Below are 113719 nucleotides of genomic sequence, written 5' to 3' on the forward strand. Positions count from 1 at the left end.
AAGAACACCGCATCACCCGATCTCGAAAACAAGACAAACGATGCTAAAGTGACTACTGAGGCGATAGCTTCCTAATAGTCACCGATTACGGGTGACCTTCTCAAACACCACTTCCCTGGGCGCGGCCCCGCTCCCTCCTCGTCGCAGGCAGGATCCGCGTCTGGCCCCACGGGGGATGGCGCGGCCCTCAGTCATATCAGGGATCAGCATGTCGTCTCACAGGTACTGCTGAAGCGCTTTACGGTTCCGGGTTCAAGGAGCAGCGGAAGGCGACTCACGAAGTTCAACCTCGAGCGACCGGAGGGCACGCACAAGCTCAAGCCTCCGAAGGCATGCGCCTATGACGAGGACTTCGTCCCGGTGGATTCGGTTTCCATCGAAAACCTTTGGGCGCGTACTGAACAACGTGCACCACAAGTCTTCAGGGCCATCGACAGGGGCAATCCGTTCGCCGAGGCGGCGCATGCGTCGATTCTTCGGGACTTGATCAGCATTCACTTCGTTCGATCGTTTCGCTACAAGAAGATCCACCAAGAATCGTTCCATCGCGTCTATCAGAATTTGCGCGACAACATGCTCGGGCGACGCAAGGAACTGGTGCGCGCAGAAGCACTACGCCAGACTGGCTTGCATCTGCCGGATGTGGCGCTGCCGGCCTTCCTGGATCCAATCTTGGAAGAGTCTCTACCCGCGAAAGGCTTCGCAAGCGGACAGCTCTTTAGGCAGAACATCGAGGAAATGTTCAACAAGGTCCGAGACCTGATCGCTACATGGCAGCCCGAACTACTCACCGCCAAGACAGGACAATTCATCATCGGAGACAACCCGGCAATCCCCGTCAGGTTCGACCCGAACAATCCCAACGCTCCTGCCTACAACATGGCAATAGGAGATGCGCACAGCGTGGTCCTGCCACTCGGCCCCCGACACTTGGTGGCCCTTGGCCCTCAGCAACTGACAGCCGAAGTGGAGAAACCTGTTGTCGAACGGCTCAACCAGCTGCAGGTCCTCGCCGCCTATCGACACGTGTTCTTCAAACCAGACCAGGGCACAGAGAGATTCGTCAGGATGGCCTGCCAACTCAGATCATCGTGAACGTCCCTCGTGTCCCAGCTGCGCCAGCAGGCGTCTCGGATCGGTAATCCAGGCTGATGGCCACGAGGCGGACGTGATGGCCATCGTCCGGGAGGCCATGCGGCCACCCACTCATGCCATAGGTTGCCCCCGGGACGGGACTGCCGTGCCACCTACCTCGGAGTCGCCATGGCCGTCGTCAACTCTCACAGGTGCCGCACATCGGCATCGTGGTTCCCGGCGCTCGAGCGGGTTGGATAGGACGGAGTGCATCACAACTAGGCTTCCAAGCTTGCCCTTCCGGTTGCGACCACGCATGCTCGTCATGCGCTTGATGGCATCAGAGAGATGATCTCCACTGAGGTGATGTGGGTGGCTGGAGACCGGACTTCCGAGAGGAAGCTTCTGGAACCTGAGCGCGATAAAGAGAAAGGAACACATGAACAACGTGTCAGCCAACAGCGAGACCACACTTATAGACGCCGTAGACGATAAAGTGTCCTCTGTCAAAACGAGACAGCTCGATATCTCTTTCAACGAGCTAGCGGATATGTATGCCTCGGGTGAGCTTATAATTCAGCCGGAATATCAGCGCCTCTTCCGTTGGACACCAGGAGCGCAATCACGATTCATCGAGACCTTGATACTCGAGCTTCCGGTTCCTCCCATCTTCTTGATGGAGACAGAGGAGAACGTATATGAACTGATTGACGGGTTGCAGCGAATATCCTCGTATCTAAACTTCCGCGGTCTTCTCGAGAAAGACGACGACGAAACACAGCCTCGGAGAGCAGACGATGAGTTGGGGCCTCTAAAGCTCCAGGACTGCGATATTGTGACCGACCTAAATGGTCACACGTACGATAGCCTTCCCACCGCACTATCTCGACGGTTGAAGAGGAACTTCATCCGGGCGGAGATTCTTCGAAAGGAGAGCGACCGCAGACTACGCTATTATATGTTCAAGCGTCTCAACTCGGGCGGAGAATCTCTGGAACCACAGGAGATTCGAAATTGCACCATCCGCTTGCTCGACCCGGCATTCAATGACGAAATAATCAGGCTATCCAAGACTCCTAGCTTCAAGTACTGCACAGGTACCGTGGCTGACGCACAGAAAGAGAAGCGTTATGACCAGGAGCTGATTCTCCGGTTCTTTGCGTTCTCAAAATGGTCAGAACGATATCGCCATGAGGTAGGAGACTTCCTCACTGAATACATGGAGGCCGCATCCGGAATTAACGGATCGGAGGGAGTTCCTTTCGATTTTGACCAGGACGTAGCCGCATTCGAGAAGACATTTAGCGTTCTAGAAGCTGCAGCAAAATCCTGCGAAGCCGAACTGGGAAGTCGAATATTCGGATCGGTCGACACCTCTGGGAGAATTAGAGGGCAGTTTGCTGTGTATCATTTCGAAGGAATCACCCTTGGCCTTCAGCCCATTCTCGATCGGTTCAACCGTGACGATCCTGCTCAAATGGAACGCTTGGGTCGGAAGATCCTTAATATCAAGAAATCGCCAGAAATACGTAACTTTACAGGAGGAGGCAAGAACACCTATCCCGCCTTCAAACAACGGGTCTCTTACTTTACTCAGGCCCTAAGCGGCATCGAATAAGCATGCCTGCCAAGGAAGCGGCCGCTGTGAGGGCAGCTCTCGAGGATGAATTGACATGGAGGCGAGACGAAATACGTCACCTCCGCAATCTGCAGTCGCGATCCAGTCGGAAAGAAGAAGAAGGGTCTCAGCGTAGGGCATTGCTGGTTATGCTCTATGCGCATCTAGAAGGCTTCACCAAGTTCGCACTCGAGCAATACGCCCTGACTATCAACGACGCTAAAGTCCCAGTATCAAGGTTGAAGCCGCAACTCTTAGCTGCTTGCCTTTTAGATTGTTTTAAACGATATCGCTCGTCTGAAGCTAGCGACCCATATGACCCATCAGCAAACCGCGCCCGGCAAGTATTGAAGGATGCGGAACTTCTGCAAGAGATTAGCACACTACAGAACCGGGTAGCAGTTCTGGATATCAAGTCAGTAACGTCTTCAGATTCAAATCTTTCCGCTTCTGTTCTGAGGCGAAATCTCGCACTGCTGGCCTTGGATGATTCCGACTTTCATCAATTTATGCACGCGATGGAGGGTTTGCTGAAATTAAGAAATGGGATAGCTCATGGCGAGGCTGTCAATCTACCAAGCGATCCAGGATTCCATAAAACTGAAGTTCGCATATTTAGTCTATGCGAAACGCTAATGCTTGTAATTTACCATTCGGTTCGGGATGAAACATATTTACGTTGAACTAAGCTAATCCTGGCACGGCCTGAGCACGGGCACGCGCAAGAACAGCTTCTCGGCCGCAGACGCAGCGAGCGACCGAGCGTAGGTTCGCGCTGGTCACGCGTAATACTGAAGCTTGAACGGCGTATCGGTCCCGAGCTAGGAAGAATGCAGGTCGACAAGCTTACGACTAAGACGACTCGTGCATGGCGGACTGGCCTTCTCGACCGAGGGTCTCGGTCTCCACTGTTGCAGCAGTGGTGCGGAGGTGCTGACGTCTGGGACGTTGCTGTCAGCGCTACTTTATTGCCCCAGTCACGGGTACTCGGTGCAAGCCCCGACGAAGAAAGGGCCTCGCCGGCGACCGCCACAACCCCGCAGGGCGAGAATCGAAGTAAGCAATCATCACGGCCGCAGCCCGATCTTTTGATTATCAGTGAAGCGGAGGACTGTGGACCAGAGCCGGGACCGCTGCTAAACCGTGTGATGCCGTACGGGACAAACAGGCTACGTGAGGCGGCGTTGCTGTACTTCCCTGCTGTACGCCGGACCACAGCTACCTGCATATCCGGTGGCAAGCCGACCCGGAGCGCAGGGCCGCCAAGGCCCGAGCACCGGAAGCGGTGCGGCAGTCCTACTGCTCATCAGCGACCCCATCTCCCTTCACTAGCTGCAAAGATGGGTCGGAATCACATGACCGCAAAGCCGCCAATAGTTCAAGTGGATTGCGGATGAGGTGAGGATTTCGCTCAAGGAAAACGAGCTGCCTTTGTGACAGCGTTATGACGGCAAGAACGCCATCATCCTTAATCAGTACAATGGAGCCGATTTGAATGAATGCGCGAGGCGTATCTTGCACTGACTCAATCAGCTTCGCCGCCGCTCCGGCCTGCAGCTCATCCACTCGAGCTTGGGTCTCATGCAGGTTCTTTAACTCGATAGCGCGCTGCAATTTGAGTGCGATATCTTGGCCCTTTTCCGTGCTTGCGGCATCCTTAGCTTTCGTCTTTAGAATCCGCAGCCAAGAACCGAGAAGCGGGGTACCACGCTGAGTGATATAGCCACCGAAAGCACCGACAACTCTTTCGACTGATTGTTCTACCTTGCTAGCATCACGATCATCGCTGACGTATATGACGACAACCGAGCCAGAGCTTGCGTGCGTCTCATCGAGTGCGTCTATGGCTAGTTGCTCCGCAAACGCCTCCGCTGCTGCTCTATTTTGCCGTTCCCACTTGTCTGCTATGAGCAAGCCTTTCTCAACGTCTTCGGCCGCAGATAGAAGAAGTCGAGCGTTTTCTAACAGAGCTCCAAGCATCGCCACACGTACTGTGAGAGCAGCATCGAGCTTGCTTCGAATTTCTTGTAGGGATTTATCGGCAGCGGCGGCGGAAATCTGCAGCTGCAGCTGCCCGAGACCTGAGATACGACTTTCATCCTCGCCGGCCTGATTTCTTAGGTTGATGTGAGCGTCTTGCTTCCTTGAAGCTTCGGTAATCAGACGTTCTAGCTCGTCAGGATCGGCTGCTTCCAGCGCCATAGAGGCTTCCAGAAGCGCTTCAAGCAAACCTGCAGCAAGAGTAATAGGATTTGGGCGCTCCGGCCTGTCCAACTCCACAATGTGAGCTAGCCGGTCGGCTCGATTGGCAATCAGGATCAACTGGGACAGCAGTGTGGAAAGGGTCTCGTGCGAGCTTAGAGAAAGAAGGATGTCTACAGCGAAGCCGCTGTCGCCTCTTGGCCCCGCTATGTCACCACCCATATCAGCCAAATCGGCGATGCTTGCTGCAGGTTCGGCGAGCCATGAGAAGACTTCATTGCGTCCCACTAGCTGGTGCACCCATGCAACAGCTTTCGCGATATCTTCGGCGATTTGAATGTTGCGCCTAGCGGCCGCTAGATCACTCTTAAACTCGCCATACAGAGCGCGAGCACTTTCTAGCGTCGGACCGTCAAGTCCGCTGAAGAGAATCTCTTCTGCGCGTAGGGGACGCAGATATAGCACTCCTGCGCGCCGCTTAAATTGCCAAGAGTTAGTGCCTCGCCTAGATACCCTGGTGTCAATGTCAACAATCTCGGCAAGTTTCGCTGCTGTTTCAGCAACGTGCGTGTAGTCTTCCAGTAGGGCGGTGCTTATAGCCCGGCTCTGATCAATAAGATATGCCCTGTCGAGCACATACGGGACATAAGTTGGCCATCGCGGCGCACCCGCCGAAACCTCTCTAAATACTTCCTCTACGGCCTCGTAGAATGCTGTGGCATGAGCGATCAGTGTAGCGACTTCTTGTAGATACCGTGAATAATTGTGGACATTGCGGTTCACGTCGTCATCAACGGTAATAGGTTCAATTGGTCCCTGCGCAGCTACACGAGATTCATCCGTCCCGTCTGCACGCGCAGTGTGTCTTAGGCGTGTAATCGCAGCAAGAGCGTCTGTCAGGTTGCTAGATTCTGCAGATACTCCCGCGGTTTCATCTCCCTCTTCAGCGGATTTATTTTCCGCTCGACGCAAAGCATTAGCTATATGGCCAAGAAAGCTTGCATCATCAGCCACTTCGGCCAAGAGCCTCGGCTGTATCGATAAGATGTTCTTGATCTCGTTGATCGCCGACAGCATCGTGCCTGTATCATTTACTTGCCCCATGCGCCACCACCGCTCCTGGATCGCGCGCAGAATCGCTACTGCTTCTGAACGGTACATGCTGCCCCTCCAGCAAGGGCGCGATTAGCCACGATTGCCTCAGCATGCCACGAAACTGCATCCTGCTCCAGAAGACAGCAAGCTCCCAGGTGCGGTCATAGCGCGCTCTGGGCGGCGCTGGCCGCGACCGGCCGAAGAGCCGCAGCGCGGCCGGCGACCGCCCAAGGCGTGGCAGGCTGCCGCAGGCGGGCTGCCCGTGATGACGTGGAGAGAAGTTGCTTTCTGGTCTGACCGTAGCTGTGTCTGGTGGGGTTTGAGCTACTTGCCTTGTGGCTGTGCGGTGGTCCAGATGTGGTTGAAGCTGGTGAGGTAGGTGCTTGCCGGTCCTTTGTCGTCGGTGTGGGTGAGATGCATGACGGGGGCGTTGGCTGCTGGGGTGCCATAGGCGTGGGTGTTGACGAGGAGTTGATCGTCCGCGCGGTAGATGGAGTTGTAGAGCACCGTGTGGTGTAGCCGGATCTCGACTCCTTGGACGTCAAGCAGCACGCGGTACAGGCTGAGCGCGTTCTTGACGCGCGCCGCCATAACCTCCTCCCCAATCCCCTCGTCGGTTCCGCGGGCGGCCACCTCTGATCCGTCCGGGTTGCCGAGGAGGATGCGGACGGTGACGCCGGCCTTGGCTCGGGTGGTGAGAGTGTCAAGGATGTGTCGGTCTTCGGCGAGGAACAGTGCGCTGTAGGCCAGGATGCCGATCTCTTTCCGGGCCCTGTCGAAGAGGTTGCGCCAGACCGTTTGGGGGACGGCCCAGCGGTGTGGGTAGATCGCGTGGACGCCTCCGCTGAGGGCCTGGTGTCGTGGGGCTGCTTCGGGCCATAGGTCGGTTTCGTCGACGTGGAGGAGGTCGGCGACGGCCCAGCGGTGGCGAGGATAGGGGATGCGTCCGTTGAGCCATCGGCTGACGGTTTTGGGGTCGACGGCCAGGGCGGCGGCGACGTCGGTGGTGTTGAGGCGGGCGGCGGCCAGTGCGTAGCGGAGGTTGTTGTTCATGTGACCGGCCTGCTCCTCTCGCAAGACGACCCTGCCTCTGCGACGTTAGCATCAGACGTCCCTAGACGTCCCTAAGTCGTGGTGTTCCCGCCCCTGGCCACCGGGCGAACCTCGACGCATACGAGGAACCGCACGGACGTCAGGAGGACGAGGGTGCAGACCAGCCAGACCATCAAGGATCAGCAGCGGGCTTACGCGGAGCGGTTGCTGATGGCGTTGGGAAATCAGCTCGCCGAGCGGGGCATCACGCCCGTGCTCGTCATCACGCAGGACGGGCGCCCGGCCCTGGACGTGGCAGATGTCCGGTGCCGGATGCGGCGGGTGTTCGTGCACCTGCCGTTCTCCTGGTTCTACTGGGGCGATCAGCACGACGAGCGGGTGTCGTTCCTGCAGATGGCTGGCGCCGTGGACCGGATCGAGCAGGCCGCGCGTGAGGGATGGCGTGATGGCGAGCAGGGTGATCTCAGCGTCGACCTGGACAAGTTGCTGGATGCCTACCGCGACTGATCCTGTGACCACGGGGCGACCACTAACCGGCGGCCGGGTCTATACCCAGGTCGCCGATCAGGTCCGGGAGCGGATCCGGTCAGGCGAATTTCCGTCCGGGAGCGTGCTGCCGTCTGAGGCGAAGCTGTGCCAGGCCTTCGGGGTGGCCCGTAACACGGTACGGCGCGGGCTGGCGATCCTGGAGGATGAGGGGTTGCTGGTCACCGTTCCGTCCATGGGTCGCGTGGTCGCCGGGGGGCCTGCGGCCGTTCCCTACCGGTACGAGATGATCGTCGCGTGGCTGCGTGAGCAGATCGAATGCGGTGATCTGGCTCCTGGGGCCGCGCTTGCGAGTGAGGCTGAGCTGCGGCGGCAGTTCGGGGTCTCGCGTAATACGGTGCGGCAGGCGTTGTCCGTACTGGAGCGTGAGGGGCTGGTCGTGGCGCAGCATGGACGGGGGCGCTTCGTTCGGCCATGAGCCGGTGCACGCAGCAGGGAGGACGTCCCAGGACGTCTAGCCTCGCCCCTGGATTCCCCCGTGCCCGTGCTGCCTATCGTGGGGCACGTGGGACATATCGAATGGGCATACGGCCTGGCCAAAGACCTGTTGGAGGCGACATTGCCTCGACGCTGGGCACACACCCAGGCGGTTGCCGACCAAGCCGAGACCTTGAGCCCGATCCTCGGCGCGGACACCGACACGTTGATCGCCGCTTGTCTGCTGCATGACATCGGCTACGCCCCTGACCTGGTCGATACCGGCATGCACCAGCTCGACGGCGCCCGCTATCTGCGTGACGTGGCCGGAGCCGATGAGCGGTTGTGCCGCCTGGTGGCCTACCACTCGTGTGCGGACAACGAGGCCCAGCAACGGGACCTGTTCGACGCTCTGACCGCGGAGTTTGATCGGGAACGGCCGGACCTGGCCAGGGCACTTACGTACTGCGACATGACCACCGGCCCGGACGGCCGGCACCTGGACGTCCTGGACCGGCTGGCTGAGATCCACTCCCGCTACGGTCCCGAGCATGTGGTCAGCCGATCGATCACGGACGCCACGCCGTGCATCGTGTCCTCGGTGCGGGCGGTGGAGGCCGCGCTATCCGATGTACGGCAGGCTAGCGCCGGTTAGGTAGTGCTCGATGCGCATCCGCATCGACCGGTCCATCGGCAGCGACAGGACCTCATCCTGGGGCACCCATCGGACCTCACGGGACTCCTCGCTCGGGGTCGGTTCCCCCGCGACAGCGCGGCCGGTCAGGACGATGGAGAACTCTTGGCGGGCCTCGCCGTTGCTGGTGTAGAGGATGACGTGGCGGGGGTCGCTGTAGGTGCCGAGCAGGCCGGTGATCTCGCAGGTGATGCCGGTCTCTTCGAGCGTCTCCCGTACGGCGGCCTGCGGGATGGACTCGCCCAGGTCGATGGCCCCGCCGGGGAAGGCCCAGTTGTCGTTGTCGCTGCGGCGGATCATCAGGACATCCCCGGCCGTGTTGCTGACGATGACGTTGACGGACGGGACGAGGCTGTTGGGCTCGGGTGCATCGGGGTCGTCGTAGAAGTCGATGCGCTTGGCCATGGTCACGCCTCCACGGGGACGGCGCTGGCCCAGACCTTTTCGAAGCTGTCGGCGTAGGTGGTCACCATCTCGCCGCCGGCCACCCTGCGCAGGTGCAGGACGGGGGCGTTGCCGACGCGGGTGCCGTACACGTGCATGTTGACCAGGTAGTCGTCATCGGCCTGGTAGATCGAGTTGTACAGGATCGTCTGATGCAGCCGGAGCTCAAAGTCGTCCAGGCCGAACAGCGGCCGGTAGAGCACCAGAGCGGTACGGATCTGCGCGGCCATGCCATCCCCCACGCCCTCGTCCTGCCCCCGCTGCGCGACCTCGGCGCAGTCCGGGTCGCCGAGCAGGATGCGCACCCGTACGCCCGCCCGCGCCTTCTCGCCGAGCAGGCGCACCATGGCGGCGTCGTCGGCGAGGAACAGGCCGCTGTAGACCAGGACGCCGATGTCCTCGGACGCGGTGGTGAACAGACGTCCCCACGTGTCCCGGGGCACGGCCCAGCGGTGTGGATAGATCGACAGGACCTCGCTTTCGGAGGCGGCGACCACCTGTTCGCGGGACAGGGCTTGCGGCCACAGGTACGTCTCGTCCACGCCCAGGTAGGAAGCCGTGGCAAAGCGGTGCTTACGGTACGGCTCGCGGCCCTTGGTGATCCACCGCTCGACGGTTTTGGGGTCGACCTCGATCGCTTCGGCCAGGTCCGCGACGCTCACGCCTTTTTGCAGCAGGGCCGCGCGTAGCCGTTCGTTCGCCATCTCACCTGCTCCCAAGGACGTCCGGGGATCTGGCCATCGTAGGCCGGACGTCTTGAACATGTCCCGTCGTGTAGTGATCTCGTCCTGACGTTGCGTCGCATCCTCGGTTGCACAACGCCACAACGGCACCAACCGAAGGAGGGGATGCAGCCATGAACAACGAGATCACCATCCCGGGCGAGACGCCCTCGTGCGAGTGCGGCAACGCTCTGGGACACGGCCAGGTCCGATGCTCCAAGTGCCTGGCCCGGGATCGCTGGGCGCGCAAGGAGCGGGCCAGGAACCGGCGCAACCGGCAGCGGTCGGACAACCGGCGTCCTCCGCGCGGCCCTCGCACCACCACTGCGGCGGGGGTGAGCTGGGCATGAGCTGGCTTCCGCTGATCGTCGCCGTCCTGCTCGGGGCCGTCCTGCTAGTCGGCTATGCCATGGTCCTGGTCGGTATCTGCCGGGAGGACAAGCGGCTGAGTCTGCGTCAGGCGCCGGACGGGGCGTCGGCGTCGCTGGCGCGAAGGGTTACCGGCTGCCGCGTCCGGAGCGGTGTGTCGTGGACGTAGCCAACTGCTCCTCGACCTTGGCCAGCCGCAGCGACAGGTCCTGCACGGCGGCGCGCAGCTCGGCCACCTCGCTTGTGGAGTCGGCGGCGGGCGGCTGCTCCTCAGCATCGCGGACGAACACACCCTTGCCCTGCTGGCCGATCACCAATCCTTCGGTGCGCAGGACGCCCACGGCGAGCTTCACCACCGATAGGGACGCGTCGTACTGCTCGGCGAGCTTGGCGGTGGACGGCAGTGGAGCGCCGGGCGCGAGGGATCCGCCGCGGATCTGCGCGCGCAGGTCGTCGGCGATCTGGAGGTAGCCGGGGCGTCCGGTGTGTTTGACCATCGCCCTTCTATCTCACCACGAATGTTCGACCTGGCCAACCGAGGGAACATTGACAACCGAGCCAACTAGGTTAACTATGTTGCTCACGATGAAAGAGGAGGTCACAGCCCATGCGTTCCGTCCCGATTCCCGTGGATGTCAGCAAGCTCGCCATCACCTGCGTCAAGGCTCCGCGCCCGCGGGTGCTCAACAAGGACACCGGCGAGATCAAGACCGACAAGAACGGCAACACCGTCTACGAGGTCACCGTCTCGGTCGAGGATGAGTTCGGCAGGATCGAACTCGTCAAGATCGGTATCACCGGCGAACCGCCCATCAGCGTCGGCGACCAGGTCAACGCGTCGGCCTGCTCGGCTACGTCTGGGAGATCGCCGGCCGGTGGGGTATCGCCTACCGCGCCTCGGCGCTGCTCCCCGTCCGGGAGGCCGCCGATGCGTGACGCGCTGGAAGTGCTCGCAGTCCTGGCCGCTGCGGCGGCCGGGCTGTGGGCCTGGCGCCGCTGGCACCCCGGCTCGTTCTGGCTGGTGGTCAGCTTCCCGCTGGTCGCCCTGTCGGTACGCGCCTCGTGGCGGCGGGTCGCCCTCGGCTGCAACCTGACCAAGAAGCGGCAACGCTTCTGGTTCACCACCGTCCCCGGCCTCGTCGCCTCCACCGGCATCGTCCGCGTCAAGCGCAAATGGCAACGCATCGCCGTGGACACCAAACCGTTCATGTGGCTGCCATTGCCGACCCGGCACGGCTGGCGCGTCACCCTGCACACCCTGGAAGGCCAGACACCCGGCGACTACGCCGACGCCGCCGAACGCCTCGCCCACTCCTGGGGCGTCCATGCCATCCGCGTCTCATCACCCCGGCCCGGCCGCGCCGTCCTCATGGCCACCATGCGCGACCCCTTGGTCAAGGTCGACCAGCTCCCACCCTCGCCCGACCTGCTCAAGGTCACCGTGGGACGGCTGGAAACCGGCAAGCCCTGGATCATCGACTTCCGCACCGTGCCGCACTGGCTGAACGCCGGAGCAACCCAGTCCGGCAAGTCCAACCTCGCCAACGCCTTGATCGTCGGACTGGCTCCACAACCGGTAGCGCTCGTCGGCTTCGACCTCAAAGGCGGGGTCGAGTTCACGCCCTACAGCCCGCGCCTGTCCGCGCTGGCCACCTCACGCGCCGAGTCCGTCAGCCTCCTGTGCGACCTGGTCGGGCTGATGATCGATCGCATGAGGCTGTGCCGTCAGGCCGGTGCCCGCAACATCTGGCAACTCCCGCCCGGCGTCCGGCCGGTCCCGGTCGTGGTCCTGGTGGACGAGCTGGCCGAGCTGTACCTGATGGCCGACAAGTCGGAGAAGGACGAGATCGCCAAAACGTCGATGGCGCTGTTGCGGGTCGCCCAGCTCGGGCGGGCGTTCGGCATCTACCTGTTCTGCTGCGGCCAGCGCATCGGCTCCGACCTCGGCCCCGGCGTCACCTCTCTTCGCGCCCAGTGCTCGGGCCGGATCTGCCACCGGGTCAACGATCCAGAGACCGCCACCATGACCCTCGGCGACCTTGACCCGGCCGCCCTGGTCTCGGCTCGCGCCATTCCTGCTGAGACACCGGGTGTCGCGATCGTCGCCTCGCAGGACGGCCAGTGGTATCGGGCCCGCTCCTTCTATGTCACCGAGCAGACCGCCGAACACGCCGCCCGCACCCACGCCCACCTCACACCGGCCTGGGACGAGATCATCGCCCATCTACCTCAGCCCATCAACGCCTGAACCCATGAAGGGAGGAACGATGCGACGCTTCGCCTGCCGACTGCTCGACACCGGCCCGGTCCTCGTCCTGGCCGCCATCGCGGGTGCCGGATCGTTCACCCACATCCGCGACACCGCCAGCCAGCACGGCCAGACCGGCTGGATGTCCTGGGCCGTCGCCGTCTGCATCGACCTGACCTGCGTCATGGCCGCCCGCGAACGCCAACGCGACAACAAGACCGGCAACAGGCGGGGCCGACTGTCCTGGCCCGTCCTCGTCCTGACCGGCGGCATCGTCCTGTCCCTGGCCGCCAACCTCGCCCAAGCCGACCCGACCGTCTGGGGCTGGATCACCGCCGCCACCCCGGCCGCCGCCTTCCTCATCGCCGTCTCGATGCTGGAACGCCGCGCCACCCACAGCCCTCCCGAACCTTCCGCCGGCCCGGTTGCCTCGTCCTCACCCGTCCTGGCACCGTCCGCCACCCCGGAACTCGTCCCAGCCAGCGAGGACGAACAAGACGGCACCCTCGCCCCGGCCCTCGTCGACTACGCCCGCCGCGTCGCCGACGAACACCACGCCAAACACGGCAAACCCATCACCCGCGACGCCCTACGCGCCCACCTCGGCGTGTCCAACCAACTCGCCTCCGACCTCCTGCGCACCCTGCGCACCGCCTGAAAGGAGAACCCGACCGATGACCCACGACCACCGCACCGCCCTCATCAACGGGCTGCTCCACCTGGCCTCCTTCCTCGAAGCCCACCCGCAGGTGCCCGTCTCCTCCAACGTCACCGTCCACCACTTCCCCGGCCAGAACAGCGACGCCGACCAACGCGCCGAGATCGACCAGATCGCCGCACTCGTCGGCTCGCAGATCGACTACGAGGACTCCCCGTACGGGCACTACGCCACCTCGCGCCTGTTCGGCCCGGTCGAGTACCGCGCCGTCGCCATCCTCGCCACCGCCCGCGCTCGCCACGACGCCGACAACAGCTACCGCGGCTGCATCCAGCCCGACGCCACCTGACCAGGAGAACCCCATGCGCATCCGCATCGACGGCACCCGCGCCGAAATCGTCGACGCCCTGTTCCAGCTACGCCTCCACTTCACCGTCCACGCCGTCTCACGCGTCTACCCCGACCGCGCCCACCCGCATCACTGGCGCGTCTACCTCACCACCCGCCCACGCGAAAGGAGGCAAACGCATGCCCGCTGACCTGCCGGTCATCCACTACCGCTGCTGCACCTGCAACGGCACCGGCCTCGACACCGACCACGCCCGCTGCCTCGACTGCGACGGCACCGGCCTCGACAACCACGGCGCATAACGCGCATCGCCCCCGGCCTGGCCGCACATCCGCCAAGACGACTGCCAGGTCGAGGGCCATCCCCTCACCCGAACGAGCGAAAGGAGGACACCATCTTGCCCACAACCCACGCCAACGCGCACGCCATCACCGGCATGATCAAGCGCCTCAACCGAGCCGACTACGACCGCTGGGCATCCCAGATCCGCAACACCGGCGGCTGCCGCCAACCCATCCACCTACGCGGCAAGGTCGACCACTACGACCGCGCCACCGGGGCCCTGCTCCACCGCTACACCACCCGCAGCGAGCCTGACGGCATCCTGCGCGTCCCGTGCAAGACCCGCCGCGCCACCCGCTGCCCCGCCTGCGCCGAGACCTACCGCGCCGACACCTACCAGCTCATCCGCGCAGGCCTCGTCGGCGGCAAAGGCGTACCGGACACCGTCACCAGCCACCCGACCCTGTTCGTCACCTTGACCGCCCCATCTTTTGGCCCGGTCCACACCCGTCGCGAGCACGGCGGCAAGGTCCAGCCCTGCTACGCCCGCCGCAACGCGCCCACCTGCCCACACGGCCGCGTCATGTCGTGCACCGAACGCCACAGCAAGGACGACCCGCGCCTCGGCGAACCGCTCTGCCGCGACTGCTACGACTACACCGGCAGCGTCCTGTTCAACGCCCTGGCCCCGCTGCTGTGGAAGCGCTTCGCCGACTCCGTACGCCGCGCCCTCGCCAAGGCCGGCGGCCTGGCGCTCAAGGACCTGCGCCACCACCTCACCCTCTCCTTCGCCAAGGTCGCCGAATACCAACGGCGCGGCGTTGTCCACTTCCACGCCGTCATCCGCCTTGACGGACCCGGCGGACCAGCTGCACCGCCACCAACCTGGGCGACCGCCGATACCCTGACCCAGGCATACAACACGCGGCCAAGGCAGTCACGGCCACCGCACCCGCGCATGAGAACCAGCCCGCACGCACCCTGCGCTGGGGAAGTCAGCTCGACATCCGACCGATCACTCTGACCGGCGACCTCACCGAACAAGCCGTCGCCGGCTACATCGCCAAGTACGCCACCAAAGCCGCCGAATGCGTCGGCACCCTCGACCGCCGCATCAACCCACTCGACGACCTGAGCGCCTACAACCTCCGCGACCACGCCCGCCGCCTCATCGCGACATGCCAGAGGCTCGGCATCCTCGACGAGCTGTCCGAGCTCCGGCTCGCCGATTGGGCCCACATGCTCGGATTCCGCGGCCGCTTCTCCACACGATCCCGCCGCTACTCCACCACCCTCGGCGAACTCCGAGCAGCCAGAGAACGCTTCGTTCATACCGAAGAGGTCAGTCACGGACGCCTGCCCCTCTTCGACGAGGACACCATCCTCGTGATCTCCGAATGGGGGAGTACGCAGGCAAGGGCCACGCAGCTGGAGACGCCCTCCTCGCCGCCGCCCTCACAGGAACACCGCTGCCCACAAGCCAGCACACCGCAGGGAGCCGCTCATGACCCGGCTCCTCCTCACCGTCCCTGAGGCTGCGGAAGCCCTGGCCATCTCCCGCAGCAAGCTCTACCAACTGCTCGCCACCAGCGTCGTCGACTCCGTCCGCATCGACGGCTCCCGCCGCATCCCCGTCTCGGCCCTTACCGACTACATCACCCGCCTGACCAGGAAGGAGATCGCCGTATGACCAAGACACTCGTCGGCACACCGGATGAGCAACCGCGTAAGAAGAAGGCACCCAAACTGCGCGACGGCGTCATGAAGCGCGGCACCACCTGGTCATACGTGATCAGAGTTCGCGACCCCGAAACGGGGGAGAGCAAGCCTCGATGGGTGGGCGGTTTCGTCACCGAGGACGACGCCAAGGCCGCTCGCGACGAAGCCCGTGTCAAGGCCCGCCGCGGCGAGTACGTCGACCGCAACACCATCACGGTCCGCGAGTATCTCGATGAGTGGATCGAGGCCCACGCAGTCGAGATCAAGCCCAAGACGCTCGCCGACTACCGGCACATGATCAACCGGTACATCAAGCCGAACATCGGCATTCTGCGACTTCAGGCAGTCCGAGCATCCACGATCACGAAGCTGTACCGGGACCTCATGGCCAGGGGCGGGAAGAACGGACGGCCGCTCTCCTCACGCACGGTCGACTACGTCCACGCCATCCTCCGGAAGGCCTTCCGCGACGCTGTGAACGTCGACGAGTTGCTCTCGTCCAGCCCGGTCGAGAAGGCCAAGCGTCCCCGCCGCGAGATCAAGGAACCGGGCACCGTCTGGACCACGGACCAGCTCAAGGCATTCCTACGCTACTCCCGCGATCATCGTCTCTGGCCCTTCTTCCATCTGGCGGCCTACACCGGCGCGCGTCGTGGTGAGCTGCTCCACCTCCGGTGGTCGGACGTGGATCTCGACGCCAAGCAGCTGGTCATCAGAGGCTCGGCGTCCTTCATTGACGGCGCGCGTGTCGAGGGGACCACCAAGAGCGGTAGGAAGCGCATCGTCAGCCTTGACGACGGCACCATCACCGTCCTGCGCAACCAGCACAAGATGCAGGCCGCCGACAAGCTCAAGGTCGGCCCTGAGTGGCGAGGCGGTGGCGACTACGTGTTCACGACCGGTTGGGGTGAGCCCGTCCACCCGGACACGCTCAGCTCGCTGTTCCCAATCCTGATCAAGCGCTACAACGAGACCTACCCGGACCACCCGCTACCGCATGCCCGGCTCCACGACCTGAGGCACATCCACGCGACCACGCTCCTCCTGGCCGGTGTGCCGGTCCACGTCGTCGCGGCCCGACTCGGCCACGCCGACCCCTCGATCACCCTGAGGGTCTACGCCCACGTGATCCGCGCGGCGGAAGCCTCAGCTGCGGAGGTCTTCGCGAAGTCGATCAACGACCAGAAAGGCTGGTGTTAGCAACCCTGTTAGCAAGATCGCGAGATTGTCCTGACAAACACGAAGGCCCGCTCCAGGGTGTCCCTGGTGGCGGGCCTTTCGAATGTGCGCGGCCGACAGGAGTCGAACCCGTAACCTTCTGATCCGTAGTCAGATGCTCTATCCATTGAGCTACGGCCGCCTGCTGCGTAAGCAAGCATAGCGGGTTCTGGCGGGTGCCTCGAACCAATATGGCAATCGTGGCCGCGTCCGCGTGCCCCTCGCGGGTCGCGGGGAGTGGCTGACCAGGGGGGAAGAAGGTGGTGAGCGGGCCGCGGATACATCGAAGGGTGTATGCGTAGGCGGTTCCCGTGCAGGAGGGAAGTGGTCGTGCGAGATGGTGAGATGGGGGCATGAAACGGGCGGCGCTGGGTGCCGGGGTGGCGTTCGTGGTGGGGGTGTTCCTCATCGCGGGCCGTGCCTACCTGCCCCGCGACGCGCCCGTCTGGGCTCTGTGCGTGCCGCTGGCCTTGACCTGCGCCGGGGTCGTGGTGCGGCAGCGGGCGCCCCTGAGCTCCTTGGGGCTCGGCGTGGTGGCGGTCACGATCGACGCGTTCGTGGGGCCGTCCCTGGCGACGGTGCTGGTCTTCACCGACAATCTGTACGCCGCCGCGCTGTACGGGCCGGCGCGGTTCGCGCGGTGGTTGCTCGGCATCACCTCCGTGCTGGCGGTGGCGGCCGGGGGAGTGGCCGGGTTCTTCGCGGCCGACTGGCGGATGCTGGCCGTCATGGGGGTGCAGGCGGGGCTGGTGCTGGTCACGCCCGTCACGACGGCGCTGGTTCTGCGGGAGCAGCGGGATCGGGCCGCGGCCGAGCGGGTACGCGCCGAGCAGGTGGCTCATCTGGCCGAGCTCGACCGGCAGGCGGCCGTCGCGGCCGAGCGTACGCGGATGGCGCGTGAGCTGCACGACATGATCGCGAACCATTTCAGCGCCATCGCCATCCAGTCGACGGCCGCGCTCACCCGTAAGGACCTGGACGCGGCCACGGTCAGGAAGATCATGGAGTCCGTACGCGAGAACAGCGTGAAGGGGCTGGCCGAGATGCGGTCCATGATCGGGCTGCTCCGCCAGGAGGACGACGATCCCGCGGAGGCCACCCGGCCGCGGCTGGCCGATGCGGAGGCGTTGGTGGAGCGGGTCAGGCGGGCCGGTGTGGCGGTCGAGTTGCTGGTTCGTGGGGAGCCGCGGGAATTGCCCGCCTCGGTGGATCTGGCCGGATATCGCATTCTCCAGGAGTCGCTCACGAATGCGCTCAAACACGGCGAACCGCCTGTCCGGGCTGTTGTTTCGTACGAGGTCGGGCGAATAGTGGTGAGTGTGGTGAACGCGGTGAGTGCGAAGGATGGGGTCAGTGGGCGTGGAGCGCGATCGTCGGGAGCTCAGATCGGGGTGGGGGCCGGTGTCGGGCTGATCGGTATGCGGGAGCGGGTCGCGCTGGTCGGTGGTGCCTTCGAGGCAGGGGTTTTGGCAGAGGCAGGGGTTCTGGCAGAGGGAGAGGTTCTGGCAGAGGGTAAGGCTCTGGCAGAGGGAGGCGGCTCCGGGGAGGGGTGGCGGGTGGTGGCGGTGCTTCCCACCGTCGATGGTCCTGGGGGGACATCAAGTATCGATGGTCCCAAGCCGGGCTTCGCCTCCCCCGGACACGGGTCGGTCCTCATCGCCGATGGTCATGGGCAGGCCCCCATCACGGACCGTTCGGATTCGGCCGCGACCGCTCCCACGAAGGGGAGCGTGACGCGGTGACCATCAGGGTGCTGGTGGCCGACGATCACGCGGCCGTACGGGCGGGAATCGTGCTGATCCTGGACGGCGCCGGCGACATCGAGGTGGTCGGCGAGGCGGGGGACGGCGAGCAGGCCGTGGCCATGACCAGGGAGCTGCGCCCCGACGTCGTGCTCATGGACGTGCGCATGCCCAGGCTCGACGGCATCTCCGCCACCCGCGAGCTGGCGGGCGTGAGCGACGTCCTGATCCTCACCACGTTCGACGTCGACGAGTACGTGTTCGGTGCGCTGCGCGCGGGAGCGGCCGGTTTCCTGCTGAAGAACACGGACGCCGACGCGCTGGTGGAGGCGGTGCGGCTGGTGGCTCGGGGCGACGGGCTGATCTCGCCCGGCGTGACACGGAAGCTGATCGCGGCGTTCGCCGAGCAGGCGCCGCGCCGGGAGCCGGTGGCCGACCCCGAGAGCCTGACCCCGAGGGAGCGGGAGGTGCTGGCGTGCATCGGGCGGGGGCTGTCGAACGCCGAGATCGCCAGGGAGCTGGACATGGCGGAGGCCACGACGAAGACGCATGTCAGCCGGGTGCTGAACAAGCTCGGGCTGAGGAGCCGGGTGCAGGCGGCGATCTACTACTCAGGGGAGCAGCCCCAGGGCCGGTCGTGACGCCGGCCCGGTGGCTCAGACTCGGTGGCTCAAGCCCGGTGGCTCGGGCTGGTGGTGACCCCGGTCCGCCGGCTCGCGGCCGGGCAGGACTCCGGCCCGGTGGCTCATGACTCGGCGGGCACGTACAGGCTGAGGGTCTCCGCGACGCACGCCGGGCGGCGCTCGCCCTCGATCTCGATCGTCATCTTCAGGTTCGACAGGTAGCCGGCCGGCGTCCCCTTGACGTCGATCAGCTCGCCGACGGCCCTGATGCGCGCGCCGACGGGGACGGGACGGGGGAAGCGGACCTTGTTGAGGCCGTAGTTGACCCCCATCGCGATGCCCTCGACCTTGACCATCCCGAACATGAACGACGGCAGCAGCGACAGGCTCAGGTAGCCGTGGGCGATGGTGCCGCCGAACGGCCCCTCCTTGGCCCGATCCACGTCGACGTGGATCCACTGGTGGTCGTCGGTGGCGTCGGCGAAGAGGTTGACCTGTTCCTGGGTGACGGTGCGCCACTCGGACGGGCCGAACGTCTCGCCGACGGCCGCTTTGAGCTCCTGAACATTCGCGAAGGTCCGCATGGTTCCGAACGCTATTGCTCGGGCGGGACGGCTGCCAAGTTCGACATCCTGGCCGGGGCCCGTCGAAGTGGGGGTGCCAGCTGTTGCGAAGATCTTTACTCGAAAGCATCGCATAGGTGTTCGAGTCCGCGCTACAGTTCTGTGTACCGCAATCGAACAGAGGTTCGGCCTGGTGAGAGGGGGTGTGTCCGATGACGGTGCTCGCGACCGCCCCTGCTCGGACACGCCGTAGCACTTTCTTCCCAAATCTAAGACGGCCGCTATATCCGGCAATAGAGTCCGAGAGCGTGGACCCTGTGCGAAACCCCTACGCCCCCGGCGCCGGGCAGCGTCCGCCGGAGCTCGCCGGGCGCGATCGTGAGCTGCAACAGTTCGAGGTCGTGCTGGAGCGGGTGGCCCGTGGCCGTCCCGAGCGCAGCATGGTCGTCACCGGTCTGCGGGGGGTCGGCAAGACCGTCCTGCTCAACACGTTCAAGTCCATGGCCATGCAGCGGCTGTGGGGCACGGGCAAGATCGAGGCCCGGCCCGACCAGTCGATCAGGCGTCCCGTGGCGGCCGCGCTCCACATGGCCATCCGCGAGCTGGCCCCGCGCCATCGCGCGCCCGAGCGCATCGAGGAGTTCCTCGGCGTGCTCAAGGCGTTCGCCATGCGCGATCCCGCCGCGGCCAAGGGCACCTCGCACTGGTCGCCGGGCATCGAGGTGCCCGCCAGCCGGGGCCGGGCCGACTCCGGCGACCTGGAGATCGACCTGACCGAGCTGTTCGTCGACGCCGCCGGCGTGGCGACCGACCTGGCCGTGGGCATCGCGCTGTTCATCGACGAGATGCAGGACGTGCAGCCCGCCGACGTCTCCGCGCTCTGCGCCGCCTGCCACGAGCTGTCGCAGACGGGCGGGCCGTTGATCGTCGTGGGCGCCGGGCTGCCGCACCTGCCGAGCGTGCTGTCAGCCAGCAAGAGCTACTCCGAGCGGCTCTTCCGCTACGCGCGTATCGACAAGCTCGACCGGGAGGCGGCCGATCTCGCGCTGATCCTGCCGGCGCGCGAGGAAGAGGTGGAGTTCACCCAGGACGCCCTCGACGCCCTCTATGAGGCGGCCGACGGCTATCCCTACTTCGTGCAGGCGTACGGCAAGGTCGCCTGGGACCTCGCCCCGCGCACCCCGATCACCCTCGAGGACGTCAAGGTCTCCGCGCCGGAGGCCGAGGAGGAGCTCGCGGTCGGGTTCTTCGGCAGCCGCTACGAGCGGGCCACCCCGGCCGAGCGCGACTACATGCACGCCATGGCCCAGATCGGCGACGAGCCGGTCCCCACCGCGGAGGTGGCCGACGCCCTCGGGCGCAAGCCGTCCAGCCTCTCGCCCGCCCGTGACAGCCTCATCAAGAAAGGGCTCATCTACAGCGCCGAGCGTGGGCTGATCGCGTTCACGGTGCCGCACTTCGGGAAGTTCCTGCGCGCTCAACCGGTTTGAGCGGCACTCCTAGACCTCTATTGGGCTGTCTAGTGGGGAAGCTAGACAGCCCAATAGAGCCATATCGCTATGCCTGTCGAGCGGAATCTAACGCTCTCTAGCGTCAGGCCGATACTGGCGTATATTCCGGCAGAGACCTGCCGTCCGCCGTGCCGACCACGGCCATCCGCACCGCCGGGCGCCGGCCGCTGAGGTGCACCGCGAAGACGACGTCGTCCTCGTCGTGGTTGCGGAAGGCGAAGAAGCGCCAGCACAGCTCCCGCCAGGTGTCGTACGGCTCCGCCGAGGTCAGCTCGCCCTCGTGGGCCCGCCAGGTGCCGCTGGCCCTGAGCCGCGCGAGCGTGATCGACTCGGCGGGACCGCGGCGCTGCTCGCACGGGGCGCGGAACCGTACGCGGTCGATCAGCTCCTCCAGCTCGGGGGAGAGCAGCGCGAGCACGGCCACGCCCGCGGCCGTCAGCCACGACAGCTCGAGCATGGCCGTCCATCCCGGCGCCGGTGCCCACACCGACATCACGGACATCCCGGTCAACATGACCGTCCGGCCGATCGAACGCAGGCCCACCGGCGCGGAGCTCACCTCACCGAAGCAGCCGCAGCCGGCGTCCGGCCGCCGCCTGCGCAGCTCCAGCAGCACGTACGTGGACAGCGCGAAGAAGGTGACCGTACCCCACCGGAAAATCGGATGCGTGGTCACCAGCAGCCCCACCCCCAGCACCACCTCACCGGCCGCGCAGACCAGCAGCGAGGGGGCCTGCATGGGGCCCGGCATCAGGACCGCGGGCCCCAGCCGGGACAGCGCCCCCGGCTCGGCTCCGGTGCGTACGGTGCTCACCTTGGCCACCGTGCCCATGAGCAGCAGCACGATCAGGAGCGGCAACTGAGATCCGAGCACGCCCGCGTCACCCCAATCCGATCTGAGCGTTGAAGCACCCCTTGATCAGGTCGCCGCCGAGCTCAACATAGGAGAACGGCGACAACTCCACCACCCGCCCGCGCGGCGAGGTGTCGCATTCGACGCAGCGGTCGCAGAAGCGGCCCGCCACGCAGCCGCACGACACGACCGGCACGTTGGCGCCGCGTTGCGAGCAGACATTTGTGACCTGTAGCAGCGACCCGAGCGCCAGGTACGGCAGCCCGGTGCACGACACGCCGGCATCCGGGCAGCCGGTGTCCTGGCGCTCCAGCATCGGGTACGCGGCGCCGCGCTCTTCCTCGTCGAACGTGTCGGACCAGGTGGCGGGGCCGAAGATGCGGGACTGCAGGCCGGCGTACGCGGGCGGCGGGGCGGGCACGGCTCGGGCCGGGTAGGGGGGCTGCGAGGTCGCGGGCAGCAGGGCCAGGCTGCCGCCCGCTTTCCTGACCCCGATCGCGTCGAACAGGTAACCCGCCTCCCACATGGGATGCCGCACCTGGAGCCGCCCGGAGGCCCGGTAGGGGATGGTGACGGTACGGTGGCCGCGGTGGGGGCCGCAGTCGAGCTCGACCGTCAGGTCCTTACGTCCGCTGATCGACTGGATCGTCCCGGTGATGCGGGTGGTGTCGGCCCAGATCCGCTCGACCACGCGCCGCTCGCGCGTCCGCATCACGACCATGGAGCCCGCGGGAAGATCGGCGGGCGCGACGTCCTGGCCGTGCCAGGCGGTGGCCCAGGGGGCGATCACCAGCCGCTCCTCGGTGCCCGCAGGGGTCTCGATGATGATCAGGTGCGGGCTGACGTCCAGGATCTCGCCGGCGACCGCGCGTAAGGGCTCCGCGCCGTCCTGGGCCGGGCCGGGATCGCCGGCCTCGCGGCCGAGCGCGGCCGCGGCGAGCACCCTGCGGCGGTCAACGCTCGGATATCCCATCGGCCCCTCCCTCGTCGGTACTAGAGTCACACGACTTGAGGGCAGCTCACACCGTACCGTCGCAGACCGGATCAAAATACGCATCCCCGGGGAAGTGAGTTGACACCCGGCGACGAACAAACCGCCACCGGCCTTGGCCTACCTTTATCGTCGGCGGACCGAAACCTGAATTCTGGTTCAGGCCCAATAGGGCATCCGGCTGCGATTCTGGCCACGATGCAGACCACCGGCTGGGAAGACGAGTTCCGCGAGTACGTGAGGGCGCGCGGTCCGGCCCTGCTGCGCGCCGCCCACCAGCTCACCGGGCACCCGCTGGACGCGGAGGACCTGCTGCAGAACGCGCTGACCAAGACGTACCTGGCCTGGGACCGGATCGAGGACCGGCGGGCGCTGGACGGCTACGTGCGGCGGGCCATGGTGAACATCAACATCTCGCAGTGGCGGCGGCGCAAGCTGGAGGAGTACCCCTCGGACGAGCTGCCTGAGATGTGCACTTCATCCTCGGACGAGTCGCACGGGGAGGTGCACGAGGAGCTGGAGCGGGCGCTGGGGGAGCTGCCCGAGCGGATGCGGGCGGCGATCGTGCTGCGGTACTACGAGGACATGACCGAGCCGGAGATCGCGAGGACGCTGGGGATCAGCGTGGGGACGGTCAAGAGCACGGTGTCGCGGGCCATGGGCAAGCTCAGGAGCGCGCTGACCCGCCACCCTTCATGAGCTCCCCGTCGGCTCGGCGTGGGTGCCGGCTGTGGTTTGAGCGCCGGTTGTGGTTGTGGCTTTGGCGTCGGATGTGGCTTGGGCGCCGATGGTGGCTTGGGCGCCTGCTGTGGCGCACGGACGTACGACGGCTCTGATCTTGCGCAGCGTGGCCAGGAACGCGGCCAGCTCCTCCCGGTCCAGCAGCCCGGTGAAATAGTCCTCGATGTCCCGAAGGTGACTCGGCAGCACGGACTCCAGCCGCGCCCGCCCGGCCTCGGTGAGCACGGCGTAGGAGGCCCGCCGGTCGGTGGCACAGGCCTCCCTGGCCACCAGCCCGTCCCGCTCCAGGCGGTCGACGACCCTGGTGACCCCGCTCGTCGACAGCTCGGTCTGCGCGGCCAGATCGCTCATCCGCAACCGCTGCCCGGGCGAGCGGGCGAGTCTGATGACGGTCTCGAAGTCGATCTCTGACAACCCCGCGGTGCTGAGCGCCGGCTGGAACTTGCTCATCATGCCGGCGTGCACCTCCGTCAGCAGTCCGATGGCTGTCAGCCGGGAGTCGTCAAAATTCATCACCCTCACAGCCTAACCGATGTTAGTTGACTGGTGGAATATTCCTCGTGTAGAAAGTTGTTGCCGCAGACATCCGCACAGCAACTGTTCCTCTGAGGAGAACCCCATGAGCACCCGTACCTGGGAGTCCCTGACCGTCCCGGCCGCCGGCACGTACAACCTGGACGCGGCCCACACCCGCATCGGTTTCGTGACCAAGCACATGATGGTCAGCAAGGTCCGCGGCCACTTCGACTCCTTCAGCGGCTCGGTCACGATCGCCGAGAACCCGTTGGAGTCGACCGCCGAGCTCACCATCCAGACGGCCAGCATCACCACGGGCGTCGCCGACCGCGACGGCCACCTGCGCAGCGACGACTTCCTGTCCGTCGAGAAGTTCCCGGAGATCACCTTCAGGAACGGCCGCGTGGTCAGCCACTCGGGCGACGAGTTCACCGTCGTCGGCGACCTCACCATCCGCGACGTGACCCGGCCGGTGGAGCTCACGGTCGAGTACGGCGGCGCCGGCACCACCCCGTGGGGCGGCACGGTGTGGGGCTTCTCGATCACCGCGGAGTTCGACCGCGAGGACTTCGGCCTCACCTGGAACCAGGCCCTGGAGACCGGCGGCGTGCTGGTGGGCAAGAAGGTCAAGATCGAGATCGAGGGCGAGGCGGCGCCGGCGGCGTGACCGCACCCCTCCGGTCCCGTGGCGCTCCGCCACGTTATCCACAGGTCCGAAGCCCGTCCACGCTGTGGACGGGCTTCGTCCACAGGCGGTTACGCACAGGCTGTTGATAACTCTTGGTGAAGGGTGGGGGAGCAATCGCTTTGCCGCCTCGCCAGAAGGCCGGTACGCTGTCCTGAGCCGAGATGGCTTCCGGGAGGATTCGCCTAGTCAGGTCTATGGCGCCGCACTGCTAATGCGGTTTGGGTTTACCGCCCATCCGGGGTTCAAATCCCCGATCCTCCGCACGTAGGAGGCCCTCTCCCTTGATCGGGGAGAGGGCCTTTTTGATCTCGTGGGCGTCAGGGTTGCAGTTGGCCTCCGGATGATCCAGAGAGCGGCGCCCATGCGGTCGCTGGCGTCCTTCATCGATCGCCCCGGAGAAGTCACCGGCCGCCCACGGCTCTCCGGCTCGTACGTGACATCCTGGCAACCGCCCCGATCAGCGTCCGCCGTGAAGCCCGCGAGTACGCGGCAACCCTGGGAGTCCACGCGTGACCCAATCCGGCAAGGTCCTCTACATCATTGTCTGCGCCGCAGGACCAGCGCCGGACGTCGGCCGCCTCGTCACCCTCGCCCAAGACGCCGGCTGGACCGCCCAGATCATCGCCACTCCGCCTGCACTCGACTTCATCGACGTTGCCGAACTGGAGAGGCAGACCGGCCGCCCCGTCCGCAGCCAGTACCGTAAGCCGCACGAACCCAAGTCCCCCCGAGCCGACGCCATCATCGTCGCGCCGGCCACCTACAACACGATCAACAAGTTCGCCCTAGGCATCGCCGACACCTACGCGCTCGGCCTCCTGGCCGAAGCCCCAGGACTTGGCATCCCCGTCGTCATCCTGCCCTTCGTCAACATCGCCCTGGCCGCGCGCGCCCCGTTCCAACGCAGCGTCGACCAACTTCGCGCCGAAGGCGTACACGTGCTGATTGGCCCCGGCCAGTTCGAGCCACACCCGCCAAGCTCCGGAGCAGAACGCATCGAGAACTATCCATGGTCGCTGACCTTGGAGAACTTGCCGAACTAATCCCTTTTTGGATCAAGTGGCAGCGCTGCCGCACCCCGTCCCTCCGCACGCCGGGGCCGTACCGAGCGAACGCTCCGACCGGGGCTGCCCCGCCGCCGCACAGGTGCAGCCCTACGATCGCCACAACGTGGTCGGTCACCGTACATGGTCGGGGACGATCGGCGGGCCAGATGGTTGATGACCGTTAGATGGTGGACGGCGATGAGGTTCGGCGGCTCAGTCCGTGCACCCGAGGCCCCGCCCGTTACCGTGCGATCGACCTCATCGCCTGGCGAGACGATAGCCCGAAGTCGTGCCCAGGCACTATCGAGAATGGCGGTCAGATCGATCCCGCAACTCCGGGACCATGACCGTCGCGCAATTGGACAGGGCGGCGAAGAGTCAAGCACGGTCACTCACGACCGGCCGGTCGCCCAGTTCAGGGCCATGATGGGCGATGATCCTTGCAGTTCCCAGGCTGACAGCGCGGGTTCGTTGCCGTCACCCGCTTCAGCTCCCGCGTGTCCCGGGGCGTTCATTTCTCCCCGTCATGGTCATCAGGCTCGAGCAGGCCGCAGGCTCCCTCGATGTCTCCAGACGAGATCAGATCGCGAACCGCAGCCGCCATACTGTCGAACCCGACGTCCCGGATGATGACCAAGTCTGAGCACCAGAAGTATCTGCCGCCGAGGCACTCACCGGTGCGCACGTTCTTGTCCATGTTCCGCCGGACCACATCCAGGGTCATGAAGGTCGCATACCGGCGTGAGCCATCGTGAAAGGTGATTGTCGCGTCCGCCTCATCAGCGGTGTCCGGCTCGTATCCGTCCCATGCCGGGATCGTCATCTCGAACTCAGGGTCCGTGATGCGATAGAAGGTCCCGTCGAAAGCGATCATCCTGTAGTCCCTTCTGTAGCCGGCGGCGGTGTCTCGGTGACGATGGTGGCCGTACGTAGAACTCGCTAGGGCCGAGGGCGCGTCAGCGGTTCTGCTGGAGGGAGCTCAGGACAGGGGGCGGGCGCGCTGCCACCGTGACGGCGGGCGATGTGAGCCTCAAGTAGCCGAACAGCCAGCCCATGACGGTAGCGGAAGGCGAAGAGCAGCGGGATGTCCCCATCGGGGCCCGGGCGTTCAGGATCCGCCCCATATGCCAGGAGCACGGCGGTGCATGCAGCATCGAGCGGCTCTCCGGTCTGGGCTGCTCCGTCCGCCTCCACGTCGATCGCATGCAGGAGCAGTGTCATGTTGGAGCCCACCTCATTTGGGTCGGTACCGGCGTCGAGCAATCGGGTCAGCTCCCTCAGGTCGCCATGCTCTACTGCCAGGTGCGCCGGAGTCATCGGCCCATAGCGCGCCGCTTCTGGTTCCATGACCGTGATCAAAGCAGACACCGGACCACTGCCGCCGACTCACAATCATGAACTGTGCCGGACGGATTCGAACACCAGAGATTCGGGAGGTCCAGGGTTTCGTTCCTCGGCCATGGCCCGCCGTGCAACGTGGCTGATCATCGCACTTGCCCGCCGAACTGGCGGATGGCACGGTGACGAACCATGGGCAGGAGACGCTATGTCGCCAGAGGCGTGCCCGGCGGCTACCGGATCTGGGACAACAAGGTGCGCCGTTGGTGGGGCGACTTCTACGAGTTGTGCCCTGACGAGCTGCTCGTCGAGCTGAACGGGGCACGTGACTACGACAGAATCACGGCGCTCCTCAAGCGCTATAGGGCTGAGAAGCGGTAGCTGCAAGGCGATGATGATCGGTATGGAAAGTTCCGAGTTCGGTGCCGATTGCATCAACTCGTGGCTGGCTGCGTGGCAGCACAATCTGCTGTACGCGCAGGATTCTGATCAGGGGGAGACGCGGCGGATCTGGGCCAGGGTCGCCTTCGCGGCCCTCGACGGAGCCGAGCAGGCCGGCTATTCCACGCGGTACGCGGACGCGAGCCGTTTCAGGCTTCGAGCGTTGCTCATCGTCGCTCTCGGCCCCGGCGATGACCCGCTGTGGGATCCGGATCGACTGGCCTCGGATGTCCTGGAGGCATTGCCGTTGAGCCGGAAGCAGGCGGCCGGCTGGGCGGTGGACTGGCAGAGACGTTCTCGGGATGAGATCTTGGCCTTGCGTACCTGCAAGATATTGCTTGCCCCCATGAAGGTGATCACCGATCGGGTGGCGGAGGAGCCGTTGAGGACGCGGATCGATCGCTGGCTGGACCTCTGGCCGCAGCTCCCATGACACGTGCGACGTGCATGCGGTGATCACGGCGGTATCGGCTTTGTGAGCATGCCGCGCACCAGCTCAGAGAGGTCCTCACGGCGGGAACGGTCAGGCGCCGTAAAGCCGTAGGGAGTTCGGATGGTGAACCGAGCAGCTACCAAAGATCCTGCGCCTGTGTCCCGTACGCGTGGATCGAGCCGGCCCGGGCGGGCGCGGTCAGCGTGGCGGCGTCCCCGGTCGCGGTCGACGACGGCAGCGGTCGGCGTTCCATGACGCGGATCGACCCCCGCACCATCGCGTCCGCGCCACCGGGTGCGGGCCTGGCCATGGCGGCGCTCACCGATCTGCGCATCCGCATCCCCGAGGGGGACAACCTGCCCGTGCTGTACGTGGTGGATCCGAAGGAACCTGGGCGGTGGGCTGCGGTCGTGACCCGGTCGGACGACGAGCCTGTGGTGTACGAGTTCGGCGATCGCCGCCTGTGGGAGGCCTACTTCGGTGGGTGTCCTGGGGTCAGCCGAACCGTGACCGCCGAAGGGCAACGGATCTGGATGGACTGTCCGGATCGGTGCCCACGCTACGACTCCGCCTGCAGGTGCTTCGGAGGCAGCACCACATGATCGACATGCAGGAGATGCGGCCGGCGGCCGGCCGTTGTGCGGATCATCAGGGGTGCCCCCTCGTCGTCCAGCGCGTCGGTGTCGTGAAGGATGGCTCCTGAAGTGCCTGATTTCCAGGGGAGTGGTGAGCGGTGTCCGGTGAGTTGTTCGATGTGGCGTTGGAGGTCTTGCGTGCCAACCCGTATGGGTTCTTGACCACGGTGGACGACGGGCAGCCGCATACTCGGCTCGTTCAGCATGTCGGTGTCGATGCCGACGGAACGGTGTGGATCGGGACGAGCCCGGCGTCTCGTAAGGCCACCGAGATCTCCCGTCATCGGATGGTGTCGTACGCGGTCGAAGACAGGGCCGCCTTCGCCTACCTGTGCCTGAATGCCGAGGCCGACCTGGTCGACGACAAGTCGGAGCGGGTTGCTCGGTGGCAGGACGGATTGGAGGCGTTCTTTCCGGACGGCCCGACCGGAGATGACTTCGTGCTGATTCGGTTGCGTCCGCACAGGGTTGAACTCATGGACTTCTCCCGCGAGATCCACCCCGACCCCTACGGGCTGGTACCTGCCGTTGCCGAGCGGCGGGAAGGCTTGTGGTCGTCCAGCCGATGAGGGGGAAGGTCAGGCAAGCTTCGGCTGGTAATGGTCTGGGGCGTCAGCTCCGTTCACCTCGGTATCGAGCTGGTGGTCGGCCCAGACGTAGCTTTCGGGGAGCAGGTGGGTGATGGGGACGGTGCGGAGTCCGTCACGTGTGCCGACGATGACCTTGAGGGCTGGGAAGTAGTCGAGCAGGACCTGGCGGCAGCGGCCGCAAGGGGGCACGACACCCCGGTCGCGGTCGCCCACGGCGACGATGGTGTCCAGGTCGTAGGCGCCCTGTGCGGCGGCCGTGCCGATGAGGACGAGCTCCGCGCAGGGGCCGCCGGTGAAGTGGTACGCGTTCACCGCCGTGATGATCCGGCCGTCCTGGTCGCGCGCCGCGGCTGCCATGGTGTGGTTGTCGCCCCGGCAGCGTGTGGCCGCGACATGCGCTGCGGCCCGGATCAGTTCGTGGTCGACGTGGTTGATCTCTGTGGTCATCTTTCCGGCTCCATACGGTGTCGGGCGGCGACATTCACGCTCTGCGCGGACAGCGGCACCATCTGGGTCCGCCACCAGGTCACCACTGACCTGGTGCCGTCGGCATCATAGTGTCGGCCGTCGACGACGAGATGGAGCGGGTTCCTCCGCGGCGGGAGGGATCAAGGCGGTGAGTACGCTTACCTCGCCGTACCTCTTTGACCCGTTAAGCGTGGGCCACGCCGCCGCCAGAGCCCCCATAATGCGAGCGTGAGACTCCGAATCGATCCGGATAGAGATATCAAAACCGGCACCTGCGACTGCTGCCGAACTCCCTTTGAACGCGTCACAGGCTTCGTCAACAACGACGACGGGGCTTACGCGATCTATTACGCCTCCTGCTATCACCATGACGGAATTCACGAGGCATGGATCGACGTCATCATCGATGATGCCTGGGTGCCTGACGACCCGGTCAGCCGTCCCGGTGCGAATCGGGTCACGTTCGGATGCCGAGTGGGACCTGTCGAGAATTCACCCGTCCCGGCGTGCAGCTTGGTGACCGGTGCGGCCGTCGCGCCCGACGAACCGTTCTACGGGCGCAAGCTGACCCGGGACGAAGCCCTCGCACACCCATGGCTCTCGGATTACTGGGAGACCATCGACCACATCTTGGAGAATGACCTCACGGTGCGTCAGCACCTCTATGGCGTGACCACGAGCGAACAAGCCTCCGGTGGGGACACTCCGACTCCGGGGTGAATGCGCGCCGGGCGTTCCGGGGTGAAAGGTCTATCGTTTCGACCGGGCAGGCGTGCGCGGTCGTGCTCAAGATGCTGGGCCCACCCCCGATATGCTCGCTGCGTGGACAGCGATGACGCTTTCATCTCCTCGTCGTCGAGCGATGAGGCCCTTTTCCTGGCGACCTGCGTCATGGTCCTGCTGATTCTCCTCCCCACGCTCATCTGGCTTGCCGTGACGCTGCTACGTGGTCGCGAACAGAGCTCCGGTGAGGACCTCAGGATCCGGGATGAACGCACCAGTCGGTTCGGACGCTGAGGCGGTCCTGCACCAGGCGCAGGCGGTGGGCAGGAATGCGGTGGGCATTCATCGCCCGGTGCAGCAGATCGGGATCGAATCCGTGCGTGCTCATGTGGTCGAGGAGCGGGTCATAGCGATCGGCCCGGTCCCGCAGGAGTTCGGTGGCCAGCCGGAGTTCCAGGCGTACCACCGGCACCTGGTGAGAGCCGCAGGCGATCAGGACGTGGTGCTGCCATGGCCCGCTGCCCACGCATTCCATGGCGTCCGTATCAGCTTGGCGTTCGACCGTGCTGAGCTCCACGTCGACCCCGTTCACCTCGAACCTGGCGAAGTACTGCGAGGACGCGGGGAGCCAGGAGGCGGTATAGAGGCAGGGGTACGACGAGAGCGCCGCGGCGAAGGTGTCCACGTCCTTTCGGCCGGAGAGCAAGATGTCGATGTCCCCGGCGGGGAGCGGGACGCCTTGCAGGAGTGCGGCGCTTGTGCCGCACACGCGATACGCCGTGGCGGGGGCCGCGGCCGCGAGTGCGTCGAGTGCCGTGGCTAATGCCGTCGATACTTCTGTACGGTCCAGCGGTCGTGTTCTGTCGCCCATGCGGGTCAACGTATCCATCGGGCGCGTGCGCGCGTCAGGCTTCTGAGCCGTACGAATCCGCGCGGCCGCGTCAGATGCGTTTCGGAAGTGGCGGCGAATGCGGCATGATCACTCATTGTGAAAAAGACGATCACCGTTCTGTTAACGGTATCCGGCGCCCTTCTGGTGGCCGCCGCGCCCGCGCAGGCCGCTGCCAAGGATCCCGTACGCGCGCTGAAGGCCGAAATGGTCGCCGGGCACGGCGTGCGCTTCACCGAGACGGCCAACTGGTCCGACGGCCTCGACACCCTTCAGGCGTACACCAACAAGGGCGTGTTCCAGTTCGGCAAGAAGGGGCCGGTCGGCTACGACATCGCGAGCATCGCGTATGACGACGCCAAGGACCGCGCGATCTCCATCGGCAGGAACACGTACTACTCCGGCGAATACGTGGCCGATTTCCTGCCCAAGGGCAAGACCTGGTTCAGGTTCGAGGGCGGCGGCGCGATGCCCTTCCTGTACGCCCAGGTCCTGAACCCCGCCGAGCCCGCGACGCTGTCGGCGCTGCTCGCCAAGGGCACGAAGGCGGGGAGCAAGGTCACCGGCAAGATCACTTTCAAGGATCTGGACAAGGTCTCGCCGTGGTTCTCCGGCTCCGACCTCAGCGACTGGGCCGGTGACACCGAGGTCTCCTACACGCTGACGCTGACGTCGGCCGGCCTGGTGAGCAAGCTGTCGAGCTCGTTCCGCGCCGAGGGCACCAAGAACGAGTACGCCGACTTCGAGGGCGACATCATCGAGGTCGACACCCGCTACACCGGATGGGGCAGCAAGGTGTCGGTCAAGGCGCCCGACCCCAAGACCGTGACCGGCAACTCGTCCGGCTGAACGAGGCCCCCGTCGGGATGTCCGCCGTCGGGGCGTACCGTGCGCGACGGCGGTAAAAACAGGCTCTTGTGCCGGCGTTTCGGTTCGGTAGATTTCGTTCATGAAGGCAGCGGTTCATTCTCGGTACGGCCCGCCGGACGTGGTGCGGATCGCCGAGGTTGATGAGCCCTCGGTCGGGGACAAGGACGTCCTGGTCAGGGTGCATGCGACGACCGTGAACCGGACGGACTGTGCGTACCGGGCGGCCAGGCCCTTCTTCGTGCGGGCGGCCACCGGCCTTGCCCGGCCGCGGCGCGCGATACTCGGGACCGAGTTCGCGGGAGTGGTGGAGGCGGTCGGCGGCGGCGTCACATCGTTCGCCGTGGGGGACCGGGTGTTCGGGTACAACGAGGGCCCGTTCGGCACGCACGCCGAGTACCTGTCGGTTCCCGAGGACGGCATGATCGCGACCATGCCGGCGAACGTGACCTTCGCCGAGGCCGCTCCCGGCACCGAGGGGTCGCACTACGCGCTCGCGTTCATCAGGACGGCCGGGGCCCGGGCCGGGCAGGAGGTCCTCGTCCATGGGGCGACGGGTGCCATCGGCTCGGCGGCGGTGCAACTGCTGAAGGGCCTCGGCGTCACGGTGACCGCCGTCTGTGACACGCCGAATCTGGAACTGGTGCGGGGGCTGGGCGCCGATCGGGTCGTCGACTACACCGCGCAGGACTTCACGAGGGACGCGCAGACCTACGACGCGGTGTTCGACGCGGTGGGCAAGAGCACGTTCGGCCGCTGCAGGCGATTATTGAAACCCGGCGGGGCCTACCTGTCCTCCGAGCTGGGGCCCTGGTGCCAGAACCTGGTCCTGCCGCTGGTCACGCCGTTGTTCGGCGGCAGGAGGGTGAAGTTCCCCTTCCCGGGCGGCGACCGGGAGATGATGTGGCACCTGCGCGAGCTGATCGAGTCCGGCCAGTTCAGGCCGGTCATCGACCGGCGCTACCCGCTGGACCGGATCGTCGACGCCTACCGCTATGTCGAGACCGGGAAGAAGGTCGGCAACGTGGTCATCGAGGTCGTGCCGTCGAGCTGATGCCCCGGCCCCTGGAGGCGCCGCCCGTACGTGTCGGTGGCCCGTCGTAGGATCGGGCGCATCATCGGCAATCGGAAGTCTGGAGCCCTATAAGTGGTGGTCGTCTCCCCGGAGAGCGTGTTCGACGAGGCCGAGATCTTCGAGCTTTACGACTCCGTCGGCTGGGAAGCGTTCACGCGGGACATCGCCAAGCTCAAGCGGAGCATGGTCAACTCGCATCTCGTCATCACCGCCAGGGACGAGTCGGGCAAGTTGCTCGGGCTCGCGCGGACGGTGTCCGACGATGAAATGGTCTGCTACGTACAGGAACTGCTCGTCAACAGCGCCTTCCACGGGCAGGGGATCGGGCGGCGGCTGCTGGAGCATCTGATGGAGCGCTACGCGCACTGCCGCCACTTCATCCTGACCACCGACCACGAGTCCACGGCCGAGGGGGCCGCCAGCCACGCCTTCTACCGGCGCATGGGGCTGATCGAGCACCACGAGCAGAAGTTGTCCGCCTTCGGGCTGAGGATCGGGGGTTCCTCGCCTGCCTGATGGTTGCTCGTACGACCTGCCTGATGGGTGTTCGTACGACCTGCCCAGGGGGTGCTCGTACGAGCTGCCTGAGGGGTGCTCGTACGACGAGCGTGGCGGCGGCGATCGACGAGACCGCCGCCGTGATGACCGTCAGTCGAGGATGTGGGTGGTGGCGCGGGTGTAGCGGTGGCGGATCTCCGGGATGGCCTCCCCGTCGTACGTCTCCGTCTCCTCCGACCGCCAGTCCGGCGTCGTGACCAGCGTCGCGGCCTGGTGGGCGGCGCCGTCGGCGACGTACTCGGCCGGCGGCGGCACGGTGATCGGGGCGCCGAAGATCGTGGGGGCGATCCGGCGGACCGCCTCGGAGCGGGCCGCGCCGCCGATCAGCAGCACGCGCTCCGGCCTGGTGCCCAGCGCGTCCAGGGCGTCGGCGAGGCCGCACAGCATGCCCTCGATGGCCGCGCGCGCCAGGTGGGCGGGGGTCGAGGTGGCCAGGGTCAGCCCGTGGACGGAGCCGGTGGCGGTGGGGCGGTTGGGGGTGCGCTCGCCCTCGAGGTACGGCACCAGCGTCAGCCCGCCCGCACCCGGCGGCGCCTGGAGCGCCAGGTCGCTCAGCTCGTCGAGGCTCTTCCCGACGATGCGGGCGGCGGCGTCCATGACGCGGGCCGCGTTGAGCGTGCACACCAGCGGCAGGAAGCGCCCCGTCGCGTCGGCGAACCCGGCCACCGCGCCCGTGGGGTCGGCGCTCGGCGTCTCCGCGACCGCGAACACGGTGCCGGACGTGCCGAGCGACACCACCACGTCACCGGGGCGGGCGCCCACGCCCAGGGCGGCGGCCATGTTGTCGCCCGTCCCGGGCGCGATCAGCACGCCGCCGCCGTCGAACGCGACGTCCGCCGGTCCGAGGACGCGGGGGAGGAGCGGGATCGCGCCGAAGGCAGCTTTCAGCAGATCCGTACGGTACGTGCCCGTCGCCGGCGACCAGTAGCCCGTGCCCGACGCGTCGCCGCGGTCCGTGGTGAGCCGGTCGAGCGGGGGCGGCGGGGCGTCGGCGGTGAAGTCGCCCGAGGCGAGCGCGCCGCGCAGGCGCCAGGTGAGCCAGTCGTGCGGCAGGCAGACGGCCGCCGTACGGGCGGCGTTGGCGGGCTCGTGCTCGGCCAGCCAGCGCAGCTTGGTGACGGTGAACGAGGCGACCGGCACCGAGCCGACCGCGGTCGCCCACGTCTGCGGGCCGCCCAGTTCCGCGACGAGGTCGGTGGCGGCCTGGGCGGAACGGGTGTCGTTCCACAGCAGGGCATTGCGTACGACATTTCCGGACTCGTCCAGGCAGACCATGCCGTGCTGCTGCCCCGCCACGCTGATGGCCGCCACGCCGTCCAGCCCGCCGGCCTCCTCGATGGCCCGCAGCAGCGCGGCCCACCAGTGGGAGGGATGCACCTCCGTGCCGTCGGGATGCGGCGCGCGGCCCTGCCGCACCAGCGCGCCCGTCTCAGCGTCACGAATGACGACCTTGCAACTCTGCGTCGAAGAATCGACCCCAGCGACCAGCGTCACCCACGAACTCCTAACACGTGTCCAGCGCGAACTGGCTCAAATGCGACGAACGGCAGTCAAATGGTAGCTGTGGCCGTCGAATGTGCCCAGGCTGCCAGGCAGTCAGGCTGCGCGGTGAGCGCTTTCCCGAATCTCGTGGCGGGGTTCGCCGGACGAATCTCCCCCGATCAGCGGTTCACAAACCCGAAGGATCCCGGCCGACGCTGATCTCCTCGGCGATCTTGCGGATCTCCGTCACCTCGAGGCCGGGGGCCTTGGGCAGGTGGCGCAGCAGCGCCTCCATCACCACGGGCACGGGCTGGCCGGCGAACCGCCCGGCGATCCCGTGGACCGCCCTGAACAGCGCCTCTTCGCTGTCGTGCATCGACCTCTCCTTCGTCGGGTACCCGGAGAAACCTACGGCCTCCGCACGACAGTTTTCTCGCTCCCCCGTCCCGCGTGTTCCCTCCCGCCCACGCCGGCCCGCCCTCCAGGCGCCGGTATTGTCACGGTCCAATCTGGTTGAACACTCATATACTCAGCTGGAGCGGAAGGGGAAGAACCATGCCTGTCCAGCGGCTCAACCATGCGGTCCTTTACGTCCGTGACGTGGAACGCAGCGTCGCCTTTTACCGCGAGGCCCTCGGGTTCGAGGTCGTGATGGGCATGCGGGGCGCGGCCTTCCTGCAGGCCCCCGGCTCCACGAACGACCACGACCTGGGCCTGTTCCAGATCGGCCCGGACGCCGACGCCTCCCCGGCCGGGCGCACCTCCGTCGGCCTCTACCACCTGGCGTGGGAGGTCGACACGCTCGACGAGCTGGAGCGGACGGAGGCCAGGCTGAGCGAGCTGGGCGCGCTGGTGGGCGCGTCCGACCACGGCACGACGAAGGCGCTGTACGCGAAGGACCCCGACGGGCTGGAGTTCGAGGTGTCCTGGCTGGTGCCGGCCGCGCTGCTCACCGACGAGGCCCTGGCCGCGCGCTCCACGATCCGCCCGCTCGACCTGCGCGCCGACAAGGAGCGGTACGGCGGGAGCACCCGTGGCGGGGTAGGGGTCTCTGTCCCGGTCTGAAGTACCGTGGGTCATATACGGCTCTTCTTCCACGGAGAACGGTCATGCCAAGCGATCCTGATCACGTGCTCGACGCCATCGACGGCGTCGTCGACGAGTGGGAGACGCTGAGCGCGGACGCCATGCGCTGGGCGCCTCCCGAGAACAAGGGCCCGGATTTCATGACCGAGATGACGGAGATCTTCGGTCCATTGGTCAACGCGTTCGCGCATGCGTTGCGGCCCGTGAGCGACGCGTTCGAGCGGGTGCTGCACACCTTCGACGAGGACGACTAGCCCACAGGCCGGTCAGCCGGTGCGGCGCCGCCGGGTCCGCCGCGGGTAGGCCTTGGCCGTCTCGGCCAGCCGGGCGGCGTGCTCCTCCTGCCTGCGCCAGTGCCCGTAGGCGTCGCCGCGCTGCGCGAGCCGGTCCAGCTCGCTCCTGGTCGTCAGCGGGATGAACGCGGGCTCGGCGTCCCGCCACGGCGTGCCGGGCAGCGGCATGAACGTGTGGGTGTGGATGCGGGCGCCCAGCTCGGCAAGGTCCGAGGCGAGCTTCAGCGACTGCGCCTGGTCCTCCTCGCCCTCGCCGGGCATGCCGAAGATGAAGTCGACGTTCGGCCGGAAGCCGTGCTCGACCGCGATCCTGACCGCGTCGCGCACGGGAGAGGTGTCGTGGCCGCGCCCGGAGGCGGCCAGGACCCGGTCGGAGCCGGACTGGGCGCCGATGATCAGGTTGTCGTTGGCGACGTACCGCCTGAGCAGCCGCATGGCCTCAGGGGTGACGTGCTCCGGACGCACCTCCGAGGGGAAGCTCCCGAAGAACACCCGGCCGTTCGCCGGCAGCTCCTCCTTGACCCCGGCCAGCAGCTCCTCCACCTTGTCAAGATCGGGATCGGGGCCAGGGGAGCCGTACGAGAGCGAGGTGGGCGTGATGAACCGCACGTCGCGCAGGCCCCTGGCGGCCATCTCGCGCACGTGCTCGCGGACGCTCGCGACCGAGCGGTGCCGGAACTGCCCTCCGAACATGAAGGGGGTCTGGCAGAAGCGGCAGGTGTAACGGCAGCCGCGGGTGATCTCGATCGGCCCGTTCCTGTGCACGAACGAGGGGAACGCGTCGAGCGGCAGCTGCGGCGCCGGTCTGGTGCGCAGCGCGACGCCGTCGCCGTCCTTGATCGCCAGTCCTGGCACGGAGGTGAGCGGCTCGTCCCGCTGGAGCGCCCGTACGAGGGAGACGATCGTGGACTCGCCCTCGCCGATGCCCGCCAGGTCCCAGCCCGCGTCGATGACCTGCTGCGGCTCGGCCGTGGCGTGCACGCCGCCCGCGATGTGCAGCCCGCGGCCGCCGCTCAGCGACCGGACCGTGGCCAGCTCGGCCGCCATGGCCTCGGCGTCCGGCGAGTAGAACGACCACAGCACGAGCACCCGGTCGGCCCGGCAGGCCGTGATGTGCCCGGCGGTCTCCTCGGGGGTGGTGCCCAGCCGCAGCTCGTGCTCGACCCCTGAGGTCTCCAGGGCGGCGAGCAGCGCGTGCACGCCGTACGTCACCGCCTTGCGGTATCGGACCACCACACTCACAGCCAGCGCCACGCCCCGCAGCGTAGCTCAGCGCCGTCCGTGCCGGGCCCGCGCCGAAGCGCTCGAGTGGCTAGACTCCTCGGCATGACCTGGCGACATTGATGAATAACCAGGGGCCGGCGCGGGGCGCGCGGGCCTCCGAGGCCACAGGCACTCGGAGTCCCTGCTCGTTCCCCTGGAAGGCCTTATGCTCATTCCGAAGCTTTACGCCTACTCGTTCTTAGGCGAATTCATCCTGCTCTACCCGGTTTACGCGCTGCTGTTCGCCGATGCCGGGTTGTCGATCGCTGAGACCTCGTCCCTGTTCGTCATCTGGTCGGTGACGGGCATGGTGCTGGAGGTCCCGTCGGGCGCCCTGGCGGACCGGGTGTCCAGACGCCTGCTGCTCTGCCTCGGCCCGCTGCTGGCCGGGCTCGGCTACGCGCTGTGGGTCCTGTTCCCGTCCTACTGGGCGTTCGCGCTCGGGTTCGTGCTGTGGGGCACGCAGGGCGCGCTCGTCTCAGGGTCCTTCGAGGCTCTGTCGTACGAGGAGCTGTCGCGCAAGGGCCAGTCGGGCCGCTACGCCGCGGTCATGGGCCGGGCCACCTCCGCTGGCCTGGTCGCGAACGCGCTGGCGATGGGCGCGGCCATGCCCGTCTTCGCGGGCGGCGGCTACCCCGCCGTGGGGGCGGCCAGCGTGCTGGCCTGCGTCCTGTGCGCCGGTGTGGCGCTGACGCTGCCCGAGCACAGAGCGGCGCGCTCGGGCGCCGAAGAGAAATATCTGGCGATCCTGAGGTCGGGCGTCGCCGAGGCGCGCTCGGATCCCGGGGTGCTGCGCGCCCTGCTGCTGGTCGCGCTCGTGCCGGCGATCTGGGGCGCGCTGGAGGAGTACGTGCCCTATCTGGCGATCGAGACCGGCGTGGCCAAGACCGCCATCCCGCTGCTGTACCTCGTGGTCTGGATCGGCACCACGGCGGGCGGGCTGCTGTCGGGCGTGGTGTCCGCGTACGGGCCGCTGGTCGTGCTCGGAGCGGTGGCCCTGGCCGCTGGGGCGCTCAGCGGTCACCCGGCCGGGTTCGGGCTGATCGCGGTGGCGTTCGGGGCGTTCCAGCTGGCCGAGGTGACGGCGGACGCCCGGCTCCAGGACCGCATCACGGGCGACGCCCGGGCCACCGTGACGTCGCTGGCGGGTCTCGGCACGAACCTGGTCACGGTGGCCGTCTACCCCCTTTACGGGCTGCTCTCGTCGCACGTGTCGCACGGCGTGACGTTCGCGGTCCTGGCGCTGCCGTACCTGCTCATGGCGGTGGCGGGACGGAGATCGCGCCGCCACGTGACGCCGAGCGATGCCCCATAACACCGAAATAGGGGCGCATTGGGATCTGACGCCGCTTTTACCAGCCGTTAACTTGACAGCACCCCCACCGTAGGAGTGTCAATGTCGAGTAAACGCCGGGCTCTGGTGGGCGGCGTCATCCTCGCCGCCTGCCTGGCCGCACCCCCCAGCCCCGCAGCAGCTGACCCGGCACCTCAATCCGCCTCCCCGGCCCCGCCGCCCGCCGTGGTGGACGCCATGGAACGCGACCTCGGCCTGTCCGAACAGCAGGTCGTCACCCGGCTCGCCAACGAGCAGCGCGCCGCCGTCGCCGAGGCCGCGCTGGCCGGCCGGCTCGGCGGCTCGTACGGCGGCGCCTGGCTCAACGACGACGCCTCCAAGCTCCTGGTCGCCACCACCGACCCCGGGAGCACCGCCGCCATCGAGTCGCAGGGCGCGCAGCCGGTCGTGGTCAAGCGCTCGCTCGCGGAACTCGACGCGATCGTCCAGCGGATCGACCAGGCGCCGAAGCACGCCAGGGCCGCGGTCGCGCTCTGGTACGCCGACGTCAAGGCCAACACCGTCGCCATCCAGGCGCCCACGGTGGAGGCCGCGCAGGCGCTCGCCACGGCGGCGGGCGTGGCCGGCGACGCGGTCAGCGTCTCGGCGACCGGCGAGCGGCCCACGCCGTTCATCGACATCGTCGGCGGCGCCCCCTACTACATCGGCTCCAGCCGGTGCAGCGTCGGCTTCGCCGTCACCAGGGGCAGCACCCCCGGCTTCGTCACAGCCGGGCACTGCGGCCGGGCCGGCAACCGGACCTCCAACCCGACGGGCACCTTCCAGGGCTCGTCCTTCCCGGGCAACGACTACGCCTGGGTCGCCGCCCCCGGCAACACCCCGCAGCCCTGGGTACGCGGTTCGGGCGGCTCGACGGTGATCGTCCGCGGCTCGACGCAGGCCTCGGTCGGCTCGTCCATCTGCCGCTCCGGCTCGACCACGGGCTGGCGCTGCGGCCTCATCCAGCAGCACAACGCCAGGGTCACCTACCCGCAGGGCACGGTCTCCGGCCTGACGCGCACGAGCGCGTGCGCCGAGCCGGGCGACTCGGGCGGCTCGTTCATCTCGGGCAACCAGGCCCAGGGCGTGACCTCGGGCGGCTCGGGCAACTGCACCTTCGGCGGCACCACGTACCACCAGCCCGTCAACGAGATCTTGAGCGCGTACGGGCTCACCCTCACCAGGGGTTGAGCCTGCCGAGATCCCCGCGCCGCGTGCCCCACCTGACCCGGGCACGCGGCGCGGTCGCGTTCTCGCCTGGCTGCTCCGATTTCGCCCCGGCTCCTCCGATGAGTTTTCGCGGCCCGTCTGGTCTGCACGGGTGAACGAGATTTCGACCCACCAGTGAGGAGTTCGCGATGGAGCGAACCGTCGTCGGCGGCATGCTGCTCGCCAGCACCGACCCGGAGCGTCTGCGTGCCTGGTACGTCACCGCGCTCGACCCGGAGGCGAACCAGGACGCCAACGGGTACGGGGTGCTCAAGTTCGGCGAGTTCTACCTGTTCATCGACACGCGGGACGACGTGAGCGGCAAGAATCCGGAGCCCGGGAGGACGATACTGAACTTCCACGTGGCCGACGCCCGAGCCGTGGCCTCCCGGATGGAGGAGGCGGGCGCGTCGTGGGCGGCGCCGCTGGAGGACCGCGAGGGCAGCCTGTTCGCCACCGCGATCGACCCCGACGGCAACTACGTGCAGATCATCCAGCTCAGCGAAGCCCATGCGGCGGGGATGTGAGGCGACCATGTTCCAGGACACCAAGGCGTTCAGCGGGTTCTCGGTGAACGACATCGAGGCGGCCAGGAGCTTCTACGGCGAGACGCTGGGGCTGCGCGTCTCGGAGGAGAACGGCCTGCTCACCCTCCACGTCGCGGGCGGCACCGACATCCTCGTCTATCCGAAGGAGGACCACGCGCCGGCCTCGTTCACGATCCTCAACTTCCCGGTCGAGGACGTCGAGAAGGCGGTGGACGAGCTGACAGCGCGCGGGGTGCGCTTCGAGCGCTACGACGGGATGCCGGCGGACGAGAAGGGCATCATGCGCGGCTGGGGCCCGACCATCGCCTGGTTCACCGACCCGGCCGGCAACGTCCTCTCCGTGATCGAGTCACCTTCCTGAGCGGGTCCTCACCACGAGCTCACCGTGCGAAGCCGTGACAACCAGGAGAAAACCCCGGGGGAGGAGAAGAGGCACCTAGGGGTCGGGCCAGGGGCGGTCCCGGATGTGGGGAGGGGCGGCGGACGGGGAAAGTGGAGGCATGACCGCAGCGCAGAGGCTCTACCCGTTGATCGCGTGCGCCTCCATCCTGTTCTCGGTGGTCGCCGTGGTGGTCGGGCAGTTCGACCCCGACCCCCACCTCGACCCGCTCGCCATCACCATCAGCGAGTACGCCGTGGCCGACCGCGGGGGCGTCACGGAGGTCGCGATGGCGGTGCTGGGGATCGGGTCGGTGGCGCTGCTGGCGGGGCTGCGGGCCGCGGGCGCGCCGGTGCGGGGGGTGCCGGCGTGGCTGCTCGGGGTGTGGTCGGGGGCGCTGGTGGTGGCGGCGGCGATCCCGACCACGCCCATCGGGGCGGATCTCGACGCGGCGGCCCAGGTGCACCGGTACGTGTCGGTGGCGGCGTTCGTGAGCCTGCCGGCCGCCGGGGCGCTGCTGGTGTCGCGGCTGGGTGCGGACGGGCGCTGGAAGCCCGTGGCGCGGGTGGTGGAGTGGGTGGCTCTGGCCGGGGGGTTCGGGCTGCTGGCGATCACCTACGTGGCCCTGCCGGGGGACCGGGTGATGATCGGGCTCGTCGAGCGGCTGCTGCTGGGGGCCGAGGTGGCGCTGCTGGCGGTGCTGGCCGGGTGGCTGGCCTGGCTGGTCTGGGGGGCCGCGGCGGTGCGGGTGGCGGGCCGGGTCAGCGGCGCCCGTGCCGTCACACGAGGGCGGAATTTCCTGACATATCACAGATTTATCGCGAGTCGATCTTAAAACCATGAGTTTCGGTGCTATTCTCTCCCGCGATCTTCTATCCGGGAGCGGGTGTCATGGCATCGGGCAGATCCATCAGATTCAAGATCTCGACGCTGCTCGTCATCCCCTTGATCTCCCTGATCGCGCTCTGGGGCTTCGCGGCGAGCACCACGTTGGGGGAGGCGCGCCGCCTCCTGGACGTCGAGACGATCTGGACTGGCGTCATCAACAACGCCGACGGCCTGACCTCCAACCTCCAGGCCGAGCGGCTCGCCTCCGCCGAGCTGCTGGCGGGCGCGGTCACCGACCCCGACGCGCTGACCAAGGCACGCGCCAAGGTGGACGACAGCCGGAAGAACCTGCGCGCCAAGGCGATGTCCGAGGACACGCAGTCGGCGCTGTCGCAGGACATGAAGACCCAGCTGCAGACCGTGTTCGAGGCGATCGACCGGATCCCGGACATCCGGCGCAAGGTCGACGACCGCCGGCTCACCCCGAGCACCCTGGTCACCGAGTACGCGAAGATCTCCGACGAGGTCCACCTGCTCTACTCTCGGATGACGGTCAGCACCGACCTGGAGCTGGCGCTCCAGGCGCAGGGCCTGATCGCCGCCGACGAGGTGCGCGAGCTCCTGAGCAGGGAGCACGCGATGATCGTGGCCGCGAACGGCCGCGTCAACATGCACGACATCCACCTGCTGTCCGGCCTCGACAGCACCAGGACGTACCTGTTCCCGAAGGCCCTGGCCAACCTCGACACCGAGCTGCGCGCCCCGTTCGAGAAGCTGTACTACTCCCCCCGCTACGTCACGATGGAGAACCTGCTGGAGAGCTACATCTCCGGCGAGCCGATCGACATCGAGCTCTGGCGGGGCGTGGGCGAGCAGGTGCAGAACGAGTTCCGTGAGGCCGTCTGGCGCACCGGTGACAAGCTGCTGGCCAGGATGGAGCCCGCGGGCGTGGGCATCCTGGTGCGCGCGATCGCCGCGGGCGTGCTCGGCCTGATCGCCGTGGTCTTCTCCGTCTTCATCTCCATCAGGGTCGGCCGCCGGCTCACCCGTGAGATGGGGGCGCTGCGCCGTACCGCGCTGGACCTGGCCGAGATCAGGCTGCCGGACGTGGTGACGAAGCTGCGCAAGGGCGAGAGCGTCGACATCGCGGCCGAGGCGCCGCCCATCACGGTGGCCAAGAACGCGACCAGCGAGGTCAAGGACCTGGCCCAGGCGTTCGACAGCGTGCAGAGCACGGCCGTGGACGCCGCCGTCGAGCAGGCGAGGCTCCGCGAGGGCGTGTCCGAGGCGCTGCGCAACCTCGCCAGGCGCAGCCAGTCGCTGCTCCAGCGCCAGCTCAAGATGCTCGACGAGATGCAGCGCCAGACGGAGGACCCGGAGGCGCTGGAGGGCCTGTTCAGGCTCGACCACCTGACCACGCGCATGCGCCGCCACGCCGAGGGCCTCGTGCTGCTCTCGGGCGGTAGCGCGGGCCGGCGCTGGCGCGGCGTCATCCCCATCGAGGACGTGCTGAGCGGCGCGGCGGCGCAGGTCGAGGAGTACACCCGGGTCCGCGTCTACCCGATGTCCGAGTGCGGCGTCTCGGGTGCCGCGGTGGCCGACCTCATGCACCTGTTCGCCGAGCTGATCGAGAACGCCACCGCCTTCTCCTCGCCGACCAACGAGGTCTCCGTGCGCGGCGAGATGGTCGGCAGGGGCTTCGCCGTCGAGATCGAGGACCGCGGGCTCGGCATGGACCAGGCCACCCGCAGGGCCATCAACGCGCGGCTGGCCAGCCCGCCGGAGTTCGACCCGTCGCAGACCGAGCGGCTGGGTTTCGCGGTGGTCGGCATGCTCGCGTCCAGGCACGGCATCAAGGTGACGCTCAAGCCCTCGCCGTACGGGGGGACCACCGCCATCGTGCTCGTGCCCGGCACGCTGGTCGAGCCCATGGCGACCCCGGTGCAGCCGCTGGAGTTCGAGTCGGTGTCGGTGTCGGTGGTGCGCTCCGAGCCCACCGGTCCGGGGGAGCTGCCGCGCCGGGTCCGTACGAGCAAGCGCGGCGGCGGCCAGGTGGCCGGCATCGTGCCCCAGCAACCGCAACAACCTCCGGAACCGGACCTTTCGGAACTGCCCCGGCGCCGACGGCAGAAGGAGGCCGGCCTGCCGGAGCGTACGGGTTTCGCGGGGGCCACAGGGCATCCGGACCCTTCGGGGCTGCCCCAGCGCGAACGGCAGCCCGGCAGGCCGCAGCGGCTCAAGCAGGCGCCGCTCCCGGCCCCGACGCCGGAGGCGTCCGAGGAACGCCCGCCGGTCCCGGAGCGTTCGCCTGAGGAGGCCAGGGCGCTGCTCACCTCGCTCCAGTCGGGCTGGCAGCGCGGACGGCAGGACAGCGAGCAGGATGGGGGATCTCAGTCGTGAGCCGCGAGCACGAGTGGGTCGACGAGGAGGCGGGGCCGGTGGTGCGGCCGTACGCGGTCGCCCGCGGGCGCACCAAGCCCGCCTCCTCCTCCGCTCTCGACCTGCTGGCGACCGTAGCCTCGACGGGGCTGCCCGTCCCGGCCAAGGCGGAGCTCAGCGGTCAGCACCGGCGGCTGCTGACCGCCGTGTCCGGCCAGACCAGGCCCGTCGTGGAGATCTCCTCGGACCTGGGGCTGCCGGTGGGGGTCGTGCGGGTGCTGCTGGGGGACCTGCTGGAGCACGGCCTGGTGACGGTGCGGCCGCCGCGCGACAAGGCCGTCACGGCCACGGAGAGCCTGCTCCAAGAGGTGATCAACGGCCTGAGGGCGCTCTGAACCGCCCGGAGCCGGTCACACGGAGCCTGTCACACGGAGCCGGGACGGCGGAGACCGGCGCGCCGAGGCCCGTCAGTTCGCCGAGGTCAGCGTGCGCAGGGAGTGCTCCACCAGGGCGATCATGACTTCCTTGGCGGACGCGCGGCGCCGCACGTCGCACAGCATGACCGGGACGTCGTCGTCCAGGTCGAGCGCGATGCGCACGTCGTCCACGCTGTGCCGGGCCGCCCCGTCGAAGCAGTTGACGGCCACCACGAACGGCGTGCCGCGCTGCTCGAAGTAGTCGACGGACGGGAAGCAGTCGGTCAGCCGGCGCGTGTCCGCGATCACGACGGCGCCCAGCGCGCCGTAGGACAGCTCGTCCCACATGAACCAGAACCGCTCCTGGCCGGGCGTCCCGAACAGGTACACCACCAGCCCGTCGCGGATCGTGATGCGGCCGAAGTCCATCGCCACGGTCGTGGTGTTCTTGGCCTCCACGCCGTCGAGGTCGTCGATCCCGATCCCGCGGTCCGAGAGCACCTCCTCCGTGCGCAGCGGCTTGATCTCGCTGACCGACCCGACGAGGGTGGTCTTGCCGACGCCGAACCCCCCTGCGATGAGAATCTTCAGCGCGACGGGGTCCTCAGAGAGCACGGAGTCCATTGATCACTTCCTTGAGAATGCGCTCATTCGACCGCGCCCCTCCGGCTGAGGGAGACGTCACCGAGATGAGGCCTTGATCACGCAGGTCGCCCAGCAGCACCCGGACGACGCCGACGGGCAGGTCGAGCTCGACGGCCAGGTCGGCCACCGAGATCGGGCTTCGCGCCGCCCGCAGGATGAGCTGTTGCTCGGGACCGAGCTCGCCCGGCGACTCGCCGATGGCGCGCACGGATGCCACGAGGTCGAACGTGTCCCCTGAGGAACGCGTACGGCCGCGGATGAGAGCATAGGGCCGGACCACGGGCCCCGCGTCCTCATCGAACCACCGGGGGCTATCGCTCATGACGCCCCGGCGCGCGGATTGGTGGTGATGTGCTGGCCCACCCGCTTGACCAGCATCGCCATCTCGTAGGCGATGTGGCCGACGTCCACGTTCGCGTCGGCGATCACGGCCAGGCACGTGCCCTGTCCGGCGGCGGTGACGAACAGGAACGCCGACTCCATCTCCACGATGGTCTGGCGCACGTCGCCGCCGCCGAAGTGGCGCCCGGTGCCGCGGGCCAGGCTCTGGAACCCGGCAGCCACCGCCGACAGGTGCTCGGCGTCCTCCCTGGACAGCGCCTTGGAGTAGCCCACCGCCAGGCCGTCGGTCGACAGGATGACCGCCTGGCGCACGGCGGCGACCCTGGTGGTCAGGTCGTCGAGCAGCCAGTTCAGCTCGCCGGTGTTGGTGGTCGGCGCAGTCATGCATCCCCCTTACTCATGGCCCCTCCTCAGAGGCTTCTTCTCGGGCGCGTTGGGTTCCCCGCTGGAGCGCGGAGAACAGGTCCCTGACCTCGTCGGGAGAGCGTTCGGGCGGCGGCTCCTGCTCGCGCGGCTCCGGCTCCTGCCCCTGCTTCTGCGCCGGGGTTCCGTCCGGCTCCTTGAGCTGCGGCGCCAGGCTGGCCTGCCGGACACGCCTGGGCAGCCCGGCGTGGGTGCCCGAGCTGACCACCGCCAGCGCCTTCTTGCGGGTACGGCTCGGCAGTTCGGCCCTGCCCTCGCCGTCTCCCTGCGCGGACTCCTCGGCCACCAGCGAGCGCGGCACGAGCACGATGGCGGTCGTCCCGCCGAAGGGCGAGCGCCGCAGCAGCACCTTGATCCCGTACCGCTCGGCGAGCCTCGCCACCACGAACAGGCCGAGCCTGTCGCTGTCGGCCAGGTCGAACTCCGGCGGCGCGGACAGCAGCGCGTTGAACTCGTTGTACTCGACGGCCGACAGCCCGAGCCCTCTGTCCTCGACCTCGATGACGTATCCGTTGCTCACCAGGTCGCCGCGCACCTGGACCGTGGTGTCGGGCGGCGAGTAGATGGTGGCGTTCTCGACCAGCTCGGCCACCAGGTGGGTGAGGTCGGCGGCGGCCGTCCCGTCGATCGCGCCGGCCGGCATGGTGGCGACGTCCACCCGGGTGTAGTCCTCGATCTCCGCGATGGCGGCCCGGACGATGTCGATCACGGGCACCGGCTTGCGCCAGGCCCGCCCGGGAGCCGCTCTGGAGAGGATCATCAGGCTCTCGGCGTGCCGGCGCATGCGGGTGGTCAGGTGGTCGAGGCGGAAGAGCTCCTCCAGCCGGTCGGGGTCGTGCGTGCGGCGCTGCATGTCGTCCAGCAGCGCGAGCTGGCGGTGCAGCAGGCCCTGCTTGCGCCGGGCGAGGTTGAGGAAGACCTGGCCGACCCCGTGCCGCAGGGTGGCCTGGGCGACCGCCGCCGTCACGGCGGTGCGCTGCACGGAGCGGAAGGCCCTGGCCACGTCGGTGATCTCGGCAGAACCGTGCACCTTGATCGACTTGGCCTCCTTCTTCACGTCGACGTCCTCACCCCTGCGCAGCCGCTCGACGATGTCGGGCAGTCGCGTGCGCGACAGCTCGACCGCGGCGGTGCGCAGCCCGGCCAGCTCTCCGGCCAGGCGACGACCGAAGCGTACCGAGATGATGATCGACGCGAGGACGGCGATCAAGCCGAGGCCGCCCGCGATGGAGATCTTGACGACGGTGGTGGTGGCGGCCTCGGAGACGCGCGAGGCCAGGACCTCCGTCGAGGTGGTGCCGAGCCGGTCGAGCCGGGCGGTGAGCCCGTCGACGGCCCGGTTCCAGCTGTCGGGCGCGATCGGCGGGGCGCCGGTCCTGACCATCCGCGCCTCCATGGTGGCGAAGGTCAGGTACGGCTCGGAGGCGAAGACCTCCTCGTACGGCTTGCGCAGCCTGACGTCGAGCCCGGCCAGGCCGCGCGCGTGCAGGAACTTCCTGGAGGCCGCGTACTCGGTGAAGGCGGTCGCCTCCGGCCCGGTGAGCCGGTGGTCGGCCATCGCCCCGATGATGAGCGCGTGCTCCCTGGCGACGTACTCCCTGGCCATGCCCATCGCCTGGAGCGAGGACGCCTGCTGGAACAGGGTCAGGTCGGAGACGGAGACCAGATGGTCGTAGAGGGAGAAGATGGCGTCCAGGAGCTTGTTGTACTCGTTGAGGCCCTCCAGGCGCGAGCCGAGGCCGCCGTCGATGCCGGCCCTGATGGGGCCGAGCCGGCCGAGCTCGATGTCAAGGGCGTCGATCGAGCCGCGCAGGTCGTCGCTCACCGCGCCGCCGGCCTCCATGACCGCCAGCTTGAAGTCGGTCACCGACCTGTCGGTGCGGGCGCGCTGGGCGCTGAGCACGGCGGTGAGCTTACGCGTAGTGAGCGTCTCCGCGGAGCGCACCCGCTCGGCCTGGAGCTGTAATCCCAGGTCGGTGGAGGTGACGCCGAGAGTCCGGTAGAGCGTGTTCGCTCGGAGCAGTGACTGGGCGTCGCCCATGGTGAGGTTGAGGACGAAACCCCAGAGCGCGCTCAGAGACAGGAGGGGTAGCAGCAGCAATAAAAAGATCTTGAACCGAATTGACCGGTTTCGCGAGCCCATGTCCCAACCTCGAGTCGGGGGCATTTCCACACCTTGTGTAAATACACCTCCGGAAGATCGCACAGGAGACTAGCACCGTTTATGCCCCCGGCGCAGTGGGGGAAGGCGTTCATTACGGGGATTATTGGGGCCCGAGGTGCCCCGGGCGGCACGACCAGCGCGTCTGCGGGGCGTCCCCGACCCGTCGCGCAGGGTCGCCGGACGGGTCGCCGGCGCCGGAGGGACCGCCGCCCGCCGCGAAGGCCCGTGCCGCCGCGCCTGCGGCCCGCTGAGCGCCCGCCGCACGGCCCCGCGATTCGGGGCGCGGCCACCGCCGGCAAGCGGCCTCACAGGGCCTCTGAGACGTCAAGACCCGCGTAGGCGCCGCGGGCCGGGAAGCCGCGCGGGGCTTGGGAAAGCGACGTGCGGGCTATTACGGCGAATGTCCCCTTTGGAGTACCGTCCGGACTATCGCGAGCGGGGGGAGTCCGGTGGTCGGCAAGCAGGGCAGGGTGACGGGGAAGATCGGCCCGGGGCTCGTCGGCGAGGTCATGATCCCGGTGCGGGGCGGGGTGGAGGCGTTCTACGCGCATCCCAGCGTGCCCGACGAGGAGTTCGGCATCGGCTCGATCGTGGTCGTCGTCGAGTACTTCCCCCCGCGCACGGTCTACGTGGTCAGAGCACTCGTCTGAGGGAGTCCCTCCTATGTCCCCCGAGCTCTACATCGCCGCCGCGGGCGTCGTTCTCGCGCTCATCGTCATCATCCTGCTGTTCAAGATCGTGTGGCGGGTCGCCGAACCCAACGAAGCACTGATCATCTCGGGGCTGGCCGCCCGCCGCCGCGGTGAAAGCCTCGACAGCCTGGGCTTCAAGATCGTCACGGGCAAGGGCACGGCCGTGCTGCCGGGCTTCCAGACCGCCCGGCGGCTGCGGCTCGACACCAGGGCCGCCAACCTCCAGGTCTCCTGCGTCACCCAGCAGGGCATCCCCGTGCAGATCCGAGGTGTGGTGATCTACAAGGTCGGCGACGACCTGTCCTCCATCGCCAACGCCGCCCGCCGCTTCCTCGACCAGCAGGACTTCATGACCAGCGCTATCCACGAGCTGTTCACCGGGCACCTGCGCTCGATCATCGGCAACCTCACCATCGAGGACCTCATTCTCAACCGCGAGCGCCTGACGAGCGAGACCAGGGCCTCGGCCGCCGACGAGATGAGCAAGCTGGGCCTGATCGTGGACTCGCTGCAGATCCAGGAGATCGACGACGAGACCGGCTACATCGTCAACCTCGGCAAGCCGCACGCCGCCAAGATCGCCGCCACGGCGCGCATCGCCCAGGCCCAGCGCGACCAGGAGGCCACCGAGGCCGAGCAGATCGCCTCCGCCAACATGGCCGCCGCCCGCCGCGACGCCCGCATCAAGGAAGCCTCCTACCAGGCCGAGATCGACCAGGCGCAGGCCACCTCCCGGCAGGCGGGGCCGCTGTCGGAGGCGACCGCGCGCCAGGAGGTGGTGGTCCAGGAGACCAGGGCCGCCGAGCTGGAGGCCCAGCTCGCCGAGCAGCGGCTCCAGTCGCAGGTGCGCAAGCCCGCCGACGCCAAGGCGTACGAGACCGTCACGCTCTCCCAGGCCGAGCGGGACGCCCGCATCGCGCAGGCGGAGGCCGAGGCGAGGGAGACCGAGCTGCGCGCCGCCGCGCGGGCCTCCCAGGTGAAGCAGACCGCCGCCGCCGAGGCCGAGTCGGTACGGCTGCGCGGCGAGGCCGCCGGCGCCGCCACGAAGGTCACCGGTGAGGCCGAGGCCCAGGCCGCCCAGGCGCGCGGCCTCGCCCAGGCGGAGGCCGCCAAGGCGCTGGGCCTGGCCGAGGCGGAGGCGTCCCGGGCCAAGGGCCTGGCGGAGGCCCAGGCGATCAGGGCGCGCGCCGAGGCGCTGAAGGACAACCAGGAAGCGGTCATCGCGCAGCAACTCGCCGAGCGCTGGCCGGAGGTCGTGGAGGCGGGCGCGAAGGCGTTCGGGAACGTCGATCACATGGTCGTGCTGAACGGCGCGCAAGGCGTCGAGGAAATGCTCGCCAAGGCGCTCACGCTCGGCGGCACGGGATTGAACCTGGCCAGGGCCCTGCTCAACGGCGGGACGCCCAACGGTGAAACGCCGAAGAACACCGAAAAGGAAATCATTCGTAAAACCACTGAATCCCGCGAATAGCGACGTTACGCGCCTCCTCGCTCTTCAATTCCTCTAGCGTTTTGTTGAATGGCGCCAGAGCGAATTGGAGAGCCCATGCTGAAGCCTGTTTCCGGCATATTCCTGAGTATGGTGGCGATAGCCGGATGTTCCACCGGCGACACCGGCCAGACGCCCGCCGCGGCGGCGGTGTCGCCGTCGCCGGGGACACTGACGTCCGCCGACACCGCCAAGCTCCGCGCCGCTCTGCTGCCGGTCCCCAAGGGCATGCACGTCGCGTACGGGCCCGAGCTGGGTGCCTTCGGCTCGCTCAAGTCCACCCAGCAGGGCCTCGCGGCGGTGCGCAAGGCCAAGCTGCAGCGGCCCGAGTGCGCGGGGGCCGCCCAGCTCGACGCGGCCAAGCCCGAGGTCGCCCAGGCGCCCGCCGCGGTGATCGCCTTCGCCGCCGACCGCGGCTCCATCACGCAGGCGGTCGTGTCGATGCCGAACGCCGCCTTCCCCGAGCCGCTGTCCAAGCAGTGCGCCTCCTACACCGCGACCGTCGAGGGCACGCAGGTCAGCTACAAGACCCGCACCCTCGCCATGCCGGCCAGGGGCGACCAGTCGCGCGCCTACCTCACGACGGCGGCGGGCAACCAGAAGAACGCCCAGATCGGCTCGGTCATGATCAGGCGCGGCACGATGATCATGAGCATGCTGGTGGTCGGGCGGCGGGTCAAGCCGGAGGGTCTGTACGAGCTCGCGCGGCTGGCCGACCAGAACCTGGCACGCGCCGCCCGGTGACCCCCGCGGCGGGCCGTCAGATGAGGACGTGGGCGTCGGGGCGGCCGACGAAGGCGAACTGGGCGTTGCGGGTCAGCTTGATGTGGTCCGCCTGCCAGGTGTGCATCGAGCTGTCGGCGCTGCGCCAATAGACGAAGTTGAACCGGTCCGCCGAGTAGATCTTGACGGAGTCCTCCTTCAGCCGCCGTACCAGCTGGGTGTCCTCGCCACGGGTGATGTCGGCGAACCGGTAGGAGCGGAACATGTCGGCCTTGCCGAGGAACGTCCCGCCCTGCACCAGGAACGAGTAGCGGTGCTCCAGGCCCGGCAGGCGCAGCATGGTCGTGTTGATGCCCTCGAAGTACGCGTAATGCGCCCCCTTGCCGACCAGCTCCGCGTCCGAGTAGTCGAACGCGCGCACCAGGTCGGACAGGTAGTGCTCGCCGTACAGGTTGTCGTCGTCCATCTTGGCGATCAGCTCGCCCTCGGCGGCGGAGATGCCCAGGTTCATGCACGCGCCGAGCGAGAGCGAGGCGTCGGCCGGCAGGACCACGACGTCCGTGATGCCCGCCATGCGGGCCTTGTCGGCGACCACGACCGGGTCGATGTCCAGCCCGTGCAGGACCATGACGAGCTGGAGCGGCCGGTGCAGCTGGCGGGCCACGGAGGAGATGGCGTGCTCGATCTGCGAGGCGCGGTTGGTGGGCAGCACCACGGAGATCGACCGGCTCCTCGGCGTCACCTGGTGTCCGAGGTCCTGCAGGATCTGGTCCACCCGGTGCGAGAACAGGTGCTTGTCGAAGACCTCGCGCATCGCCAGGTGGCCCATCCTGGCGCGCAGCTCGGGGCTGTTGATCAGGTGCAGCACCTGGTTGTACGACTCGATCGGCTCCCGCGCGATGGGCACGAGCTCGCCGAACGTCTCCTCGATGGCGCGCGACCACCCGGACACGACGGGGGTGGCGCAGGCGGACAGCTCGAAGACCCGGCGGGCGCACATGGTGGGCGAGTCGAGCACCGAGTTGACGTTGAGGAAGACCTTGTACATCCGGTACGCGGCCAGCATCTGGTCGTAGGGGAGCTCGCCCACGATGTGCGGCCCGTACTTCTCGGGCCAGGCGTACTTCTCGTCCACCTCGCCGTTGCGCGCGAAGATGTGCAGCCCGAGCTCCCTGACGGGGTCGAGCACGGTCTCCATCTGCTCGCGGCGCTCGGGGTGCTTGTCGCGGAAGTACATCCCGGCGAAGACGACGTCGTGCAGGCGGCCCTGGCGCTGCTGGATCGGGTTGTGCACGCGGGGCTGGGCGGCGAACTGCAGCACATCGACCCGATCATGTCCCAATATTTCGCGATATTTGGGGAGCATGTCGCCGTCGCACGTGAACACGTAATCGAACAGCTTGGCCGTGTCGATGAAGAAGTCGAAGTTCGGCGGGTCCTCCTTGTTCCAGAAGACCGTCGGAATGCCCTCCTGGCGGAACCAGGCGACCAGGTCGCGCAGCGGCTCCTTCGGCGCGTTGGTGCCGGTCATCTGGTAGCGCCAGCGGCCCTGGTTCCCGTGCCAGGCCGATTCGCAGAACAGCAGATCGGGCCGCTTCTCGGCGAAGACCTCCGGCCAGTCCTTGAGTCCGAACTCGATCTGGTCCCACTCGTATTTGAAGGCCATCCTGGAGAAGTCGTCCAGGATCACCGCCACCTTCAGGTCGGGCCGGTTCACCGGCCCGGTCGGCCACTTCACCGCCGGCACCTCGACCAGCGGGGGCCGGTGGTTGGCCGTCTCGATGGCCTCGGTGACGGGAGTGGGCGGCTTGGGCGCCTTCTCCCTCGACCTGACCGCCTCGACGATCTTCCCCGGGCTCTTCGAGCCCAGGGCCTCGCCCAGTTTGAACGTGCGCTTGGCCTGCGTGGCCTCCAGCTTCCACGTCGCGTACGCGGCCTTGGCCTCGGCGATCTCCAGCCGCCGCCGCAACTCCCTGACCTCGGCCTCGTATCGCTCGACCTGCTTGCGGTCCTCGGGCAGCCAGTTGACAGGGCCGAGCCGCTGGTACGTGGGCTCGTCGGGGATTTCGGCCATGGTGGTACGCCTATCGCTTAGCGGAGGTATGTCATGGTACGGCGGATAGAGCCGCTATTCGTGGCGTTTGCCCTGAGATGCAGGGGCGAGGTTGTCACCCTTCAGCCAGGCGGAGATCACCCTCGCGATCCGCGGCCCGGCCTGGCCGTCCCAGAGCACGGGCAGCTCCCCGGCCGGCGTGGCGGCGCCGTCGGACAGCGCCTTCTCCGCGGCGGCGGGCAGGAGGGCGGGCGTGACCAGCCGGTTCGTGCCGTGCGTGATCGTGATCGGCCGCTCGGTGTTGGGCCGCACGGTCAGGCAGGGAACGCCCAGCACGGTCGTCTCCTCCTGGACGCCGCCGGAGTCCGTGACGACGAGCGCGGCACCCCGTACGAGTGAGAGGAAGTCCACATAGCCGAGCGGGTCGACCACCCGGATCGAGTCGCCGTCGACCAGCCCCGCCGCGGCCAGGCGCGCCTTGCCGCGGGGGTGGATCGGCACCACGATCGGGATCCGCCGCGAGACCTCCAGCACGGCGTCCACGAGCTCCCTGGCGGCCTCCGGCGTGTCCACGTTGGCGGGCCTGTGCAGGGTGGCCACGGCGTAGCGGTCCGGCAGGCCCAGCCGCTCCACCACGGGCGCCGGGTCCAGCTTCGGCAGCGCGGAGTAGAGGCTGTCGATCATGGGGTTGCCCACCAGGTGCACCTTGGACGCGGGCACGCCCTCGTTCGCCAGGTAGGCGAGCGCCTCGGGGGAGGTGGCGAAGAGCACGTCGGCCAGCGCGTCGGTGACGACCCGGTTGACCTCCTCCGGCATGCCCCGGTCGAAGGAGCGCAGCCCCGCCTCCACGTGCGCCGTCCTGACGCCCAGCTTGGCGCAGACGAGGATCGCGGCCAGCGTCGAGTTCACGTCGCCGTAGACCACGACCAGGTCGGGGTCCTGCTCCTGGATGACCTCCTCCAGGCCGACGAGCAGCGCCGCGGTCTGCTTCGCGTGCGTGCCCGAGCCGACCCCCAGGTTCGCCACCGGCTCCGGCAGGCCGAGGTCGGCGAAGAACACGTCGGACATCAGCGCGTCATAGTGCTGACCAGTGTGAATGATGCCCTGCCGCACGCCGAGCTCGCCGAGTGCCCGCACCACCGGAGCCGCTTTCACGAAATTGGGACGAGCACCCAATACGTGCAGGACCAGGGGGTTCTCCCTCATTGACCTCGCCTTTCATAGCGGAAGGGGAAAAACGTTGCCTATGGTACGGTCACCGCGTGGCATCCGACGCCAGTCGTCAAGACTCCTCCAAGGTTTCCGCGAAGTCCGCCAGAGCCGGCGTCAGTGGACTTCTCAAGGGTTTCGTCCAGCACCCGATCATCGTTTCCCGTGTCGTCGCGACGAAGGTCAAGTCCGACCCCGTCCGGGTGGCGCAGGCCGCCGCCGACGCCCTCCCTCCCCGGCTGCGCCCGGTCGTGGGCAGCGTCGCCTGGCCGGCCGCGCGGCGGGCCCGGCGCATGGTGCGCAGGTTCGGCATGCGCGTGATCAAGGGGCCGTGGAACGAGGCCAAGGAGCACTGGGATGCCGGCCGGGTCGCCCAGGCCGCCGAGGTGCTGGACGCCCACGCCAAGTACCCGTTCGTCAAGCGCAGGGCCGCCTACTACCGGGGCGAGCTGGCCGCGATCAGCCCTGACCCGATCCCCCCTGGTCCGAAGGTGGCGGTCACCGACCGGGTCGAGGGGCGGGTGTTACACCTCGTCACGAACGCGCTGCCGTACACGCAGGCCGGCTACACCGTGCGCACCCACCGCATCGTCACCTCGCAGAAGGCCGCGGGCCTCGACCCGCACGTGGTCACCAGCTGGGGCTGGCCGATGCTGCAGGGCCACGCGGACGCGCCGCCGTTCGAGGAGATCGACGGCATCCCCTACCACCGGCTGCTGCCCGACGGGCACGGCGAGATGCCGTTCGAGATGCGCGGGCGCATGATCAAGGGCGCCGACGCCGTCACCGATCTCGTCGCCCGGCTCCGGCCGCAGGTCCTGCACGCCGCCACCGACCACCGCAACGGCTCCGTGGCGCACGCCGTGCGCGACAGGACGGGCACGCCGTTCGTCTACGAGGTGCGCGGCTTCCTGGAGGAGACCTGGGCCTCGCGCGACCCGATCCGCGTGGGCAGCCAGCGGCACGTGCTCCAGCGCGAGCGCGAGGCGTTCCTCATGCGCGAGGCCGACGCGGTGGTCACGCTGGCCGAGACGATGGCCACGGAGATCGTCGAGCGGGGCGTGCCGCGCGAGCGCATCCACCTGGCGCCCAACGCGGTGGACGACACGCTGCTGAGCGCCCACTACGACGGCGCCTCCTTCAGGAGCGCGTACGGCATCGAGCCCGGCGAGATCGTCGTCGGCTCGGTGTCCAGCATCGTGGCCTACGAGGGCTTCGCCACCCTGCTGCGGGCCGCCGCGCTGCTGCGTGACGACGGCACGCCGGTGCGGGTGCTCATCGTGGGCGACGGCGCCGAGCGCGAGAACCTGCTGGCGCTGGTCGACGAGCTGGGCCTGAAGGACGCGATCCTGCCCGGCCGGGTGGGCCCGGACGAGGCGCTGCAGGCGCAGGACGCCATCGACATCTTCGCCTGCCCGCGCGAGGACCTCCGGGTGTGCCGACTTGTTACGCCATTGAAACCCGTCGAGGCGATGGCGCTCGGCAAGCCGGTCGTGCTCAGCGACCTGCCCGCGTTGTCCGAGCTTGTCGGCTCCGACGGGGCCGGGATGCTCGTTCCGCCGGGCGATCCGGCCGCGCTCGCCAAGGCGATCGCCGGCCTCCGGGAGGACCCGTCGCGGCGGGCCGAGATGGGTGAGGCGGGACGTGCTGAAGTGGCGGCGAAGCGCACTTGGAGCCGCGTTGCCGAGACATATCAAGCTCTATACCGGTCTCTTGCCTAATGTTGACCTTCGGCATGCCTGCCACTTCTGACGGGTTCGGTCGCATTAGACGTGAGCTAGGTGGACTTGAGATAACCTTTGCGACCATGAAGTGTTGTTTCCGGCTCTCAAAGGCACTGCTGTGACAGAAATCGACTTGGCTGTCATCGGTCTGGGCTACGTGGGCATGCCGCTCGCCAAGGAGGCGGTGGCCTCGGGCCTGCGTGTCGTCGGCGTGGACGTCGACCCCGCCAAGGTCGACGCGCTCAACGCCGGGCAGTCGTACATCGATGACCTGACCGACGCCGACCTCGAGCACATGCTGGCCAACGGGTTCCGCGCCACGCTCGACGAGACAGTGCTGGCCAGGAGCAACACGATCGTCATCTGCGTGCCCACCCCGCTGGACGAGGACCACCGCCCGGACCTGTCCGCCGTGGAGGGCGCCACCAAGGCCGTCGCGCGCAACCTGAGCAAGGGCACGCTCGTCGTGCTCGAGTCCACCACGTGGCCGGGCACCACCGACGAGGTGGCCAGGCCGCTGCTGGAGACCTCGGGGCTGGTCGCGGGCGAGGACTTCCACCTCGCCTTCTCGCCCGAGCGCATCGACCCGGGCAACCCCAAGTTCGGCCTGCGCAACACCCCCAAGGTCGTGGGCGGCTACACGACGCCCTGCCGCAATCGGGCCACGGCGTTCTACAAGCAGTTCATCGAGCAGGTGGTGCCGGTCAGCGGCACCCGCGAGGCCGAGATGGCCAAGCTGCTGGAGAACACCTACCGGCACGTCAACATCGCCCTCGTCAACGAGATGGCGATCTTCTGTGACGAGCTCGGCATCGACCTGTGGGAGGCCATCGAGGCCGCGGGGACCAAGCCGTTCGGCTTCCACAAGTTCCTGCCCGGTCCGGGCGTCGGCGGGCACTGCATCCCCGTCGACCCGTCGTACCTGTCGTACACGGTGCGCAAGCTCGGCTACCCGTTCAGGTTCGTGGAGCTGGCGCAGGAGATCAACGAGCGGATGCCGTCGTACGTGGTGGCCCGCGTCCAGCGCCTGCTGAACAGACACAAGAAGGCCGTTAACGGCGCCAGAGTGGTTATGCTCGGCGTCACTTACAAACCGGACATCGCCGACGAGCGCGAGACTCCGGCCCTCCCGGTGGCGCGTGCGCTGCTGGAACTGGGCGCCGAGCTCTCGTTCGCGGACCCGTACGTCAAGGAGTGGTCTGTGGACGGCACCCCGGTGCCGCGTGAGGAGGATCTCGCCAAGGCCGTGATCGACGCGGACGTGACGCTGCTGTTGCAGCAGCACGCCGCGTTCGACCTCGACATGGTGGAGGCGAAGGCCCGGCTCGTGCTGGACACCCGCGGTGTGCTCACCGAGGGTGAACGGGTCGAGCGGCTCTAGCGACGGAGGGCTGCGCGCAGTGCACGTGCTCGTCATGACGGTGGTGCATAACCCCGAGGACGCCCGGATCCTGCACAGGCAGATCCGTGCCCTCGTGGATGCCGGTCATGAGGTCACGTACGCCGCCTCGTTCACCGCGCACGGAGTCGTCCCGCGACCCTGGGTAAACGGCGTCGATCTGCCCCGCGCCTCGCAGCGCAGGCGCATGGCGGGCGTGCTGGCCGCCCGCCGGCTGTTCAGGCGCATGCGCGACAAGGTCGACCTCGTCCTGATCCACGACCCCGAGCTGCTGTTCGCCGTCTGGGGCGTGCGCAACAGGCCGCCCGTGGTGTGGGACGTCCACGAGGACACCCCCGCGACGCTCTCGCTCAAGCCGTGGCTGCCCGCGCCGCTGCGGCCTCCCGTGCGGTTCCTGGCCCGCATGCTGGAGGGCACCGCCGAGCGCCACATGCACCTGTTACTGGCCGAGACCGCGTACGCCGGCCGGTTCAAGCACGCCCACCTGATCGTGCCCAACGAGACGTGGGTGCCCGACTCCGTGACGCCTCCCGGCGACGACCGCGTGGTCTACCTCGGCTGGCTGTCCAGGGCGCGGGGTGTGCTGGAGGCCGTCGAGGTGGCGAAGCTGCTGCAGCCGTACCGCGTGGCCGTGGAGCTGATCGGCTACGCCGATCCGCAGAGCCGTCCCGTGCTCAACCAGGCCGTCACCGAGGGCCTGCTGGAGTGGCGCGACTTCATGCCCAACGACGAGGCGCTCAAGCGGCTCGACGGGGCGCTGGCCGGGCTGTCGCTGCTGCACGACGAGCCCAACTACCGTCACTCCATGCCGACCAAGATCGTGGAGTACATGGCGCACGGCATCCCCGTCATCACCACCCCGTCACCGCGCGCCGTCGAACTGGTGGAGCGTTACGACAGCGGGGTCGTGGTGCCCTGGGAGGACCCCAAGGCGGTGGCTCAGGCGGTGCTGACGCTCCGTGACGACGTGCGGGAGCGGCGGGCGCAGGGCGCGCGCGGCTACGCGGCCGCCCGCGCCAACCACCACTGGCCCAACTCGGCCAAACGCTTCGTCGCCCAGCTGGAGTCCTGGGCCGGCGTCAAGCGATGACCCGGGGTCTAGCGACGACCGGGGCCAAGCGACAACCTCGTCGAGGAGCGATTCGGAAACGTGCGTTGGCTCTTAGTGGTCGCCGGCCTGGCCGTGCTGGCCGTGGTCGCCACCGTGATCATCATCCTGCCGTCCTCCTCGGACGACCCGCCCACGGCGGCTTCCGCGACGCCCACGCCGTCGGAGACCGAGCCGACGCCTAACGTCTCCAAGTTCACCGACCCCTGTGGAACGTTCGAGACGAAGGAAGTGGCCCCGTACGCCGTCACCGGCTACTGGATCACCCCCAAGTCGAACCCCTGCACGTGGCGCAAGCAGCTCAAGGAGATCCACGACGTCGGCGGCGACACGATCATCAGGATCGGGTACGGCCTGCAGTTCCGCACCGTCTCCGACTCGGGCGAGGTGCTGACCAGGGACGGCGAGCTGGACTCCCTCTACAAGGGGTGCGTGGAGGACGGGCTGAGCTGCCACGACGCGGCCGAGCGCGACCTGCGCGAGCTCAACCCGCGCAACCGGGTCGGCCGCACGTACGTCTACCGCACGGACGAGTCGTTCGGCCCCAAGCTGTTCCGCTGTCCCGAGGTGGAGCACGCCATCAAGGTGGGCAAGCGGGTCTACTTCCGGCTCATCACCCAGGTGGACGGCTCCGACGACGCCACGTGCGACTTCTCCAGCAAGCCCCAGGCGTACGACATGATCCTGGTGGCCGGGGCCGAGACGGACAGCCTGAGTGAGCTGCTGCGGCTGGGCGACCAGTTCGGCATGCGGATCTTCCCCGCGCTCCCGCTGGCGCCCCGCGACCCCAAGACGCCGACCAGGGCGTACAAGAAGCATCTGGGCGCGCTGACCACGCTCACCCGGCGCATCCTGCAGGACTACGGCGTGCGCTTCGCCGACCGGGCGTCGCTGGGAGGCGTCTACCAGCCGTTCGAGGTGCAGATGTCCGCCTCGCTGTCCAGGAACCCGACGCTGGAGGTGTACGCCGACCAGCACACGATCGTCGACCAGGAGCTGCCCGGCAAGCCCATCCTGATCAGCCCCTACCTGGACGCGCGCAAGCGCAAGGCGTTCGGGCAGACGCCCCGGCAGGTGGCCGAGGCGTTCGAGGCGCTGGCCAAGACGGGGGTCGGCATCATCGCGCCGCAGGACAGCCGGGGCACCGGCAAGGTGGGGCTGTTCTGGCCGGACGAGCGCGACGACGAGGTGGACCCGCGGCTGCGGCCGGTGGTGGGCGAATCGACGTACGGGACGGCGTACCACGGCTCGACCCGCGACTACTACCGGGAGATGGCCACGGCCCGCCAGGAGATGGTGGACGCCGGCTACCAGGTGGACCTGTGGGCGAACGTGGAGGCGTTCGAGCCGTCGGGTGAGGAGCCGTGCGCCCCGCAGGGCACCCGGGGCAAGACCGACAAGGAGCGGCTGGACCAGGCCGTCACCATGGCCGGGCGTTACGTGCAGAAGGTCGTGTCCTACATGTGGAGCGACTTCATGACCTGCGGGCAGCCCTCGCTCGAAGAGGAGATCACCGCCGACTGGCGGCGCCCGATCGCGGTCGACGCCATCAGGCGGCCCCGCGACGTCCAGGACGGGGTGGAGGTCCGCGGGTACAACCTCACGGGCAGCACCGTGACCATCACCTGGTCGGGGGGCACCAACGACCAGGTGGTCGCGGCGGTGGGCTGGCTGGACCCGGCCCCGCCCGGCGACCTGCCCGAGGGGATGATGGCGGCGTGGGTGCCGTTCGACTGGACGCAGGTGCCCGCCGGTGAGTGGGTGCGGATCACCGTCAAGGGGGCGACCGGCGAGGCGGCGACGGAGCCCCTGCACGTGCGCATCCTCATGTGAGGTGCACGGTTCGCTCCCCGCCTACGACAGCGTGTAACGTGCCTGCATGGTCCCCAGCGTCCCGGTCAGCGTCGACCTGGTGGTGCTGACCGTCAGAAACCAGGCTCTGAGTGCCCTGGTGTGGCGCCGCGACAACCCGCCGTTCCTGCGCCGCTGGTCCCTTTCCGGGGGGTTCATCCAGCTCGACGAGGACCTCCCGGCCGCCGCCCAGCGCGTCCTCGCCGAGCGCGCGGGCCTCCCGGGCGCGCCGGTGCACCTGGAGCAGCTCCAGACGTACGGCTACCCCGACCGCGACCCGCGCCAGCGCGTCCTGAGCGTCGCCTACCTCGGCATCGCGCCCGACCTGCCGGCCTCGGAGAAGGCCCACATGAGCTGGCAGCCGGTCGACTCCCTCACGGTCATGGCCTTCGACCACCGCCGCATCATGCAGGACGGCATCGAGCGGGCGCGGGGCAAGCTGGAGTACACCTCGCTGGGGGCCGCCTTCTGCCCGCCGGAGTTCACGGTGGCCGATCTGCGCCGCGTCTACGAGATCGTCTGGGGCCGCCGGCTCGACCCCCGCAACTTCCACCGGAAGGTCACCAAGGCGGAGGGCTTCCTGGTGGAGACGGGCGCCACGACGACCCGCGACGGCGGCCGTCCCGCCAAGCTCTACCGCCGCGGCCCCGCCGAGCTGCTCCACCCGCCGATGCTCCGCTCGCTCAAGGTGTGACCTGGGTGGTGCCCGCGCGGGCCGGGGCTCATAAAGTTGGGCCATGCCTCGTTTCCGCCACATCCTCGACACCATGGCCGCCTACAAGCCGGGCAAGGCCGTAGCGGCGCCCGACGGGCGGTCGTACAAACTGTCGTCCAACGAGTCCCCGTACGACCCGCTGCCGTCCGTGGTCGAGGCCATCGCCGAGGGGGCGCGGCAGGTCAACCGCTACCCCGACCCCGGCGCCGTCGCGCTGACCGAGGCCGTCGCCGAGCGCTTCGGCGTGCCGGCGAGCCACGTCGCGCTCGGCGCGGGGTCCGTCACGGTGGCGCAGCAGCTGTTCGAGACGGTCGGCGAGCCCGGGGTCGAGGTCGTGTACGCCTGGCGCTCGTTCGAGGCCTACCCGCTGCTGGCCGACCTGGCGGGGGTGACCTCCGTCAGGGTGCCGCTCGACGACGAGCGCCACGACCTCGACGCCATGGCCGAGGCGATCAACGACAGCACCCGCATGGTGTTCGTGTGCAACCCCAACAACCCGACCGGCACCACCGTCCGCCGCCGGGAGCTGGAGGCGTTCCTCGACCGGGTGCCCGAGCACGTGCTGGTGGTCCTGGACGAGGCCTACCACGAATACGTGCGCGACGACGAGGTCCCCGACGGCCTCACCCTCTACCGTGACCGGCCCAACGTGTGCGTGCTGCGCACGTTCTCCAAGGCGTACGGGCTGGCGGGGCTGCGGGTCGGCTACGTCATCGGGCACGAGCCGGTGGCCACGGCCGTCCGCAAGACGACCATCCCGTTCGCGGTCAACCACCTCGCGCAGGTGGCGGCCATCGCCTCCCTCGCGGCCGAGGACGAGCTGCTGGAGCGGGTCGACCGGGTGGTCAAGGAGCGCACGCGCGTCCGCGAGGCGCTCGTCTCCCAGGGCTGGACGGTGCCGCCCACCGAAGCCAACTTCGTCTGGCTGCGGCTCGGCGAGCGCACCCTCGACTTCGCCGCCGCCTGCGCGGTGGAAGGCGTGGCGGTGCGGCCGTTCGCGGGGGAGGGCGCCCGGATCTCGATCGGCGACCCGGAGGCCAACGACGCCTTCCTCGCCGCCGCGGCCTCCTTCGCCAAGTAGCGCCTCCCCTTTAGCGCCGCCTTCGTCGGGAAGCGTCAGTCCTGCCGGCGGGCCTGCCAGTTGAGGTAGGCCACGCCGGCGATGTGCGAGCCCTGGCTGGGCACGAGCGCGCGGGCCTCGTAGATCGACCTGGAGTGGTCGAACACCACGCGGTCCCACTGGGCCACGGCCATCCAGCGCGGCGCCTGGAGGTACTGGCCCGAGGTGGCCAGGCCGCCGGTGCCGTCGACGCGCACGAACGTGGTGGGCACGCCGTCGGGGTCGGTGGTGGCCATGTTCCTGCTGTACGTCCTGGCGAACCTCGCCATGTCGGCGCCGCGGAAGCCGAGCCCGTGGCGGAAGGCGAGGGCGGCGAACTCCGCGTCGATCGCGCCGTGGCTGAGGTCCTCGATCTGCCTGGCGCCCCCGCCGGACGGGGTGAACTCCGAGACGCCGTCGGCGGCGGAGAAGCCCCGGTAGGTCAGGCCGAACGACGGCCAGTAGGACCAGGTGTAGGCGTCGTCCTCGTCGGTTTTGAGCTCGCGTTCGAAGGTGCGGGCCATCCGCCGGGCCCGGTCGGCGTACGCGGGGTCGCCGGTGGCGGCGGCGATCTCGGCGTAGGTGAGGCCGAGCGCGAGGAACTGGTTGGTGGGCATCTCGGTGCCGTCGTAGCCGAGCGGGGTGCCCTTGACCCAGGCGAGGTGCCCGCCGCCGTCGTCGGTCTGCCGCCATTCGCGGTCGTGCACGGCGGCCGCGGCCTTGGCGGCGGCGAGGTATTCGACGGCCTTGGCCCGGTAGCGGCGGTCGGCGCGGAGCTTCGGCGTGCGCAGCACGATCCGGGCGAACGACGCGATCGGGTAGGTGATCATGCCGGTGTGCACGGCGAAGATCACGGGCTGGGAGACGAGCGGGGTCGCGCCCTGGGCGGGCAGGGAGGTGCCCGACGGGTCCAGGTCCCGCGCGGTGACCTGGTTGGGCGTCGGGTAGGCGTCGAGGATCTTCCGTACGGCGTAGTCGGGCGAGTCCGGGTCCATCGACAGGTCGGGGAAGGTGGCGACGGCGCCGTTCCTGCTGCTCTTCACCTCTAACGTGAAGCGGTCCCCGGCGCTGCCCGCCAGCACGGTGGCCGTGATCAGGTCGGCGTAGGACGTGGAGCTGCGCACCTCCAGCACGGGCCGGCCCGACGCGTCCTTCAGCGCGGCCGAGCCGACGGTGTAGGGGTGCATCGCCCGCCACGCGGGCAGCGACTCCCCGCGGTAGTCGGCCACGCCCCGCTCGGAGTCGCGGTTCCCCAGCACGAGGTCGATGTTGGTGACGAGCCGGTCCAGGTAGTGGGTGTCGCGGTAGGCCTCGTACATGCGGACGAAGCCGGCCAGCACGTAGGACTGTCCCCAGGCAAGGCCGCCGTGCTCGTTGGTGTCGGTCGGCTGCCCCGTGGCGCCGCTGTCGTGGAAGTTCCGCTCGAAGAGGTCGAACGTCTCCCGTGAGGTGTAGTCGTAGCCCGCCGAGGCGCGGGCGGTGCCCGTCTGGACGGAGCCGAGCGCCCCTACGGCGAGCGCGCCGAGACCGAACTGCCTGCGTGTCAACATCGATGCATCACCTCCGGCGGCGTCAGCCCTTGACCGCGCCGCGCATGCCTTCGAGTATGTGCCGTTGCATGATCATGAAAATGACGACGACCGGGATGATCGAGATGATCGTCCCGGCGGCCAGGCTGCGGACGTCCGTGCCGGTGATCCCGGCGAGGTAGGCGATCCCCAGCGCGACCGGATACTTGGCGGAGTCCTTCAGCACCACGAGCGGCCAGATGAAGCTGTTCCAGACCGAGATGAAGCCGAAGATCCCGAGGATCGCCAGGGTGGGCCTGGCGGCGGGGAGCATGACGTGCCAGAAGATCCGCAGCTCGTGGCAGCCGTCGGTGCGGGCGGCGTCCACGACCTCGCGGGGCACGCCCGCGAACGTCTGCCGGAGCAGGAAGATCCCGAAGGCGGAGAGCACCCCTGGCAGGATCACGCCGGCGAAGGTGTCGGCCATCCCGAGCTGGGAGACCACGAGGAACCTGGGGATGAGCATGACCTCGCCCGGCAGGAACATCGTGGACAGGATGGCGAAGAAGATGAGGTTCCTGCCCCGGAAGCTCATCAGGGCGAGCGGGTAGGCGCACAGCGCGGAGACGATGATGTAGAGCGGCACCGTCACGCCGACGTAGATCACCGAGTTGAGCAGGTAGGTCGGGAAGGGGATGGCGGTCCACGCCTCGATCGCCCAGTCGAGCACGGGCGGCCGGGGGATGATGTCGGGCGGGAAGGAGAAGACCGCCTGGCCGGCGGGCTTCAGCCCCGCGGAGAGCAGGATCAGGAACGGGCCGACGAAGACCAGGGCGATCGCCGTCAGCAGGATGTACATGCCCGCGCGCCGGAGCTTCATGGGCAGGCTCATGGCATGACCGTCCGTCCGCGGGTGAGCCGGTAGTTGAGGATGGCCATGGCGATCATCAGCACCCAGAGCACCAGCCCCATCGCGCTGGCGTAGCCCATCTCGTAGTGCTCGAACGCCGCCGACCAGATGTAGTAGCCGAGCGTGAGGGTGGCGTCCTGCGGGCCGCCCTTGGTCATCACGTAGATGGAGGTGAAGGCCTGCATGGCGTCGAGCATCTCCACCGTCACCGCGACCGCGATGTACGGCACCATCAGCGGCACCGTGATGTGGCGCAGCCGGTGCCAGGCGCCCGCGCCGTCGACCCGCGCGGCCTCGTACAGGTTGGCCGGAATGGTCTGCAGCCCGGCCAGATAGATCATCATGTAGAAGCCCATGCTCTTCCAGCCCTCGACCAGCACGAGCGCGGGCAGCGCCCAGAAGGGGTCGAGGAGGTACTGGATGGGCCGGTCGAGGATGCCCGCCCCGGTGAGCAGCCAGTTGAGCACGCCCTGCTGGTGGAAGACGTACTCCCAGGCGACGCCGACGGCGACCATCGAGGTCACGACCGGCAGGTAGTAGAGCATCCGGAACGTCCTGATGCCCGGGAGCTTCTGGTTGACCAGGACGGCCAGCAGCAGCGGTATGACCACCAGCAGCGGGAACATGCCCACCAGGAACAGCAGCGAGTTGAGCAGCGCGGTCCAGAACCGGCCGTCTCCGACGATCGTGACGAAGTTCTCCAGCCCGACGAAGACCGGCTGGGACACCACGTCGTACTCGAGGAACGACAGCTGGATCGCGGTGATCGCCGGCCAGGCGAAGAACACGCCGAAGAGGACGAGCGCCGGGATCGCGAACAGGTAGGGCGTGTACCACCGCTGTCCGGGGATCCGGCCGGCAGCCATCGCATCACATCCTTAGTGCCGTCCTAAGCATTGATAAAGGCTGGCCAGAATTTTGGGAAGCGTATAATCGGCTGATCCATACGGTCAAGACCTCGCCTCTTGACGTCCTCCCGCGAGCCTGACATGGTGCCGAAAGTGGCTATTAAAGGCGGCCATATCTCGCAGGAGGCTTGTGGAGATGACCAGAAGTGCCTTAGTGGTCGGCGCGGTGGCGCTGACCCTCTTCACCGCCGGCTGCGTGGCCGGCACGTCGCCCCAGACCGCCGCCGCCCCCGCGGACGACCAGCCCTTCGAGGGCGAGGTGGAGTTCTGGACGATCAACCTGAAGAAGAACTACAGCGACTACATCACCGGCCTGATCGCCCAGTACGAGAAGGAACACCCCAAGGTCAGCGTCAAGTGGGTGGACGTGCCCGGCCAGGAGAGCGCGACGAAGCTGCTCGCCGCCGTGGCCAGCGGTGACGTGCCCGACGCGGTCAACGTCAACTCGGTCGAGCTGGGCAGGTTCGTCCCGTCCCTGGAACCGCTCGACGCCTACTTCGGCCAGGCCGAGCTGGCCGACTTCCAGCCCAACCTCGTCGAGCCGATGCGGATGGACGGCAAGCTCTACGCCGTGCCCTGGTACAACGGCGGCTCCCCCGTGGCCATGTACCGCAAGTCGGTCGTCAGCAAGGTCGGCTTCGACGAGAAGCACCCGCCCGCCTCCTTCGACGAGGCGCTGGCGCTGGCCGACAAGGTCTACGCGAAGACCAAGATCAACGGCACCAACGCCATTCCCGACCACACCGCGCTGCGCTACCACGGCATCCCCCTGCTGACGGACGACAAGAAGAAGGCGGCGTTCAACACGCCCGAGGCGGTCGCCGTCCTGGAGAGGTTCAAGAAGAGCTACGACAGCCACGGCATCGCGCCCGGCGCCGTCTCCAAGGACATCCGCAACCTGCCGCAGTCGCTGGAGAACGGCCAGGTGGCCTTCAAGCCGATGGCCAACGCCGCCGAGCTGCTCAACGTCCAGAAGAACGCCCCCGACGTCTACAAGGACCTCGTCATCACCGAGCCGGTGAAGATGAGCACCGGCGGCTACCTGCTCCTCGCCCAGCAGGCCTTCTCCATCCCGAAGGCGTCCCAGCACAAGAAGGCCGCCGCCGAGTTCATCAAGTTCCTGACCAACGGCGTCAACCAGCTGGCCTTCTGCAAGATCGTGCCGATCTACCCGTCCACGGTCTCCTCGACCAAGGACCCCTTCTTCACCCAGGCCGCCGGTGACGACCCGATGGCCGTCGCCCGCCAGGTGATCGTCAAGGGTCTGCCCCGGCTGGAGTACAGCCCGCTCGGCACCACCAAGGACGCCGAGCTCGCCGAATACCTGAACGAAGAGGTCAGGGCCTTCCTCCAGGGATCCCAGAGCGCCGAGGAAGCACTCGACGCCGCCGAGAAAAAATGGAATGACGCACTTGCCTGAGCTACGCATCGGGATCGTCGGCGCCGGCCTGATGGGCCGCGGCCACGCCGAGGTCCTCGCCGCCCATCCCCAGACCGAGATCACCGCGGTCGCCCGCCGGCCGCTCGACCACGCCCCGGGAGCGCGCGTCTTCCCCGGCTACCAGGAGCTGCTCGACTCCGGCACCGTGGACGCGGTCTCCATCACCACGCCCGACCACCTGCACGCCGACGTCATGGTGGCCGCCGCCCGGGCGGGCGTGCACATCCTGGTCGAGAAGCCGTTCACCACCACGGTGGCCGACGCCGACCGCGCCGTCGCCGCGATCCGGTCGGCGGGCGTGGTCGCCATGTGCCTGTTCAACCACCGGTGGGTGCCGGCCTACGCGCAGGCCAAGGAGCAGATGCGCGCGGTCGGAGAGCCCGTCGTGGGCTACGCCCGCAAGGACGACACCATCTACGTTCCCACCGAGATGCTCGACTGGGCCGACAGGACCACCTGCGCCTGGTTCCTGTCCAGCCACGACATCGACCTCATGACCTGGCTGTACGACGACGAGGTGGTCGAGGTGTTCGCCACGGCGAGATACGGCAAGCTGCGCGGCCGGGGCATCGACACCCCCGACGCCATGCAGATCCAGGCCAGGTTCGGCCGCGGCGCGGTCGCCACCTTCGAGTCGGCCTGGATCTACCCCAACACCTTCCCCACCATGGTCGACAGCTACGTCACCGTGGCCGGCGAGAGCGGTGTCATCCAGCTCGACCGGCAGAAGGAGAACATCCAGCTGGCCACCGAGGACGGCTACACCTACCCGAGGAACATGCTGCAGCGGGTCGTGCACGGGGTGCCGGCCGGCGCCTACCGCGACGCCATCCACCACTTCGTGGACTGCGCGATCACCGGGACCGAGCCGCTGATCAGCGTGGAGAGCTCCCGGCACGTGACCGCCGTCCTGGAGGCCGCGCACGAGTCCGCCCGCACGGGACGGCCGGTGAAGCTCTGATGGCCGTCACGTACGTGGAGAAGCCGCCGCACGTCGACCCGGTGCGGATGCGGCACATCACCGACGAGGCGCTGCTCGCCGAGCTGGGCGCGGCGAGCGTCGCGGAGGCCCGGCCGTGGCGGCGGCGCGCCCCGGTGTGGCCCGACCCCCGCCCCGAGGACGTGGCGGAGGCCGACCGGCTGATCGGGACCGAGGTCGACTTCCTCGACAAGGGCCACGGCCGGTCGCGGCTGTACGGGTTCCACTACCTGCGGTGGATGATGCCCCTGGTCTCGGCGTACGCGCAGACCGGGGACCCCCGCTACGCCCGCGAGTGGGACCGCTTCTTCCGGCAGTGGTACGCGAGCCGCGACCTGGTCGAAGGCGACTGGCCGGGGCTCGACGTGGTCTGGTACTCCCTCGGGATCACCTCCCGCTCGATGCACGTCACCCGCGCGCTGGCCGTCTTCGCCGAGGAGCCCGCGCTGAGCGACGAGTGCTGGCTGGAGATGATGAAGACCGTGCTCGGCGGCGCCCGGTGGACTGCCGAGGAGCACGACGAGTTCCGGCACGGCAACTGGCAGTTCGTCAACGTGTGCGAGCTGCTGCACACGGCCAGGGTGTTCGCCGACCTCCCCGAGTCGGGGCAGTGGGCCGAGATCGCCATGGCCCGCGTCCTGGAACACCTCGAACGGGACGTGCGCCCCGACGGCGGCCACCACGAGCGCTCGCCCGGCTACCACCTCATGTGCCTGGACAACCTCGAAAGGGCCGTCGCGGTGGAGCCCTCGCTCGCGCGCCACCCGCGCCGGCAGGCGATGCACCACTGGCTGAGCGTCCTCATGACGTCCGGCGGCTGGGTGCCGCACCTGCAGGACAGCGGCGTGATCTGGCCGGAGGGCGTCGCGCCGGCCGAGGGCTCGCACAACCTGGAGGACAGCGGCTACGCGATCTTCCGCCACGGCGACTTCCACACCGTCGTCAACTACGGCCCGTACGTCGGGCACGAGCTGGAGCCGCACAGCCACCACGCGGCGCTCGACTTCGTCCTGTCGGGCTGGGGCGTGCCGCTGGCCTGGGAGGGCGGCGGCCCGCCCTCCTACGACGACCCCGGCTACTACGACTGGTACCAGGCGACCAGGGCGCACAACACGCTGCTCGTGCCGGGCGAGGACTACACCGAGGACCGCCGGGCGGCCTGCGACGTGTTCTCCGTCTCCGACGGGGCCGACGTCTTCGCCGGGCACCACCACGGCTACCCCGCCCGGCACGACCGCCGGGTCGTCTTCGTCAAGGGCGAGAACCCGTACTGGGTCGTCACCGACCGGATCGACGCGCAGGCCGTCTGGCAGATCCACGGGCTGTCGCCGTGGGTGGAGCGGGACGGCGGGTTCGCGAGCTCCCGAGGCCCCGGCCTCCTCGTGGTGCCCCTCGATCCGCCCGACGAGGTGCTGTACGGCACCGGCCCCGCCAGGATCCCCGACCCGGCCACCAGGACCGCCGAATACGGCGAGATCCACTCGCTCGGCCTGCGGCGCGCCGACGGCAGGTTCACCGTCGGCATCTTCCCCTACCGCGACGAGCCCCCCTCTGTCCCCGACGATTGGACGGTTCATGCTGATCGACGCTGACGCGATGCTCGGCCGCCATCCCCGCAGGGACACGGGCACGGGCTCGATCACGGAGGCGCTGGACAGGATGGACCGCTTCGGCATCGCGGAGGCCGTGGTCAGCCACACCCTGTCGTGGCTGCACGACCCCGCGACCGGCAACAGGGAGCTGCTCGACCTGGTCGCCGGCCGGCCCCGGCTGCGTCCCTGCTGGGTGATGCTGCCCGACACGTGCGGCGAGACCGGCACGCCCGCCGAGTTCGTGGCCGCCGCGCTGGCGGGCGGGGTGTGCGCGGTCCGCGCCTACCCCGCCGACCACGGCTACGACCTCGCGGGCGGCGACTGCGCGAGCATGCTCGCCGCCCTCGCGGACGCCGGGCTGCCGCTGCTCGTGGACGCGGCCCAGGCCGGCTGGCCCACCGTGGAGTCCGTCGCCGCCGCGCACCCGGGGCTGCGCGTCGTCGTGGGCGGGATCGGCTACCGGCAGCTGCGGCAGGCGGCCGGGGTGCTCTCCCGCACCGGCAACGTCCACCTGGGGCTGGCCAACCTGTCCTCGCACTGCGGGCTCGAATGGCTCGTCGATCGGTACGGCGCGGGCCGCATCGTCTTCGGCACCGGAGCGCCGCTCAGGGACCCGGCCGAGGCGGTCACCCGGCTGCTGTGGGCCGAGCTCGACGACGCGGACGTGGCCGCCATCGGCTCCGGCACCCTGCTGGGGCTGCTGCCCGTGGGGGCGGTGTGAACGCCATCACCTCCGCCGTGTGGAGCAGGCGCCCGCAGACCAGCGTCAGGATCGTCGACGCCCACGCGCACGCCGGCCCGTACAGCCTGTTCTTCATCCCCGAGGCGTCCCCCGACGCGATGGTCAGGGTGATGGACAGGTGCGGCGTGGCGCACGCCGTCATCTCCAGCCACCTCGCGATCCAGCTCGACGCGGCGGCGGGGAACGCCGCGACCGCCGAGGCGGTCGGGCGCGCGCCCGACCGCTTCACCGGCTACCTGACGGTCAACCCCTGGCAGGATCCCGACGGCGAGCTGGCCAGATGGGGTGACGACCCCCGGTTCGGCGGCATCAAGCTCCACCCCGACCTGCACGACTACCCGCTCACCGGCAGGCGATACGCCGGTGTGTGGGAGTTCGCGCGGCGCACCGGCTGCCCGGTGCTCACCCACACCTACGACGGCTCCCCGTACAACGACCTGGACGAGGTGGACGCCGTCGCGGCCGAGCACCCCGACGTGGTGATCATCGCGGGGCACGCGGGGGCGACGCCGCTCGGGTTCGACCGGGCCGTCGAGGTGGCGCAGCGGCGGCCGGGGGTGATCCTGGAGGTGTGCGGGTCCTTCAACACGGGGCCCGACATCGCCAGGATGGTGCGGGAACTCGGCCCGGACCGGGTGGTGTACGGATCCGACTTCCCGTTCATCGATCTGCGGATCTCGCTGGGGAGGGTAATCTTCAGTGGCCTCGCGGAGACTGACCAGGCCGCGGTGCTCGGTGCGACGATGACCCGCCTGCTGCAGTGGAGATCCGGACAGGGGTGATCACGAAAATGGATCGGCTGCGTTCCGAGTCGCGGCCCAGGGTGACGATCGGCGTGGTGGGGCCGCACGACCTCGTCGAGCAGATCATGATGATCGGCGCCGACCTTCCCACCGCGACCGACTGGCGGCTGGTCGGCGCGCCGCACACCGAGGAGCAGGAGACCTACGACAAGTTCTCCAGGATCGCCGACAGCATCGACGTGGTGCTGTTCACCGGCCCCCTCCAGCACGACCTGGCCAGGCAGGCGGGCGAGCTGCCCGTCCCCGCCACGTTCGTGCCCATGAGCGGGGCCAGCCTCTACGCCAGCCTGCTGCGCGGGGTGCTCACCCACGGCATCGACCCGGCCAGGGTGAGCATCGACTCGTTGCCCGCCGCCGACGTGGACGAGGCGTACGGCGAGATCGGGGTGAGCACGGCCGGCGTGCACCTGTCCGAGTACGACCGGCCCGAGTCGGCGCGCGGCTTCACCGCCTTCCACGAGCAGCTCCACCGCCAGGGCGAGACCACCGCGGCGCTCACCACGATAAGGAGCGTCGCCAACCGGCTGACCGCGGCCGGGGTGCCCGTGCTGCGCCTGCTGCCGACCTCCCACACGCTGCGCCTCGCCCTCAACACCGCCGCCCTGCTCGGCACCGGCAGCAGGCTGGAGGACGCGCAGATCGCCATCGTGGTCGTCGAGCTGGCCGCCTCCGCCAAGCCCAGCTACTCGGGGCCGGGCAACTACTGGCAGCAGGAGCTGAAACTGTCGCTGCACCGGTCGCTGCTCGCCGACGCGCGGCTGATGGGCGCCACCGTGGTGCCGAGAGACGAGAACAGCTACGTCGTCACCGCCACCGTCGGCGCGCTCGGGCAGGCCACCGACGGGTTCAGGGTGGCGCCGTTCATGGACCGCGTCCGCACCGACGCCGGGGTCGCCGTCGAGGTCGGCATCGGGCTCGGCAGCACCGCCCGCGACGCCGACGCCAACGCGCTGGCGGCCGTCGAGAAGGCGCGCAACGCGGGGGCCGCCGCCGCGTACCTCGTCGGGGGCGACGGCACCGTGCTGTCCCTGCCGGTACGCCGGCGCAGGCGGCAGGAGAGCGAGCCGGTCGTCGCCACCAAGGCGGCCAAGCTGCTCGAACGCCTGGTGGAGCGGCTCGACGACGGGGGCGCGATGGTGGTCGACGCCGAGATCGTGGCCGACGTGCTGGCGGTCTCCCCGCGCAGCGCCCGCCGGGTGCTCCAGAGCCTCGCTGAGGAGGGGCTGGCCTGGCCGATGCCCCCGGTCAAGGGCACCCAGGCGGGCCGCCCGCGCCAGCCGTACCGGCTCGTGCGCACCTAGGCGCGTTCCCGGGTCGGCGCCGCGCCCTTCGCGCTGTCCGCCCGCGCTTCCCGGGTCGGCGCCGCCCCCTTCGCCTTTTCCGCCCGCGCCGGCGCCCGGTCCTTTCGCCCTTCCCCCTTCCCTCGAAAGGATCCGCACCGGAGTGCGGCGCGAGGCCGGGACGGGGCCGCTAGGCGCCAGGCCGGAAGCAGGCTCGGCGGTACTCCGTGGGGGAGCAGCCGACGTGCCGGCTGAACGCGCTGCGCAGCGCCTTGGCGCTCGGGTAGCCGGCGTGGCTGGCGATCACGTCCACCGGCAGGGCCGAGGTGGACAGCAGCCGGCGCGCGTGCCGCAGCCGCAGGCCCGTCAGGTAGCGCAGGAACGTGGTGCGGCGCACCTCCGCGAACAGGTGCGAGATGTAGAACGGGCTCGCGCTCACCGCCTCCGCCACCGTCGCGAGGCGCAGCCCCGGGTCGGTGTAGTGCTCCGCCAGGTACGCCTCCGCCAGCGCCAGCACGTCCCTGCGCGGCGGCTCCGGCATCAGCCGCCCGAGCGTCTCGCGCAGCCACATGTGCAGGTAGGAGCGCTCGTGGATGTCGCCGACCGTGACGATGTCCTCGATGGGCAGCCGGGCGCACGTCACTACCCAGTCGGTCGAGCCGTCGGCCAGCCGGGCGCGGTTGGCCACGTCCGCGACGAACAGCAACTGCCCGATGAGCCAGTTGCGCAGGGTCCGGGGGTCGCCGTCGCGGGCGCACCGGTCGACCCAGCTCGCCAGCAGCCCCGCCGCGCCGTCGCCGTCGCCCGCGCGGACGCGCCGGGTCAGCTCGCGCTCGATGCGTACGGGGGGCTCGTCGAGGGGCCGAGCGGCGGCCCGCGCGCCCGGCGCCGCGTCGATCACCCGGTCGCCGCCGAGCACCAGCTTGTAGTCGTTGACCCGGCGGGCGTCCCGCTCGGCGTCGTCGGGGCCCGCGCTGGGGGAGCCCAGGCTGACGGTGGCGGTCCACGCCGTCTCGCGGACGATCCTGGCGCGCACGTCCTCCGCCAGCGCGCTCGCCTCGGACCTCAGCGCCTCGGGGTCGTCCCCCGTCAGCATGACCAGCCACTCCTCGGGCGGCCGCGAGTGGCAGGTCGCCCCCGGACGGCCCCCGGCGGCGGCCCGCACCGCGCGGTCGGCGTGCCGGAGCTGGTGGTGCGCCCACGACCGCCCCCGCGCCTGCTCGGAAACCATGAAGTCGTCGATGTCCACCAGAGCCGCCACAGCGTAGGTCATGGACCTACTTTAGGCGGACCGAAATTTGACCGTATTAACGAGCGTGCCGACTCCCTGCACCGTGGCCCGCATGGTGTCGCCGTCCTTGAGCGGGGCGATCCCGGCGATCGTGCCGGTCGCGATCAGGTCGCCGGGCATCAGCGTCATCCCGTCGGACAGGTCGGCGATCAGCCGGGGCAGCCCGAACACCATCTGCCTGGTGTTGGCCCGCTGCCTGACCTGGCCGTCCACCTCCAGCGTCAGCTCCAGCGCCTGCGGGTCGGGCACCTCGTCCACCGTCGCCAGGTACGGGCCCGCGGGCGCGAACGTGTCGAAGCCCTTGGACTGGTCCCACGGCACGTTGCGGGCGATGTTGGCCAGCTGCAGGTCGCGGGCCGTCATGTCGTTGATCACGGTGTACCCGGCGACGGCCTCGCGCCACCGCTCGGCCGGCAGGTCCTTGGTCACCCTGCCGATGACCACGGCCAGCTCCACCTCGTGCTCCAGGTGGCGGGTACGGGCGGGGGCGACGACCGGCTGGTTGTGGCCCACGAGCGCGGACGGCGGCTTGAGGAACAGCACCGGCTCCGGCGGCACCTCCATGCCGCCCTCGTCCGCGTGCTCCTGGTAGTTCAGCGCCAGGCAGCAGATCTTCGTGCAGGTGGCCACGGGCGGCTCGAAGACGACCGCGCTCTCGTCCAGCACGGGGCCCGTGCGGCCGGACACCAGCTCGCCCAGCCGGTCCAGCCCGTACGTGTCCAGCGCCGCGACCGGGTCGTCGCCGAGATCCGGGCTGAGGCCTGCCAGGCTCACCAGCTCGCCGGGCGCGCGCCGGGCCGCCAGCTCGACGGGGCCGGAGGGGGTACGCCGAATGCGTGCAAGAAACATGTCCGTAAGCCCATCAAGGCCCACTGACCTCCACAAGCACCGAAATTTGCGCTTACGACCTGCTTCTTGCTCTCTTTCTTGTCGCCAGGCGATGTGTCCCCGTTTGATGGTCGGCATGACCCGCACTCTGGACGTCAGCCGCGACCTCTACACCACCGCCAGGCGTTACATCGCGGGCGGCGTCTCCAGCGACGCCCGCCGTACCGCGGGCGTGCCGCTCTACGTGGACAGGGCCTCGGGATCCCGGCTCTGGGACGTGGACGGCAACGTCTACATCGACTACGTGCTCGGCCAGGGCCCGGCGCTGCTCGGCCACTGCCCGCCGGCCGTCGTGGAGGCCGTCACGGCGCAGGTCGCCCGCGGCATCGTCTACTCCGCCCAGCACGCGGCCGAGGCCCGCGTCGCGGAGCGGCTGTGCGCGATGGTGCCCGCGGCCGAGCGCGTGCGCTTCAACACCGTCGGCTCCGAGGCCGCGCACGCCTCCTGGCGCCTGGCGCGCGGCTACACGGGCCGCCCCAAGATCCTCAAGTTCGAGGGCCACTACCACGGCTGGCTCGACCCGGTCCTCTACAGCGTGCACCCGTCCCTGGACGACGCCGGGCCGCAGGACCACCCGCGTGCCGTCCCCGGCACCGCGGGGCAGCCGCCCGCCGCCGACCTGGTGATCTGCCCGTGGAACGACGCGGAGGCGCTGGCCGGGCTCATGGACGAGCACGCGGGGCAGATCGCCGCCGTCGTCATGGAGCCGGTGCTCTGCAACACCGGCGCCATCGAGCCGGACCCCGGCTACCTCAAGGCGGTGCGCGAGCTGTGCGACCGCCACGGCAGCCTGCTGATCTTCGACGAGATCATCACCGGCTTCCGGCTCGCCCCCGGCGGCGCGCAGGAGTACCTCGGGATCGACCCCGACCTGTCGGTCTTCGGCAAGGCGATGGCGGGCGGCATGCAGGTGTCCGCCCTGGCGGGCCGCGCGCCCGTGATGGACGCCATCTCCTCGGGCAAGGTCGCGCACGCCGGGACGTTCAACTCCCAGCCCGTCGGCATCGCCGCCGCCGAGGCCACGCTGCGCATCCTGGACGAGCAGCGCGAGGAGGTCTACGGCACCCTCTACGCCCGCGGCAGGCAGCTCATGGCCGGCCTGCGCGAGGCCGCGGCCAAGGTGGGCGTCCCGATGCTGGTGGACGGTCCAGGGCCGGTCTTCCAGACGTACTTCACCGACGCGCCCGCGGTGCGCGACTACCGCGACTTCGCCGCGACCGACCGCGCCATGATGGCCCGCCTACACGCCGCGCTGCTCGACCGCGGGGTCAACATGGTGCCGCGGGGGCTGTGGTTCCTGTCCACCGCCCATACCGAGGCCGACGTCGCCGCCACCGTCGGTGTCTTCGAGGACGCGCTTCGGTCCCTTCCGCTCGGTTGAGATCACCAGCGCCACGCCGACCAGGATGACCAGGCCGCCGAGGACCACCCGGGTCGTGATCGGCTCGTGCAGCACGAGCGCGCCGAGCGCCACGGCCACGGCCGGGTTGACGTAGGCGTACGTGGACACCAGCGAGATGGGGGCGTTGCCGAGCAGCCACGAGAACGCGGTGAACCCGATCAGCGACCCCACCAGCACCAGGTAGGCCAGCGCCACCCACGACCTGGTCGTCACGGCCGAAAGATCGAGCCGCTCGCCGGACGCGGTGCCGAGCACCAGCAGCCCGGCGCCGCCCACGATCATCTCGATCGCGCTGGTGGCGAGCGCGTTGGGCGGCATCTGGATCCGGCTCGACAGGAACGAGCCCACCGCCCACGACACGGAGCCCAGCAGCACGACCACGATGCCGACGCCGCTGCCGCCCTCGCCGCCGGTCAGCGACAGCGCCCCGACCCCGCCGAGCCCGACCAGCACGCCCGCGAGCGTGAGCGCCTTGGGCCGGTCGCGCACGACGAACCTGAACACGACCAGCCACAGCGGCACCGAGGCCACCAGCAGCGCGGCCAGGCCCGTCGAGATGTACTGCTCCGCCACCGCCAGCATGCCGTTGCCGGTGGTCAGCAGCAGCACGCCCGCCAGGGCCGCGCCGAGGAACTGCCTGCGCGTCATCCTGAAGGCCGCCGGGCCCGACCGCACCAGCAGGAACCCGGCGAGCAGCGCGGAGGCGGCGATGAACCGCACGGCGGCGCTGAGCATGGGCGGGATCGACTCGATCGCGATGCCGATGCCGAGGTACGTCGATCCCCACACCACGTAGACGACGGCCAGCGCGGCCCAGACCAGAACCGGGGTGCGAGAGTCAGCAGTGTTCGCAGGCATGGCTCATGACTGTAGTGCGCAGGGCCGACAGAACGCTCGCGAGTATCAGACTCTGGAAACTGGCGGGATATCAGCGGACATGGTCGTTCATGCCACTGTCGGCTGAGCCGTGGCGGATGACACGATCCTTCGCGACCACGCAGCCTCCAAGAAGGGAGACATCGGCATATGTCTGCCGTCACCTCAATCCCCGCCGCCCCCAACGCCGTCGCCCTGGCCCACTTCGCCGCCCGACTGGCCGTCGAGACGGACGTCTCGGACGTGGCGGCCGATCTCGCCGCGAAGGTCTCCGTGATCGTGGTCGTCGACTCGCGCAGCCGGGAGAGCTGGGACCAGGGCCACGTCGCGGGCGCCGTACACCTCCCCACGGCGGAGATCGCGGCGAAGGCGCCCGGCCTGGTGCCGAAGGAGGCAACGGTCGTCACCTACTGCTGGGGGCCCGGCTGCAACGGCGCCACCCGCGCGGCCCTGGAGTTCGCGAAGCTGGGCTACCGGGTCAAGGAGATGATCGGCGGCTTCGAGTACTGGGCCAGGGAGGGCTTCCCCGTGGAGACTGCCTCCGGCGTCACGCGGCGTCCGGTGGACGCCCTCACGGCCCCGGTCTCCGGTGCCGCCTGCGCCTGCTGACGCCCGCCCCGCGCGCCCTGCCGTGACGGATGCGAACGATGGGCCGTCGCCGACCGGAAGGTCGGGGATCTTGGCGATTACAAGACATGTCAGGATCTCGCCAACCCGCGATGGGCTCATGACCGGCCCGTTCATGCCACATTGAGTCGGCTAATTTATCGCAATTGTGGAGGACGACCGATGCGGTCTGAGCGATGGCGGCCGGTTCGGCGGTGGGCGGTGGTGGCGACCGCACTGATGGTGAGCGTGAGCCCCGCGGTGGGGGTGCGGGCCGACACAGTGCCCGCGCCCCTGCGGGCCCTGGTGGAGCCGGGTTACGACGTCACGTTGATCACGGGTGACAAGGTGCATGTCACGGTCGACCCGGACGGCAAGCAGCGGGCGAGCGTGACCACCCGCCAGGGCGAACAGGCATCGGCCGGGTTCCGCATGGTGGAGCGCGGTGGGGAGATCTCCGTGCTGCCCTCCGACGTGGAGGCGCTGATCCCGGAGAAGCTCGATCCCGCGCTGTTCAACGTGACAGCGCTGGCCGGCCAGGGCTACACCGACCAGCAGACCGGGTCGCTGCCGCTCATCGTCCAGTACGGGAAGGGCGCCGCGCCCCTGGCCGGCCTGACGACCGCGGGCCGGCTGGAGAGCATCGGCGCGAGCGCGGTCACGCTCGCGAAGAAGGACGCCGCCACGTTCGCGGCCGGCCTGGTGACCCCCAAGGGCCTGGCCGCGGGAGTGAGCAAGATCTGGCTGGACCGCAGGATCACTTCGCGGCGGAGCGAGGACGCGCCGGCGACCGGGCAGGCGACGGCGCCCACCAGCCGGGAGACGGCGCCCACCAGTCAGGAGACGGCGCCGACCGGGCTGGAGACCGCGCAGACGGGCCAGGAGGCCGCGCCGGAAGGCGGGCAGGTGGCGACGCCGACCAGTTCGGAGCAAGCGCAGGGCGGCCAGGAGGCGCCGCCGGGCGGGGCGGGCGACGGCACCGGCACCACCGTCGCCGTCCTCGACGGCGGCATCGATGCCACGCACCCCGACCTGGCGGGCAAGGTCGTCGCCACCCGCGACTTCACCCCCGAGGGCGACGGCGTCGACCGGACCGGCAGCGGCACGGCCATCGCCGGCGTCATCGCGGGCAGCGGCGCCGCCTCGGGCGGCGCGTACAAGGGCGTGTCCCCTGGAGCGCGGCTGCTCAACGGCAAGATCCTGGACGCCGACGGCAACGGTCTGGTCTCGTGGGCCATCCGGGCCATGGAGTGGGCGTCGGGCGAGGCGCACGCCGACGTCGTGACGATGACCGCGAGCGTCGCCGACCAGGGCGGCCCGATGACCGACGCGGTCAACGAGCTGTCCGCCACGAACGGGACGCTGTTCGTCATCTCCGCGGGCAACCACGGCTGCGAGGCCTGTGTGACCAGCCCCGCGGACTCCCCGGCCGCGCTCACCGTCGGCGCCCTGGACGACCAGGGCGCGCCGGCCGCCTTCTCGGGGTACGGGCCGGTGGGCCTGCACCGGGCGGTCAAGCCCGAGATCAGCGCCCTCGGCGTCGGCGTGGTCTCGACCCGGGCCGGTGGCACGCAGGCGGGCGAGCCCGTCGACGACCGCTACGGGCGGTACTCCAGCACCGGCCTGGCGATGGCGTACGTCGCGGGTACCGCCGCCCTGGTGCGCCAGGCCAGGCCGGGCATCACCGGCGCCGAGCTCAGGTCCGCTCTCGTGGGCGGCTCGGCGGCCCTGCCCGACGTGCCCGTGGACAGGGCAGGGGCCGGCCGGGCGGACGTCCGGGGCGCGCTGGCGAGCACGGTGCTCGCGGGTGACGCCGCGCTCGACTTCGGGCTCTCGACGGCCGGCAGCGGCGCCCCGGTGACGCGCACCGTCACCTACCGCAACCCCGCCGCCGAGCCGGTCACTCTCGCGCTCGCCGCGGGCGCCCCCTTCACGCTGTCGGCGACCGAGCTCACGCTGCCCGCCGGCGGTAAGGGCCAGGTGGACGTGACGCTCGATCCCGCCAGGACGCCCGCCGGCTGGGTCCGTGCCGAGCTGACCGCGACCTCGGCCGGGGGCGGCGCGCTGCGCACGCTGCTGACCGGGAACGTCGAGGTCCAGCGCGTCAAGCTGCAAGTGTCCGCGATCGCGCGGGACGGCCGCCCGGCGAGCATCCTCCCTAGCGTGGTCAACGTGGAGAACGGCGAACTCTACGGCCGCGAACTGCCGCACGATCCCGACAGGTACTGCGAGGAGGGCTCCTGGTCGTGCTGGCTCGTCGCGCCGGGCACGTACTCGGTCCTCGGCGTCGTCACCACCCTGCGGCCCGAGTTCGACGGCACCTGGGGCGGGCGCGGAGACGTCGTCAACCTGAGCTTCGTCGGAAACCCGCAGATGGAGGTCGCCAAGGACACCGAGGTCGTCCTCGACGCACGCAAGGCGGTGGCGGTGCGGATCGAGACGCCCGACCACGTCACCAGGCGCAACAGGGGTGCCGCCGTCAAGATCGTCTACACCCGCCAGCCAGAGAACGGCCCCCGCTACAGCGAGACCGAGGTGTACCCCGGCCGCACCGAGGAGAGCTTCTACCTGCAGCCGACCGCCAAGGCGACCAAGGGGGAGTTCGCCGTGGCCACCCGGTGGCGGCTGGAGGCGCCGGTGATCACGATGCGGGCGCCCGGCATCGAGCTCGATCCCAAGTACCCCGACCCGGTGTTCTTCAGCAACAGGTCCACGCAGTTCCCCCGCCTGGACGGCACCGCGTCGCTGACCGTCGTCGACGCCGGTGACGGCGGAGCCGACGCGCTGAAGGGCCGCGACCTGCGCGGCGAGCTCGCCCTGATCCATCGCCCGGCGGGTGTCCCGGTGTCCACCCTCGCCAACGCCGCGGGCGCGGCGGGCGCCCGCATGGTGGCGATCTACGGTGACCCCTACGTGGACTGGCACGAGACCCAGCTGACCGTCCCCACCGTGATGCTCACGGAGCAGGAGGGCGCCCGGCTGGCCGAGCGGGTCAGCGACCGGCCCGTCAAGGTGGCCGCCAAGGGAGTCGTGGCCAGCCCGTACGTCTACGACCTCTATCTGATCGAGAAGGGCCAGGTCAGGAAGCACCCCACGTACATGGCTCGCACCCGCTCGCTGGCGCGTGTCGACACCGCCTTCCACACCCAGCTGGCGGACGACGTCGCGATGTCGGAGACCAGGTACGGGTGGCTGCCCTGGGAGACCTCGTCCCTGGACATCAGCAGGCCGATGCCCAAGGCGCCGCGCGAGCGGACCGACTACGTCTCTCCGGGCCCGGAGGTGGAATGGAGCGCCGCGGCCGACGTGCCGGAGCGGAGTTACAACGCCATCATCCCCGAGGAGGAGCAGGGGATCATGTCGGTCGCCGGCGCGAGGCGCGGCTACCAGGCGGGCGAGCGGGTCACGCGCAGCTATTTCAAGCAACCGGTGGCGCCCGGGTTCCCCGTGGACTCGCCGACGACCCGGCAGGGCGACGTGCTCAGTGTCGAGATGCGCGCCTTCGTGGACGGGCAGGGCAACGTCGGGAGCACGGCGACCGACCTGTTCGAGCACGGCTTCACCTCGGATTGGCGTATCTACCGGGGCGACGAGCTGATCGCCGGGACCGCTCTGGGCGGCTCCGGGCGGGTGTTGCTGCCGCCCGAGCGGGCCGGCTACCGGATCGAGTACGCGGTCGAGAACCACTCGACGTGGGCGCGCCTGTCCACCAGGACCAGGACGGTGTGGACGTTCGACTCCGAGCACGTCGACGGTGACCCGCTGGTGCTGCCGCTGCTGGCCGTCTCCTACGACGCCCCCGTGGACCTGCGCAACCGCGCCTCCTCCACCAGGCTCGGCCTGACCGTCGCCCATCAGCCCGGCGCGGAGCAGAGCGCGATCAAGGAGGTCACGCTCGAGACGTCGTCCGACGACGGCAGGACCTGGCGTCCCGCCCGTCGGCTGCGCCACATGGGTCAGGGCGCGTACGAGGCCACCATCGAACGGCCTTCGTCGGGTCTGGTGTCGCTGCGGGTCACGGCGTCGGACACCGCGGGCGCCACGGTGACCCAGGAGGTGATCCGGGCGTACGCGATGCGCTGACGGGCGCGGGCGTTCCTCCCGTGGGAGGGGCGCCGGCTTCCCGCCTCCGGCGCCTCCGCCGGAACCCGGCTCCACGGGCCCCACGTGCCCCAGGGAGACACGCGGGCGATGATCGGGCATCCACGGCGCGGGCGGGCCGCCGTCGCGGCTCTGCGGCCGTCACGGGAGCTCGGCCGGGAAAGCGGTCGCCGCCGGAATGATTGGCGCCCCCGTCCGAATCCCGTCGATCGGGGGCGTTCGAGAACATACCCCCTTCCACGCTCGTCAACCAACGACTTCACAAGAGTCAATGCGCTAGTTCGTAAAGATGACATCGGTTGTCAATGCCACAGTCTTCCTCAGGCCATGACAAACCACCCAGCCGTCCCACAGGGCGCCGTGGCGGCGCTCGGCCACGTGCGGGTCAGCGGGCGTCACCCTGGAGGTGCCCGGCCACGTGCGGCGGGTGGGGCCCGCCGTGCGCAGCCGTACGAGATGGGTCGCCGCGGCCCGGGAGCCCGCCGCCAGAGGGCGACGGACCCCGGCGGGACGCGGTGCTCAGCGCGGCCCCAGCTTCTCCACGATGAGCCGGTAGAGCTGGCGGGGCCGCCCCGGCTGCGGGGTGCGGTTCGGCGGGAGCGGCCACGCGAGTCCCTCGTCAACCAACGTGCGCAGCAACCGCCGTGCCGTGCGGGGGGTCACGCCGAGCATCTTGCCCGCCCCCTCCGCGTCCACCACCGTGTCCCCGCCCTCCAGCTTGGCCGCCAGCCGGGCCAGCACCTCCACGCCCTTGGGCTTGAGCGCGCCGACCCCGGGCGGCGGCATGCGCGGGGCCGGGATGAGCGCCCGCCCCTCGCGGTCCACCGCGAAGCCCTGCGCCTGCTTGCCGGCCTGCGTGCGGGCCAGCGCCGCCCGCGCGTGCGACTCCGCGTCGTGCGTCGTACGCCCCATGCCCACGCCGACCTCGACCGCCAGCCCCAGCTCGTCCCTGATCCTGGCCGCGAACGGCAGCACCCTGAACCCGTCCGTCGCCGCCGCGATCGAGCCCCTGGTCGCGATCACCAGGTAGCTGTGGTCGTCGATCGGCCAGACGCTGGCGTTCATCCGGTTCGCCTCCTGGACCAGGAGGCGGTGCAGCGACAGCCGCAGCTCGTCGCGCCAGTAGCGGGGCGCGGCGCGGCGTACGGGCTCGCGCAGCGTCGGCACCTCCACCAGCACCACGGTCAGCTGCGACTCCTCCAGCCGGTGGTGCGCCCCCAGCAGGGCGGCCGTGTGCAGCGCCGTCCGGACCGCGCCCGAGGTGGGCCTGATCCTGATGGCCGGCACGCCCGCCGTGTGGAGGCGTTCGGCCACCGCGGGCAGGCACGTCAGCGCTCCCGAGGTGGCGCCCTGCCTGAGCAGCCGTTCGTGGTAGGCCGCGATCGTGCCGGTCGCGCCCGGCTCGTCGCGGCTGTGCACGTCCGTGGCGGGGATGCCGAGGTCGGTGTAAGCCTCCTCGACGTCGGCCCTGCTGATCACGTCGATGCTGACCCGTTGAGGGTCGATGCGGGTGTCGAGCGCGGCCTTGGCCAGCGCCGCCACCAGTGCTGCTCCGCCGAGTTGCACGTACGTCGCGGGCATCGTCAGCACACCCGAACGCCTGGCCAGGTCATAGGGGACCGGGCTGGCGAACAGGCACGCGTCGACCCCGGGACCGAGCCGCGTCACCTTGTCCGGTGCCTCCTGCTCGTCGCGGTAAGCGGCGGCGACCAGGCGGCACGGCAGTGGAGCCGCGGCGTGACCCATCAGCATGACGCGCTCGACCAGGTCGTGCGGTCCGACCACGCCGATGGTGAGGTCCGGTGTCATAGCGCCCGGGCGTGACACTCGGGGAGTTTCTTCGGCCCTATCGACCAATGTTCGTCCCATCCTGCCGTCCGTTGCGGTGCTCTCTTTTGGAACGATCGCTCGCGGGGGCCGTAATGTCACGCCCGACTTTTCCGGAAAGCCGTTGAGGTTGACCCCGCGACAAGATGTCCGGGCAGCTCAACGGCGTTTTTCCGGCGTTTTTTAGTGTTCTGAAATCTCTCGTGTAATGTCCGCGCCGAGCGCGCGCATTCGGGCGGCGAGATGCGCGTGGCCGCGGTCGATGAGGTATCCGGAGTCGATCACCGTCTCGCCCTCGGCGGCGAGCCCGGCGAGCACCAGGGCGATGCCGGAGCGCAGATCGTGGGCGGTCACCTGGGTGCCGGTCAGTGGCGTGCTGCCGCGCACGATCGCCCGGCTGCCCTCGACCTCGACGTTCGCGCCCATCTTGTTGAGCTCGCCGGCCAGGGCGAACCTGCCGTCGAAGATGCGCTCGTGGATGTAGCTGGTGCCGTCGGCGAGCGCGGCGACGGTCATCATGGGGGACTGCAGGTCGGTGGCGAAGCCCGGGTAGGTGTCGGTGATGATGTTGATCGGCCGCAGCGGGCCCTCGCACCGCACGTGGAGGACGGCGCCCTGGCGGGCGAACTCGACGCCCATCTGCTCCAGCTTGTAGCGCACGACGCCGAGGTCGAGCCCCGTGCCGACCAGGCTCAGCTCGCCCCCGGTGATGGCGGCGGCCATCGCGAACACGCCGGCGTCCAGCCGGTCGGGCATCACCGTGTGCTCGACGGCGTGCAGTTCCTCCACGCCCTCCACGGTGATGAACCCCGTGCCGCCGCCGCTGATGCGCGCGCCCATCTTGGTGAGCATGTCGATGACGTCGAGCACCTCGGGCTCCAGGGCCGCGTTCTCGATCACGGTGGTGCCCCGGGCGAGGGCGGCGGCCATGATGAGGTTCTCGGTGCCGGTGTGCGACGGGGTGTCGAGGTAGAGGGTCGCGCCGGTCAGGCCCGAGGCCTTGACGTGGATGACGGTCTCGCCCTCGTCGACGACCGCGCCCAGCCGCTTGTAGCCGAGGTAGTGGAAGTCGAGGTTGCGGCTGCCGAGGTTGCAGCCGCCGACGCCCTCGACGATGGCCTCGCCCAGCCGGTGGAGCAGCGCGGGGGTGAACAGCACGGAGCCGCGGAAGCGCCGGGCGATCTCCGCGGGCAGTCGCGCGCTGGTCAGCCTGGAGGCGTCGATGACCAGCGTGCGCTCGGACTCGTGCAGCTCGACGTACGCGCCGACCGACTCGGCCAGCTCGACCGCGCGGCGGACGTCCTCGATGATCGGCACGTTGCGCAGGACGGTGCGGCCCCTGGCGGCGAGCAGAGCCGCACCGATCATGGGAAGCACGGCGTTCTTCGCGCCCTGGATGAACGCGGTTCCACGCAGTGCGTTGCCACCGCGCACGCGGTAACGGACCATTCGTGCGGCTCCTTGAAATCAACGGTGAGGCTCGATCGGGCCAACAGTAGTCGCTAAGACCACATGACCCAGCCGAATCATCCGTTAAAGGAAGCCCCCGTGACGCGCTCATATGCTTCCAGGTATCGCTGCCTGGTGCGTTCGACCACGTCGTCAGGAAGAGGCGGTGGGGGGTTTCCGGAGGATTTGTCCCATCCTGATTCGGGCGATAGTAGCCAATCGCGTACAAATTGCTTGTCAAATGATGCCTGCGTGCGGCCCGGCTGCCACTGATCGGCCGGCCAGAACCGCGACGAGTCGGGCGTCAGCACCTCGTCACCCAGCGTCAGCACCCCGTCGGAGTCCCAGCCGAGCTCGATCTTGGTGTCGGCCACGATGATGCCCCGCTCGCGGGCGATCTCCGCGCCGCGCGCGTAGACGGCGAGGGTGATCCGGCGCAGCTCCTCGGCGACCTCCTCGCCCACCTCCCGCACGACCTGCTCGTACGAGATCGGCTCGTCGTGCTGCCCCACGGGCGCCTTGGTGGACGGGGTGAAGATCGGCTCGGGCAGCCTGGAGCCGTCCTCCAGGCCGCCGGGCAGGGCGATGCCCGAGACCGTGCCGTCCGCGCGGTACTCGTTGAGCCCGCCGCCCGTCAGGTAGCCGCGCGCCACGCACTCGACCGGCACCATCCGCAGCGGCCTGCACAGCACGCTGCGGGAGTCGTCGCCGGGCGCCACGACGTGGTTGGGCACGACGTCCTTGAGCTGGTCGAACCACCACAGCGACATCTGCGTGAGAATGGCCCCCTTGTCGGGGATCTCGGGCGTCAGCACGTGGTCGAAGGCCGACAACCGGTCGGAGGCGACCATCAGCAGCAGGCCCTCGTCGGTCTCGTAGAGGTCGCGTACCTTGCCGGAGTGCACGTGCTTCATGGCGCGATGTCCGTCCGGTGGAAGGAGCCGCGCAGCTCGATCCGGCCGACGAGGTCGTAGGCCGCCTGCCGCGCGCTCGCCTGGTCGGGCCCGTGGCCGACCACGCTGAGCACCCGCCCGCCGTCGGAGACGATCTCGTCGCCCACCCGCCTGGTGCCGGCGTGGAGCGCGTACGCGTGCCCCGTCTCCTGGAGCCCCTTGATCGCGTCGCCCTTGACCGGCGACTCCGGGTAGTTCTCGGACGCGATCACGACGCACACCGCCGAGCCGTCCTTGAACACGGGATCCAGGCCGAGCTCCCCGGTCGCGCAGGCCATCAGCAGCCCGCCGAGCGGCGTCTCCAGCCGGTCGAGCAGCACCTGCGTCTCCGGGTCGCCGAAGCGCGCGTTGAACTCGACGACCTTCGGCCCCTTCTCCGTCAGCGCCAGCCCGACGTAGAGCACGCCCTGGTACGGCAGCCCGCGCCGCGACAGCTCGCCGATCGTCGGGTGCACGACCTCCCGCATGACCTGCTCGGTGAGCCCCACCGGCGCCCAGGGGAGCGGCGTGTAGGCGCCCATGCCGCCGGTGTTGGGGCCCTGGTCGCCGTCGTGGGCCCGCTTGAAGTCCTGGGCGAGCTGGAGCGGCACGGCGGTGCTCCCGTCGCACAGCGCGAACAGCGACACCTCCGGCCCGTCCAGGAACTCCTCGACGACCACGCGCTCGCACGCGCGCGCGTGGGCCAGAGCCTTGTCCCTGTCGCCGGTGACGACCACGCCCTTGCCCGCCGCGAGCCCGTCGTCCTTGACCACGTAGGGGGCGCCGAACTCGTCGAGCGCGGCGGCGGCCTCCTCCTCGGTCACGCATGACCTGGACCGCGCGGTCGGCACGTCGGCGGCCCGCATGACCTCCTTGGCGAAGGTCTTGGAGCCCTCGATCATGGCCGCGTCGCGCGACGGCCCGAAGCAGGCGATGCCCGCCTCGCGCACCGCGTCGGCCACCCCCGCCACGAGCGGCGCCTCGGGCCCCACCACCACGAGATCGGCACGCAGCCGCCCGGCCAGCTCGGCCACCTGCCCGGAGTCGAGCGGATCGACGGGATGGACGGTCGCGACCTGCTCGATGCCCGGGTTGCCGGGAGCGCAGTGGAGCTCGCTGACCTGGGGGTCGAGCTTGAGTGAACGGCACAGGGCGTGCTCACGCCCGCCGGAGCCAATGACTAGTACGCGCACGCGGTCCATTGTCGCAGGCCCGCCGCCCCGCACACGCTGGGGTGCGGGGGCACGCCAATCGCCGGAACGAGGACCAGAACTTTGTGGAGTTCTACCTGAGCCGGGGGCGTCCTGGCGAGTATCGTCAAAGAAGTTCACCCGCCTGTGGTAAGTTAGGGCGGCTTTGCGGCGTCCCGCGATGATTGGAGGTGGTCCGGGATGAATCCTGGTGATCCCAGCAGTACGTGCTCGTCCACGTACATCCTGAATACCCCCGACCACTCCAATCCGGCAGCCTGATCGTGCCTCCGCGCATTCTGTGAGGTGACCTTTCGTCGCGCGTGGAGCGTGCCAGGTCGGGCGGAAAGGGACTGCCATGCGCTCGTCCACGCTTTTCCGTCGCATCAACCGTCACCCCGTCCGTACGAGCACCGCGCTCCAGCTGGCCCCGCCGGTGCCTGAGCCCTGCGTGCCCCCTGGCGACTCCATCGTCGAGTACGGCGCCTACGTCCGGGGCGAGAAGATCGTCACCTCCGGCATCGTCGAGGCGCTCGACCTCGTACGCGAGCACAACACGAGCAGCGACGGCGGCGCCAACGCGTTCGTCTGGGTGGGCCTGCACGAGCCGGAGGCCCCCGAGGTGGACTGGCTCTCGGAGGTGTTCGGGCTGCACCCGCTGGCCGTCGAGGACGCCGTCAAGGCCCACCAGCGCCCCAAGGTCGAGCGGTACGGCGAGTCGCTGTTCATGGTGCTCAAGACCATCGCCTACCTCGACCACGACCAGCTGACCGACAACAGCGAGATCATCGCCACCGGCGAGATCATGGTGTTCCTCGGCGCGGACTTCGTGGTGACGGTGCGCCACGGCGAGCACTGCCCGCTCACCCTGGTCCGCGAGCGCCTCGAGGATCAGCCCAAGCTGATGAACCGCGGCCCGGCCGGCGTCCTGCACGCCATCTCCGACCACGTGGTCGACCAGTACCTCCAGGTCGCCGACCTCATGCAGCTGGAGCTGGAGGAGGTCGAGGCGACGGTCTTCGCCGACGTCAGCTCCCGCGACATCAACCGGATCTACCAGCTCAAGCGGGAGATGCTGGAGATGAAGCGGGCCGTCACCCCGCTGCTGTCCCCCCTGTCCGCGCTGCCGCAGCGCCGGGTCGTCCCCTCCGAGATGCGCGAATACTTCCGCGACGTCGGCGACCACCTCTCTCGGGTCTGTGAGCAGGTCGAGTCCTCCAACGAGCTGTGCAGCTCCATCCTCCAGGCCGCCCTGGCCCGCTCGAACGCCCTGGCCAACGAGGACATGCGCAAGATCTCGTCCTGGGTCGCCATCCTGGCGGTGCCCACGATGATCGCCGGCATCTACGGCATGAACTTCGACTTCATGCCGGAGACCAAGCAGGTCTGGGGCTACCCGGCGGTCCTGGCCGTCATGGTCACGGCCTGCGTCCTCCTGCACCGGGGCTTCCGAAGGAACGGCTGGCTCTAGCCTGCCGGGGTGGCTCTACACCCCCACGGGCTTGAGCGGCCCGACGGGCTCCGGCAGCTCCAGCCCCCGCTCGCGCCAGAGCGCCCGCATCCGGTCGGGATAGTCGGTGACGACCCCGGCCACCCCCAGATCCAGCATCCGCGCCGCCAGCCCGGCCTCGTTGACGGTCCAGACCGCCACGTCGAGCCCGGCGGCGCGCGCCTGCGCCATCAACGCCTCGTCCACCATCGCGTGCTCGGGCGAGAGCGTGGTGGCTCCGGCGTCGCGCGCGGCGGCCGGGATGTCGTCGCCCAGGCCGTCGTGCCAGTGCAGGGTGTCCAGCTCGATCAGCGCGAAGCGCCGGGTGCCCGGGGCGAGCCCGGCGGCGTGGGACAGGATGCGCCAGTCGAAGCTCAGGATGGCCGCGTTGCCGAGCCTGCCGTGCCGGTCGAGCTCCTCGACGACCAGCTCGGTGAACAGCTCGGGGTCGGACGTCAGCTCCGGCCTGGTGGGGTCGGACTTCAGCTCGACGTGCAGCCGCACGCCCTCCGCGTCGTAGGCGTTCACCAGCCCCAGCACCGCGCCGAGCGTCGGCATCCTGGTCTCGGGCATGGCGACCTGCGTCAGCGCGAACGGGTCGTTCGGATGGCGCGGCAGGCGCACGCCCACGTCGAGCGTGCGCAGCTGCGCCAGCGTGAGGGCGTTGACGGGCTTGCCGACGTACGGGAAGAGCGGATCGCCCGCCGTGATCGGCCGCCGGTCGGCACTCGTCACGGCCGAGACCGTGAGGTCGTGTGTGAGCACGAGGCGGCGATCGGCGGTGAGGGCGACGTCGAGCTCGAGCGCGTGGACGCCGAGCTCCATCGTGCGGCTCATTCCCGGCAGGGTGTTCTCCGGCCAGAGGCCCCGCGCTCCCCGGTGACCATGTATCTCAACGCGCACAACGGGGACCCTACCCGGCTGGGGGCACGACAGGGCGGTGCCACGCCGTGTCCTTTTTATCCTGCTACGCCCCCGTAAGTCATAGGAGGCAGACCATAAGCTGGAGACCATGACGGAGGTTCTCAAAACTGCCCATCCCGCAACAGTTCGGGCCTGGGTGGACGGCTGGGTGATCTCCCGCAACGCCCCCCGCCCCGTACGCGAGCCATGGGGCCTGCGGGTGGACGTGGGCCTGCCCGGCCACCTGTCCCGCCACATCGTGGCCGCCCCGACCCCCGAGATCCTCCACCACCTGACGGGCGTCCTCACCACGCCCGGCACCTGGCTCAAGCTCTGCGCCGCCGCCCCCGCCGTGGCCCCTTCACTGCCGGAGCGGTGGGCCGTCCAGGATCCCGAGTACATGATGACGGCGCCGCTGACCCGGCACGCGCCCGACGTCCCCGCCGGCTACACGCTGGCCGTCACGACCCGGGCCGGCGTCACGGCCGCCCGCCTGCTGACGGCGGCGGGAGAGGTCGCCGCCAGGGGCCAGGTCGCGCCGGCGGGCCGCACGGCCGTCGTGGACCAGGTCGAGACGGCCGCCGGCCACCGCCGCCGCGGGCTCGGCACGGCGGTCGTGCGCACGCTGATGAGCACGGCGGCGTCGATGGGAGCGCGCACGGGCCTGCTGGTGGCCACGGCTGAGGGCCAGGCGCTGTACGAGACGCTCGGCTGGACCCTCCACACCCCCATGACGGCCGCCGTACTGACCGGCTGAGCTCATGGTCAGGTGTCGACCGGGGTGGTCACGGCTCCAGACAGCAGAAGAGGAAGCAACCGGTCGCGAAGCGCCGCTCTGCCTGAGCAGGCTGACGCGCGAACCGCCGTCTCGAGAGCCTCTTCGCTGTACTCGACAAGTACACGCGGAGATCTTCCGTCGTAAGCGTACTGGCCTACGAAAACTGTCAACCCCTCTGGGGATGGGGAGATGCCACCCCCAGAGGTTCGTCTCAGACGAGCGGGCGCACCACGACGGTCTGGTCGCGGCCCGGGCCGACGCCGATGGCCGAGATCGGGGCGCCGCTCATCTCCTCCAGCGCCCGCACGTACGCCTGCGCGTTGGGCGGCAGGTCGTCGAAGGACTTCGCGCTCGTGATGTCCTCCTGCCAGCCCGGCAGCTCCTCGTAGACCGGCACCGCGTGGTGGAACTCGGTCTGCGTCATCGGGATCTCGTCGTGCCGCACCCCGTCGACGTCGTAGGCGACGCACACCGGGATGCGCTCGAGACCCGAGAGCACGTCGAGCTTGGTGAGGAAGTAGTCGGTGATGCCGTTGATGCGGGTGGCGTAGCGGGCGATGACCGCGTCGAACCAGCCGCAGCGCCGGTTGCGGCCCGTGGTGACGCCGTACTCGCCGCCGGTCGTGCGCAGCCAGTCGCCCATCTCGTCGGTGAGCTCGGTCGGGAAGGGGCCGGAGCCGACGCGGGTGGTGTACGCCTTGAGGATGCCGATGATCTTGGTGAGGCGGTTCGGCGGGATGCCGGCGCCGGCGCAGGCGCCGCCCGAGGTGGGCGAGGACGACGTGACGAACGGGTACGTGCCGTGGTCGATGTCCAGCAGCGTGCCCTGGCCGCCCTCCAGCAGCACGAACTTGTCCTCGTCGAGCGCCTTCGACAGCACCAGCGAGGTGTCGGCGATGTGCGGCTTGAGGCGTTCGGCGTAGGCCAGATACTCGTCCAGCACGGCCGCGGGCTCGATGCCGCGCCGGTTGTAGACCTTGGTCAGCACCTGGTTCTTCTCGGTCAGGGCGACCTCGATCTTCTTCGCCAGGATGCCGGGGTCCAGCAGGTCCTGGACGCGCACGCCCATGCGGGCGATCTTGTCGCCGTACGCCGGGCCGATGCCGCGCCCCGTGGTGCCGATCCTGGCCTTGCCGAGGTAGCGCTCGGTGACCTTGTCGAGCGCCTTGTGGTGGGGCATGATCAGGTGCGCGTTCGAGGAGATCAGCAGCCGCTCGGCGGAGATGCCGCGCTCGGCCAGCCCGTCGATCTCGCTCAGCAGCACGCCGGGGTCGATGACCACGCCGTTGCCGATCACCGGCACCACCTCGGGCGACAGGATGCCCGTGGGCAGGAGGTGGAGCGCGTACTTCTGGTCCCCGATGACCACGGTGTGTCCCGCGTTGTTGCCACCCTGATAGCGGACGACGTAGTCGACGTCGCCACCGAGCAGGTCGGTGGCCTTGCCCTTGCCCTCATCGCCCCACTGGGCGCCAACGAGAACGGCAGCCGGCATGGTTGTGTCTCCCGTGCACAAAACGAAAACCCCTGGCGCAAGCGCGACAGGGGCTCTTGCGTAGAGAGACTACCCGAACGTGCCTATTCGTCCCAAGACAACGAGCCCTAACCCTTGGTGAGCGCCGTGTAACCGGTCTCCGAGCTGTCCTTGAGGAACTGCAGGCACCGCTCCGCCTCGTCCTTCTCGCCGATCGCCTGGGCGGCCCTGAACAGGGCGTACAGGCAGCGCAGGAAGCCGCGGTTGGGCTCGTGCTCCCACGGCACCGGCCCGTGGCCCTTCCAGCCGCTGCGGCGCAGCTGGTCGAGCCCGCGATGGTAGCCCGTACGGGCGAAGGCGTAGGAGGTGACGGCGTGGCCCTGCGCGAAGTACTCCTCCGCGAGCGCGGCCCAGGCCGCCGGATAGGCGGGGAAACGGGCGGCCACGTCGGCGGCCTTGGCGCCGGATTCGAGCGCCTCCCTGGCCTCGGGCAGGTCCGGCAGGTGAGTCGGGGGCGGCCCGGCGAGAAGGTTATCCATAGGACAAGTCATACCCGCCGGGCCACCGAAGTGGCTAGGAGATCTTCGTCCCACTCGACTTGAGGTTCTCGCACGCCTCCACGACGCGCGCGGCCATCCCCGCCTCGGCGGCCTTGCCGTACGCGCGGGGGTCGTACGTCTTCTTGTTGCCGACGTCGCCGTCGACCTTGAGCACGCCGTCGTAGTTGCGGAACATGTGGTCCGCGATCGGCCTGGTGAAGGCGTACTGCGTGTCGGTGTCGACGTTCATCTTGACTACGCCGTACGAGATGGCCTCGTGGATCTCCTCCAGCAGCGAGCCGGAGCCGCCGTGGAAGACCAGGTCGAACGGCTTGTCCTTGCCGTACTTGGCGCCGACCGCGTCCTGGATCTCCTTCAGCACGCTCGGCCGCAGCTTGACGTGGCCCGGCTTGTAGACGCCGTGCACGTTGCCGAACGTCGCGGCCAGCATGTAGCGGCCCTTCTCGCCCAGGCCGACGGCCTCGGCGGTGGCCAGCGCGTCCTCGGGAGTCGTGTAGAGCTTCTCGTTGATCTCGCCGACGACGCCGTCCTCCTCGCCGCCGACGACGCCGATCTCCATCTCCATGATGACCCGCGCCCTGCCGCACTTCTCGACGAGCTCCTTGGCGATCTCCAGGTTCTCGTCGAGCGGCACGGCCGAGCCGTCCCACATGTGCGACTGGAACAGCGGGTCGAGGCCCTTGGCCACCCGCTCCAGGGAGATGTCGAGCAGTGGCCGCATGTAGCCGTCGAGCTTGTCCTTCGGGCAGTGGTCGGTGTGGAGCGCCACCGTGACGGGATATTTCGCGGCCACCACCCTCGCGTACTCGGCCAGCGCCGTCGCGCCCGTCACCATGTCCTTGACCGTGGCGCCGGAGAGGAACTCCGCGCCTCCGGTGGAGACCTGGATGATGCCGTCGCTCTCGGCCTCCGCGAAGCCGCGGAGAGCGGCGTTCAACGTCTGCGACGACGTCACATTGATCGCCGGGTAGGCGAATCCGCCGGCCTTGGCCCGGTCGAGCATCTCAGCGTAGACCTCTGGAGTCGCAATAGGCATGATTCATCTCCCTGAGAAGTTACGGCTTCGCGCCAGGCCCCAGTATCTCGGCTCCCTACCCACTGTGGTAGTGACAACGCACCCATACCTTTCCCAGGTAGGCTCTCGGCGTGGATTGGCTCTGGAATCTCCTCGACCCGACGTGGTGGCTGACCGTGTTGGGGGCTTTCGCGACGATCGGTGTTCTCGCGATCATCTTCGCCGAAACCGGTCTGCTGCTCGGGTTCTTCCTGCCGGGCGACTCACTGCTGGTGGCCGCGGGGATTTTCAGCTCGGCCGCGGTGGCTCAGGGAATGGGCATCGAACCGCTCTCCATGCCCGTGCTCCTGATCGGCACGCCGCTGTGCGCCATCGCGGGCGCCCAGCTCGGCCATTTCCTCGGCGTGCGTTTCGGCCGCAAACTCTTCGACAAACCCGACTCGCGGCTGTTCAAGCGGGAGCACGTCCTCCGGGCCGAGGAGTTCTTCGAGAAGTTCGGCCCCGCGCGGGCGGTGATCCTGGCCAGGTTCGTGCCGATCGTGCGCACGTTCATGAATCCCGTCGCGGGCGTGCTGGAGATGCCCGCCAAGCGCTTCCTCCTGTGGAACTCTGTCGGCGGCGTCGTCTGGGTCGAGAGCATGCTGCTGCTCGGCCACTTCCTCGGCAGCAAGGTCGATCCCGAGCAGATCGACAAGTACATCCTGCCGGGCGTCTTCGTCATCGTGCTGATCTCGCTGATCCCGATCATCGTCGAGGTGGTCAAGAAGCGCAGGGAGCGCAGGAACATGCCCTCGCCCAACGGCAAGCACCACCGCGTGCCCACCCGCACCGACAGTCAGCGCTGACCCGAAAACCGGGGGCTGCCCGGGGTACGCTGCGGACTGTGGGACGCCACAGGTCAGATCCGATGGGCGCCGCCAGGCTGACGGTCGCCGTGCTCGCCGCGGGCGCCGTGGTGACGCTCCTGGTCATCGGCGCCCGCGCGCTCGTCGGGTCGCTGGGCGCGGCGGCCGAGCGCGACCGCACCTCCGCCGCCACGGCCGCCCCCGCCACGGAGATCGCCACGGAGGTCGCGACGCAGGCCACCGTACGCGTGCCGACCGTGCGCATCGAGTGCGTGGCCGAGACGTGCCCCATCGTGACGGTGCGGGTGCCGGGTGGCGACGTGCTGCAGTATCGCGAGATGAGCCGCGGCGAGGAGGTCAGCTACTACGAGCCGGAGCTCGACGTGGTGCTGAGTGACGCGGGCACGGTCCGCGTCACCGCGAACGGCGAGGCCCGGCCGCGGGGCGAGGCCGGCGAGCGCGAGGCCTTCACCGTCAAGAGCCCCGACTGAAGCCCTCTGGCCCCGACCGAAGCCGCCCGGCCCCGCCCGAAGCTGACTGGCGCCGGCCAGGCCGACCGGAGCCGACCGGAGCCGATTGGGCCGACCGGGCCGGCTAGAGTCCCAGGTCGTCGAGGGTGAAGACCGAGCGGTATTCCAGACCCTCGCCGGTGATGCGCTCCCTGGCGCCCCGGTCGACGATCGTCGCCACCGCCACCACCTCGGCGCCCGCCTCGCGCAGCGCCTCCACGGCCGTCAGCGGCGAGGCGCCGGTCGTGGAGGTGTCCTCGACGGCCAGCACGCGCCGGCCCTTCACCTCGGGCCCCTCGATCCTGCGCTGCATGCCGTGCTGCTTCTGCGCCTTGCGCACCACGAAGGCGTCGAGCGTGCGCCCGCGCGCCGCCGCCGCGTGCAGCATCGCGCCCGCCACCGGGTCGGCCCCGAGCGTGAGCCCGCCCACCGCGTCGAACTCCAGGTCCGCCGTCAGGTCGAGCAGCACCCTGCCGACGAGGGGCGCGGCCACGCCGTCCAGCGTGATGCGGCGCAGGTCGAGGTAGAAGTCGGCCTCCATGCCGGAGGAGAGGGTGACCTTGCCGTGGACGACGGCCTTGCTCTTGATCTCGGCCAGCAGGTTGTCGCGATCCGTCATGCGTCCAAGCTTATGGTCCTGATCAGAGGGACCCGCCCGGGTACCCGCCGAAGGTAAAGGCGCGGGCGCGGTTTAGCCGGGACGGTGACTGCGGAATGATTGCGCGAGGCAACCCCGCGTAATCGTGAGGTCACTATGGGTTCCGAATCGCCGCAAAGCGACGCAGAGCTTCTTCAGGCGGTCAGAGAGGGCGACGCGACCGCCTACGGGCGGCTCCACGAGCGCCACGTCGCCGCCGCCCGAGCGCTGGCCAGGCAGCTCGTACGCCGGGCCGAGGTCGACGACGTCGTCGCGGAGTCGTTCACGAAGATCCTCGACCTGGTCGGCAGGGGCGGCGGGCCGGAGTCCGGCTTCCGCACCTACCTCCTGACCGTGGTGCGCCGCACGGTCCACGACCGCTCCAGGATCGAGAGCCACCAGGTGACCACGGGCGAGGTCGAGGACTACGACCCGGGGGTGCCGTTCGTCGATCCGTCGCTGGTCGGCCTGGAGAGGTCGCTGATCGCGCGGGCGTTCCTGTCGCTGCCCGAGCGGTGGCGGGCGGTCCTGTGGCACATCGAGGTCGAGCGCTGCCGGCCCGCCGAGGTGGCGCCGCTGCTCGGCCTGTCCGCCAACGGCGTGGCCGCGCTCGCGTACCGGGCTCGCGAGGGGCTGCGGCAGGCGTACCTCCAGATGCACCTGGGCTCGCCGCCCCGCCACGACTGCCGCCCCGTGCTCGGCAAGATGGGCGCGTACGTCCGGGGCGGGCTGGCCAGGCGCGACGCCAAGGATTTCGAGGAGCACGTGCGCGGCTGCGAGGAGTGCAACGGCGTCCTGCTGGAGCTGAGCGACGTCAACCGCGGGCTGCGCGTCATGGTCGGGCCGCTGATCGCGGGGCCGCTCTTCGGCGGCTACGCGGCGGCGCTGGCCAAGTCCGCCGCGGTGACCGGCGGCGCGGGCGGGGTGCTGCGGGCGCTCCGGCTCGTGCGCCGCGCGCCCCTGCACCAGCAGGCCGTGCTGGCGGGCGGCCTGGCCGTGGCGATGGCCGTGACCGCCGGGCTACTGCTGGTCTCCGACGAGAAGCCGATCAGGAAGCCCGTCGCCGCACCCCTGCCCGAGCGGCCGGCGTCGGTGCGGCCGGTGCCGGCGCCGCTGTCGAGCGAGGAGCCCACCCGGGTGCCGCCCCCCTCCCCGACAGCACGGCCGGCCCGCCCGCGGCTGCGGGCCACGATCGACGCGCTCGGCTCGCTCGTACGCGCCCGGCCCGGCATCGTCGGCCTGCGGCTGCGCAACTACGGGGATGCCGCCAGCGATCGTCTGACCGCCCTCGTCGACCTGCCGGCGGGCGTGACACTCATCCCGCCCGCGCGGCCCGACCGGCACGACGACCTCGCGGGCACCGTTGACGGATGGTCGTGCCGCGCGTCCGGCGGCGACGCGCGGTGCGCCAGGGCGGCGCTCGGGGCGGGGCAGCGCACGGCGCTGTTCCTGCGGGTGCGGGTGTCCGGCGACGCCGAGGAGGGCGCGACGCCGGCCGCCCGGGTCGACGCGGGTTCGCTGCACGTCAAGGCCAGGGCCGAGCACGGCGTACGGCTCGCCGGGGCGCCCGCCAGGTTCGCCACCGAGGGAAAGGTGGCCGTCCGGGCGATCGGCAACTCGCTGCTGAGCTGCCCGGACGAGCTCCCGGGCTGCCCGGAGGCCAGGCGGCGCGAGGGCGGCCGGCGCGACAACGACCTCTGGCCGATGACCGCGCTCGACCGCGACGACGACCCCGGCACCGGAGCCTCCAGCGGGGCCGCGCTGGCCCTGCCGAAGGGCGGCAAGGTCGTGTGGGCCGGCCTCTACTGGTCCGCGAGCACCGCGACGGCCGGCCCCATCCGGCTCCGGCCGCCCGGGCGGCGCGACTACGTGACGGTCGAGCCGGTCGAGGTGGCCGTGCGCGAGCTGCCGCAGGGCCCCGTCTACCAGTCTTACGCCGACGTCAGCGAGCTGGTCGCCGCCGCCCCCCGCAGGAACGGCATGTGGTGGGCGGCCGACCCGGCGCTGGAGGAGGGGGTGTCCCGGCATGCCGGGTGGAGCCTGGTGCTGGTCGTCACGGATCCGGCGCAGCCGTACAACCAGGCCGTGGTGATCGACGCGGCCACCGTGGTCGGCGGCGAGGCACCGCGGGTGCGCTTCCCGCTCGACGGGCTGAGCCCGGCCACCTCGCCCGCCAGGGTCGAGCTGGTGACGTGGGAGGGGGACGCCGACCTCGAAGGCGACAAGGTCGCGGTCGGGACCGGAGCCATCACCCCCGCGAGCGGCGATCGGAATGTCGCGAACGTCTTCGACGAGTCGGCGACCGGAGCGGACGAGATGACGTTCGGGATCGATGTCGACACGATGAGCGCCAGGCTCGGGGCCGACCCCGGGCTCACGATCGCCACGGACAAGGACGTCATCCTGTTCGGGGCGGCCGCGCTGAGTGTGCGTGCGCGCTCGTGACCATAATCCGGACAAACTGCTACGGTCTAGCTGATCGGTCTTGTGCGCCGGCGGGTGAAGGCCGAATCGTCGGGATTAACCCCCGAGCGATCACCTGCTTTCATTACCCTGAGAGAGGGCCGCCGAGTCCGGTCTCTGACGGTGCAGAGCCAGCAAGGTCGGACCACCAGGAAAGGGGCGGGGCTAGTGGATCGCTGTGCGCTGTTCGTGGACGCTGGCTATCTGCTGGCCGATGGCGCGATGGCCGTGCACGGGACGCGACATCGCGAAGCGGTCTCCTGGGACTACCCGGGGCTGCTCCAGCTGATGACCGGCCTGTCTCGCGAGCGCACCGGCCTGCCGCTGCTGCGGTGCTACTGGTACGAGGCGACGGTCGAAGGCCGCCGCACGCCGGAGCACGACGCGCTGGCCGACATACCCGGCCTCAAGCTCAGGCTGTCGCGCATCCGGCCGGGCCGGCGCGAGGGCGTCGACGCCCAGGTCCACCGCGACCTGATGACGCTCGCCCGCAACAACGCCATCTGCGACGCCGTGGTGGTCAGCGGCGACGAGGACCTCGCGCAGGTCGTCTGCGACGCGCAGGACCTCGGCATCAGGGTGAGCGTGATCCACGTCGCGGCCGAGGGCGGCTGGGCGGTGTCGCGTTCGCTGCGGCAGGAGTGCGACGACCTGGTCGAGCTGGGCGCCGTGCACCTGCGCCCCTACGTCACCATGGTCTCGGGCGCCGCCGAGTCGTCCAACGGCCACCAGCCGGTCAGCAACGGGCAGGCCACCCACTCGCTGCCACCCGCCCAGCCGTCACTCCCGCCCTCGCTGCCCCCGGTGCAGCCCTCCAGCGGCAGCCACGCCGCCGGCCCCCCTTCCTCCACCCCCTCACCTGCCCCCACGCCCTCGCCCAACGGGCCGTCAGGCGGGCACGGGCCGTCGGGCGGGCACGGGCAGTCCGGCGGGCACGGGCAGTCGTCCCCGCCGCCCTCGCTGCCCACCTACTCCGGCTACCAGGCCGAGCAGCCCCCTGCCCCGGCCCCCATCCAGCCGCAACCGCCGTCGCAGCCCCAGCCCCAGCCGCCTTCGCAGCCGCAGTTGCAGTCGCCCAGCACGGGGCAGTTCTCCATGCCGAGCAGCGGCGCCTACCAGCCTTCGCAGCTGGGCCCCTACACCGGGCCGCAGCCCGCCCCCGTCAACCCGCCGCCCGCCGCCACCGCGGGGGCCACCACGCTGGCCGACGCCGTCAAGTCCGCTCACCGGGAGGGGCACGACTTCGGCGAGTCCGTCGCCCGCGACGCGCCCGCGCTGTGGCTGGAGGCGGTGCTGGCGCGCAAGCCCCGCATGCCCTCCGACCTGGAGGCGCGGCTGCTGCAGGGGTCGTCGTTGCCGATCGACTTCCTGCTGCACGATGAGGTACGTCACGCGCTGCGGCGCGGCTTCTGGGACGCCCTGGAACGCGCCCGCCACTGACCCGCCCGCGGCTCGCGGGAAGTGCGTATCGCATCAACAGGGCGGTCGGGTCGGGACGTGCCGGCCGCACGTGTCGTGCGGTCGGGACATGGATAGGGACCGCACGAAGGGCGTCGGTCCCGGTGGTCAGGAGAGGGCGTCGAAGCCGGCGCGCAGGTGGGTGAGCCGGTCCGTGAGGTCGGACAGGGGCGCGGCGAGGGCCGGGTCCTGGGACTTGCGGGCGAGCTCGCGTACCCGCGCCAGCTCGTCCTCCACCGCCGTGAGCCGCCGGGACAGCTCCGGCAGCACCGACGCGTGGTCGCCCACCCCCGGCGGCAGCTCGCCGGTGAGGCGGTCGCGCAGCAACGACGCCTGCTCCGCCAGCCGCTTGTTCATGTTGTACAGCTCGGTGAACACCGACACCTTGGCCCGCAGCACCCACGGGTCGAAGGGCTTGGTCAGGTAGTCGACCGCACCGGCCGCGTAGCCGCGGAAGGCGTAGTCGGGCGCGCTGTCCACCACGGTCAGGAAGATGATCGGGATGTTCCTGGTGCGCTCCCGCCGCTTGATGTGCGCGGCCGTCTCGAACCCGTCCATGCCGGGCATCCGCACGTCCAGCAGGATCAGTGCGAACTCGGTGTTGAGCAGGGCCTTGAGCGCCTCCTCGCCCGACCGGGCGCGCACCGGCACCAGGTCGAGCGAGCTGAGGATGGCTTCAAGGGCGATCAGGTTCTCCTCGCGGTCGTCCACGAGGAGGATCTTGGCGCGCTCCGGCATCGATCACCCTTCGTCTTCTGGGGCCGGCGAGTCGGACGCGGAGCCGCGCCCTCGGCTGAGCCAGCCGCGCAGGCGTTCGAGCAGGCGGTCCACGTCGACCGGCTTGGGCACGTAGTCGGAGGCGCCGGAGGCGATGCTCTTCTCGCGGTCGCCCCGCATGACCTTGGCGGTCAGCGCGATGATCGGCAGGTCGGCGAACTGCGGCATGCGCCGGATGGCCGAGGTGGTGGCCCAGCCGTCCATCTCCGGCATCATGATGTCCATCAGCACGAGCGCGACGTCCTCGTTTCGTTCGAGCTGCTCGATCCCCTCCCGCCCGTTTTCAGCGTAGACGACCGTGGAGCCGTGCCGCTCCAGGACGCTGGTCAACGCGAAGACGTTGCGGATGTCGTCGTCGACGATGAGGATCTTGGCTCCGCTGAGCGGGTCGTCGCCCTGCCACTGGGCAGGGGTCTCCACCGGCGGCTCGACGAGCTCCGGCATGGGCAGGTCGAGCGGCAGGGGCGGCTCGGGAGCCGGCAGCGCGGTGGGCTCCTCCGGCGGCGTCATCAGCGGGCGCCGGGCCGAGCCGCCGTCGGTCGCGGCGAGCGGGCCGTTGTAGGAGGCGGGCAGGTAGAGCGTGAACGTGCTCCCCTTGCCCAGCTCGCTGTCGACGTGGATCTCGCCGCCGAGCAGCCTGGCGATGTCGCGGCAGATCGCGAGGCCGAGGCCGGTGCCGCCGTACTTGCGGCTCGTGGTGCCGTCGGCCTGGCGGAACGCCTCGAAGATGACGTCACGCTTGTCGGGCGCGATGCCGATGCCGGTGTCGATCACCTGGAAGGCCAGCAGGTCGGTGGCCTCGTGCAGGCTGTCGTCGTCGTAGTCGACGCCGGGCGGCGCCATCGAGACGCGCAGTTTCACCTCGCCGCGCGGCGTGAACTTCACCGCGTTGGAGAGCAGGTTGCGCAGCACCTGCTGGAGCCGCTGCTCGTCGGCGCGCAGCTCCTGCGGCACGTCGGGCTCGACGTCGACGGTGAGAGAGAGCCCCTTGTCCTGCGCCATCGGCGCGAACGCGGCCTCCAGCAGGTCGACCATCTTGGGCAGCGACACCTGGATCGGGTGGATGTCCATCCGGCCCGCCTCGACCTTGGACAGGTCGAGCATGTCGTTGATGAGCTGGAGCAGCGCGGACCCGGCGCTGTGGATCGTGCGGGCGAACTCCACCTGCTGCGAGGTCAGGTTGCCCTCGGCGTTCTCGGTCAGCAGCTTGGCCAGGACGAGGAGGCTGTTGAGCGGCGTGCGCAGCTCGTGGGACATGTTCGCGAGGAACTCGGACTTGTAGCGCGAGGACACCGCGAGCTGTTCGGCGCGCTCCTCCAGCGTGCGGCGGGCCTGCTCGATCTGGAAGTTCTGGATCTCGATCGCGCGGTTCTGCTTGGCCAGCAGCGCCGCCTTGTCCTCCAGCTCGGCGTTGGACCTGCGCAGCTCTTCCTGCTGGCGCTGCAGCTCGTCGGAGCGCTCCTGCAGCTCCCTGGTGAGGCGCTGCGACTCGGTCAGCAGGTCTTCGGTGCGGGAGTTGGCGATGATCGTGTTCATCGTGACGCCGATGGTCTCGACGAGCTGGCGCAGGAAGTCGAGGTGCACCTCGCCGAACGGCGTGAAGGAGGCCAGCTCCAGCACGCCGAGCACCCTGCTCTCGAACAGGATCGGCAGCACCACGATCTGCGCGGGCGTGGACTGGCTGAGCCCGCTGTCGATGGTGATGAACTGCGGCGGCACGTCCTCCAGCATGATGTGCCGGCCCTCGGCGGCGGCCTGCCCGACGATGCCCTCGCCGATCGCGAACCGCTGGCGCGGCCCCCTGTCGGGGCGCACGCCGTAGCCGCCGATCAGGATCAGCTCCTGGTCGCTGTCGGGGTCGATGCCGTAGAAGGCGCCGTAGCGGGCCGAGACCAGCGGCGTCAGCTCGCTCATCGTGAGCTTGGCCACTTCGAGCAGGTCGCGGTGGCCCTGCATGAGCCTGGAGATGCGGGCCAGGTTGGACTTGAGCCAGTCCTGCTCCTGGTTGGCCTGCGTGGTCTCGCGGAGGTTGGCCACCATCGAGTTGATGTAGTCCTTCAGCTCCGCGAGCTCGCCCTGCGCCTCGACGGCGATCGAGCGGGTCAGGTCGCCGCGGGCCACGGCGCTGGTGACGGTGGCGATGGCACGCACCTGGGTGGTGAGGTTGCCGGCCAGCTCGTTGACGCTCTCGGTGAGCCGCTTCCACGTGCCCTCGACGCCCTCGACGCGGGCCTGGCCGCCCAGCTGCCCCTCGGAGCCCACTTCGCGGGCGACTCGGGTCACCTCGGACGCGAACGACGACAGCTGGTCCACCATGCGGTTGATGGTGGTCTTCAGGGCCAGGATCTCGCCCTGGGCATCGACGTCGATCTTGCGGGTGAGGTCGCCGTTGGCCACGGCGGTGGTCACCTCGGCGATGTTGCGCACCTGGTACGTCAGGTTGTTGGCCATGAAGTTGACGTTGTCGGTGAGGTCCTTCCAGACGCCCGACACGCCCTGCACCCGCGCCTGGCCGCCCAGCTGCCCCTGCGTGCCCACCTCGCGGGCCACGCGGGTGACCTCGTCGGCGAAGGAGGACAGCTGGTCGACCATCGTGTTGAGGGTGTCTTTCAGCTGCAGGATCTCGCCCTGCGCGTCAACGGTGATCTTCCGCGACAGGTTGCCCTGCGCCACCGCGGACGAGACCGCCGCGATCTGGCGCACCTGCGAGGTCAGGTTGTTGGCCATCGAGTTGACGTTGTCGGTGAGGTCCTTCCAGACCCCGGACACTCCCCGGACCTGCGCCTGGCCGCCCAGCTGGCCCTCGGTGCCGACCTCGCGGGCGACCCGGGTCACCTCGGAGGCGAACGACGACAGCTGCTCGACCATCGTGTTCATGGTCGACTTGAGCTCGAGGATCTCGCCCTGGGCGTCCACGTCGATCTTGCGGGTGAGGTCGCCGTTGGCCACGGCGGTGGTCACCTGGGCGATGTTGCGCACTTGGTACGTCAGGTTGTTGGCCATCGAGTTGACGTTGTCCGTCAGGTCCTTCCAGACCCCGGAGACACCCTTGACCTCGGCCCGGCCGCCCAGCTTGCCCTCGGTGCCCACCTCGCGGGCGACTCGGGTGACCTCGTCGGCGAAGGAGGACAGCTGGTCGACCATCGTGTTGAGGGTGTCCTTCAGCTGCAGGATCTCGCCCTGCGCGTCAACGGTGATCTTCTTCGACAGGTTGCCCTGGGCCACCGCCGTCGCCACGGTCGCGATGCTGCGCACCTGGGAGGTCAGGTTGTTGGCCATGAAGTTGACGTTGTCGGTGAGGTCCTTCCAGACGCCCGACACGCCGGTCACCTGCGCCTGGCCGCCCAGCTGGCCCTCGGTGCCGACCTCGCGGGCCACCCTGGTGACCTCCTCGGCGAAGCCGGACAGCTGGTCGACCATCGTGTTGACGGTGTTCTTCAGCTCGAACATCTCGCCCACGGCGTCGACCGTGACCTTGCGGCTCAGGTCGCCCCTCGCCACCGCGGTGGTCACCACGGCGATGTCGCGCACCTGCGCGGCCACGCGGGACGACATCGTGTTGACGGCCTCGGTGAGGTCGCGCCAGCTGCCCGACATGCCGCGCAGGTTGGCGCTGCCGCCCAGCCGGCCCTCGGTGCCCGCCTCGCGCGCCACCCTGGTCACCTCGGAGTTGAACAGCGCGAGCTGGTCGACCATCCCGTTGATCGCCTTGCCCAGGCGCCGCACCTCGCCCCTGGCCGACCGGTCGAGGTCGATCCGGCGCGACAGGTCGCCCTTGGCCACCGCGTCGATCACGTCGGCCGCGCCGCTCACCGGGCTCACCAGGGCGTCGATCAGCTGGTTGACCGACTCCACGCCCTCCGCCCACGCCCCGACGCCGGGCCCCGGCGTCAGGCGCTCGGCGAACCGGCCTTCCTTGACGACTTCTTTGCGTACGCGTACCAGCTCGTTCGCCAGGTGTTCGCGGCGGTCGGCCACTTCGTTGAGCAGCAGCCGGACCTCGCTGAGGATTCCGGGAGGCGCATGGGGCACACGACGCCGGAAATCACCATCACGCCACGAGAAAAGAGTCTCGAGGATGGGGACGAGATCCGACTCGGTGTATGTCCTCTCCTCCGGGGTCGGCGTGGCCTGGGCCGTGGTCATGGGGCCTCCTTCACTCGCGGCGGGCTCCTGCGAGTGATTCAAGTCTTTCACGATGAGTAGCTCGTAGTCCTGTCCTTGGATTTACCCCAAGTCAGCGGGAAGTGTGGTAGGCACGTTGGGATGACTGGTTCTCCCCATGCGGTGCTCGCTGCGACGTTCGCGCCAGGCGATACCGCTGTGACGGCTGCGATGAGGTTCACGCGCGAGGTGATGACCGCGTGGGCCACCGGTGGCGTGCTCCATACCGCCGAGCAAGTCGCGGGAGACCTGGCCGGCCAGGTGGCTAACGAGCCTTTTGAAGTGATTTGGAAGCATTTTGGGGATGCCGTACAGGTGGAGTTGAGGCAGCGAAGCCTCGCCCAGAGTGATCCAAAAGCACCTTCCGCGCACGTTGAAGAGTGGGGAGTCACCTTCTCGGGCGATTCCCGTGTCCATTGGGCCAGACTCACGGTACCCGGCTCGGCGGACCGCGTCGCCGCCGAATGGCTGCAGGAGAGCTCCAGGGGCCCGCACTGGCTCGGGTTCCTGGCCGACGCCAGCGACCTGCTCGCGGGCACGCTCGACCCGGACATGGTCCCGGCCATCATCGCCCAGGTCGTGGTGCCGAGACTGGCCAGCTGGTGCGCCGTCTACACCGCCGACAGCTCCCACGGGCCGCTGCGGCTCGTCTACCTCTGGCACGCGGACGAGGCCAGGATCGACGGCCTGCGCGAGCAGCTCGCCGAGATGGACGTCGCGAGCGCCGACACCCAGGTGACCTCGGCCATCCACCTCGCCGACGCCCAGGTGCTCGCGGTGCCGCTCATGGCACGCGGCCGCGGCCTCGGCATGATGTGCCTGGGCCGGCCCGACCGCTTCCCCGACGAGGTCATCCAGTTCGCCGAGGACATCGGCAGGCGCGCCGCGCTGGCCATGGACAACGCCCGGCTCTACGCCCAGCAGGCCGCGGCCAACAGGGCGCTCCAGCGCAGCCTGCTCCCGCCCAACGAGCCCGAGGTCCCCGGCCTCGACTACGGCGTCATCTACGAGCCCGCCGGCGAGCTCAACGAGGTCGGCGGCGACTTCTACGACCTGTTCAAGGCGGGCGACGACTCGTGGCGGTTCGCGATCGGCGACGTCTGCGGCACCGGCCCCGAGGCCGCCGCCGTCACCGGGCTGGCCCGCCACACGTTGCGGCTGCTGGCCCGCGAGGGGTACGGCGTCGCGGCCGTGCTCGGCCGGCTCAACCAGGCGATCCTGGAGGAGGGCGAGCGCGCCCGGTTCCTCACGCTGCTCCACGGCGACATCACGCCCGTGCCGACCGGCCTGGAGGTGCGCCTGGTCTCGGCCGGCCACCCCGAAGCGCTGCGGCTCAGGCCGAACGGCAAGGTCGAGGCGGTCACCACGCCGCAGTCGCTGCTGGGCGTCTTCCACGAGGTGGTGTTCGAGGCCGACACCGTGCACCTCGACCACGGCGACGTGCTGCTGGCCGTGACCGACGGGGTGACGGAGCGGCGCTCGGGTGGGCGGCTGCTCGACGACGAAGGCGGGCTGGCCAGGATGCTGGCCGAGTGCGCCGGGCTGTCGGCCAGGGCCGTGGCGGAGCGCATCCGCAGGGGCGCGGCCGAGTTCGCCTCGGAGCCCAGCCAGGACGACCTCGCCATCCTGGTGCTCCGCGCCCGCTAGCAGCCGGCCGCCGGACGCGCCGCGCCCGCCGACGCCCGGGAGCCGTACGCCGGCCGGAGCTCGGTGCCGCGCGTCCGCCGGCGGCGCCGGGGGTCTAGCTGACGTGCTTCCTCGCGAACTCCAGCTGGAGGGCGATCTGCGCGATCCGCTCGGAGACCACGAGGGAGCCGCGGATGGCGTCGTAGGTGTAGACCTCGTGCTCGCGCCCGTGCTCGGCCAGCTTGGCCACGTACTTCTCGATCTGGCGCAGCGGGCAGCGGGTGTCGTTCTCGCCGGCGAGGATCAGCAGCGGGCTCTTGACCTGGTCGACGTAGGTGATGGGGGAGCTGGCCGCGTACCGCTCGGGCTGCTCGCTCGGCGAGCCGCCGAGCAGCGCGCGGTGGTAGGCGCGCAGGCTCTCGGCCTCGTCCTCGTACGACGTCTGGTGGCAGGCGATCGGCACCGCCGCGATGCCGGCCGCCCACAGGTCCGGCTGCGTGCCGAGGCCGAGCAGCGTGAGGTAGCCGCCCCAGGACGTGCCGGCCAGCACGATCCTGGCCTCGTCGGCGATGCCGCGATCGACCACGCACTGGCGTACGGCGGCCACGTCGGCCAGCTCGATGTGCCCGACGTCGCCGCGCAGCGCGTCGCGCCAGGCGGAGCCGTACCCGGTCGAGCCGCGGTAGTTGACCCGCACCACCGCGAACCCGGCGTCCACCCAGGCGGCCACCTCGGGCGAGAACGCGTCGCGGTCGTGCGCCGTCGGGCCGCCGTGCAGCAGGAAGACCGTGGGGTACGGGGCGACGCCCACCTCCGGCTTGGAGATCAGCGCGTGGATGCGGCCGCCCTCGCCCTCGACGTCGAGGTCCTCGACCGGGACGCTCGGCGGGGCGGGCGGGCCTGCGGGGTTGACCACGAACTGGCCGTTGGTGGAGCGGATGACCGGCGGGCGCGAGGCGCTCGACCAGGAGTACTCGACGTGGCCGCCGGGCCGGGGAGCCGCCTCGTCGATCACGCCGTGCGGCGTCTCGATGGGCTTCAGCACGCCGCCCGCGAGGTCGTAGCGGTGCATGTGGCTGCGGGCGCGGTCGTCGCGCAGGATGAGCAGGGCGCGGCCGTCGTCGTACCACTCGGCGTCGAGGTCGCCGGCGTCCTTCAGCCAGATCTCGCGCTGCTCGCCGGTCACCGGGTCCCACACCAGGGGCTCGTGGCGGCGGCGGCGCTCGTGCAGGGCGAGCAGGCGGCGGTCGCCGACGACGGGGGCGAAGCTGAGGCCGACGACGCCCTTGGTGGGGCCGTCGTACAGCTCGCCCACGGTCTCGCCGTTCTGCTGGACGACGCGGAGCGCCGGGTGACGGAAGTCGCCGTATTCGCCATGGTTTATCGCGATAAGCGAGCCGTCGAGCGACATGTCGGCCACCCACGCGGCCTCGGTGTGCTCGTACAGGAGCCTGGCCGGCTCGCCGTCGCGAACCAGATGGATCCTGAACGTGCCCTCGCTGGCCAGGCTGATCGCCGCGACGCCCGTCGTGGACAGGGCGATGCCGCAGGGCTGGCCCGGCGGCAGGTCGGGCGCGACCGGCTCGTTGGGGCCGCCGTTGAACGGCTGGCGCCACCACACGCCGAACTCGTCGCCGTCGGTGTCGGCGAACCAGTAGATCCACTGCCCGGAGGGGTCGATGGCCGCGTACGCCGTGCCCTTGGGGCGGTCGGTGACCTGGCGGGTGGCGCCGGTCACGCGGTCCCAGGCGTAGACCTCCCAGGTTCCGGTGGCGTTGGAGCGGTAGATGGAGCGGTTCGGGGCCTGACGCGCCCAGGACGGCAGCGTCATGCGCGACGCCCGGAACCTGGCCTGCCAGCGTTCCTCCGCCTTCATCCCGCGCGCCCCCTCCCATTGATGTCCCGCGCCTCTGGGCGCGGGATGCCGTCCAGTATTACGCCTGTGCCGGGGAAATTCTCAGGGAATGTGGGGGAATTTCGGACTAAATACCCCATCAGCAACACCAGTCGCACGCGTACGTCAAGGAGCAGGTCTTGATCGTAGTGCGGGCTCGAAGATAGACAGATGAAACGACGCTCTCGTTACTACTTTTCGTTGTCTATTCGCGACATTCCGCGAAGTGAATCCCGCGATTCGCTCGGCCAGTTCGCCCGCATCGGCATGCCACGCGCTCGGGCCCATCCCGACCACCTGCGCGATCTCGTCATGCCCCAGCTCCATCTCGAACTCGATCGAGCGGCGCTCCGACTCCACGAACCCCTCGAGGCTGCGTGCCAGCCTGCGCTCCTTCTCCTGGTCCACGGAGAGCAGGCCGAGCTCCTCGACGAGCGGGCTCAGGTGCCGCCCTGACGGGGTCACGACCACCGCGACGCCACCAGGCCGCAGGATTCTCCTGAACTCCGGCCCGTTCCTGGGCGCGAACACGTCGATCACCACATCCGCCACCCCATCCCTGATGGGGAGCGGCCGCCACACGTCGGCCACGAACGCCCCTGCCCTGGGATGCACCCGCGCCGCCCGGCGTACAGCGTGCTTCGACACATCGAACGCCATCCCGATGCCATCGTTCATCGCGTTGAGCGCGGCCGCCAGGTAGTGCCCGGTGCCCGCGCCCGCGTCGACGATCACCGGCGCGACCCTGCCCGCCACGCGACGACCGTCTTCACTTTCCGATTCGTACGCGGAACCATGCGACCCCGCGCCGTAACCGGCCTCCACTTGCGCCCCACGGTACGCCTTCAGCTCCGCGCCGTCATTCGTTTCGGTGGAGTACTCATGTTTTGCTGGAACGTTCTTGTTGCATGCGTACTTTCGTACGGTTTCCGCTACTGCGTCTTGTAGCGGCGCGTAGTGACCGGCGTCGAGAAATCGTGCCCGCGCGTCCACCATTTGGGGGCTGTCAGCCGTTCCGGGCGGTTTGTTACCTACAAGCAGGCTGACATAGCCCTGCCGGGCCACGTCGAACGCATGCCCTCGCGCACACCGCAGCGCCGTCGCATCGAGCCGGAAACCGGCCCGGCATACGGGACAGGCAAGGTACTCGACGATGTCGCCCAACATGCCGCCCATTCTCGTCCACCTCTGGAGGACCGCTTCCGATGGGGTTCGGCCCGCGACGGGAAGATCTCTCGTGGGCTCCGCCGTAAAAGATCACGCCGTAAAAGATCACTGAGAAGCGGTGGCGAGGAAGACCGCGTTGGACGGGGTGGAACGGAGTTTGTCGACGAGCATCTGGAGACCCTGCTGCTTCTCGAGCCCCGTCAGCATCCGGCGCAGCCGCCACACCACCTGCCGCTCCTCCGCGTGCAGGAGGATCTCCTCCCGCCGGGTCCCCGAGGCGTCCAGGTCCACGGCCGGGAAGAGCCGCCGCTCGGCCAGCTCCCGGACGAGGTGGAGCTCCATGTTCCCCGTCCCCTTGAACTCCTCGTACAGGTTGTTGTCCATCCGCGAGCCCGTGTCCACCAGCGCGGTGGCGAGGATGGTGAGCGAGCCGCCGCCCTCGACGTTGCGGGCGGCGCCGAAGAAGCGCTTGGGCGGATAGAGGGCGCCGGCGTCGATCCCGCCGGTGAGCACCCGGCCGCCCCCGGGCGCAAGGTTGTTGTAGGCGCGCCCGAGCCGCGTCAGCGAGTCGAGCAGCAGCACGACGTCCCGCCCCGACTCGACGAGCCGCTTGGCGCGCTCGACGGCCAGCTCGGCGATGGCGGTGTGGTCGCGGTCGGGGTGGTCGAAGGTCGAGTAGAAGACCTCGCCGGCGATCGAGGCGCGCATCTCGGTGACCTCCTCGGGCCGCTCGCCCACGAGCAGCACCATGAGGTGCACCTCGGGGTGGTTGCGGGCGATCCCGGCGGCGAGTGCCTGCAGGACCATGGTCTTGCCGGCCTTGGGCGGCGCGACGATGAGGCCCCGCTGCCCCTTGCCGATGGGCGCGAAGAGGTCGACGACGCGCGTGCTGAGCGACTCGGTCTCGAGGACGAGCCGCTCGGCGGGGTGTACGGGGGTCAGCTCGGCGAACCGGGGACGGTCCCGCCACCGCGTGTCGCCGTTGACCGACGAGACGCCGACGAACTTCTTCCCGGCGAACGACGCGACGACGTGGTCGCCGGGCCGCAGGTCGAGCTGCCGTACCTGCTCCGGCGGCACGCGCACGTCGCCAGGCCCCGGAAGGTGCTCGGCCCGGAGGAACGCGGACTTGTCGCGTACGTCCAGGAGACCTTCCACCTGGCGGACGGGCGCGTCCGCGCGCTGTTCTGGAATGGTGTGCACAGACATGGTGAACCCCTTTGGGGGAAATGCGCAGGACCCGGCACCGGGTCGGGCGCGGTACTGAAAGGAAAGCCGGCCCACGCGAGAGCGGGGCGAGACTCAGATGAGAACCAGCGGAGCGGAAGCTCAACGCTTGGTGGCAAGATACCACACCATCTGGTCCAGTAAACGCCTAGCCCTCTTGGGCTATTCCCGGGCTGTTCCCGGAGTTTCTGCCACGAGTGCGGGACGGGGCGCGTGACAATGTTCTTCTCGGCACCGTACCGCGAGGAAAATTACCGCGCTCGCCGTGCCGGAACCCCCATCAAGCGACCTGCAGGGCGCCTGCAACTCGGTGAGGGTTCCATAGGGACAAGCAGAACTCCTTGGGGGAGCACCCATGAAGACCGTCAACCACTGCCCGCGGTGCCACCACGAGCTGGACGAAGGCCCGATCATGTACCGGTGCGCGCACTGCCGCCGCGCCGTCTACGCCGCCGACATCGAGAACGAGTTCGTTCCGCGTCAGCCCGTGGCCGCCTGATCCACGCCCGCTCGCCGCCTGTTCCGAGTCCGGACCATCCGGGCGAACCGCCGGTACGCGGCTAGTCTGGGCGCGTGCCACACGAAGCGATAAGCCTGTCCGGCGTCGAGGTGACGCCGCTCTGCGACGCCGTAGGCCCGATGGGGCCGGCGATCCGCCGCCCGCTCGCCGAGACGTTTCCCGGCTCCGGGCTGGCGGACGAGCCGTGGATCCTGCACTTCCACTGCTACCTGATCCGCGACGCGGCCGGTCGGCTGACGCTCGTCGACACCGGCATCGGCGGCACGGACTCGCCGGCCGCGAGCTGGGCGCCGGTCCCCGGCACGCTGGCGGGCGAGCTGGCCGCCGCGGGCGTCGCGCCCGCCGAGATCGGCACGGTCATCCTGACCCACCTGCACAGCGACCACGCGAGCGGCATGGTGGCCGACGGCGGGCCCGCGTTCGAGAACGCCCGTTACGTGCTCCAGCAGGCCGAGCTGGACGCCGCGCCGGGCCCGGCGCTGGACGCGCTGCTGACCCCCGTCAAGGACCAGCTGCACGCCGTCGAGGGCGAGGCCGAGGTCTCGCCGGGCGTCCACGTGCACCTCGCGCCCGGCCACACCCCCGGCCACCAGATCGTCCGCGTCGGCGACGTCGCCATGACCGGCGATCTCGTCCTCCACCCCGTGCAGCTCGACGACCCATCCATCCGGTACGTCTACGACGACGACCAGGAGGCGGCCGCGCGCACCCGAACAGACGTACTCGGACGACTCCGGGCAGAGCGGGCGATCCTCGCTACAGCGCATTTCGGCGAGCCGTTCCTGCGTCTTTGAACGGACGCGCGGCACGATGTGTAGTCATGAAGACACACGTTGTGATCGGCGCGGCTCTCGGCGCCGCTCTGGTGTTCTCGACGGCGGCCTCGGCGGCGCCGGCACCTGACCTGTCGGGTGCCGTCTACGCGGGATTCGGCCATCAGCTCACGCGGTACGCGAACGGCGAGTGGAGCACGCTCGCCAGGATCGGCGCCACGCAGCGGTTCGCCGCGTCGCCCGACGGCACGAAGGCGGCCTGGGTGACCGACGGCGGCGACCTCCAGGTCAGCCTGAACGGCAGGACCACCACGCTGGTGCGCGGCCTCCGGGGCGGCACGCCGTGCATGACCCCCGTCTGGTCCTCCGACTCGGCCACGGTGGCCTACCCGGCCCGGGGCGGAAGGATCATGGCCGTCAAGGCCGACGGCAGCGCCGCCCCGCGCAAACTGGGCACCTCCAAGGGCGTCTGCCACCTCGCCTGGTCGGCCGACGGCCGCTACCTCGCCGGCCACACGGGCCAGGGCGACGGCCTCTACCGCCTCGACGCCAAGACCGGCAGGAGCACGCAGGTCAAGGGCGTCCGGTACGTCAACCACGTGCAGAGCCTGTCTCCCGACGGCAGCAAGGCGATCATCGCCATCCCCGACGGCCCGGACGAGGTCGGCGACGGCACCTGGCCCAGCACGTTCACGCCGGTCGTCGTCGACATGGCGACGGGTAAGCGGCAGCGGGTGCCGGTCAAGGGCCGCCAACTCGGCGCCTTCTACCTGCGTGACGGCCGCCTCGTGGCGCGTACGGCGGGTACGGGCGGCCAGTCGGGCGCGGCCGCCCCGGCGCGCAACGTGCTGGTCGTGCTCGACAGCGCGGGCCGGCCGGTCCAGCGGATCGACGAGCCGACCAGGGCCAGGAAGCACGCGCTCCTCCAGGTCCTGCCGTAATCACCCCGAGGGGCGATGCGGCTAGCGGGCGCTCATGGCCGGCTGGTCGGCGAGGAGGGACGAGGGCAGCGCGACCATCGCGGTCAGGCCGCCGTACGGCGAGGGCGTGAGGGTGACCTTGATGTCGTGCCTGGCCGCGAGCCGCCCCACCACGAAGAGGCCGAGCCGGTCGCTCTGCGCCAGGTCGAACTCCGGCATCCTGGCCAGCCGCTCGTTGAGCTCGTCCAGCTCGGCGCGCGGCAGCCCGAGACCGCGGTCCTCGACCTCGATCATGAGGCCGTGGGGCGTGGTCGCGCTGCGCAGGTCCACCTTGGTCTTGGGCGGGGAGAAGAGCGTGGCGTTCTCGATCAGCTCGGCCATCAGGTGGGCCACGTCCGTGACCACCGCGCCGAGCAGCGCGACGGGCGGCGGCTGGAGCACCTCGACCCGCTCGTACTCCTCCACCTCGGCCACGGCCGCGCGCAGCACGTCGAGCACGGGCACCGGGTTGCGCCAGCCGCGCCCGGGGGCCTGGTCGGACAGGATGATGAGGCTCTCGGCGTGGCGGCGCATGCGGGTGGTGAGGTGGTCGAGCTTGAACAGGTCGGCCAGCTCGTCCGGCTCCTCGGTGGCCCGCTCCATGCTGTCGAGCTGGAGCAGCTGCCGGTGGAGCAGCGACTGGTTGCGCCTGGCCAGGTTCACGAAGACCTGGTTGACGCCGTCGCGCAGCCTGGCCTGGTCCACGGCGGCGGCGACGGCGGTGGACTGGACGTCGTTGAACGCCTGGACGATGTCGCGCACCTCTGAGGTGTTGGTCCTCACCTCGATCGGGGCCACCTCGTCGGCGGTGACGGGCGCCGTGTTCGTACGCAGCCGCTTGATCAGGCCGGCCAGCCGCACCTCGGCCAGCTCGGTGGCGGCGTCGCGGAGCCCGGCCAGCTCGC

107 protein-coding genes, 2 tRNA genes and 2 pseudogenes (1 of these 111 cut by a window edge) are annotated in these 113719 nt (G+C 69.3%); 67 read left to right on the forward strand and 44 right to left on the reverse strand.

Annotated features, from left to right (window positions below):
• Positions 1-195 precede the first annotated feature (195 nt).
• The 3 genes from FH608_RS35060 (at position 196) to FH608_RS35070 (ending at position 3375) form a co-directional block, all read left to right on the forward strand.
• On the forward strand, positions 196-1095 hold the full coding sequence (locus tag FH608_RS35060; RefSeq protein WP_226900212.1) for a DUF4238 domain-containing protein: 900 nt from the start codon (positions 196-198) through the stop codon (positions 1093-1095).
• 418 nt (positions 1096-1513) lie between these two features.
• Positions 1514-2692: a DUF262 domain-containing protein gene (locus tag FH608_RS35065; RefSeq protein ID WP_139634689.1), complete on the forward strand. Its 1179-nt coding sequence runs from the start codon at positions 1514-1516 to the stop codon at positions 2690-2692.
• A gap of 2 nt (positions 2693-2694) precedes the next feature.
• The gene (locus FH608_RS35070) at positions 2695-3375 is read left to right on the forward strand and encodes an MAE_28990/MAE_18760 family HEPN-like nuclease (RefSeq protein ID WP_193318806.1); all 681 of its coding nucleotides are present in this window, start codon (positions 2695-2697) and stop codon (positions 3373-3375) included.
• Positions 3376-3988: 613 nt separating this feature from the next.
• Here the strand turns inward: FH608_RS35070 and FH608_RS35075 are convergent.
• Together FH608_RS35075 and FH608_RS35080 are read right to left on the reverse strand one after the other, a co-directional pair.
• A complete protein-coding gene (locus FH608_RS35075) occupies positions 3989-6055 on the reverse strand; it encodes a hypothetical protein (protein WP_139634691.1) in 2067 nt (688 codons plus the stop codon).
• Between the two features lie 258 nt (positions 6056-6313).
• Positions 6314-7042 (reverse strand): XRE family transcriptional regulator, encoded by a 729-nt coding sequence (locus FH608_RS35080; RefSeq protein ID WP_139634692.1) that lies wholly within the window; start codon positions 7040-7042, stop codon positions 6314-6316.
• A 153-nt stretch (positions 7043-7195) separates the two neighbouring features.
• On the opposite strand from FH608_RS35080, the gene FH608_RS35085 reads away from it, so the two are divergent.
• The 3 genes from FH608_RS35085 (at position 7196) to FH608_RS35095 (ending at position 8660) form a co-directional block, all read left to right on the forward strand.
• Complete coding sequence (locus tag FH608_RS35085; protein WP_139634693.1) at positions 7196-7549, forward strand: hypothetical protein; 354 nt, start codon at positions 7196-7198, stop codon at positions 7547-7549.
• A 4-nt stretch (positions 7550-7553) separates the two neighbouring features.
• On the forward strand, positions 7554-8006 hold the full coding sequence (locus FH608_RS35090; protein WP_226900174.1) for a GntR family transcriptional regulator: 453 nt from the start codon (positions 7554-7556) through the stop codon (positions 8004-8006).
• An 87-nt stretch (positions 8007-8093) separates the two neighbouring features.
• Positions 8094-8660 carry an HD domain-containing protein gene (locus tag FH608_RS35095; protein WP_193318807.1) on the forward strand — a complete coding sequence of 189 codons (567 nt, stop codon included), beginning with the start codon at positions 8094-8096 and terminating at the stop codon, positions 8658-8660.
• On the opposite strand, the gene FH608_RS35100 is transcribed toward FH608_RS35095, so the two are convergent.
• Positions 8628-9104, reverse strand: coding sequence for an NUDIX hydrolase (locus tag FH608_RS35100; RefSeq protein WP_139634695.1), 477 nt, complete (start codon positions 9102-9104; stop codon positions 8628-8630). The genes FH608_RS35095 and FH608_RS35100 overlap by 33 nt on opposite strands.
• Positions 9105-9106: 2 nt before the next feature.
• Positions 9107-9847: a helix-turn-helix domain-containing protein gene (locus tag FH608_RS35105; RefSeq protein WP_139634696.1), complete on the reverse strand. Its 741-nt coding sequence runs from the start codon at positions 9845-9847 to the stop codon at positions 9107-9109.
• A gap of 152 nt (positions 9848-9999) precedes the next feature.
• Here FH608_RS35105 and FH608_RS35110 point away from each other — a divergent pair, with 152 nt between their 5' ends.
• Positions 10000-10215 (forward strand): hypothetical protein, encoded by a 216-nt coding sequence (locus tag FH608_RS35110; RefSeq protein WP_139634697.1) that lies wholly within the window; start codon positions 10000-10002, stop codon positions 10213-10215.
• A 147-nt stretch (positions 10216-10362) separates the two neighbouring features.
• Here FH608_RS35110 and FH608_RS35115 read toward each other — a convergent pair whose 3' ends face one another.
• The gene (locus FH608_RS35115; protein WP_139634698.1) at positions 10363-10731 is read right to left on the reverse strand and encodes a GntR family transcriptional regulator; all 369 of its coding nucleotides are present in this window, start codon (positions 10729-10731) and stop codon (positions 10363-10365) included.
• Positions 10732-10841: 110 nt separating this feature from the next.
• On the opposite strand from FH608_RS35115, the gene FH608_RS35125 reads away from it, so the two are divergent.
• The 8 genes and pseudogenes from FH608_RS35125 (at position 10842) to FH608_RS35155 (ending at position 16690) form a co-directional block, all read left to right on the forward strand.
• Positions 10842-12482, forward strand: coding sequence for an SCO3933 family regulatory protein (locus FH608_RS35125; RefSeq protein ID WP_226900175.1), 1641 nt, complete (start codon positions 10842-10844; stop codon positions 12480-12482).
• A gap of 19 nt (positions 12483-12501) precedes the next feature.
• Positions 12502-13140 carry a DUF2637 domain-containing protein gene (locus FH608_RS35130; protein WP_139634700.1) on the forward strand — a complete coding sequence of 213 codons (639 nt, stop codon included), beginning with the start codon at positions 12502-12504 and terminating at the stop codon, positions 13138-13140.
• 16 nt (positions 13141-13156) lie between these two features.
• Positions 13157-13489, forward strand: a complete 333-nt coding sequence (locus tag FH608_RS35135) for a hypothetical protein (RefSeq protein WP_139634701.1) — start codon at positions 13157-13159, stop codon at positions 13487-13489.
• Between the two features lie 13 nt (positions 13490-13502).
• Complete coding sequence (locus FH608_RS35140) at positions 13503-13679, forward strand: DUF3970 family protein (protein ID WP_139634702.1); 177 nt, start codon at positions 13503-13505, stop codon at positions 13677-13679.
• The gene (locus FH608_RS53960; RefSeq protein WP_264372935.1) at positions 13669-13791 is read left to right on the forward strand and encodes a hypothetical protein; all 123 of its coding nucleotides are present in this window, start codon (positions 13669-13671) and stop codon (positions 13789-13791) included. Before FH608_RS35140 ends, FH608_RS53960 begins: the two co-directional genes overlap by 11 nt.
• A 134-nt stretch (positions 13792-13925) precedes the next feature.
• Positions 13926-15304, forward strand: a pseudogene (locus FH608_RS54525) (replication initiator).
• On the forward strand, positions 15276-15461 hold the full coding sequence (locus FH608_RS35150; protein ID WP_139634703.1) for a helix-turn-helix domain-containing protein: 186 nt from the start codon (positions 15276-15278) through the stop codon (positions 15459-15461). Before FH608_RS54525 ends, FH608_RS35150 begins: the two are co-directional and overlap by 29 nt.
• Positions 15458-16690, forward strand: a complete 1233-nt coding sequence (locus tag FH608_RS35155) for a site-specific integrase (RefSeq protein ID WP_226900177.1) — start codon at positions 15458-15460, stop codon at positions 16688-16690. Before FH608_RS35150 ends, FH608_RS35155 begins: the two co-directional genes overlap by 4 nt.
• 87 nt (positions 16691-16777) lie before the next feature.
• Here FH608_RS35155 and FH608_RS35160 read toward each other — a convergent pair.
• Positions 16778-16850 (reverse strand) — tRNA-Arg (locus tag FH608_RS35160).
• 211 nt (positions 16851-17061) lie between these two features.
• Here FH608_RS35160 and FH608_RS35165 point away from each other — a divergent pair.
• Both FH608_RS35165 and FH608_RS35170 read left to right on the forward strand, forming a co-directional pair.
• Positions 17062-18450, forward strand: a complete 1389-nt coding sequence (locus FH608_RS35165) for a sensor histidine kinase (RefSeq protein WP_226900178.1) — start codon at positions 17062-17064, stop codon at positions 18448-18450.
• Positions 18447-19091, forward strand: coding sequence for a response regulator (locus tag FH608_RS35170; RefSeq protein WP_139634704.1), 645 nt, complete (start codon positions 18447-18449; stop codon positions 19089-19091). The genes FH608_RS35165 and FH608_RS35170 overlap by 4 nt, the downstream gene beginning before the upstream one ends.
• 104 nt (positions 19092-19195) lie before the next feature.
• Here FH608_RS35170 and FH608_RS35175 read toward each other — a convergent pair whose 3' ends face one another.
• Positions 19196-19657: a MaoC family dehydratase gene (locus tag FH608_RS35175; RefSeq protein WP_139634705.1), complete on the reverse strand. Its 462-nt coding sequence runs from the start codon at positions 19655-19657 to the stop codon at positions 19196-19198.
• 287 nt (positions 19658-19944) lie between these two features.
• Between FH608_RS35175 and FH608_RS35180 the strand changes: the two genes are divergently transcribed.
• Positions 19945-21126 (forward strand): ATP-binding protein, encoded by a 1182-nt coding sequence (locus tag FH608_RS35180; protein ID WP_139634706.1) that lies wholly within the window; start codon positions 19945-19947, stop codon positions 21124-21126.
• A 103-nt stretch (positions 21127-21229) separates the two neighbouring features.
• Here the strand turns inward: FH608_RS35180 and FH608_RS35185 are convergent, their stop codons facing one another.
• Positions 21230-22021 carry a MauE/DoxX family redox-associated membrane protein gene (locus tag FH608_RS35185; RefSeq protein ID WP_226900179.1) on the reverse strand — a complete coding sequence of 264 codons (792 nt, stop codon included), beginning with the start codon at positions 22019-22021 and terminating at the stop codon, positions 21230-21232.
• A gap of 7 nt (positions 22022-22028) precedes the next feature.
• On the reverse strand, positions 22029-22973 hold the full coding sequence (locus tag FH608_RS35190) for a hypothetical protein (protein WP_139634707.1): 945 nt from the start codon (positions 22971-22973) through the stop codon (positions 22029-22031).
• A gap of 216 nt (positions 22974-23189) precedes the next feature.
• Between FH608_RS35190 and FH608_RS35195 the strand changes: the two genes are divergently transcribed.
• On the forward strand, positions 23190-23690 hold the full coding sequence (locus tag FH608_RS35195; protein ID WP_139634708.1) for a SigE family RNA polymerase sigma factor: 501 nt from the start codon (positions 23190-23192) through the stop codon (positions 23688-23690).
• On the opposite strand, the gene FH608_RS35200 is transcribed toward FH608_RS35195, so the two are convergent.
• The gene (locus FH608_RS35200) at positions 23685-24245 is read right to left on the reverse strand and encodes a MarR family winged helix-turn-helix transcriptional regulator (protein WP_139634896.1); all 561 of its coding nucleotides are present in this window, start codon (positions 24243-24245) and stop codon (positions 23685-23687) included. The genes FH608_RS35195 and FH608_RS35200 overlap by 6 nt on opposite strands.
• Before the next feature lie 106 nt (positions 24246-24351).
• Between FH608_RS35200 and FH608_RS35205 the strand changes: the two genes are divergently transcribed.
• From FH608_RS35205 to FH608_RS35215, 3 genes are all read left to right on the forward strand, one after another.
• Positions 24352-24915, forward strand: coding sequence for a YceI family protein (locus tag FH608_RS35205; protein WP_139634709.1), 564 nt, complete (start codon positions 24352-24354; stop codon positions 24913-24915).
• Positions 24916-25107: 192 nt separating this feature from the next.
• Positions 25108-25197, forward strand: a tRNA-Ser gene (locus FH608_RS35210).
• A gap of 248 nt (positions 25198-25445) precedes the next feature.
• Positions 25446-25979, forward strand: coding sequence for a flavoprotein (locus tag FH608_RS35215; protein ID WP_139634710.1), 534 nt, complete (start codon positions 25446-25448; stop codon positions 25977-25979).
• Positions 25980-26493: 514 nt separating this feature from the next.
• On the opposite strand, the gene FH608_RS35220 is transcribed toward FH608_RS35215, so the two are convergent.
• Positions 26494-26856, reverse strand: coding sequence for a hypothetical protein (locus tag FH608_RS35220; protein WP_139634711.1), 363 nt, complete (start codon positions 26854-26856; stop codon positions 26494-26496).
• 656 nt (positions 26857-27512) lie between these two features.
• Between FH608_RS35220 and FH608_RS35230 the strand changes: the two genes are divergently transcribed.
• Both FH608_RS35230 and FH608_RS35235 read left to right on the forward strand, forming a co-directional pair.
• Positions 27513-27701 (forward strand): hypothetical protein, encoded by a 189-nt coding sequence (locus tag FH608_RS35230; protein WP_139634712.1) that lies wholly within the window; start codon positions 27513-27515, stop codon positions 27699-27701.
• A gap of 22 nt (positions 27702-27723) precedes the next feature.
• Positions 27724-28194, forward strand: coding sequence for a hypothetical protein (locus tag FH608_RS35235; protein ID WP_139634713.1), 471 nt, complete (start codon positions 27724-27726; stop codon positions 28192-28194).
• Positions 28195-28330: 136 nt separating this feature from the next.
• Here FH608_RS35235 and FH608_RS35240 read toward each other — a convergent pair whose 3' ends face one another.
• Complete coding sequence (locus tag FH608_RS35240) at positions 28331-28528, reverse strand: hypothetical protein (protein ID WP_139634714.1); 198 nt, start codon at positions 28526-28528, stop codon at positions 28331-28333.
• A 399-nt stretch (positions 28529-28927) separates the two neighbouring features.
• On the opposite strand from FH608_RS35240, the gene FH608_RS35245 reads away from it, so the two are divergent.
• On the forward strand, positions 28928-29398 hold the full coding sequence (locus tag FH608_RS35245; RefSeq protein ID WP_139634715.1) for a pyridoxamine 5'-phosphate oxidase family protein: 471 nt from the start codon (positions 28928-28930) through the stop codon (positions 29396-29398).
• Positions 29399-29407: 9 nt separating this feature from the next.
• Here FH608_RS35245 and FH608_RS35250 read toward each other — a convergent pair whose 3' ends face one another.
• Positions 29408-29866: a cytidine/deoxycytidylate deaminase family protein gene (locus tag FH608_RS35250; protein ID WP_139634716.1), complete on the reverse strand. Its 459-nt coding sequence runs from the start codon at positions 29864-29866 to the stop codon at positions 29408-29410.
• A gap of 249 nt (positions 29867-30115) precedes the next feature.
• On the opposite strand from FH608_RS35250, the gene FH608_RS35255 reads away from it, so the two are divergent.
• Together FH608_RS35255 and FH608_RS35260 are read left to right on the forward strand one after the other, a co-directional pair.
• Positions 30116-30607: a hypothetical protein gene (locus FH608_RS35255; protein ID WP_139634717.1), complete on the forward strand. Its 492-nt coding sequence runs from the start codon at positions 30116-30118 to the stop codon at positions 30605-30607.
• Between the two features lie 102 nt (positions 30608-30709).
• Positions 30710-30904 carry a hypothetical protein gene (locus FH608_RS35260; RefSeq protein ID WP_139634718.1) on the forward strand — a complete coding sequence of 65 codons (195 nt, stop codon included), beginning with the start codon at positions 30710-30712 and terminating at the stop codon, positions 30902-30904.
• Here FH608_RS35260 and FH608_RS35265 read toward each other — a convergent pair.
• Entirely contained in the window at positions 30864-31490 is a 627-nt protein-coding gene (locus FH608_RS35265; RefSeq protein ID WP_193318808.1) for a hypothetical protein, read from the reverse strand. The genes FH608_RS35260 and FH608_RS35265 overlap by 41 nt on opposite strands.
• Before the next feature lie 108 nt (positions 31491-31598).
• Here FH608_RS35265 and FH608_RS35270 point away from each other — a divergent pair, with 108 nt between their 5' ends.
• From FH608_RS35270 to FH608_RS35280, 3 genes are all read left to right on the forward strand, one after another.
• Entirely contained in the window at positions 31599-32348 is a 750-nt protein-coding gene (locus FH608_RS35270; RefSeq protein ID WP_139634720.1) for a hypothetical protein, read from the forward strand.
• Between the two features lie 100 nt (positions 32349-32448).
• The gene (locus tag FH608_RS35275) at positions 32449-33420 is read left to right on the forward strand and encodes an NAD(P)-dependent alcohol dehydrogenase (RefSeq protein WP_139634721.1); all 972 of its coding nucleotides are present in this window, start codon (positions 32449-32451) and stop codon (positions 33418-33420) included.
• 93 nt (positions 33421-33513) lie between these two features.
• Entirely contained in the window at positions 33514-33957 is a 444-nt protein-coding gene (locus FH608_RS35280) for a GNAT family N-acetyltransferase (protein ID WP_139634722.1), read from the forward strand.
• Positions 33958-34089: 132 nt separating this feature from the next.
• Here FH608_RS35280 and xylB read toward each other — a convergent pair whose 3' ends face one another.
• Together xylB and FH608_RS35290 are read right to left on the reverse strand one after the other, a co-directional pair.
• Entirely contained in the window at positions 34090-35493 is a 1404-nt protein-coding gene (xylB, locus tag FH608_RS35285; protein WP_139634723.1) for a xylulokinase, read from the reverse strand.
• 175 nt (positions 35494-35668) lie between these two features.
• Entirely contained in the window at positions 35669-35857 is a 189-nt protein-coding gene (locus FH608_RS35290; protein WP_139634724.1) for a hypothetical protein, read from the reverse strand.
• Between the two features lie 179 nt (positions 35858-36036).
• Here FH608_RS35290 and FH608_RS35295 point away from each other — a divergent pair, with 179 nt between their 5' ends.
• On the forward strand, positions 36037-36546 hold the full coding sequence (locus FH608_RS35295) for a VOC family protein (protein ID WP_139634725.1): 510 nt from the start codon (positions 36037-36039) through the stop codon (positions 36544-36546).
• 44 nt (positions 36547-36590) lie between these two features.
• Positions 36591-36821 (forward strand): VHS/ENTH/ANTH domain-containing protein, encoded by a 231-nt coding sequence (locus FH608_RS35300; RefSeq protein ID WP_139634726.1) that lies wholly within the window; start codon positions 36591-36593, stop codon positions 36819-36821.
• 12 nt (positions 36822-36833) lie between these two features.
• Here FH608_RS35300 and FH608_RS35305 read toward each other — a convergent pair whose 3' ends face one another.
• Complete coding sequence (locus FH608_RS35305) at positions 36834-38114, reverse strand: TIGR04013 family B12-binding domain/radical SAM domain-containing protein (RefSeq protein ID WP_226900180.1); 1281 nt, start codon at positions 38112-38114, stop codon at positions 36834-36836.
• Between the two features lie 175 nt (positions 38115-38289).
• Between FH608_RS35305 and FH608_RS35310 the strand changes: the two genes are divergently transcribed.
• The 7 genes from FH608_RS35310 to FH608_RS35340 all read left to right on the forward strand — a co-directional run bounded on the left by FH608_RS35310 (position 38290) and on the right by FH608_RS35340 (position 45194).
• Positions 38290-39438 (forward strand): MFS transporter, encoded by a 1149-nt coding sequence (locus FH608_RS35310; RefSeq protein WP_139634728.1) that lies wholly within the window; start codon positions 38290-38292, stop codon positions 39436-39438.
• A gap of 81 nt (positions 39439-39519) precedes the next feature.
• The gene (locus FH608_RS35315) at positions 39520-40647 is read left to right on the forward strand and encodes a S1 family peptidase (protein ID WP_139634729.1); all 1128 of its coding nucleotides are present in this window, start codon (positions 39520-39522) and stop codon (positions 40645-40647) included.
• A 167-nt stretch (positions 40648-40814) separates the two neighbouring features.
• Positions 40815-41192, forward strand: coding sequence for a VOC family protein (locus FH608_RS35320; RefSeq protein ID WP_139634730.1), 378 nt, complete (start codon positions 40815-40817; stop codon positions 41190-41192).
• A 7-nt stretch (positions 41193-41199) separates the two neighbouring features.
• A complete protein-coding gene (locus FH608_RS35325; protein WP_139634731.1) occupies positions 41200-41574 on the forward strand; it encodes a VOC family protein in 375 nt (124 codons plus the stop codon).
• A gap of 139 nt (positions 41575-41713) precedes the next feature.
• Positions 41714-42427, forward strand: coding sequence for a DUF998 domain-containing protein (locus FH608_RS35330; protein WP_139634732.1), 714 nt, complete (start codon positions 41714-41716; stop codon positions 42425-42427).
• 56 nt (positions 42428-42483) lie between these two features.
• Positions 42484-44820, forward strand: coding sequence for a sensor histidine kinase (locus FH608_RS35335; protein WP_139634733.1), 2337 nt, complete (start codon positions 42484-42486; stop codon positions 44818-44820).
• Entirely contained in the window at positions 44817-45194 is a 378-nt protein-coding gene (locus tag FH608_RS35340; protein WP_139634734.1) for a DUF742 domain-containing protein, read from the forward strand. Before FH608_RS35335 ends, FH608_RS35340 begins: the two co-directional genes overlap by 4 nt.
• A 72-nt stretch (positions 45195-45266) precedes the next feature.
• On the opposite strand, the gene FH608_RS35345 is transcribed toward FH608_RS35340, so the two are convergent.
• From FH608_RS35345 to FH608_RS35360, 4 genes are read right to left on the reverse strand one after another with little or no spacing between them, the layout of a single operon-like run.
• Positions 45267-45839 carry a GTP-binding protein gene (locus tag FH608_RS35345; protein ID WP_139634735.1) on the reverse strand — a complete coding sequence of 191 codons (573 nt, stop codon included), beginning with the start codon at positions 45837-45839 and terminating at the stop codon, positions 45267-45269.
• Positions 45820-46182, reverse strand: coding sequence for a DUF742 domain-containing protein (locus FH608_RS35350; RefSeq protein WP_139634736.1), 363 nt, complete (start codon positions 46180-46182; stop codon positions 45820-45822). Before FH608_RS35350 ends, FH608_RS35345 begins: the two co-directional genes overlap by 20 nt.
• Positions 46179-46586, reverse strand: coding sequence for a roadblock/LC7 domain-containing protein (locus FH608_RS35355; RefSeq protein ID WP_139634737.1), 408 nt, complete (start codon positions 46584-46586; stop codon positions 46179-46181). Before FH608_RS35355 ends, FH608_RS35350 begins: the two co-directional genes overlap by 4 nt.
• A gap of 13 nt (positions 46587-46599) precedes the next feature.
• Positions 46600-48726, reverse strand: coding sequence for a sensor histidine kinase (locus FH608_RS35360; RefSeq protein WP_193318809.1), 2127 nt, complete (start codon positions 48724-48726; stop codon positions 46600-46602).
• A gap of 512 nt (positions 48727-49238) precedes the next feature.
• On the opposite strand from FH608_RS35360, the gene FH608_RS35370 reads away from it, so the two are divergent.
• The 3 genes from FH608_RS35370 (at position 49239) to FH608_RS35380 (ending at position 51714) form a co-directional block, all read left to right on the forward strand.
• Positions 49239-49439, forward strand: coding sequence for a hypothetical protein (locus FH608_RS35370; protein ID WP_139634739.1), 201 nt, complete (start codon positions 49239-49241; stop codon positions 49437-49439).
• Between the two features lie 13 nt (positions 49440-49452).
• Entirely contained in the window at positions 49453-50952 is a 1500-nt protein-coding gene (locus tag FH608_RS35375) for a flotillin family protein (RefSeq protein ID WP_139634740.1), read from the forward strand.
• Positions 50953-51060: 108 nt separating this feature from the next.
• Positions 51061-51714 (forward strand): hypothetical protein, encoded by a 654-nt coding sequence (locus FH608_RS35380; RefSeq protein WP_139634741.1) that lies wholly within the window; start codon positions 51061-51063, stop codon positions 51712-51714.
• Between the two features lie 16 nt (positions 51715-51730).
• On the opposite strand, the gene FH608_RS35385 is transcribed toward FH608_RS35380, so the two are convergent.
• Both FH608_RS35385 and wecB read right to left on the reverse strand, forming a co-directional pair.
• Positions 51731-53767, reverse strand: coding sequence for a glycosyltransferase family protein (locus FH608_RS35385; protein ID WP_139634742.1), 2037 nt, complete (start codon positions 53765-53767; stop codon positions 51731-51733).
• Between the two features lie 54 nt (positions 53768-53821).
• Entirely contained in the window at positions 53822-54952 is a 1131-nt protein-coding gene (wecB, locus tag FH608_RS35390) for a non-hydrolyzing UDP-N-acetylglucosamine 2-epimerase (RefSeq protein ID WP_139634743.1), read from the reverse strand.
• 56 nt (positions 54953-55008) lie between these two features.
• Here wecB and FH608_RS35395 point away from each other — a divergent pair, with 56 nt between their 5' ends.
• From FH608_RS35395 to hisC, 6 genes are all read left to right on the forward strand, one after another.
• On the forward strand, positions 55009-56676 hold the full coding sequence (locus FH608_RS35395; protein WP_139634744.1) for a glycosyltransferase family 4 protein: 1668 nt from the start codon (positions 55009-55011) through the stop codon (positions 56674-56676).
• A gap of 136 nt (positions 56677-56812) precedes the next feature.
• Positions 56813-58060, forward strand: a complete 1248-nt coding sequence (locus tag FH608_RS35400) for a nucleotide sugar dehydrogenase (protein ID WP_226900181.1) — start codon at positions 56813-56815, stop codon at positions 58058-58060.
• 19 nt (positions 58061-58079) lie between these two features.
• Entirely contained in the window at positions 58080-59168 is a 1089-nt protein-coding gene (locus FH608_RS35405; protein ID WP_139634746.1) for a glycosyltransferase, read from the forward strand.
• Positions 59169-59228: 60 nt separating this feature from the next.
• Positions 59229-61019 carry a DUF4434 domain-containing protein gene (locus tag FH608_RS35410; protein ID WP_139634747.1) on the forward strand — a complete coding sequence of 597 codons (1791 nt, stop codon included), beginning with the start codon at positions 59229-59231 and terminating at the stop codon, positions 61017-61019.
• A 46-nt stretch (positions 61020-61065) separates the two neighbouring features.
• A complete protein-coding gene (locus FH608_RS35415; RefSeq protein WP_139634748.1) occupies positions 61066-61731 on the forward strand; it encodes an NUDIX hydrolase in 666 nt (221 codons plus the stop codon).
• A gap of 43 nt (positions 61732-61774) precedes the next feature.
• The gene (gene hisC, locus FH608_RS35420) at positions 61775-62833 is read left to right on the forward strand and encodes a histidinol-phosphate transaminase (protein WP_139634749.1); all 1059 of its coding nucleotides are present in this window, start codon (positions 61775-61777) and stop codon (positions 62831-62833) included.
• A 35-nt stretch (positions 62834-62868) separates the two neighbouring features.
• Here hisC and FH608_RS35425 read toward each other — a convergent pair whose 3' ends face one another.
• From FH608_RS35425 to FH608_RS35435, 3 genes are read right to left on the reverse strand one after another with little or no spacing between them, the layout of a single operon-like run.
• On the reverse strand, positions 62869-64401 hold the full coding sequence (locus FH608_RS35425; RefSeq protein WP_139634750.1) for a hypothetical protein: 1533 nt from the start codon (positions 64399-64401) through the stop codon (positions 62869-62871).
• 22 nt (positions 64402-64423) lie between these two features.
• Complete coding sequence (locus tag FH608_RS35430; protein ID WP_139634751.1) at positions 64424-65251, reverse strand: carbohydrate ABC transporter permease; 828 nt, start codon at positions 65249-65251, stop codon at positions 64424-64426.
• A complete protein-coding gene (locus FH608_RS35435) occupies positions 65248-66135 on the reverse strand; it encodes a carbohydrate ABC transporter permease (protein WP_139634752.1) in 888 nt (295 codons plus the stop codon). The genes FH608_RS35430 and FH608_RS35435 overlap by 4 nt, the downstream gene beginning before the upstream one ends.
• A gap of 178 nt (positions 66136-66313) precedes the next feature.
• Here FH608_RS35435 and FH608_RS35440 point away from each other — a divergent pair, with 178 nt between their 5' ends.
• Genes FH608_RS35440 through FH608_RS35465 form a run of 6 tightly spaced genes read left to right on the forward strand, consistent with a single transcriptional unit; the run spans position 66314 to position 73035 of the window.
• The gene (locus tag FH608_RS35440; protein WP_139634753.1) at positions 66314-67597 is read left to right on the forward strand and encodes an ABC transporter substrate-binding protein; all 1284 of its coding nucleotides are present in this window, start codon (positions 66314-66316) and stop codon (positions 67595-67597) included.
• Positions 67581-68579 carry a Gfo/Idh/MocA family protein gene (locus FH608_RS35445; protein WP_139634754.1) on the forward strand — a complete coding sequence of 333 codons (999 nt, stop codon included), beginning with the start codon at positions 67581-67583 and terminating at the stop codon, positions 68577-68579. Before FH608_RS35440 ends, FH608_RS35445 begins: the two co-directional genes overlap by 17 nt.
• On the forward strand, positions 68579-70189 hold the full coding sequence (locus FH608_RS35450) for an alginate lyase family protein (protein ID WP_139634755.1): 1611 nt from the start codon (positions 68579-68581) through the stop codon (positions 70187-70189). The genes FH608_RS35445 and FH608_RS35450 overlap by 1 nt, the downstream gene beginning before the upstream one ends.
• Positions 70173-70910 (forward strand): amidohydrolase family protein, encoded by a 738-nt coding sequence (locus FH608_RS35455; protein WP_139634756.1) that lies wholly within the window; start codon positions 70173-70175, stop codon positions 70908-70910. Before FH608_RS35450 ends, FH608_RS35455 begins: the two co-directional genes overlap by 17 nt.
• The gene (locus FH608_RS35460; protein WP_139634757.1) at positions 70907-71713 is read left to right on the forward strand and encodes an amidohydrolase family protein; all 807 of its coding nucleotides are present in this window, start codon (positions 70907-70909) and stop codon (positions 71711-71713) included. Before FH608_RS35455 ends, FH608_RS35460 begins: the two co-directional genes overlap by 4 nt.
• 8 nt (positions 71714-71721) lie before the next feature.
• Positions 71722-73035 carry a GTP cyclohydrolase IIa gene (locus tag FH608_RS35465; protein ID WP_139634758.1) on the forward strand — a complete coding sequence of 438 codons (1314 nt, stop codon included), beginning with the start codon at positions 71722-71724 and terminating at the stop codon, positions 73033-73035.
• A gap of 169 nt (positions 73036-73204) precedes the next feature.
• On the opposite strand, the gene FH608_RS35470 is transcribed toward FH608_RS35465, so the two are convergent.
• Positions 73205-74287: a helix-turn-helix domain-containing protein gene (locus FH608_RS35470; protein WP_139634759.1), complete on the reverse strand. Its 1083-nt coding sequence runs from the start codon at positions 74285-74287 to the stop codon at positions 73205-73207.
• Between the two features lie 9 nt (positions 74288-74296).
• Positions 74297-75154 carry a fumarylacetoacetate hydrolase family protein gene (locus FH608_RS35475; RefSeq protein ID WP_226900182.1) on the reverse strand — a complete coding sequence of 286 codons (858 nt, stop codon included), beginning with the start codon at positions 75152-75154 and terminating at the stop codon, positions 74297-74299.
• Positions 75155-75269: 115 nt separating this feature from the next.
• Between FH608_RS35475 and FH608_RS53180 the strand changes: the two are divergent.
• Positions 75270-76421 (forward strand): annotated as a pseudogene (locus tag FH608_RS53180) (aspartate aminotransferase family protein); the annotation flags it as partial.
• A 12-nt stretch (positions 76422-76433) separates the two neighbouring features.
• Here the strand turns inward: FH608_RS53180 and FH608_RS35485 are convergent.
• Complete coding sequence (locus FH608_RS35485; protein WP_139634761.1) at positions 76434-77453, reverse strand: EamA family transporter; 1020 nt, start codon at positions 77451-77453, stop codon at positions 76434-76436.
• Positions 77454-77621: 168 nt separating this feature from the next.
• Here FH608_RS35485 and FH608_RS35490 point away from each other — a divergent pair, with 168 nt between their 5' ends.
• Positions 77622-78080 (forward strand): rhodanese-like domain-containing protein, encoded by a 459-nt coding sequence (locus FH608_RS35490; protein WP_139634762.1) that lies wholly within the window; start codon positions 77622-77624, stop codon positions 78078-78080.
• A gap of 180 nt (positions 78081-78260) precedes the next feature.
• Positions 78261-82160: a S8 family peptidase gene (locus FH608_RS35495; protein ID WP_139634763.1), complete on the forward strand. Its 3900-nt coding sequence runs from the start codon at positions 78261-78263 to the stop codon at positions 82158-82160.
• 537 nt (positions 82161-82697) lie between these two features.
• On the opposite strand, the gene FH608_RS35500 is transcribed toward FH608_RS35495, so the two are convergent.
• The 4 genes from FH608_RS35500 to purD form a co-directional block, all read right to left on the reverse strand.
• A complete protein-coding gene (locus tag FH608_RS35500; protein ID WP_139634764.1) occupies positions 82698-83987 on the reverse strand; it encodes a GTP cyclohydrolase IIa in 1290 nt (429 codons plus the stop codon).
• Between the two features lie 201 nt (positions 83988-84188).
• Positions 84189-85454: a UDP-N-acetylglucosamine 1-carboxyvinyltransferase gene (murA, locus tag FH608_RS35505; protein WP_139634765.1), complete on the reverse strand. Its 1266-nt coding sequence runs from the start codon at positions 85452-85454 to the stop codon at positions 84189-84191.
• A 77-nt stretch (positions 85455-85531) separates the two neighbouring features.
• Entirely contained in the window at positions 85532-86368 is an 837-nt protein-coding gene (locus tag FH608_RS35510) for a phosphoribosylaminoimidazolesuccinocarboxamide synthase (protein WP_139634766.1), read from the reverse strand.
• Positions 86365-87579 carry a phosphoribosylamine--glycine ligase gene (gene purD / locus FH608_RS35515; protein ID WP_139634767.1) on the reverse strand — a complete coding sequence of 405 codons (1215 nt, stop codon included), beginning with the start codon at positions 87577-87579 and terminating at the stop codon, positions 86365-86367. The genes FH608_RS35510 and purD overlap by 4 nt, the downstream gene beginning before the upstream one ends.
• Positions 87580-87934: 355 nt before the next feature.
• Here purD and corA point away from each other — a divergent pair, with 355 nt between their 5' ends.
• Entirely contained in the window at positions 87935-89047 is a 1113-nt protein-coding gene (gene corA / locus FH608_RS35520; protein WP_193318810.1) for a magnesium/cobalt transporter CorA, read from the forward strand.
• Positions 89048-89062: 15 nt separating this feature from the next.
• Here the strand turns inward: corA and FH608_RS35525 are convergent, their stop codons facing one another.
• Positions 89063-89968 carry a glycerophosphodiester phosphodiesterase family protein gene (locus FH608_RS35525; protein ID WP_139634768.1) on the reverse strand — a complete coding sequence of 302 codons (906 nt, stop codon included), beginning with the start codon at positions 89966-89968 and terminating at the stop codon, positions 89063-89065.
• Between the two features lie 109 nt (positions 89969-90077).
• Between FH608_RS35525 and FH608_RS35530 the strand changes: the two genes are divergently transcribed.
• On the forward strand, positions 90078-90725 hold the full coding sequence (locus FH608_RS35530) for a GNAT family N-acetyltransferase (RefSeq protein WP_226900183.1): 648 nt from the start codon (positions 90078-90080) through the stop codon (positions 90723-90725).
• Positions 90726-90957: 232 nt separating this feature from the next.
• On the opposite strand, the gene FH608_RS35535 is transcribed toward FH608_RS35530, so the two are convergent.
• The 3 genes from FH608_RS35535 to fbaA all read right to left on the reverse strand — a co-directional run bounded on the left by FH608_RS35535 (position 90958) and on the right by fbaA (position 93816).
• The gene (locus FH608_RS35535) at positions 90958-92241 is read right to left on the reverse strand and encodes an adenylosuccinate synthase (RefSeq protein WP_139634769.1); all 1284 of its coding nucleotides are present in this window, start codon (positions 92239-92241) and stop codon (positions 90958-90960) included.
• Positions 92242-92348: 107 nt separating this feature from the next.
• Positions 92349-92759, reverse strand: a complete 411-nt coding sequence (locus FH608_RS35540) for a DUF3151 domain-containing protein (RefSeq protein WP_139634770.1) — start codon at positions 92757-92759, stop codon at positions 92349-92351.
• Positions 92760-92793: 34 nt separating this feature from the next.
• Positions 92794-93816, reverse strand: a complete 1023-nt coding sequence (gene fbaA, locus FH608_RS35545; RefSeq protein WP_139634771.1) for a class II fructose-bisphosphate aldolase — start codon at positions 93814-93816, stop codon at positions 92794-92796.
• Between the two features lie 110 nt (positions 93817-93926).
• Between fbaA and FH608_RS35550 the strand changes: the two genes are divergently transcribed.
• Both FH608_RS35550 and FH608_RS35555 read left to right on the forward strand, forming a co-directional pair.
• Positions 93927-94640: a DedA family protein gene (locus tag FH608_RS35550; protein WP_139634772.1), complete on the forward strand. Its 714-nt coding sequence runs from the start codon at positions 93927-93929 to the stop codon at positions 94638-94640.
• Positions 94641-94678: 38 nt separating this feature from the next.
• Entirely contained in the window at positions 94679-95131 is a 453-nt protein-coding gene (locus FH608_RS35555) for a hypothetical protein (RefSeq protein ID WP_139634773.1), read from the forward strand.
• Between the two features lie 103 nt (positions 95132-95234).
• On the opposite strand, the gene pyrE is transcribed toward FH608_RS35555, so the two are convergent.
• Positions 95235-95768, reverse strand: a complete 534-nt coding sequence (gene pyrE / locus FH608_RS35560) for an orotate phosphoribosyltransferase (protein WP_139634774.1) — start codon at positions 95766-95768, stop codon at positions 95235-95237.
• A gap of 135 nt (positions 95769-95903) precedes the next feature.
• Between pyrE and FH608_RS35565 the strand changes: the two genes are divergently transcribed.
• Both FH608_RS35565 and FH608_RS35570 read left to right on the forward strand, forming a co-directional pair.
• A complete protein-coding gene (locus FH608_RS35565) occupies positions 95904-98231 on the forward strand; it encodes a sigma-70 family RNA polymerase sigma factor (RefSeq protein WP_139634775.1) in 2328 nt (775 codons plus the stop codon).
• Between the two features lie 207 nt (positions 98232-98438).
• Complete coding sequence (locus tag FH608_RS35570) at positions 98439-99689, forward strand: NYN domain-containing protein (protein WP_394367722.1); 1251 nt, start codon at positions 98439-98441, stop codon at positions 99687-99689.
• 126 nt (positions 99690-99815) lie between these two features.
• Here FH608_RS35570 and FH608_RS35575 read toward each other — a convergent pair whose 3' ends face one another.
• Positions 99816-100445 carry a response regulator gene (locus FH608_RS35575; RefSeq protein WP_139634777.1) on the reverse strand — a complete coding sequence of 210 codons (630 nt, stop codon included), beginning with the start codon at positions 100443-100445 and terminating at the stop codon, positions 99816-99818.
• Between the two features lie 3 nt (positions 100446-100448).
• The gene (locus tag FH608_RS35580; protein WP_139634778.1) at positions 100449-104630 is read right to left on the reverse strand and encodes a HAMP domain-containing protein; all 4182 of its coding nucleotides are present in this window, start codon (positions 104628-104630) and stop codon (positions 100449-100451) included.
• A 339-nt stretch (positions 104631-104969) separates the two neighbouring features.
• Here FH608_RS35580 and FH608_RS35585 point away from each other — a divergent pair, with 339 nt between their 5' ends.
• Positions 104970-106295: a PP2C family protein-serine/threonine phosphatase gene (locus tag FH608_RS35585; RefSeq protein ID WP_226900184.1), complete on the forward strand. Its 1326-nt coding sequence runs from the start codon at positions 104970-104972 to the stop codon at positions 106293-106295.
• 94 nt (positions 106296-106389) lie between these two features.
• Here FH608_RS35585 and FH608_RS35590 read toward each other — a convergent pair whose 3' ends face one another.
• From FH608_RS35590 to rho, 3 genes are all read right to left on the reverse strand, one after another.
• Positions 106390-108150 (reverse strand): S9 family peptidase, encoded by a 1761-nt coding sequence (locus FH608_RS35590; RefSeq protein ID WP_139634779.1) that lies wholly within the window; start codon positions 108148-108150, stop codon positions 106390-106392.
• 144 nt (positions 108151-108294) lie between these two features.
• The gene (locus tag FH608_RS35595) at positions 108295-109335 is read right to left on the reverse strand and encodes a putative RNA methyltransferase (protein ID WP_139634780.1); all 1041 of its coding nucleotides are present in this window, start codon (positions 109333-109335) and stop codon (positions 108295-108297) included.
• A 105-nt stretch (positions 109336-109440) separates the two neighbouring features.
• Positions 109441-110544 carry a transcription termination factor Rho gene (gene rho / locus FH608_RS35600; protein WP_193318812.1) on the reverse strand — a complete coding sequence of 368 codons (1104 nt, stop codon included), beginning with the start codon at positions 110542-110544 and terminating at the stop codon, positions 109441-109443.
• Between the two features lie 373 nt (positions 110545-110917).
• Here rho and FH608_RS51840 point away from each other — a divergent pair, with 373 nt between their 5' ends.
• The 3 genes from FH608_RS51840 to FH608_RS35610 all read left to right on the forward strand — a co-directional run bounded on the left by FH608_RS51840 (position 110918) and on the right by FH608_RS35610 (position 112796).
• Positions 110918-111061, forward strand: coding sequence for a hypothetical protein (locus FH608_RS51840; RefSeq protein WP_193318813.1), 144 nt, complete (start codon positions 110918-110920; stop codon positions 111059-111061).
• Between the two features lie 74 nt (positions 111062-111135).
• Positions 111136-111876 carry an MBL fold metallo-hydrolase gene (locus FH608_RS35605; protein ID WP_226900185.1) on the forward strand — a complete coding sequence of 247 codons (741 nt, stop codon included), beginning with the start codon at positions 111136-111138 and terminating at the stop codon, positions 111874-111876.
• 26 nt (positions 111877-111902) lie between these two features.
• Positions 111903-112796 carry a TolB family protein gene (locus FH608_RS35610; RefSeq protein WP_139634781.1) on the forward strand — a complete coding sequence of 298 codons (894 nt, stop codon included), beginning with the start codon at positions 111903-111905 and terminating at the stop codon, positions 112794-112796.
• Between the two features lie 21 nt (positions 112797-112817).
• On the opposite strand, the gene FH608_RS35615 is transcribed toward FH608_RS35610, so the two are convergent.
• Positions 112818-113719: the final stretch of a sensor histidine kinase gene (locus FH608_RS35615; RefSeq protein ID WP_139634782.1), read on the reverse strand. Its footprint extends 1000 nt past the window's final position; 902 of the gene's 1902 nt are visible here — the last part of the coding sequence; the start codon falls outside the window, past its right edge — the gene reads right to left on this strand; the stop codon is at positions 112818-112820.

The sequence above is a fragment of the Nonomuraea phyllanthi genome (assembly GCF_006334985.2).
Lineage (GTDB): Bacteria > Actinomycetota > Actinomycetes > Streptosporangiales > Streptosporangiaceae > Nonomuraea > Nonomuraea phyllanthi.

Coding starts and splice junctions, on each gene's coding strand:
- FH608_RS35310 (WP_139634728.1), top strand. CDS start 38,290: ATGCTCATTCCGAAGCTTTACGCCTACTCGTTCTTAGGCGAATTCATC.
- FH608_RS35485 (WP_139634761.1), bottom strand. CDS start 77,453: ATGCCTGCGAACACTGCTGACTCTCGCACCCCGGTTCTGGTCTGGGCC.
- FH608_RS35320 (WP_139634730.1), top strand. CDS start 40,815: ATGGAGCGAACCGTCGTCGGCGGCATGCTGCTCGCCAGCACCGACCCG.
- FH608_RS35415 (WP_139634748.1), top strand. CDS start 61,066: ATGGTCCCCAGCGTCCCGGTCAGCGTCGACCTGGTGGTGCTGACCGTC.
- FH608_RS35495 (WP_139634763.1), top strand. CDS start 78,261: ATGCGGTCTGAGCGATGGCGGCCGGTTCGGCGGTGGGCGGTGGTGGCG.
- FH608_RS35125 (WP_226900175.1), top strand. CDS start 10,842: ATGCGTTCCGTCCCGATTCCCGTGGATGTCAGCAAGCTCGCCATCACC.
- FH608_RS35575 (WP_139634777.1), bottom strand. CDS start 100,445: ATGCCGGAGCGCGCCAAGATCCTCCTCGTGGACGACCGCGAGGAGAAC.
- FH608_RS35335 (WP_139634733.1), top strand. CDS start 42,484: ATGGCATCGGGCAGATCCATCAGATTCAAGATCTCGACGCTGCTCGTC.
- pyrE (WP_139634774.1), bottom strand. CDS start 95,768: ATGACGGATCGCGACAACCTGCTGGCCGAGATCAAGAGCAAGGCCGTC.
- wecB (WP_139634743.1), bottom strand. CDS start 54,952: ATGAGGGAGAACCCCCTGGTCCTGCACGTATTGGGTGCTCGTCCCAAT.
- FH608_RS35430 (WP_139634751.1), bottom strand. CDS start 65,251: ATGAGCCTGCCCATGAAGCTCCGGCGCGCGGGCATGTACATCCTGCTG.
- FH608_RS35425 (WP_139634750.1), bottom strand. CDS start 64,401: ATGTTGACACGCAGGCAGTTCGGTCTCGGCGCGCTCGCCGTAGGGGCG.
- FH608_RS35070 (WP_193318806.1), top strand. CDS start 2,695: ATGCCTGCCAAGGAAGCGGCCGCTGTGAGGGCAGCTCTCGAGGATGAA.
- FH608_RS35380 (WP_139634741.1), top strand. CDS start 51,061: ATGGTGGCGATAGCCGGATGTTCCACCGGCGACACCGGCCAGACGCCC.
- FH608_RS35115 (WP_139634698.1), bottom strand. CDS start 10,731: ATGGTCAAACACACCGGACGCCCCGGCTACCTCCAGATCGCCGACGAC.
- FH608_RS35235 (WP_139634713.1), top strand. CDS start 27,724: ATGGAAAGTTCCGAGTTCGGTGCCGATTGCATCAACTCGTGGCTGGCT.
- FH608_RS35140 (WP_139634702.1), top strand. CDS start 13,503: ATGCGCATCCGCATCGACGGCACCCGCGCCGAAATCGTCGACGCCCTG.
- FH608_RS35195 (WP_139634708.1), top strand. CDS start 23,190: ATGCAGACCACCGGCTGGGAAGACGAGTTCCGCGAGTACGTGAGGGCG.
- FH608_RS35450 (WP_139634755.1), top strand. CDS start 68,579: ATGGCCGTCACGTACGTGGAGAAGCCGCCGCACGTCGACCCGGTGCGG.
- FH608_RS35295 (WP_139634725.1), top strand. CDS start 36,037: ATGCCTGTCCAGCGGCTCAACCATGCGGTCCTTTACGTCCGTGACGTG.
- FH608_RS35175 (WP_139634705.1), bottom strand. CDS start 19,657: ATGCGGACCTTCGCGAATGTTCAGGAGCTCAAAGCGGCCGTCGGCGAG.
- FH608_RS35610 (WP_139634781.1), top strand. CDS start 111,903: ATGAAGACACACGTTGTGATCGGCGCGGCTCTCGGCGCCGCTCTGGTG.
- FH608_RS35435 (WP_139634752.1), bottom strand. CDS start 66,135: ATGGCTGCCGGCCGGATCCCCGGACAGCGGTGGTACACGCCCTACCTG.
- FH608_RS35240 (WP_139634714.1), bottom strand. CDS start 28,528: ATGCGCAGATCGGTGAGCGCCGCCATGGCCAGGCCCGCACCCGGTGGC.
- FH608_RS35345 (WP_139634735.1), bottom strand. CDS start 45,839: ATGGACTCCGTGCTCTCTGAGGACCCCGTCGCGCTGAAGATTCTCATC.
- FH608_RS35535 (WP_139634769.1), bottom strand. CDS start 92,241: ATGCCGGCTGCCGTTCTCGTTGGCGCCCAGTGGGGCGATGAGGGCAAG.
- FH608_RS35230 (WP_139634712.1), top strand. CDS start 27,513: ATGGGCAGGAGACGCTATGTCGCCAGAGGCGTGCCCGGCGGCTACCGG.
- FH608_RS35475 (WP_226900182.1), bottom strand. CDS start 75,154: ATGTTTCTTGCACGCATTCGGCGTACCCCCTCCGGCCCCGTCGAGCTG.
- FH608_RS35470 (WP_139634759.1), bottom strand. CDS start 74,287: ATGACCTACGCTGTGGCGGCTCTGGTGGACATCGACGACTTCATGGTT.
- FH608_RS35150 (WP_139634703.1), top strand. CDS start 15,276: ATGACCCGGCTCCTCCTCACCGTCCCTGAGGCTGCGGAAGCCCTGGCC.
- FH608_RS35130 (WP_139634700.1), top strand. CDS start 12,502: ATGCGACGCTTCGCCTGCCGACTGCTCGACACCGGCCCGGTCCTCGTC.
- FH608_RS35440 (WP_139634753.1), top strand. CDS start 66,314: ATGACCAGAAGTGCCTTAGTGGTCGGCGCGGTGGCGCTGACCCTCTTC.
- FH608_RS35065 (WP_139634689.1), top strand. CDS start 1,514: ATGAACAACGTGTCAGCCAACAGCGAGACCACACTTATAGACGCCGTA.
- FH608_RS51840 (WP_193318813.1), top strand. CDS start 110,918: ATGAAGACCGTCAACCACTGCCCGCGGTGCCACCACGAGCTGGACGAA.
- FH608_RS53960 (WP_264372935.1), top strand. CDS start 13,669: ATGCCCGCTGACCTGCCGGTCATCCACTACCGCTGCTGCACCTGCAAC.
- FH608_RS35105 (WP_139634696.1), bottom strand. CDS start 9,847: ATGGCGAACGAACGGCTACGCGCGGCCCTGCTGCAAAAAGGCGTGAGC.
- FH608_RS35200 (WP_139634896.1), bottom strand. CDS start 24,245: ATGAATTTTGACGACTCCCGGCTGACAGCCATCGGACTGCTGACGGAG.
- fbaA (WP_139634771.1), bottom strand. CDS start 93,816: ATGCCTATTGCGACTCCAGAGGTCTACGCTGAGATGCTCGACCGGGCC.
- FH608_RS35465 (WP_139634758.1), top strand. CDS start 71,722: ATGGATCGGCTGCGTTCCGAGTCGCGGCCCAGGGTGACGATCGGCGTG.
- FH608_RS35590 (WP_139634779.1), bottom strand. CDS start 108,150: ATGAAGGCGGAGGAACGCTGGCAGGCCAGGTTCCGGGCGTCGCGCATG.
- FH608_RS35490 (WP_139634762.1), top strand. CDS start 77,622: ATGTCTGCCGTCACCTCAATCCCCGCCGCCCCCAACGCCGTCGCCCTG.
- FH608_RS35290 (WP_139634724.1), bottom strand. CDS start 35,857: ATGCACGACAGCGAAGAGGCGCTGTTCAGGGCGGTCCACGGGATCGCC.
- hisC (WP_139634749.1), top strand. CDS start 61,775: ATGCCTCGTTTCCGCCACATCCTCGACACCATGGCCGCCTACAAGCCG.
- FH608_RS35325 (WP_139634731.1), top strand. CDS start 41,200: ATGTTCCAGGACACCAAGGCGTTCAGCGGGTTCTCGGTGAACGACATC.
- FH608_RS35330 (WP_139634732.1), top strand. CDS start 41,714: ATGACCGCAGCGCAGAGGCTCTACCCGTTGATCGCGTGCGCCTCCATC.
- FH608_RS35530 (WP_226900183.1), top strand. CDS start 90,078: ATGACGGAGGTTCTCAAAACTGCCCATCCCGCAACAGTTCGGGCCTGG.
- FH608_RS35350 (WP_139634736.1), bottom strand. CDS start 46,182: ATGAGCGATAGCCCCCGGTGGTTCGATGAGGACGCGGGGCCCGTGGTC.
- corA (WP_193318810.1), top strand. CDS start 87,935: ATGCGCTCGTCCACGCTTTTCCGTCGCATCAACCGTCACCCCGTCCGT.
- FH608_RS35500 (WP_139634764.1), bottom strand. CDS start 83,987: ATGACACCGGACCTCACCATCGGCGTGGTCGGACCGCACGACCTGGTC.
- rho (WP_193318812.1), bottom strand. CDS start 110,544: ATGTCTGTGCACACCATTCCAGAACAGCGCGCGGACGCGCCCGTCCGC.
- FH608_RS35075 (WP_139634691.1), bottom strand. CDS start 6,055: ATGTACCGTTCAGAAGCAGTAGCGATTCTGCGCGCGATCCAGGAGCGG.
- FH608_RS35595 (WP_139634780.1), bottom strand. CDS start 109,335: ATGTTGGGCGACATCGTCGAGTACCTTGCCTGTCCCGTATGCCGGGCC.
- FH608_RS35100 (WP_139634695.1), bottom strand. CDS start 9,104: ATGGCCAAGCGCATCGACTTCTACGACGACCCCGATGCACCCGAGCCC.
- FH608_RS35220 (WP_139634711.1), bottom strand. CDS start 26,856: ATGATCGCTTTCGACGGGACCTTCTATCGCATCACGGACCCTGAGTTC.
- FH608_RS35250 (WP_139634716.1), bottom strand. CDS start 29,866: ATGACCACAGAGATCAACCACGTCGACCACGAACTGATCCGGGCCGCA.
- FH608_RS35455 (WP_139634756.1), top strand. CDS start 70,173: ATGCTGATCGACGCTGACGCGATGCTCGGCCGCCATCCCCGCAGGGAC.
- FH608_RS35205 (WP_139634709.1), top strand. CDS start 24,352: ATGAGCACCCGTACCTGGGAGTCCCTGACCGTCCCGGCCGCCGGCACG.
- FH608_RS35445 (WP_139634754.1), top strand. CDS start 67,581: ATGACGCACTTGCCTGAGCTACGCATCGGGATCGTCGGCGCCGGCCTG.
- FH608_RS35080 (WP_139634692.1), bottom strand. CDS start 7,042: ATGAACAACAACCTCCGCTACGCACTGGCCGCCGCCCGCCTCAACACC.
- murA (WP_139634765.1), bottom strand. CDS start 85,454: ATGGTCCGTTACCGCGTGCGCGGTGGCAACGCACTGCGTGGAACCGCG.
- FH608_RS35135 (WP_139634701.1), top strand. CDS start 13,157: ATGACCCACGACCACCGCACCGCCCTCATCAACGGGCTGCTCCACCTG.
- FH608_RS35275 (WP_139634721.1), top strand. CDS start 32,449: ATGAAGGCAGCGGTTCATTCTCGGTACGGCCCGCCGGACGTGGTGCGG.
- FH608_RS35300 (WP_139634726.1), top strand. CDS start 36,591: ATGCCAAGCGATCCTGATCACGTGCTCGACGCCATCGACGGCGTCGTC.
- FH608_RS35110 (WP_139634697.1), top strand. CDS start 10,000: ATGAACAACGAGATCACCATCCCGGGCGAGACGCCCTCGTGCGAGTGC.
- FH608_RS35315 (WP_139634729.1), top strand. CDS start 39,520: ATGTCGAGTAAACGCCGGGCTCTGGTGGGCGGCGTCATCCTCGCCGCC.
- FH608_RS35385 (WP_139634742.1), bottom strand. CDS start 53,767: ATGGCCGAAATCCCCGACGAGCCCACGTACCAGCGGCTCGGCCCTGTC.
- FH608_RS35540 (WP_139634770.1), bottom strand. CDS start 92,759: ATGGATAACCTTCTCGCCGGGCCGCCCCCGACTCACCTGCCGGACCTG.
- FH608_RS35375 (WP_139634740.1), top strand. CDS start 49,453: ATGTCCCCCGAGCTCTACATCGCCGCCGCGGGCGTCGTTCTCGCGCTC.
- FH608_RS35165 (WP_226900178.1), top strand. CDS start 17,062: ATGAAACGGGCGGCGCTGGGTGCCGGGGTGGCGTTCGTGGTGGGGGTG.
- FH608_RS35580 (WP_139634778.1), bottom strand. CDS start 104,630: ATGACCACGGCCCAGGCCACGCCGACCCCGGAGGAGAGGACATACACC.
- FH608_RS35190 (WP_139634707.1), bottom strand. CDS start 22,973: ATGGGATATCCGAGCGTTGACCGCCGCAGGGTGCTCGCCGCGGCCGCG.
- FH608_RS35565 (WP_139634775.1), top strand. CDS start 95,904: ATGGGTTCCGAATCGCCGCAAAGCGACGCAGAGCTTCTTCAGGCGGTC.
- FH608_RS35355 (WP_139634737.1), bottom strand. CDS start 46,586: ATGACTGCGCCGACCACCAACACCGGCGAGCTGAACTGGCTGCTCGAC.
- FH608_RS35155 (WP_226900177.1), top strand. CDS start 15,458: ATGACCAAGACACTCGTCGGCACACCGGATGAGCAACCGCGTAAGAAG.
- FH608_RS35510 (WP_139634766.1), bottom strand. CDS start 86,368: ATGAAGCACGTGCACTCCGGCAAGGTACGCGACCTCTACGAGACCGAC.